Annotated in this window: 107 protein-coding genes, 1 other RNA gene, 1 pseudogene, 1 CRISPR repeat array and 1 riboswitch (2 of these 111 only partly in view); of the genes and pseudogenes, 26 read left to right on the forward strand and 83 right to left on the reverse strand. The window is 35.0% G+C overall.

All coding sequences use genetic code 11. The annotated features are described in order from the left end of the window. From trmFO to QM017_RS04495, 5 genes are all read left to right on the forward strand, one after another. Nucleotides 1–1290 carry the 3' portion of a methylenetetrahydrofolate--tRNA-(uracil(54)-C(5))-methyltransferase (FADH(2)-oxidizing) TrmFO gene (gene trmFO, locus QM017_RS04475; protein ID WP_178196377.1) on the forward strand. 21 nt of this gene lie to the left of the window's left edge, so 1290 of the gene's 1311 nt are visible here — the last part of the coding sequence; the start codon falls outside the window, past its left edge; the stop codon is at nucleotides 1288–1290. Nucleotides 1291–1408: 118 nt separating this feature from the next. Next, nucleotides 1409–2314 (forward strand): tyrosine recombinase XerC, encoded by a 906-nt coding sequence (xerC, locus tag QM017_RS04480; RefSeq protein ID WP_178196375.1) that lies wholly within the window; start codon nucleotides 1409–1411, stop codon nucleotides 2312–2314. 31 nt (nucleotides 2315–2345) lie between these two features. Beyond that, complete coding sequence (gene hslV, locus QM017_RS04485) at nucleotides 2346–2888, forward strand: ATP-dependent protease subunit HslV (RefSeq protein ID WP_178196373.1); 543 nt, start codon at nucleotides 2346–2348, stop codon at nucleotides 2886–2888. A 17-nt stretch (nucleotides 2889–2905) separates the two neighbouring features. Further along, on the forward strand, nucleotides 2906–4318 hold the full coding sequence (gene hslU, locus QM017_RS04490; protein WP_178196371.1) for an ATP-dependent protease ATPase subunit HslU: 1413 nt from the start codon (nucleotides 2906–2908) through the stop codon (nucleotides 4316–4318). Between the two features lie 23 nt (nucleotides 4319–4341). Beyond that, nucleotides 4342–5217: an aldose 1-epimerase family protein gene (locus QM017_RS04495; RefSeq protein WP_282708974.1), complete on the forward strand. Its 876-nt coding sequence runs from the start codon at nucleotides 4342–4344 to the stop codon at nucleotides 5215–5217. An 86-nt stretch (nucleotides 5218–5303) separates the two neighbouring features. Here QM017_RS04495 and plsY read toward each other — a convergent pair whose 3' ends face one another. Further along, nucleotides 5304–5924, reverse strand: coding sequence for a glycerol-3-phosphate 1-O-acyltransferase PlsY (gene plsY, locus QM017_RS04500; protein WP_282708975.1), 621 nt, complete (start codon nucleotides 5922–5924; stop codon nucleotides 5304–5306). 216 nt (nucleotides 5925–6140) lie between these two features. Between plsY and parE the strand changes: the two genes are divergently transcribed. From parE to QM017_RS04545, 9 genes are all read left to right on the forward strand, one after another. After that, nucleotides 6141–8153, forward strand: a complete 2013-nt coding sequence (gene parE / locus QM017_RS04505) for a DNA topoisomerase IV subunit B (protein WP_282708976.1) — start codon at nucleotides 6141–6143, stop codon at nucleotides 8151–8153. A 19-nt stretch (nucleotides 8154–8172) separates the two neighbouring features. Then, on the forward strand, nucleotides 8173–10608 hold the full coding sequence (gene parC, locus QM017_RS04510; protein WP_282708977.1) for a DNA topoisomerase IV subunit A: 2436 nt from the start codon (nucleotides 8173–8175) through the stop codon (nucleotides 10606–10608). A gap of 139 nt (nucleotides 10609–10747) precedes the next feature. Further along, nucleotides 10748–11413, forward strand: coding sequence for an SdpI family protein (locus tag QM017_RS04515; protein WP_282708978.1), 666 nt, complete (start codon nucleotides 10748–10750; stop codon nucleotides 11411–11413). Further along, nucleotides 11410–11673, forward strand: a complete 264-nt coding sequence (locus QM017_RS04520) for an autorepressor SdpR family transcription factor (RefSeq protein ID WP_282708979.1) — start codon at nucleotides 11410–11412, stop codon at nucleotides 11671–11673. Before QM017_RS04515 ends, QM017_RS04520 begins: the two co-directional genes overlap by 4 nt. Nucleotides 11674–11779: 106 nt before the next feature. Further along, nucleotides 11780–12934, forward strand: a complete 1155-nt coding sequence (locus tag QM017_RS04525; protein ID WP_282708980.1) for a nuclear transport factor 2 family protein — start codon at nucleotides 11780–11782, stop codon at nucleotides 12932–12934. A 36-nt stretch (nucleotides 12935–12970) separates the two neighbouring features. Continuing rightward, nucleotides 12971–14050 (forward strand): phosphoesterase, encoded by a 1080-nt coding sequence (locus tag QM017_RS04530; protein WP_178198084.1) that lies wholly within the window; start codon nucleotides 12971–12973, stop codon nucleotides 14048–14050. A gap of 12 nt (nucleotides 14051–14062) precedes the next feature. Then, nucleotides 14063–14272 carry a hypothetical protein gene (locus QM017_RS04535; RefSeq protein ID WP_178198085.1) on the forward strand — a complete coding sequence of 70 codons (210 nt, stop codon included), beginning with the start codon at nucleotides 14063–14065 and terminating at the stop codon, nucleotides 14270–14272. A 264-nt stretch (nucleotides 14273–14536) separates the two neighbouring features. After that, the gene (locus tag QM017_RS04540) at nucleotides 14537–14851 is read left to right on the forward strand and encodes a hypothetical protein (protein WP_282708981.1); all 315 of its coding nucleotides are present in this window, start codon (nucleotides 14537–14539) and stop codon (nucleotides 14849–14851) included. Nucleotides 14852–14873: 22 nt separating this feature from the next. Next, complete coding sequence (locus QM017_RS04545) at nucleotides 14874–15275, forward strand: C39 family peptidase (RefSeq protein ID WP_282708982.1); 402 nt, start codon at nucleotides 14874–14876, stop codon at nucleotides 15273–15275. 235 nt (nucleotides 15276–15510) lie between these two features. On the opposite strand, the gene lepB is transcribed toward QM017_RS04545, so the two are convergent. The 4 genes from lepB to QM017_RS04565 all read right to left on the reverse strand — a co-directional run bounded on the left by lepB (nucleotide 15511) and on the right by QM017_RS04565 (nucleotide 18356). Next, on the reverse strand, nucleotides 15511–16092 hold the full coding sequence (lepB, locus tag QM017_RS04550; protein WP_282708983.1) for a signal peptidase I: 582 nt from the start codon (nucleotides 16090–16092) through the stop codon (nucleotides 15511–15513). A 26-nt stretch (nucleotides 16093–16118) separates the two neighbouring features. After that, nucleotides 16119–16934 carry a TIM barrel protein gene (locus tag QM017_RS04555; protein ID WP_178198088.1) on the reverse strand — a complete coding sequence of 272 codons (816 nt, stop codon included), beginning with the start codon at nucleotides 16932–16934 and terminating at the stop codon, nucleotides 16119–16121. Nucleotides 16935–16979: 45 nt separating this feature from the next. Continuing rightward, on the reverse strand, nucleotides 16980–17846 hold the full coding sequence (locus QM017_RS04560) for a DegV family protein (RefSeq protein WP_178198089.1): 867 nt from the start codon (nucleotides 17844–17846) through the stop codon (nucleotides 16980–16982). Between the two features lie 78 nt (nucleotides 17847–17924). Next, entirely contained in the window at nucleotides 17925–18356 is a 432-nt protein-coding gene (locus QM017_RS04565; protein ID WP_178198090.1) for a MarR family transcriptional regulator, read from the reverse strand. Between the two features lie 165 nt (nucleotides 18357–18521). Between QM017_RS04565 and QM017_RS04570 the strand changes: the two genes are divergently transcribed. Beyond that, complete coding sequence (locus QM017_RS04570) at nucleotides 18522–20222, forward strand: NFACT RNA binding domain-containing protein (protein ID WP_282708984.1); 1701 nt, start codon at nucleotides 18522–18524, stop codon at nucleotides 20220–20222. 58 nt (nucleotides 20223–20280) lie between these two features. Here QM017_RS04570 and QM017_RS04575 read toward each other — a convergent pair. The 27 genes and pseudogenes from QM017_RS04575 to QM017_RS04705 all read right to left on the reverse strand — a co-directional run. After that, nucleotides 20281–20441: pseudogene (locus QM017_RS04575) on the reverse strand (GntR family transcriptional regulator); the annotation flags it as partial. Nucleotides 20442–20490: 49 nt separating this feature from the next. Next, on the reverse strand, nucleotides 20491–21528 hold the full coding sequence (locus QM017_RS04580; protein WP_178198092.1) for a PTS sugar transporter subunit IIC: 1038 nt from the start codon (nucleotides 21526–21528) through the stop codon (nucleotides 20491–20493). Nucleotides 21529–21558: 30 nt separating this feature from the next. Continuing rightward, nucleotides 21559–22497, reverse strand: coding sequence for a 2-dehydropantoate 2-reductase (locus QM017_RS04585; protein WP_178198093.1), 939 nt, complete (start codon nucleotides 22495–22497; stop codon nucleotides 21559–21561). A 249-nt stretch (nucleotides 22498–22746) separates the two neighbouring features. Beyond that, complete coding sequence (locus QM017_RS04590) at nucleotides 22747–23217, reverse strand: hypothetical protein (RefSeq protein ID WP_282708985.1); 471 nt, start codon at nucleotides 23215–23217, stop codon at nucleotides 22747–22749. A 126-nt stretch (nucleotides 23218–23343) separates the two neighbouring features. Further along, a complete protein-coding gene (locus QM017_RS04595) occupies nucleotides 23344–25098 on the reverse strand; it encodes a 1-deoxy-D-xylulose-5-phosphate synthase (protein ID WP_282708986.1) in 1755 nt (584 codons plus the stop codon). 63 nt (nucleotides 25099–25161) lie between these two features. Beyond that, nucleotides 25162–25953 carry a Cof-type HAD-IIB family hydrolase gene (locus QM017_RS04600; RefSeq protein ID WP_282708987.1) on the reverse strand — a complete coding sequence of 264 codons (792 nt, stop codon included), beginning with the start codon at nucleotides 25951–25953 and terminating at the stop codon, nucleotides 25162–25164. 70 nt (nucleotides 25954–26023) lie between these two features. After that, nucleotides 26024–26341, reverse strand: coding sequence for a nucleotide pyrophosphohydrolase (locus QM017_RS04605; protein ID WP_282708988.1), 318 nt, complete (start codon nucleotides 26339–26341; stop codon nucleotides 26024–26026). A 43-nt stretch (nucleotides 26342–26384) separates the two neighbouring features. Further along, complete coding sequence (locus QM017_RS04610; protein WP_282708989.1) at nucleotides 26385–27074, reverse strand: YjjG family noncanonical pyrimidine nucleotidase; 690 nt, start codon at nucleotides 27072–27074, stop codon at nucleotides 26385–26387. A gap of 14 nt (nucleotides 27075–27088) precedes the next feature. Beyond that, nucleotides 27089–27607, reverse strand: coding sequence for a GNAT family N-acetyltransferase (locus tag QM017_RS04615; RefSeq protein WP_282708990.1), 519 nt, complete (start codon nucleotides 27605–27607; stop codon nucleotides 27089–27091). Between the two features lie 59 nt (nucleotides 27608–27666). Continuing rightward, nucleotides 27667–28446: a glutamate racemase gene (murI, locus tag QM017_RS04620; protein WP_282708991.1), complete on the reverse strand. Its 780-nt coding sequence runs from the start codon at nucleotides 28444–28446 to the stop codon at nucleotides 27667–27669. Nucleotides 28447–28459: 13 nt separating this feature from the next. Next, the gene (locus QM017_RS04625) at nucleotides 28460–29626 is read right to left on the reverse strand and encodes a pyridoxal phosphate-dependent aminotransferase (protein ID WP_282708992.1); all 1167 of its coding nucleotides are present in this window, start codon (nucleotides 29624–29626) and stop codon (nucleotides 28460–28462) included. Nucleotides 29627–29737: 111 nt separating this feature from the next. Then, nucleotides 29738–30259, reverse strand: a complete 522-nt coding sequence (locus QM017_RS04630; protein ID WP_282708993.1) for a biotin transporter BioY — start codon at nucleotides 30257–30259, stop codon at nucleotides 29738–29740. Between the two features lie 124 nt (nucleotides 30260–30383). Next, complete coding sequence (locus QM017_RS04635) at nucleotides 30384–31145, reverse strand: DeoR/GlpR family DNA-binding transcription regulator (RefSeq protein WP_178198103.1); 762 nt, start codon at nucleotides 31143–31145, stop codon at nucleotides 30384–30386. 123 nt (nucleotides 31146–31268) lie between these two features. Next, nucleotides 31269–32195: a manganese-dependent inorganic pyrophosphatase gene (locus QM017_RS04640; RefSeq protein ID WP_282708994.1), complete on the reverse strand. Its 927-nt coding sequence runs from the start codon at nucleotides 32193–32195 to the stop codon at nucleotides 31269–31271. Nucleotides 32196–32281: 86 nt separating this feature from the next. Beyond that, the gene (locus QM017_RS04645) at nucleotides 32282–33238 is read right to left on the reverse strand and encodes a LysR family transcriptional regulator (protein ID WP_282708995.1); all 957 of its coding nucleotides are present in this window, start codon (nucleotides 33236–33238) and stop codon (nucleotides 32282–32284) included. 235 nt (nucleotides 33239–33473) lie between these two features. Further along, the gene (pyrE, locus tag QM017_RS04650; protein WP_282708996.1) at nucleotides 33474–34094 is read right to left on the reverse strand and encodes an orotate phosphoribosyltransferase; all 621 of its coding nucleotides are present in this window, start codon (nucleotides 34092–34094) and stop codon (nucleotides 33474–33476) included. A gap of 2 nt (nucleotides 34095–34096) precedes the next feature. After that, the gene (gene pyrF, locus QM017_RS04655) at nucleotides 34097–34813 is read right to left on the reverse strand and encodes an orotidine-5'-phosphate decarboxylase (RefSeq protein WP_282708997.1); all 717 of its coding nucleotides are present in this window, start codon (nucleotides 34811–34813) and stop codon (nucleotides 34097–34099) included. After that, a complete protein-coding gene (locus tag QM017_RS04660; RefSeq protein ID WP_282708998.1) occupies nucleotides 34806–35744 on the reverse strand; it encodes a dihydroorotate dehydrogenase in 939 nt (312 codons plus the stop codon). The genes pyrF and QM017_RS04660 overlap by 8 nt, the downstream gene beginning before the upstream one ends. 25 nt (nucleotides 35745–35769) lie before the next feature. After that, the gene (gene carB, locus QM017_RS04665) at nucleotides 35770–38955 is read right to left on the reverse strand and encodes a carbamoyl-phosphate synthase large subunit (RefSeq protein ID WP_282708999.1); all 3186 of its coding nucleotides are present in this window, start codon (nucleotides 38953–38955) and stop codon (nucleotides 35770–35772) included. Then, a complete protein-coding gene (locus QM017_RS04670) occupies nucleotides 38948–40033 on the reverse strand; it encodes a carbamoyl phosphate synthase small subunit (protein WP_282709000.1) in 1086 nt (361 codons plus the stop codon). Before QM017_RS04670 ends, carB begins: the two co-directional genes overlap by 8 nt. Continuing rightward, nucleotides 40033–41316 carry a dihydroorotase gene (locus QM017_RS04675; RefSeq protein ID WP_178198111.1) on the reverse strand — a complete coding sequence of 428 codons (1284 nt, stop codon included), beginning with the start codon at nucleotides 41314–41316 and terminating at the stop codon, nucleotides 40033–40035. Before QM017_RS04675 ends, QM017_RS04670 begins: the two co-directional genes overlap by 1 nt. After that, nucleotides 41316–42257, reverse strand: a complete 942-nt coding sequence (locus QM017_RS04680) for an aspartate carbamoyltransferase catalytic subunit (RefSeq protein WP_282709001.1) — start codon at nucleotides 42255–42257, stop codon at nucleotides 41316–41318. The genes QM017_RS04675 and QM017_RS04680 overlap by 1 nt, the downstream gene beginning before the upstream one ends. A gap of 157 nt (nucleotides 42258–42414) precedes the next feature. After that, on the reverse strand, nucleotides 42415–42945 hold the full coding sequence (gene pyrR / locus QM017_RS04685; protein ID WP_178198113.1) for a bifunctional pyr operon transcriptional regulator/uracil phosphoribosyltransferase PyrR: 531 nt from the start codon (nucleotides 42943–42945) through the stop codon (nucleotides 42415–42417). A 222-nt stretch (nucleotides 42946–43167) separates the two neighbouring features. Continuing rightward, nucleotides 43168–44061, reverse strand: a complete 894-nt coding sequence (locus QM017_RS04690; RefSeq protein WP_282709002.1) for an RluA family pseudouridine synthase — start codon at nucleotides 44059–44061, stop codon at nucleotides 43168–43170. Then, nucleotides 44058–44501, reverse strand: a complete 444-nt coding sequence (gene lspA / locus QM017_RS04695; RefSeq protein ID WP_282709561.1) for a signal peptidase II — start codon at nucleotides 44499–44501, stop codon at nucleotides 44058–44060. Before lspA ends, QM017_RS04690 begins: the two co-directional genes overlap by 4 nt. 104 nt (nucleotides 44502–44605) lie before the next feature. Further along, the gene (locus QM017_RS04700) at nucleotides 44606–46264 is read right to left on the reverse strand and encodes a formate--tetrahydrofolate ligase (protein WP_282709003.1); all 1659 of its coding nucleotides are present in this window, start codon (nucleotides 46262–46264) and stop codon (nucleotides 44606–44608) included. A 120-nt stretch (nucleotides 46265–46384) separates the two neighbouring features. Then, nucleotides 46385–46759 carry an EbsA family protein gene (locus tag QM017_RS04705; RefSeq protein ID WP_178198117.1) on the reverse strand — a complete coding sequence of 125 codons (375 nt, stop codon included), beginning with the start codon at nucleotides 46757–46759 and terminating at the stop codon, nucleotides 46385–46387. A 124-nt stretch (nucleotides 46760–46883) separates the two neighbouring features. Between QM017_RS04705 and QM017_RS04710 the strand changes: the two genes are divergently transcribed. After that, nucleotides 46884–47276, forward strand: coding sequence for a ribonuclease HI family protein (locus QM017_RS04710; protein WP_178198118.1), 393 nt, complete (start codon nucleotides 46884–46886; stop codon nucleotides 47274–47276). Nucleotides 47277–47346: 70 nt separating this feature from the next. Here the strand turns inward: QM017_RS04710 and QM017_RS04715 are convergent, their stop codons facing one another. From QM017_RS04715 to QM017_RS04730, 4 genes are all read right to left on the reverse strand, one after another. Continuing rightward, on the reverse strand, nucleotides 47347–48480 hold the full coding sequence (locus QM017_RS04715) for a class I SAM-dependent RNA methyltransferase (RefSeq protein WP_178198119.1): 1134 nt from the start codon (nucleotides 48478–48480) through the stop codon (nucleotides 47347–47349). 90 nt (nucleotides 48481–48570) lie between these two features. Next, nucleotides 48571–48947, reverse strand: an RNA gene (rnpB, locus tag QM017_RS04720) — RNase P RNA component class B. 17 nt (nucleotides 48948–48964) lie between these two features. Then, complete coding sequence (gene gpsB, locus QM017_RS04725; protein WP_178198120.1) at nucleotides 48965–49306, reverse strand: cell division regulator GpsB; 342 nt, start codon at nucleotides 49304–49306, stop codon at nucleotides 48965–48967. 56 nt (nucleotides 49307–49362) lie between these two features. Continuing rightward, the gene (locus QM017_RS04730) at nucleotides 49363–49917 is read right to left on the reverse strand and encodes a DUF1273 domain-containing protein (protein WP_282709004.1); all 555 of its coding nucleotides are present in this window, start codon (nucleotides 49915–49917) and stop codon (nucleotides 49363–49365) included. Nucleotides 49918–50059: 142 nt separating this feature from the next. Between QM017_RS04730 and recU the strand changes: the two genes are divergently transcribed. Further along, on the forward strand, nucleotides 50060–50671 hold the full coding sequence (gene recU, locus QM017_RS04735) for a Holliday junction resolvase RecU (protein WP_178198122.1): 612 nt from the start codon (nucleotides 50060–50062) through the stop codon (nucleotides 50669–50671). A gap of 19 nt (nucleotides 50672–50690) precedes the next feature. Next, entirely contained in the window at nucleotides 50691–52928 is a 2238-nt protein-coding gene (locus tag QM017_RS04740) for a transglycosylase domain-containing protein (RefSeq protein ID WP_282709005.1), read from the forward strand. Between the two features lie 58 nt (nucleotides 52929–52986). Here the strand turns inward: QM017_RS04740 and QM017_RS04745 are convergent, their stop codons facing one another. The 8 genes from QM017_RS04745 to QM017_RS04780 form a co-directional block, all read right to left on the reverse strand. After that, nucleotides 52987–53871, reverse strand: coding sequence for an IS3 family transposase (locus QM017_RS04745; RefSeq protein ID WP_282709006.1), 885 nt, complete (start codon nucleotides 53869–53871; stop codon nucleotides 52987–52989). Nucleotides 53872–53873: 2 nt separating this feature from the next. After that, nucleotides 53874–54392: a transposase gene (locus QM017_RS04750; protein ID WP_282709007.1), complete on the reverse strand. Its 519-nt coding sequence runs from the start codon at nucleotides 54390–54392 to the stop codon at nucleotides 53874–53876. Nucleotides 54393–54477: 85 nt separating this feature from the next. Then, nucleotides 54478–55122, reverse strand: a complete 645-nt coding sequence (gene nth / locus QM017_RS04755; RefSeq protein ID WP_178197026.1) for an endonuclease III — start codon at nucleotides 55120–55122, stop codon at nucleotides 54478–54480. Beyond that, nucleotides 55122–55823: a DnaD domain protein gene (locus QM017_RS04760; protein WP_178197024.1), complete on the reverse strand. Its 702-nt coding sequence runs from the start codon at nucleotides 55821–55823 to the stop codon at nucleotides 55122–55124. The genes nth and QM017_RS04760 overlap by 1 nt, the downstream gene beginning before the upstream one ends. Nucleotides 55824–55888: 65 nt before the next feature. Then, the gene (gene asnS, locus QM017_RS04765) at nucleotides 55889–57190 is read right to left on the reverse strand and encodes an asparagine--tRNA ligase (RefSeq protein WP_178197022.1); all 1302 of its coding nucleotides are present in this window, start codon (nucleotides 57188–57190) and stop codon (nucleotides 55889–55891) included. Between the two features lie 16 nt (nucleotides 57191–57206). Next, nucleotides 57207–58391 (reverse strand): pyridoxal phosphate-dependent aminotransferase, encoded by a 1185-nt coding sequence (locus tag QM017_RS04770; RefSeq protein ID WP_178197020.1) that lies wholly within the window; start codon nucleotides 58389–58391, stop codon nucleotides 57207–57209. Nucleotides 58392–58407: 16 nt separating this feature from the next. Beyond that, nucleotides 58408–58905, reverse strand: coding sequence for a DUF5590 domain-containing protein (locus QM017_RS04775; protein WP_178197018.1), 498 nt, complete (start codon nucleotides 58903–58905; stop codon nucleotides 58408–58410). 66 nt (nucleotides 58906–58971) lie between these two features. Further along, nucleotides 58972–61776 (reverse strand): helicase C-terminal domain-containing protein, encoded by a 2805-nt coding sequence (locus QM017_RS04780; protein WP_282709008.1) that lies wholly within the window; start codon nucleotides 61774–61776, stop codon nucleotides 58972–58974. Nucleotides 61777–61982: 206 nt separating this feature from the next. Here QM017_RS04780 and mvk point away from each other — a divergent pair, with 206 nt between their 5' ends. Genes mvk through fni form a run of 4 tightly spaced genes read left to right on the forward strand, consistent with a single transcriptional unit; the run spans nucleotide 61983 to nucleotide 66081 of the window. Further along, nucleotides 61983–62939, forward strand: coding sequence for a mevalonate kinase (gene mvk, locus QM017_RS04785; RefSeq protein WP_282709009.1), 957 nt, complete (start codon nucleotides 61983–61985; stop codon nucleotides 62937–62939). A gap of 6 nt (nucleotides 62940–62945) precedes the next feature. Beyond that, complete coding sequence (mvaD, locus tag QM017_RS04790) at nucleotides 62946–63920, forward strand: diphosphomevalonate decarboxylase (protein ID WP_282709010.1); 975 nt, start codon at nucleotides 62946–62948, stop codon at nucleotides 63918–63920. A gap of 23 nt (nucleotides 63921–63943) precedes the next feature. Beyond that, the gene (locus QM017_RS04795; protein WP_282709011.1) at nucleotides 63944–65017 is read left to right on the forward strand and encodes a phosphomevalonate kinase; all 1074 of its coding nucleotides are present in this window, start codon (nucleotides 63944–63946) and stop codon (nucleotides 65015–65017) included. Between the two features lie 14 nt (nucleotides 65018–65031). Further along, nucleotides 65032–66081 (forward strand): type 2 isopentenyl-diphosphate Delta-isomerase, encoded by a 1050-nt coding sequence (fni, locus tag QM017_RS04800; protein ID WP_282709012.1) that lies wholly within the window; start codon nucleotides 65032–65034, stop codon nucleotides 66079–66081. Nucleotides 66082–66110: 29 nt separating this feature from the next. On the opposite strand, the gene QM017_RS04805 is transcribed toward fni, so the two are convergent. Genes QM017_RS04805 through QM017_RS04820 form a run of 4 tightly spaced genes read right to left on the reverse strand, consistent with a single transcriptional unit; the run spans nucleotide 66111 to nucleotide 69585 of the window. Then, the gene (locus QM017_RS04805; RefSeq protein ID WP_282709013.1) at nucleotides 66111–67490 is read right to left on the reverse strand and encodes an RsmB/NOP family class I SAM-dependent RNA methyltransferase; all 1380 of its coding nucleotides are present in this window, start codon (nucleotides 67488–67490) and stop codon (nucleotides 66111–66113) included. 14 nt (nucleotides 67491–67504) lie between these two features. Next, nucleotides 67505–68476 carry an ABC transporter permease gene (locus QM017_RS04810; RefSeq protein WP_282709014.1) on the reverse strand — a complete coding sequence of 324 codons (972 nt, stop codon included), beginning with the start codon at nucleotides 68474–68476 and terminating at the stop codon, nucleotides 67505–67507. Nucleotides 68477–68497: 21 nt separating this feature from the next. Next, entirely contained in the window at nucleotides 68498–68818 is a 321-nt protein-coding gene (locus tag QM017_RS04815; RefSeq protein ID WP_282709015.1) for a metal-sulfur cluster assembly factor, read from the reverse strand. Between the two features lie 11 nt (nucleotides 68819–68829). Next, on the reverse strand, nucleotides 68830–69585 hold the full coding sequence (locus tag QM017_RS04820; RefSeq protein WP_282709016.1) for an alpha/beta fold hydrolase: 756 nt from the start codon (nucleotides 69583–69585) through the stop codon (nucleotides 68830–68832). Nucleotides 69586–69706: 121 nt separating this feature from the next. Between QM017_RS04820 and QM017_RS04825 the strand changes: the two genes are divergently transcribed. Next, the gene (locus QM017_RS04825) at nucleotides 69707–70519 is read left to right on the forward strand and encodes a Cof-type HAD-IIB family hydrolase (protein WP_282709017.1); all 813 of its coding nucleotides are present in this window, start codon (nucleotides 69707–69709) and stop codon (nucleotides 70517–70519) included. Nucleotides 70520–70706: 187 nt separating this feature from the next. On the opposite strand, the gene lysA is transcribed toward QM017_RS04825, so the two are convergent. Then, nucleotides 70707–72005: a diaminopimelate decarboxylase gene (gene lysA, locus QM017_RS04830; protein WP_282709018.1), complete on the reverse strand. Its 1299-nt coding sequence runs from the start codon at nucleotides 72003–72005 to the stop codon at nucleotides 70707–70709. A 58-nt stretch (nucleotides 72006–72063) separates the two neighbouring features. After that, complete coding sequence (locus QM017_RS04835) at nucleotides 72064–72288, reverse strand: 2-hydroxymuconate tautomerase (protein ID WP_282709019.1); 225 nt, start codon at nucleotides 72286–72288, stop codon at nucleotides 72064–72066. A 138-nt stretch (nucleotides 72289–72426) separates the two neighbouring features. Here QM017_RS04835 and QM017_RS04840 point away from each other — a divergent pair, with 138 nt between their 5' ends. After that, complete coding sequence (locus QM017_RS04840; RefSeq protein WP_282709020.1) at nucleotides 72427–73851, forward strand: C69 family dipeptidase; 1425 nt, start codon at nucleotides 72427–72429, stop codon at nucleotides 73849–73851. Nucleotides 73852–73872: 21 nt separating this feature from the next. Further along, a complete protein-coding gene (locus QM017_RS04845) occupies nucleotides 73873–74799 on the forward strand; it encodes a hypothetical protein (RefSeq protein ID WP_282709021.1) in 927 nt (308 codons plus the stop codon). A 113-nt stretch (nucleotides 74800–74912) separates the two neighbouring features. On the opposite strand, the gene QM017_RS04850 is transcribed toward QM017_RS04845, so the two are convergent. The 12 genes from QM017_RS04850 to QM017_RS04905 form a co-directional block, all read right to left on the reverse strand. Next, nucleotides 74913–75494, reverse strand: a complete 582-nt coding sequence (locus tag QM017_RS04850) for an ECF transporter S component (protein ID WP_282709022.1) — start codon at nucleotides 75492–75494, stop codon at nucleotides 74913–74915. 122 nt (nucleotides 75495–75616) lie between these two features. Beyond that, nucleotides 75617–75742: riboswitch (FMN riboswitch) on the reverse strand. A 42-nt stretch (nucleotides 75743–75784) separates the two neighbouring features. Continuing rightward, nucleotides 75785–76540 carry a pseudouridine synthase gene (locus QM017_RS04855; RefSeq protein WP_282709023.1) on the reverse strand — a complete coding sequence of 252 codons (756 nt, stop codon included), beginning with the start codon at nucleotides 76538–76540 and terminating at the stop codon, nucleotides 75785–75787. Continuing rightward, the gene (gene scpB, locus QM017_RS04860; RefSeq protein WP_282709024.1) at nucleotides 76541–77134 is read right to left on the reverse strand and encodes an SMC-Scp complex subunit ScpB; all 594 of its coding nucleotides are present in this window, start codon (nucleotides 77132–77134) and stop codon (nucleotides 76541–76543) included. Next, nucleotides 77131–77892 carry a segregation/condensation protein A gene (locus QM017_RS04865; protein WP_282709025.1) on the reverse strand — a complete coding sequence of 254 codons (762 nt, stop codon included), beginning with the start codon at nucleotides 77890–77892 and terminating at the stop codon, nucleotides 77131–77133. The genes scpB and QM017_RS04865 overlap by 4 nt, the downstream gene beginning before the upstream one ends. Beyond that, nucleotides 77870–78244 carry an N-acetyltransferase gene (locus QM017_RS04870; RefSeq protein WP_282709026.1) on the reverse strand — a complete coding sequence of 125 codons (375 nt, stop codon included), beginning with the start codon at nucleotides 78242–78244 and terminating at the stop codon, nucleotides 77870–77872. The genes QM017_RS04865 and QM017_RS04870 overlap by 23 nt, the downstream gene beginning before the upstream one ends. 23 nt (nucleotides 78245–78267) lie before the next feature. Further along, a complete protein-coding gene (xerD, locus tag QM017_RS04875; RefSeq protein WP_282709562.1) occupies nucleotides 78268–79155 on the reverse strand; it encodes a site-specific tyrosine recombinase XerD in 888 nt (295 codons plus the stop codon). A gap of 1 nt (nucleotide 79156) precedes the next feature. Further along, entirely contained in the window at nucleotides 79157–79627 is a 471-nt protein-coding gene (locus tag QM017_RS04880; protein ID WP_282709027.1) for a Fur family transcriptional regulator, read from the reverse strand. An 18-nt stretch (nucleotides 79628–79645) separates the two neighbouring features. Then, nucleotides 79646–80506 carry a S1-like domain-containing RNA-binding protein gene (locus QM017_RS04885; RefSeq protein WP_178196981.1) on the reverse strand — a complete coding sequence of 287 codons (861 nt, stop codon included), beginning with the start codon at nucleotides 80504–80506 and terminating at the stop codon, nucleotides 79646–79648. 11 nt (nucleotides 80507–80517) lie between these two features. Further along, the gene (locus QM017_RS04890) at nucleotides 80518–80976 is read right to left on the reverse strand and encodes a DUF441 domain-containing protein (RefSeq protein WP_178196979.1); all 459 of its coding nucleotides are present in this window, start codon (nucleotides 80974–80976) and stop codon (nucleotides 80518–80520) included. Nucleotides 80977–81159: 183 nt separating this feature from the next. Continuing rightward, complete coding sequence (pyk, locus tag QM017_RS04895) at nucleotides 81160–82920, reverse strand: pyruvate kinase (protein ID WP_282709028.1); 1761 nt, start codon at nucleotides 82918–82920, stop codon at nucleotides 81160–81162. Nucleotides 82921–82999: 79 nt separating this feature from the next. After that, a complete protein-coding gene (gene pfkA, locus QM017_RS04900) occupies nucleotides 83000–83962 on the reverse strand; it encodes a 6-phosphofructokinase (protein ID WP_178196975.1) in 963 nt (320 codons plus the stop codon). 252 nt (nucleotides 83963–84214) lie between these two features. Then, on the reverse strand, nucleotides 84215–87511 hold the full coding sequence (locus QM017_RS04905; protein ID WP_282709029.1) for a DNA polymerase III subunit alpha: 3297 nt from the start codon (nucleotides 87509–87511) through the stop codon (nucleotides 84215–84217). Nucleotides 87512–87644: 133 nt separating this feature from the next. Here QM017_RS04905 and QM017_RS04910 point away from each other — a divergent pair, with 133 nt between their 5' ends. Further along, nucleotides 87645–87830, forward strand: a complete 186-nt coding sequence (locus QM017_RS04910; protein WP_178196971.1) for a YjzD family protein — start codon at nucleotides 87645–87647, stop codon at nucleotides 87828–87830. A 130-nt stretch (nucleotides 87831–87960) separates the two neighbouring features. On the opposite strand, the gene clpB is transcribed toward QM017_RS04910, so the two are convergent. The 21 genes from clpB to lepA form a co-directional block, all read right to left on the reverse strand. Then, nucleotides 87961–90561 (reverse strand): ATP-dependent chaperone ClpB, encoded by a 2601-nt coding sequence (clpB, locus tag QM017_RS04915; RefSeq protein ID WP_282709030.1) that lies wholly within the window; start codon nucleotides 90559–90561, stop codon nucleotides 87961–87963. Nucleotides 90562–90748: 187 nt separating this feature from the next. Then, entirely contained in the window at nucleotides 90749–91024 is a 276-nt protein-coding gene (locus QM017_RS04920; RefSeq protein ID WP_282709031.1) for a hypothetical protein, read from the reverse strand. A gap of 74 nt (nucleotides 91025–91098) precedes the next feature. Further along, nucleotides 91099–91332: a hypothetical protein gene (locus QM017_RS04925; protein WP_282709032.1), complete on the reverse strand. Its 234-nt coding sequence runs from the start codon at nucleotides 91330–91332 to the stop codon at nucleotides 91099–91101. 121 nt (nucleotides 91333–91453) lie between these two features. Beyond that, nucleotides 91454–97206: direct repeats of the CRISPR family, unit length 32 nt; unit sequence ATTTCAATCCACGCTCTCACACGGAGAGCGAC. Nucleotides 97207–97354: 148 nt separating this feature from the next. Further along, a complete protein-coding gene (gene cas2 / locus QM017_RS04930; protein WP_282709033.1) occupies nucleotides 97355–97648 on the reverse strand; it encodes a CRISPR-associated endonuclease Cas2 in 294 nt (97 codons plus the stop codon). Between the two features lie 18 nt (nucleotides 97649–97666). Then, nucleotides 97667–98695 (reverse strand): type I-C CRISPR-associated endonuclease Cas1c, encoded by a 1029-nt coding sequence (cas1c, locus tag QM017_RS04935; protein ID WP_282709034.1) that lies wholly within the window; start codon nucleotides 98693–98695, stop codon nucleotides 97667–97669. Continuing rightward, nucleotides 98692–99363, reverse strand: a complete 672-nt coding sequence (cas4, locus tag QM017_RS04940) for a CRISPR-associated protein Cas4 (protein ID WP_282709563.1) — start codon at nucleotides 99361–99363, stop codon at nucleotides 98692–98694. The genes cas1c and cas4 overlap by 4 nt, the downstream gene beginning before the upstream one ends. Further along, nucleotides 99363–100214 (reverse strand): type I-C CRISPR-associated protein Cas7/Csd2, encoded by an 852-nt coding sequence (gene cas7c, locus QM017_RS04945; RefSeq protein WP_282709035.1) that lies wholly within the window; start codon nucleotides 100212–100214, stop codon nucleotides 99363–99365. The genes cas4 and cas7c overlap by 1 nt, the downstream gene beginning before the upstream one ends. A gap of 2 nt (nucleotides 100215–100216) precedes the next feature. Beyond that, nucleotides 100217–102073, reverse strand: coding sequence for a type I-C CRISPR-associated protein Cas8c/Csd1 (gene cas8c / locus QM017_RS04950; RefSeq protein WP_282709036.1), 1857 nt, complete (start codon nucleotides 102071–102073; stop codon nucleotides 100217–100219). A 19-nt stretch (nucleotides 102074–102092) separates the two neighbouring features. Continuing rightward, complete coding sequence (gene cas5c / locus QM017_RS04955; protein WP_282709037.1) at nucleotides 102093–102812, reverse strand: type I-C CRISPR-associated protein Cas5c; 720 nt, start codon at nucleotides 102810–102812, stop codon at nucleotides 102093–102095. A gap of 193 nt (nucleotides 102813–103005) precedes the next feature. Continuing rightward, nucleotides 103006–105456: a CRISPR-associated helicase Cas3' gene (gene cas3 / locus QM017_RS04960; RefSeq protein ID WP_282709038.1), complete on the reverse strand. Its 2451-nt coding sequence runs from the start codon at nucleotides 105454–105456 to the stop codon at nucleotides 103006–103008. A gap of 131 nt (nucleotides 105457–105587) precedes the next feature. Further along, nucleotides 105588–107306 carry a DUF2075 domain-containing protein gene (locus tag QM017_RS04965; protein ID WP_282709039.1) on the reverse strand — a complete coding sequence of 573 codons (1719 nt, stop codon included), beginning with the start codon at nucleotides 107304–107306 and terminating at the stop codon, nucleotides 105588–105590. 16 nt (nucleotides 107307–107322) lie between these two features. Next, the gene (locus QM017_RS04970) at nucleotides 107323–107772 is read right to left on the reverse strand and encodes a hypothetical protein (protein WP_282709040.1); all 450 of its coding nucleotides are present in this window, start codon (nucleotides 107770–107772) and stop codon (nucleotides 107323–107325) included. A 12-nt stretch (nucleotides 107773–107784) separates the two neighbouring features. Beyond that, nucleotides 107785–107916 carry a hypothetical protein gene (locus QM017_RS04975; RefSeq protein ID WP_282709041.1) on the reverse strand — a complete coding sequence of 44 codons (132 nt, stop codon included), beginning with the start codon at nucleotides 107914–107916 and terminating at the stop codon, nucleotides 107785–107787. Then, nucleotides 107916–108224, reverse strand: a complete 309-nt coding sequence (locus QM017_RS04980) for a hypothetical protein (RefSeq protein WP_282709042.1) — start codon at nucleotides 108222–108224, stop codon at nucleotides 107916–107918. The genes QM017_RS04975 and QM017_RS04980 overlap by 1 nt, the downstream gene beginning before the upstream one ends. Before the next feature lie 15 nt (nucleotides 108225–108239). Beyond that, complete coding sequence (locus QM017_RS04985) at nucleotides 108240–108734, reverse strand: ABC transporter ATP-binding protein (RefSeq protein WP_282709043.1); 495 nt, start codon at nucleotides 108732–108734, stop codon at nucleotides 108240–108242. A 128-nt stretch (nucleotides 108735–108862) separates the two neighbouring features. Then, on the reverse strand, nucleotides 108863–110107 hold the full coding sequence (gene pepT / locus QM017_RS04990) for a peptidase T (protein ID WP_282709044.1): 1245 nt from the start codon (nucleotides 110105–110107) through the stop codon (nucleotides 108863–108865). Between the two features lie 24 nt (nucleotides 110108–110131). Beyond that, nucleotides 110132–111253: a Nif3-like dinuclear metal center hexameric protein gene (locus QM017_RS04995; RefSeq protein WP_178196613.1), complete on the reverse strand. Its 1122-nt coding sequence runs from the start codon at nucleotides 111251–111253 to the stop codon at nucleotides 110132–110134. Continuing rightward, entirely contained in the window at nucleotides 111240–111944 is a 705-nt protein-coding gene (locus QM017_RS05000) for a tRNA (adenine(22)-N(1))-methyltransferase TrmK (protein WP_282709045.1), read from the reverse strand. Before QM017_RS05000 ends, QM017_RS04995 begins: the two co-directional genes overlap by 14 nt. A gap of 55 nt (nucleotides 111945–111999) precedes the next feature. Further along, the gene (gene rpoD / locus QM017_RS05005) at nucleotides 112000–113115 is read right to left on the reverse strand and encodes an RNA polymerase sigma factor RpoD (protein ID WP_178196640.1); all 1116 of its coding nucleotides are present in this window, start codon (nucleotides 113113–113115) and stop codon (nucleotides 112000–112002) included. Nucleotides 113116–113146: 31 nt separating this feature from the next. After that, on the reverse strand, nucleotides 113147–114955 hold the full coding sequence (gene dnaG, locus QM017_RS05010; protein WP_282709046.1) for a DNA primase: 1809 nt from the start codon (nucleotides 114953–114955) through the stop codon (nucleotides 113147–113149). 312 nt (nucleotides 114956–115267) lie between these two features. Further along, nucleotides 115268–115343, reverse strand: partial view of a translation elongation factor 4 gene (gene lepA, locus QM017_RS05015; protein ID WP_178196607.1) — the 3' end only. Its footprint extends 1757 nt past the window's final position; only the last 76 of its 1833 coding nucleotides appear in the window; its start codon lies off the right edge, out of view — the gene reads right to left on this strand; its stop codon occupies nucleotides 115268–115270.

Below are 115343 nucleotides of genomic sequence, written 5' to 3' on the forward strand. Positions count from 1 at the left end.
ATCGGGGCTGGCTTGGCAGGAAGTGAAGCGGCTTGGCAAATCGCTAATCGTGGCGTGAAGGTGCGCTTATATGAAATGCGTCCCCAAAAATCAACACCAGCGCACCATACAGGAAATTTTGCAGAGTTAGTTTGTACAAATTCTTTGCGAGCTAATCAATTAACTAACGCAGCGGGACTTTTAAAAGAAGAAATGCGTCAATTGAATTCTTTAATTATGAAAGCTGCTGATGCAAATAGTGTACCTGCAGGTGGAGCGTTGGCTGTTGATCGTGAGGGATTCTCTGGTGCTGTGACACAAGCATTGCAAGAACATCCAAATGTAGAGATTGTTTGTGAGGAATTAACTGCTTTACCAGAAGGATTAAGTGTTGTAGCCACTGGTCCATTGACGGCAGAAGGTTTAGCAAAAGACATCAAGCAATTTATGGGTGATGATGGCTTGTATTTTTATGATGCGGCTGCTCCAATTTTAGAAAAATCATCACTTGATATGGATAAGGTTTACTTGAAATCACGTTATGATAAAGGCGATGCAGCTTATTTAAACTGTCCGATGACAGAAGAAGAATTTAAAGCTTTTTATCATGAATTGATCAATGCGCAAACGGCCGAACTTCATGAATTCGAAGATGAAAAATTCTTTGAAGGCTGCATGCCTATCGAAGAAATGGCCTCACGTGGTGAAAAAACTATGCTTTTTGGTCCGCTAAAACCAGTCGGCTTAGAAGATCCGCGAACAGGAAAAGAGCCATTTGCGGTAGTTCAATTGCGTCAAGATAATGCGGCTGGAGATTTGTATAATATTGTTGGTTTCCAGACTCATCTAAAATGGGGTGAACAAAAGCGTGTCTTTTCAATGATTCCTGGTTTAGAAAATGCTCGTTTTGTTCGCTATGGGGTAATGCATCGCAACACATATTTGCGTTCACCTCAAATGATGGAACAAACATATCAAACTAAAAAGCGACCAGATTTATTGTTTGCTGGACAAATGACAGGAGTAGAAGGTTACGTTGAAAGTGCAGCAAGTGGACTTTATGCTGGAATTAATGCAGCGTTATTGGCACAAGAAAAAGCGCCAGTGATTTTCCCAGAAGAAACAATGATGGGAGCAATGGCATATTATATTACGCATGCAAATAAAGATAATTTCCAACCTATTAATGCCAACTTTGGAATTATTCGACCATTGGGTAAACGAGTTCGAGACAAACGTGAACGTAATATGCAACTTTCGCAACGAGCCTTGGATGAATTGGCAAAATTCAAAGCAAATAAATTAGACTAGTCAAAGAGGTGTGATTTGTTTAATCACACCTTTTTTTAAGTTATGCTAAGGAAAAGCATAAAGAGCTTGACTAACTTTGACCTATATAAGAGAATGTTAATTGAAAGGCGGAGTGCAGATGTCTCTTGAACAACATTGGATTAGTGATTTTAAACGTTATTTACAAGTTGAACGACAGTATTCAGGTGAAACTTTGAAAGCTTATGGCGAGGATTTGGAATTGTTTAAGCGGTTCTTGTTAGAAAATGGAGGCGCTCAGTCCTTTGCTGATGTTTCAAATTTTGATGTACATGTTTATATGGGTTATTTGTATGATCAACAGTATAAAACAACAACTATTTCACGGATGGTTTCGAGTTTGCGTTCTTTTTATCGCTTTTTAATGAAAAATGAGTACGTTAATGATAATCCATTTGCCTACGTTCAGCTTAAGCGACAACCACGATCCTTACCGCATTTCTTCTATGAAAAAGAAATGAATGCGCTTTTTGAAGCGACTAGGGGAGATGATTGGCGGTCTTTGCGAGATTATGCTTTGTTGGAAAGTTTATATGCAACAGGAATGCGGGTTAGTGAATGCACAGGATTGACTATAAAAGATATTGATTTTAGTACGCAAACAATGCTATTACATGGTAAAGGTTCTAAGGATCGCTATGTTCCTTTCGGCCGTTTTTGTAAGGATGCTTTGCTAGTTTATTTTGAACAAGTACGTACACCTTTGATGACTAAACATCAACAATGTCACGATTACGTTTTCGTTAATCAACATGGAGCGCCATTAACCGCGGCTGGAGTCGCCTATATTTTAAATCAAATTGTTAAGCGAAGTTCTTTGACAACGACGATTCATCCTCATGAATTACGGCATACTTTTGCGACGCATTTAATGAGTAATGGTGCTGATTTACGCGCAGTTCAAGAGTTATTAGGACACAGTAGCTTATCGACAACACAAATTTATACACATGTTACCCCCGAACATTTGCAAAGGGATTATCGTAAGTATTTTCCTAGAGCATAGTTTTGAGGCAAAATTTTAAGGAGGAAAAACAATGCCTATTTCATTTCACGCGACTACCATTTGTGCAGTTCGCCATAATGGTCATTTAGCGATGGCAGGCGATGGTCAAGTGACCATGGGAGAAAAAGTTATCATGAAAGGAACGGCACGTAAAGTTCGTAGAATCTATAACGGGAAAGTTGTAGTAGGCTTTGCGGGGAGTGTCGCTGATGCGTTTAATCTTGAAGAACGTTTCGAAAAAAAATTAAACGAATACAGTGGTAATTTACAACGTGCAGCTGTTGAGTTGGCACAAGAATGGCGTAGTGATCAAGCTTTACAAAAATTAGAAGCATTATTAATTGTCATGGATAAAGATAATCTTTTATTGGTTTCAGGTTCTGGAGAAGTTATCGAACCAGATGATAATGTTTTAGCGATTGGTTCTGGTGGCAATTTTGCTTTATCTGCAGCTAAAGCCTTGACTAAATATGCTCCATCTATGAGTGCATTAGATATTGCAAAAGCAGCAATTGGAATTGCCGGCGATATTGATATCTTTACAAATCATAATATTATTGCAGAAGAATTGTAAGCAAAGAGGTTAATTAAATGGAACAGTTAGATAAAACACCAAAACAAATTGTAGCTGAATTAGATAAGTATGTTATTGGTCAAGAAAATGCAAAAAAAGCTATTGCGGTTTCTTTGCGTAATCGTTATCGGCGTATGCAATTACCAGTAGAAATGCAAGAAGATGTAACACCTAAAAACTTGTTGATGATTGGGCCAACTGGGGTAGGTAAAACAGAAATTGCTCGACGTTTGGCAAAAATTGTTGGAGCTCCTTTTGTTAAAGTGGAAGCAACTAAATTTACTGAGGTTGGCTATGTCGGACGCGACGTGGAATCTATGGTACGTGATTTGGTTGAAGTAGCTTATAAGATGCAACAAGAAGAAGTTTATAAGCAAGTACGTACCCAAGCTGTTCAATTGGCAGATAAGCGCTTGATTAAGCTTTTAGTCCCAGCGCAAAAAAAGCAAAATAAACAAAATCAACAATTAAACTTTATGCAACTGATGCAAGATTTACAAAATGGGAAGTTGCCACAAGGGTTTGAACCTGAGCAAGAAGAAGTAACTGATGAAATTCGGAACCAACGTTTGAGTGTCAGTGAACAACTAAACCGCGGACTATTAGAAAATAAAGAAATCACAATTGAAATGGATGATCCAGCTCAAAGTTTTGGTAATCAATCTGATATGTTAGGTCAAATGGGAATTGATTTAAATGATACTTTGGGTAATTTGATGCCTAAAAAGCGTGTAACAAGAACGATGAGTGTTAAGGATGCACGTGAAGTCTTTGTACGTGAAGAATCGGAAAAACTAGTTAATAGTGCAGATGTTGCAGATGCTGCTATTAAGAAAGCACAAAATATGGGGATTATCTTTATTGATGAAATTGATAAGATTACCTCTAAATCTAAACAAAATGCGGGTTCAGTTTCACGTGAAGGAGTTCAACGCGATATTTTACCAATCGTTGAAGGCTCACAAATTAAAACAAAATATGGCATTATCAAGACCGATCATATTTTATTTATCGCTTCAGGAGCATTTCATGAAAGTAAGCCAAGCGATTTGATTGCCGAACTTCAAGGCCGTTTTCCAATTAGAGTGGAACTAGAAGACTTAACTGCCACAGATTTTGTTAAGATTTTAACAGAACCAAATAACGCTTTGATCAAACAATATATCGCGTTAATTAGGACAGATAATATTGAAGTAACATTTACAATTGAAGCAGTTGAAAAAATTGCACAAATCGCTTACCAGGTTAACCATGAAACAGAAAATATCGGTGCGAGACGTTTGCATACGATCTTAGAAAAATTATTGGAAGACTTACTGTATGAAGGACCAGACATGCAAATGGGGCAAATCACGATTACAGAAGCCTATGTTGAACAAAAAATTGGCACGATTGTGGCCGATAAAGACCTCAGTCGCTATATCTTGTAAGATTATCTAGGAGGAAATGTTAGATGGCAGTTACAATTCAAAATCAGTATTTAAGTGCGACAGTCAATGAACATGGAGCTGAATTAGCCAGTTTAATCGCTAAAAAGACCGGCATCGATTATATGTGGTCGGCTGACGCAAAATATTGGGGACGACGATCACCGGTCTTATTTCCGATCGAAGGCCGGTTAAAAGATGATCAATACGTGTGGCAAGATAAAACATATCATTTGACGCAACACGGTTTTGCACGTGATTGTGACTTTGAAGTCGTCACAAAACAAAGCGATTACGTTAGTTTTGAATTAAAGCCAAACTCAAAGACTAAAGAAAACTACCCATTTGACTTTATTTTACGCCTAAACTACCGCTTGATTGCCGATAGCTTGGAATTAGAATATGAAGTAATTAACCCAAGTGATAGTGAGTTGCATTTTGCATTAGGTGCACATCCTGCATTTAAGGTTCCTTTAATAGAAGGACAAGCTTATGAGGATTATTATATTGAAATCTTACCAAATAAAGCACGTAAGGTTATTCCTTTGAGTGGAGGATTAACAGATCCTAAAAATGCTTATTTGACTAAAGGTGATGTCTTAAAGATTTCACATGAGACGTTTAAAGATGATGCGATTATTTATGATTTAGAGCAAGAAGAAACAACCTTTGTATTAAAAAATAATAAAGATGATCATGGAATAGCATTAAAGGCCAAGGATGCTAAGTTTACCGGCATTTGGTCGTGTTATCCGGCTAAAGGACAGTTTGTTTGCATCGAACCTTGGTGGGGCTTAGCAGATACGGTTCAAGCTAGTGGAAAGCTTGAAGAAAAGTTTGCTAACAATGTTTTAGCCGGTCATGAAACCTTTAAGACTTCTTTTAGCGTACAGGTCTTTTAAAATATCAAAAGATGGATACTACTTTTTTAGTGGTATCCATTTTTATTAAAAAACCGACTAATCGTATTTGATTAATCGGTTAAATGTTATTTATTTTTTTGTTGACGCTTTTTGTAGCCTAAACCAAATGGAACTAAGTTTTCTGTTCCATTTTTAATTCGCTCAATATTACCCCAGTGTCTTACAAAAACAAAGATTGTTAAAGCTACAGCTACACATGTCAAAATCAAATCATGATAAAAGAATGATGCAAGCGTAATTAAAGTAAAGCCCACCATACTAGCCATACTGACCATGCTGGTAATGTAAAGTGTGATTAAAAAGATTGCCCAAGAAAGTAAGAAAAATTGCCAGTTATAAACAAGCAATACTCCAACACTTGTTGCAACAGCTTTACCACCTTTAAAACCTGCAAAAATTGGGAAAACATGTCCTAAAATAGCAGAAAGACCAATCAACATTACATTGGCATTCGAATGAAATATAAATGGTAAACAAGCAGTTAGAGTTCCTTTTAACATATCCATCAATAAAACAACGATGCCAGCTTTTTTACCTAACACTCTAAATGTATTGGTAGTTCCCATGTTTCCACTACCAAAATTACGAATATCTTTGTTGTAAAAAATTTTTCCTATCCAAACTCCAGAAGGAATTGATCCTAAAAGATAGCCTATAAGCAACATGATGATAATCTTAGAATCCAAGGTTAAACCTCCTTTTTCATATAATACCTGTCTTATTCTATCACTTATTGGTCTTTAACCGCAATAAGCGATAAAATGTGGTATGTAGTAGTCTGTATGCTTTTTTTGCAAACGATGCAATAAAAAAGTATAAATAAACTACTGGTAGACTCGCTTTTTATAAGGTATGATAGTAAGAGTTATGATTAATTACGAAATAGAAAGGATTGAAAACTGTTGGTAAAACCAAACTACAATGATGATGCAATTCAGGTTTTAGAAGGTCTTGAAGCGGTGCGCAAACGTCCAGGAATGTACATCGGTTCAACTGATTCTAAAGGCTTGCATCACTTAGTGTATGAAATTGTAGATAATGCTGTAGACGAAGCATTATCTGGTTATGGTAATCAAATAGACGTGACGATTCATACAGATGATTCGATTACTGTGGTAGATTATGGACGTGGGATGCCCGTTGGGATGCATGCTTCAGGGATACCGACCGTTGAAGTAATCTTTACTGTCTTACACGCTGGTGGTAAATTTGGACAAGGTGGCTATAAAACATCTGGTGGCTTACACGGTGTAGGTGCATCTGTTGTTAATGCATTATCTTCTTATTTGAAGGTGACAACGGTTAGAGACGGTATTGAATATGAAGAACAGTTTAAAAATGGTGGTCAACCTCAAGGTACATTGCGCAAGTTAGGAAAGACTACTAAGAAAAGTGGCACAACTGTAACATTTAAGCCTGATGCAACGATTTTTTCAACGACACATTTTAATTATGAAATTTTAGCGGAGCGTTTACGAGAGTCAGCATTTTTACTTAAAGGTGTAAAAATCACTTTAAGCGATGAACGTACGCAAACAACAGAAATTTTTCATTTTGAAGAAGGTATCAAACAATTCGTTGCTTATCTTAATGAAGACAAAGATGTTTTAGGAAACGTAATGTATTTTGAAGGAACCAAGGAAGGAATTGAAGTCGAAGTAGCGGCTCAATATAATGATGGTTATTCAGAAAATATTATGTCTTTTGTAAACAATGTGCGTACTAAAGATGGTGGTAGTCATGAAGTTGGGATGCGTTCGGCATGGACTAAAGCTTTTAATGAATATGCGCGTAAGATTAATCTTTTAAAAGACAAAGATAAAAACTTAGAAGGTAGCGATGTACGTGAGGGCTTAGCAGCAATTATTTCGGTGCGTATTCCAGAAGAATTATTACAATTTGAAGGACAAGTTAAAGGCAAACTAGGTACACCTGAAGCTAGAAGTGCTGTAGAAACACTTGTTGGTGAGCAACTAAGCTATTATTTGATGGAAAATGGCGAATTTGCTCAAGATTTGGTTCGTAAATCAATTAAGGCTAGGGAAGCGCGCGAAGCTGCTAGAAAAGCACGTGATGAGAGTCGCAACGGCAAGAAACGCAAGAAAAAAGAACAGTTGTTATCCGGCAAACTGACGCCAGCACAATCTAAAAATGCTAAGAAAAACGAGTTGTTTTTAGTCGAAGGTGATTCTGCGGGTGGTTCTGCTAAACAAGGACGGGATCGTAAGTTTCAAGCAATTTTGCCTTTACGTGGTAAAGTCTTAAATACTGAAAAAGCTAAGTTACAAGATATTGTAAAAAATGAAGAAATCAATACGATGATTTATACAATCGGCGCTGGTGTTGGGGCTGAATTTAATTTGGCCGATGCCAATTACGACAAAGTCATTATCATGACTGATGCGGATACTGATGGGGCCCATATCCAAACGTTATTGTTAACGTTCTTTTATAAGTACATGCGCCCACTTATCAACGCAGGTAGAGTTTATATTGCCTTGCCTCCGTTATATAAATTACAAAAAACAGTCAAGAAAAAACAACTTATTCGCTACGCTTGGACCGAAGACGAATTAAAGCAAGCTATTAAAGAATTAGGTAAGGGATATACACTTCAACGTTTTAAAGGGTTGGGTGAAATGAACGCCGACCAGCTTTGGGAAACGACGATGAATCCCGAAACACGCACTTTAGTTCGCATCAAAATCGATGATGATGCGGTCGCAGAAAGACGAGTTACCACTTTGATGGGAGATAAGGTTGAACCAAGAAGAAAATGGATCGAAAAAAATGTCCAATTTACCTTGGAAGAAGATGGTAGCTTACTTGATACGGTAGTGGCCCAAGAAGCGCATCAAACCAGCATACAAGAAGAAATGAATTTATTTGATGAAACTAACTACACTGAAGAGTAAAGGAGGCCGGTAAGTAACAATGGAAACGACTAATATTCAAGAAATTTCACTTGAGGCGGTCATGGGTGAACGCTTTGGCCGCTATTCTAAATATATCATTCAAGAACGTGCATTACCTGATATTCGTGACGGTTTAAAACCTGTGCAACGCCGTATTTTATTTGCGATGAATGAAGATGGTAATACTTTTGATAAGGCCTTTAGAAAATCGGCAAAATCGATTGGAAACGTGATGGGGAATTTTCATCCCCACGGTGATTTTTCAATTTATGAAGCAATGGTACGTTTGAGTCAGCATTGGAAGCTAAGAGAGCCTTTAATCGAAATGCATGGTAATAACGGCTCAATGGATGGTGATCCGCCAGCAGCAATGCGTTATACTGAAGCGCGTTTGTCAGAAATAGCTAGTGAAATGCTTAAAGATATTGATAAAAAGACGGTTGATATGGTACTGAATTTCGATGATACCGAATATGAGCCAACTGTTTTACCGGCGCGTTTTCCCAATCTATTAGTTAATGGAGCGACCGGGATTTCGGCGGGGTATGCGACGGAAATTCCGACACATAACTTACACGAAACGATTCAAGCTACGATTCGTTTGATGCAAAATCCAAACGTCACATTAGCCGAATTAATGGAAGATATCAAGGGACCAGATTTTCCAACCGGTGGTATCTTACAAGGTATTGATGGAATCAAGAAAGCTTATGAAACCGGACGTGGTCGTGTAATGTTACGTTCAAAAACAGCGATTGAAGATATCAAAGGAGCTAAACAACAAATTGTTATCACCGAGATTCCATACGAGGTCAATAAGGCTTTGTTGGTTAAAAAAATTGATGAGATTCGTTTGCTAAAAAAAGTCGATGGTATCGCTGAAGTCCGTGATGAAAGTGATCGCGAAGGCTTGCGTTTAGTTGTTGAACTAAAGAAAAATGCTAATGCAGAGGGAATTTTGAATTATTTATTTAAAAATACTGATTTGCAAATTTCTTATAATTTCAACATGGTTGCAATCAATCAAAAACGACCACAACACGTAGGTTTAAAGACGATTCTAGAAGCTTATTTGGCGCATCAACGTGATGTTACAACTAAACGAACTCAATTTGACTTAAATAAAGCCAAAGAACGTGAACATATTGTTGCTGGGTTGATTAAGGCTTTATCGATTTTAGATGATGTTATCAAGACAATTCGCGCTTCACAAAACAAAAAAGAAGCCAAGGATAATCTGATGGTGGCTTATGGGTTTACCGAAAAGCAAGCTGAAGCAATTGTTTCTTTACAACTTTATCGGTTAACTAATACCGATGTGACAGCTTTGCAAAAAGAAGCTGAGGAACTAGCGGCTAAGATCGCTACTTATGAAAAAATTTTGGCACAACCCAAAGAGCTTGATAAAGTTATCAAAAAAGAATTGTTAGCTCTAGATAAAAAATATGGCTCACCACGTTTGACTGAGATTCAAGAGCAAATCGAAGAAATTAAGATTCAAACAGAAGTAATGGTTGCGCAAGAAGATGTGATGCTATTAGTATCTAAAGGGGGCTACGTCAAACGCTCATCACTACGTTCGTTTAATGCGTCTGATGATGCAGATAACGGTCTTAAAGATGAAGATTACCCAGTTTATCAAGCAGTCGCTAATACGTTAGATCACTTGTTGATGTTTACCGATAAAGGCAATGTTATTTATCGCCCGGTTCATGATATTACGGATGCCAAGTGGAAAGAAACCGGCGAACATCTCTCACAAACAGTCGGTTTAGATGCTGATGAATCCGTCTTAAAAGCTTATTGTTTCAAAGATTTAAAACAAGGAAGCTTTGTTTTTGCAACTAAGGAAGGATTCATTAAGCAAACCAAGTTGGCCGATCTTAAACCAGGTCGGACCTATAAATCACGCGCTGCACAGTTCATGAAGCTAAAAACACCTAGTGATCGGGTGTTGATGATCGATTATTTACAAGAAGATCAGACTAAACAAGTCTTTTGTGCAACGTATGGTGGCTATGGCTTAAGATATGAGCTATCTGAAGTACCAGTAACTGGTGCTAAGACTGCTGGTGTCAAGAACATGGACTTACGTGATGATTATTTAAGTGCGGTGTTGTTGGTTGATGAAACTAGCGAAGTGGCTCTTGTTACTCAACGCGGTTCCTTTAAGAAGATGAAAGTTAGCGAGGTTCCGTTGAGTAGTCGGGCACGCCGGGGTGTGCTAATCTTACGCGAATTAAAACGCAATGCTCATCGAGTGGCGTTGGCTTGTGTTGTCGCGGACTCCCAGCGCCTAGAGATTTTGACTTCGACCAATGAAAGAGTTGAGGTGTTAAGCCAAGACTATGTTTGTGTCGATCGTTATTCAAATGGGTCGTTTGTCTTAGATACACAAGCCCAAGGAGAACCGCTTTATTTACGCGTGTTACCTGCGGATGCTTTAAAAGATTAATCGAGTAAATTTAATCCTCATTACTAGAGCTGGCTAGTAATGAGGATTTTTTAGTTGACAGTATTGCTTATTTCAAAAATAATGCTATAATGTTGTTAGATTATTAGTTAAATGACTAAATATTTTAGGAGTGATATTGATGAAGTTTACGGATATTGTAAAAAAAGATTGGTATTTGTATTTGTTGATTTTAGTCGGCTACTTATTTGGTTTGAGCGTTTATTCTAAACTTCCATCTCAAATACCTAGCCATTGGAATACTGCTGGGCAAATCGATAATTACTTTCCACGAATGGTTGGAGTTTTGTTGCTGCCGACGGTATGTTTAGGAATGTTGATTTTGTTTGAAGTTTTACCTCTAATTGATCCTAAAAAATATAACTATGCGCTTTTTTTAAAGAGTTATCAACTTTTTAAGGTTGTCTTTATTGTTTTTATGCTAGTTCTTTATGCGGTAACGATTTTGGTAGCATTAGGCTTTGCATTAAATGTTGGCTTGATTGTAACGAGCGGGATTGGTATTTTATTTATGATTTTAGGCAACTATTTAAGTAAGATTCAGCCTAATTATTTCATCGGCTTTAAACTACCATGGACCTTGGCGAGCGATTATGTGTGGAAAAAAACGCATCGCTTGGGAGGTTGGTTAGTGTTTTTGAATGGTTTGCTTATTTTAATCAGTGGTTTTGTGTGGCCCAATGCGTTAGGAGCTATAATCATAGTAACGGTCGTTTTATTGGTTGTAGTCCCGAGTGTTTATGCGTATCTAATCTACAAAAATCATGAAAAGGGGCATAATAAATGAGCTTAAATCTAGCCTTTAAAGCCTTAGCTGATCCGACTAGGCGTAAAATAATTACGTTGTTAAAAGAACAAGATTTAAGCGCAGGAGAGATTGCGCAAAATTTTGATATCTCTAAACCTAGTATTTCTCAGCACTTGAGTATCTTAAAACAAGCCGATTTAATCAGTGCTCAACGTGCGGGCCAAAAGATTATTTATTCGCTAAATACGACGGTTTTGCAAGAAATCACGAAATGGGTTTTTGATATATTTGAAAATTAGTAGTAGACCTTCTTGTCAGTGGATAAGAAGGTCATTTTTATAATCAAATCATTTGAAATTATATGCTATAATTCTGAAAGGGATATCATCTAAAGGAGCAACGAGTATGAATGAATTACAACGAGTCGCGACGAGCTTAAATCTTTTAGGGAAATATTTAGGAATTCGTGATGTTGCAGATTTAACAACTATAAAGGTTGATGTATTAGTTCTTTATGGGGGCAGTATCTTACAGGGTGCCGATGAATTTGCCAAGGCTTATCAAAAAGGTGTTGCTAAATATTATGTTCTTTCCGGCGGACATGGCCACACTACTAAATATTTGCGTGCTAGCTTAGAAAAAAGAGGTTATCAAGGTTTAGAACATTTATCTGAAGCCCAGATGTTGGCCTTGTATTTACAAAAAGAATATGATATTACAATTACCTTATTAGAAAATACTTCGACTAATTGTGGTAATAATGTTACATGCGTCTTAGAATTGTTAGAGCAACACCAAATTAATTTTGAAAGCCTAGCACTTATCCAAGATGCAACATTGCAAAAACGAATGGCCGCGTGTTTTGCTAAATATTTGCCAAATAAAAAAATCATTAATTATGCTGCGTATCAAACTGAGGTTGGTGTGAAAAACGCCGATTTAATATGTATAAATCAGCCCAATGGAATGTGGACTTTAGAGCATTATAGTAAATTATTATTAGGTGAAATCGTGCGTCTACACGATACTAAAGAAGGGTATGGACCAAATGGGAAAAATTTCATTGCACATGTTGCTGTACCCCAAGATGTTTTGTTGGCATATCGTTTTTTAAGCCAATATCTAGGTTATACAACGCGTCAAGCTAACCAAGCCTATCAAACGACAAACTTAGGTTATATTCATAAACAAATAATCAAAGAATATTTTTCTATGTGGGTCAAACGTGATTTTAAGCGTTTACCAGAGCTTTTTTCAAAAGATTGTCGTTATGAAGAATGCTATGGTCCTATCTATGAAAATTTGCATCAGATAAAAGCGTGGGTTACAGATACTCTTTTGCGTCAGAAAGTTTTGAGTTGGCAGATTAAGGCTTTTTATCATAGTAAGAGTAATCAAGTTTTTGTGGAATGGAACTTTAGTGCTCAAGAAGCAGGGAAAATTGCAAGCTTTGATGGTCTTTCTTTGATTGAGTTTGATGATAGACAACAAATTAGTCTAGTCAAAGAGTTTGAGGCTAAATTAGTAAGAACGTATCCATATCGTAAAAAATCATGCTAAAATGAAGATATCTTAAATAAATATGAGGTAATAATTGTGAAGAAAACGCAGTATATTAAACTTTTTTCCCATAATGATTTAGATGGGTTTGGAGCACCAGTTTTATTGGAAACAGTTAAAGAACAAATGTTTGCCAATGTTAAATTTGATTTAACAACTTGTTCAGCAGGCAATCTAGATCGGGAATTATCTTATTGGTTCAAAAGCTCGGAAATGAAACAATTTACAGACGTCTATATTATGGATATGACACCGGATAGTGAATATTCGTTTGAAATGCTTGAAAACCATTTTGCTAATCACTGGTTGATTTTTGATCATCATGAAAGTGAAGAAGAGTTACGTCAAAAATATCGTTTAAATTGTTTGTTGCCGACTAATCAGGCTCAAACGCCAAGTGCCACAAGCTTGGTATGGGATTGGTTACAAAAGCAAGTAGAATTTGCTAATATTACGGCTAAACGCCAAGCTCAACTTGCACAATTGGTTGAATTAATCCGAGCTTATGATACATGGGATTGGCAAAACGATCCGTTAATGGCACCAGAAACAAAGATCGCTGCAGATGAATTAAACCAGCTTTTTTGGTTTTATCCTCTCCAAAAGTCTCAAGCTTTTGTGAGCGATGTTTTTGCGAAAGGCTGGGAAGCTTATCGTGATCAAAATGAGTTATTAATCGAAACTTTAAATGAACGCAGAAAACGCTATTTGGAACGTCATTTACGTTCGGTGGTTGAATTTGAATTAGCAAATGACAAGTTTGGCATCGTTTATGCGAGCGATTATAAATCTGAAATTGCGCATGAATTATTGCATAGAAGACAGTTAGATGCGGTCTTGGTAATTGACAATCATAGCGTCTCTTTACGTAGCAACGGGCGTATTGATGTTGCCAAATTCGCAAGTGAATACTTCAATGGTGGAGGACACAATGAATCGGCAGGGGGAACGTTGAGTATAAATCCCGTTGAAGTTGGTGAACAAGCAGTTGCCGATGAGCTTATTCAATTAGCCAAGGTTAAGCAAAAACAAATCGGAGAAGAGCAAAATACGTTAGCAGACCAATTAGATCCAGAGATTGCTGCTAAGATGGCGGCGTTATTTGGTAAAGATTAGTAGAAAAATACTATGAAAAAGAATTTTATAAAAAGAAGTATTTTAATAATTATTGGGATTTTGTGTCTGAGCGGTGGTGGAATTTGGTTAGTAAAACAACATCAAATTAGGACTCAACATGAAATTCAAAAGAGGGCGGAGCAAGAAAAAATAACTCAAGTTAAGCAAACAACGCAAAGTTTGCTACAAACTAAAGATATTTCCAAAAAATATTGGGGTTAAAAAAATTAATTCAACAAGAGCCCAAACAAAGCTCTCAACATGTAAAGCAGATTTATCAAATTGCCATTAAAAAACAGGTCAGATTAGAAATTAAAATACTTTGACAACCTTAACTATAAAAGATTTAGCGAGTGCTACACAAGAACAAATTCAAGCTAAAAGTGAAAGGCTCAAGGCCTTTTTAACGAAATTGATGCAACAAAAACTAGTTTATTCAAGTAAACAATATGACATATTAACATCAACAATTAATACATTATTGCATTGTACCAATATGATGCACAAATCAAAGCTTTAGAAGAAAAATTAAAACAACAAGCACAACAAGCAAATGTAAGGCAAAAGTCTCAAATTAATCAAACTACACAAACCAATTTAAATTCAACGGTATTACAACAGCAAACAACACAACAAGCAAAAGATAACAACGGTAATAATGACAATAATAATGAGACTGTCTTATTGAATGTTCCTTATATTAATATATTGATCAATATCAAGTTGGTGAAATGGCCTGTAAGGCAAGTTCATTGCTTGAAGCACTGCATTTTAAAGGATATGCGACTAATTATATTATAGTTTAGCAAGTTTTATTTAAACAATGCCTATTTCAGCTAGTGGAAATCCTAATGAAGGCTTTGGTGGTAGTTATCAAACAGTTGTAGCAAACGTTTTTCAATCGATTTATCCAGCACCATTAGCCACCTGGGGCCAAAGATTTGGTAATGTCCGCAATATTTCAGGTGCAAGCTTGGAAGATTTAAAACAACAATTGCGTGCTGGAAATCCAGTTGTTGTTTATGTAACGCTGCATTTTGCAGCACCTAAATATCATCAATATTTTTGGGGAACTGGCATCGATAATAGCCACGTAATGACTTTAGATGGCTTTAAACCTGGCTATTATCATGTAGTCGATCCAGCTGCCGACAGCTATTGGGTTTTAGAAAATTCATTGGCATATTCGTATAATTTAACACGTTATGCTGTGGTTATTGCTTAATCAATAACTTATTGATTAAAATTTACACTGAGTTTTAAATTCAGATTTTTTCGGTTAAAAAAGCATGTTTTTCATAGATTAACATGCTTTTTTGTTTAGTATCTAATAGGGCGGTTTTCTAAATTTTATCTTTTATCTAGTTTACATAATATACATTATCGAAAGTGGGGTTTTTAAATAAAAACCGCCCTAAGTATTAATACAAATAAAAAACTCGCCCTTAAGCGAGTTTTGATTAATTTGCATCATATGAATTAATAATTTGGCGTTTGCTATTCCAGAAAAATACTTTAACAACACCTAATATTTTCTTTTTGGGGACAAAACCATAATAACGACTATCATTTGAGTTAGCACGGTTATCACCCAAAACCAAATATTCATCTTTAGGAACAGTAAATTTATGTCCACTTCCTAACGTGAATTGGCTAGTTGCTGGTAATTCTAATGTCAATGTCCCTTTTTGTTGTTGTTCTTTAGAAATATAACTTTGTGAACTGAATTTACCATTGATATAAAGATCTCCATTATCTTTATATTCTACTGTATCACCAGGCATTGCAATTACACGTTTTACATATTTAGCATCTTTTTTTGCACTAGGATCAACACCATCGGCATCAAAAACGATAACTGAATCATGCTTGATTTTACTTTGTTTAAACAGCATAACCCATTCGTTATTTTGCAAGTTTGGATACATTGACAAACCATCAACACGTACCAATTGGAAAAGATATGTTTTAATTACTAACGATAAAGCAATGGCTATAGCGATTGGTATAAGCCATCCTAAAATAAATTTAAATGTTTTCATATAAGGTAAGGACTCCCTTTTGCAAATTATAATGAAGCTACTAATGATGTCAAATATTTATGACTAGCGATTTGTTCCTTGGCATCATTTTGATTTGCAAGATTTATTTCATAAATACTACTAGCAGTTGGATTTAATAATGGCAAAACCTCTTTCCAAGGAATATTTCCTTGACCAAGCGTTAGACTATCATGTGTTTGACCATACGAATCTACAAGATGATAATGGACAATATTTTTCTTTAGATTTGCTAGAGACGCTAATAATTGATCGCTTTGACCGTGACATTTTATGAAGCAATGGGAAGTATCAAATGCTAAACGACATCCTAAAGCTAAAATATCGGCTTCTTCTTTGGCATCTCCATAATAAAAAAGATCTGAAATTGAGTTTTCAAACATAACATGATCTTTACCAAGTTCTTGAAAATGAGCAATTCTTTCGAAGACTGCAAATCGCGCATATTCAAAGCTAGGATAAAGCGCAATATAATCTGCAGTTTGACGAGAATATGATCCGTGAATCAAAACATCAACATCATAAGTAAAACCAATTTCTAATAATTTTTGAGAACTTTCTTCAACAAAATGATAAAGCTCGCGACATTGTTTTTGCGGTGCAACAAGCTCAGTAAACTGATCTTGCCAACGCATCGGATGATGTAAAATAATCCGTGGAGTTACTTGTTTAACTTCTTTGATAGCTTCGATTAAGCGTTTATTACCGGCAGTAGTAAAATCATATTCACTCGTGAAAAATTCAAAAACGTCTGGATGATATGCTAAACGATTTGTGACTTGTTCACTAGTACTACTAGCTTTTAAACCTAAGCTGATTTTCATAAATGCACCTTCAAAAATCTGGACAAAAATCTTATTCAGATAAAATTAGTTATTATCAATATCACGCATCCAAGCCAAGGCCAAAGCTTTTTCGCCTAGATGTGTACCGATAACTGGACCAAAATAACTTATATCAATTGGATATTGTGGATATTTTTGGGCTAATTCTTCCTTCCAAGCTATAGCTGCCTCTTCATCATTGGCATGGATTACGATAAGACGTAAAGGATAGTTTATCTCTTGGAGACGTTGTTCAAATAAATCTTCCACACGCTTTAAAGCACGCTTAGAGGAACGTACTTTGTCAAAAGCAACGATTTTATCGGTTTGATCATCAAAAGTTAAAATAGGCTTAATCTTTAATACACTTCCAATAAATGCCGAAGCATTAGAAAGACGTCCGCCACGAACAAGATTTTGTAAATCGTCAACAATAAAATATTCTTTGACCGTTTTTCGTAGATCTTCCAAATGAGCAATAATTTCTTTTGCAGATTTATTTTCCTTAGCCATACGAGCTGCTTGAATACACATATTTCCCATTAACATTACAGTAATTTTTGAGTCAAATGGAATAATTTTAATATCGTGCATCTCTTGTGCGACTGTTTCAATAGAACCAATTAAACCTGAAATTGTTGAAGCTAAATGAATACTAATAACAGTATCATAACCTTGCTTTGCTAAGGAACCATATAATTCCATCAACTTTCCAATTGCTGGTTGAGATGTACTTGGAAAAGATTTAGTATTTCGTAACTTTTCATAAAATTCTTCTGGTGTGATATCGACACCTTCATCATAAACTTCACCATCAAGAACCACAGGAATCGGCACGACATGAATATCGTTTTCACGAATCTGTTCAGGTGTTAGATAGGCTGTACTGTCTGTTACAACAGCTATTTTCATAATTAATTGCACCTACTTTTATAAATTTATCGCAATACAATCATATCATACAACATGTTTGTATTCTAGCACTGCCTTTTAGAGCTTATCACGTTCAAGACTTTTAGCCAATCTATTTAACAAAATTTTTAAAAGATTTTCTTCTTCAGCTGACCAATGTAAAAAAAGATGTTGCTTAAATTCATGTAAATTTTTTTCAAGATTTACAATGGTCGCATCCCCTTTAGTTGTTAAGCTATAAGAATGCTTTTTTTTGCTATTAGGAAAGGCACCAGGGATTTTTTGAAAAGAAATCATCTGTTTATCTAATAACTTGTTCAATTGTCGACTTAAGGTAGAAACATCTAAGCTAGATTGTGTCACTAAATCCTTTTGTGTTCTAGCACCGGCCTTGATGTTACGTAATAATTCCCATTCAGCAATGGTCAAATCATGAGCACGTGTTAATTTTTGAAGCTGCTCACGATATTTTTTTTGCACACTCCACAAATTATCTAAGACTTCTTTCATAATTTTATCCCCTTAATTTCTTTGTGCTTTTATTCTATTAATTGTATAATACAACTCATATTAAAAGCAAGCAAATTACAAATTAATAGGAAAAGTTTATTTTGCTCATTTGCAAGGAAACAGGTAAAATAAGACTAATATAAAAAAGAAAGTGAGTTGAAGCAAATGGCATTTGACGGCTTCTTTACCCATGCAATGATTGTTGAACTTAAGAACAGGCTGTGTGACGGTAGAGTTACTAAAATTTCGCAACCATATCCAAATGAAGTTATTTTAACAATTAGAGCCCAAAGAACAAATTATCCACTATTATTGTCTGCCAATGCAAATTATGCGCGTTTCCAAATAACGGAAATTCCTTATACTAATCCGCCAGTCCCTACAAACTTTACTATGATGTTACGCAAATATTTAGAAGGTGCTAAACTAGTCGATATCCAACAATTAGAAAATGATCGAGTAGTATATTTCAGTTTTTTAACGCGTAATGAATTGGGTGATGCCTTACCTTTACTTTTAAGCGTTGAAGTTATGGGTCGGCATAGTAATATCATTTTGATTAATCAAGCAGAACAAAAAATTATTGATACTATTAAACATGTCGGAATGGATCAAAATCGTTATCGGACATTCTTACCTAATGCAACGTATCGTACTCCGCCTAAGCAAGAAAAGGTAAATCCTTTTGCATCTAATGCAAGCGCGCTATTGCAAGACATCGATTTAACACAGGACTTAACAAGTTTAGCTAAAGAATTAATGCAAAATTATCAAGGTTTTGATCGTAACACAGCATTTGTATTAGCTCAGTATTTGCAAGCTCCTAATATAAATCCAAGACAAGAATTTTTAAAGTTTTTAGATGATAAGCAAGGAACTCCTTGTATTTATCAACATGAAAATAAAATGATGTTTAGTAGTGTCTTACCCTTTTTTACAAACAAATGTCAAACATTTACTACCCTAAGTCTAGCTTTGGATGCTTATTATCAACAAAAAGCAACTACAGATCGGGTTGCACAACAAGGTGCAAATTTAATACATGTTGTTAATGTTAATTTAAAACGTAATCGTCTAAAATTAACTAAGTTAACACGTGAATTACAACAAACTAAAGGTGCGGATAAGTATCGGATCTGTGGAGAATTGTTGACAACTTATCTTTATCAAATTAAGCGTGGAATGATAGAGATTAGTTTGCCAAACTATTATGATAATGAAAAAATGACCACGATTCCCCTATCCAATCAGTTAAATCCTGCACAAAACGCACAGAAATATTTTAAAAAATATCAAAAGCTTAAAAATGCTGTTGTGCATATTACAAAACAAATTGAGCTAACTAAAGCGGAAATTGCATATTTTGAAGAATTAGAGGCTCAATTACAAATCGCTAAACCACAAGATTTGCCTGATATTAAGCTTGAATTAGAAAATGGTGGCTATTTAAAGGCAAATCATAAAAAGACTAAGCGAAAAGTTAAACTCAGTCAGCCTGAAGTCTTTTTGTCAAATGATGGTACCAGGATATCGGTCGGCAAAAATAATTTGCAAAATGATCAATTAACACTTAAAACCGCTAAGAAGTCAGATATTTGGTTACATGCTAAAAATATCCCTGGTTCACATGTAATTATTCATAGTGCTACACCTTCACACCAAACGCTATTAGAAGCAGCTAATCTAGCAGCGTATTATTCTAAATCACGTTTGTCAGCTAATGTTGCCGTAGATTATGTAACAGTTAATAAAATTAAAAAGCCTAATGGTGCTAAACCTGGTTTTGTAATTTATGAAGGTCAAAAGACTTTATATGTTACCCCTGATGAAAAATTAATTACACAACTGGCCTTAAATCAAGAATAATAAAAACTCTGTTTGTATCCTAGCCTTTTTTGAAGCTGTACACAAACAGAGTTTTTTAAAATTCATTTTCTAAGCTATCATAAGCTTTTTTAACCGTGAGAGCACTGATTTTTAGTTCTTTAGCACTCGAACAGATGGAAGATTGTCGTTTTCTTTTAGTGTTTCTTGACGAATCAAAGCTTTAATTTGATCGATAATTTGTTCATAAATAGGTACCATTATGGAGGTGTTAATGATGATTTTTAGTAATGAGTATTTAAAAATATAACTAACCTAAGAATTCAAAAACTTCTTTACGGTCATAAAGTTTAAAGATTTTTTCAAAAATAAGTTGTCCGATTAAAGCTGCAATAACAGGTACAACTAACCAACAAACAAGTACCATAATAACGTTTAAACCGGCATCAATTGAGGCTAACGGGCCTACTAAACCAACTAGACCAAAACCAGCCGAAGCAGATGTTCCAGAAATTGAAAGTAAAGCAACTGGAATTGCAGAGATAATAGCTGTAAAGAAGCAAGGAACTAAGATGATTGGTTTTCTAAACAAATTAGGCATCATCATTTTCATTGCTCCTAAAGCAATCGCAATTGTTACCCCTGGTTTATTAACTTTCCAAGAATTAACCACTAAAACAACTGTTGTAGCAGCTACACCCATAGCAGCAGCCCCTGCAGAAACGCCATTTAATTGAATAGCCAATCCAATTGCAACAGTTGAAATTGGTGAAATAATTAACAACGCAAATGAACAAGCAATTAAAATACTCATAAAAATTGGTTGCAAAGTTGTAAATGTGTTGATTCCATCCCCGATTGCTGCGGTAATCATTGTTACATATGGATAGAGGTAATAGCCGATTAATCCAGCACCAGTTCCAACAACAATTGGCGTTAGTACAATTGCTACAGAGCCAAATTTATTGCCAATTAACATGATTAAACCAACAGCAATGGCTGCAGTGATCATTGTGTTGATGATATCACCGGTCCCAGCTCCGATGAAAGCACCAGCTTGGGCATTAAACTTAACTACACCAGAGCCAACGAAAGCCGCACCACCAACAACCATCATTGGCATTGGTTGGAAACCAAATTGTAAAGCGATTAGAGCACCAATAATTAATGGAGTACCAATTTGGAAAATCAAAGCCATTTGACTAAGTGCGATAGCAAAGCTGTTATCACCAAAGAATTTTAAAATTGCGCCTAATACAGCATTAGGAATCAAACCAATGATGATTCCAGTAGCAGTCCCTGCCAAAACCTTATTTAAGAATAACTTTGGGGTTAATTTTTCGTTCATATAATCAATCCTCATTTATTTATTGTTAATTTACTTTGCGCCTAAGATTTGTTCTTTAGCATGAACCAATTGGGTCAAAAAGTCACAGTATGGGGTTGCAACGTTATATTTTTTACCTTTTCGCGAAACTGCTCCGTTAATATAATCAATTTCTGTTAAACGGTTGTTTTTAATTAAATCTTGGTGCATGGATGGAAAATGCATGCCAATGGTGGAAGCATCAAAGCAAGATTCAACATGTGCAATAACTTCTGCTACATCCAAGTTAACTCCTTCGCATTTAGCAACACTAGCAAATTCATTGACAATTGTAACAACCATATCATGTGCAGTTGAAGTTTGTCCTAATCCTGCCATATTAACATCTAAAACAGTACATAAACCATTCATCGTTCCATTAACACAAGCTTTGCGATAAATTGAGTAATGAATATTATCAGAATATTTAGCATTTAATCCGGATTCAGATAGGACAGCAGCTAATTTTTGAGCAGCTTCTTCTTGCCCTTTACCTAGATTTTGCAATTCGATTGAGCCATTTCCGAATAATTTAACTTTTCCTGGACCTTCCATTCCTGCAGTCCACATAGTATTTCCGATAAAGATTTTTTCCATTGGAACATATTTTTCAATAACATCTTCGTGACCAATACCGTTTAATAAGCATAAAACTTCAGTATGTTGTGCAATCAAAGGCTTGATATCTTGAAGCATCTGATCAAGTTGCATAGCCTTAGTAAACAAAATAATCAAGTCAGCATGTGTTTGTGCACTAACTTTTGATTGCAACATAATAGGTAAATTAACAGTGATGTCTTCACCATTGAAATTTGCCTTTAGCCCTTCTTTTTTGATGGCTTCAACATGTGCAGGCCAACCGTCGATTAAAGTAACTTCATTGCCTCCTTTAGCTAACATAATTCCAAAGCGACTACCCATGGCGCCGGCACCTGCGATTGCGATTTTCATAACAAACTCCTCCTCTAAGGAAATAATTGATTTTTACAGCAACATAAACAGTATGTTATACTCACTAAAAGTAAAATTTGATGAATATGTGCTGAATATCACAAAGAGAATTATAGCATTTTCTTTTGTTTTGTGCTAATTTTTCTATAGAAAAAAGCGTTATTTTAAGCCGAAAAATGCAAAAAAAATTTAATTATATTATAAAATTATTTTATATCAACTAAAAAACCTACTAGTTTTATAGTAGGTTTAAAAGTTATGCGCTTGATTGGTGTCTTTACGAACTAACTTCATTCTGTTTAATCGATGTTTATTCATGGCTTGGGTTAACTGTTCTTTAGACCATTCAGGGACAGGACTAAACTTGAATGTGATAAACATCTCAGTATCTTCAAAACGCACATTGGTTATTTCATCGATATTAACCCAGATGCCTAGTGCATTGTCAAAAAAGATTTCACCCACTTCGGGCAAATTATCAAACTGATCTGATTTAAATGATAATTCGGTTAAAGTTGGTAAATATTCACTAGAAAGATCGGGTGTGCCGAATTGTTGACCTAGACAATAGTAAACAACAGTTGGATTTGGGAGGTGTTTACCGACTACTTCAATTCCTAAAATATGTGTAATCACAAAGGTCGCCCCGCGATAATCAATGACTTCTCCTACACTAAGTGGATTTGTAGTTTGTCGTTTTAGACGAATGCTTTCAATCATCATGAACCTCCTTTAAATAATACTTATTTGTGTAATTATATCACGAAAAAACACTAATTAGAAAAAAAGAGTTTTTTTCTTTGCAATAAAAAAGACACACTGCTTGTCAGTGCGTCTTAAAAACAATTAAAGATATGAACTGATATCTTTAGCAATTAATTCAGCTGTTAAATGGTTTTGCGATAATAGTTGATCTTTACTACAATCAGTGAATTGTTTTTGTGCTCCGAATAATAAAACTTTAGTATTTGAAGTGGCAAAGAAGTGGGCTATTTTTTCGCCAAATCCACCAGAAAGACTTCCATTTTCGAGAGTTGCAATAACTTGATGTGTTTTAGCTATTTGATTGAGTAACTTTGCATCTAAAGAAGTTGCGGATTTAGGATTGATAATAGTTGGCTTTACACCAAAACAATCTTCTAATTGTTGAGCAGCCTTTTTAGCCAAGTCTAAGAAGTCACCTAAACCAATTAAAGCAATTTTACTACCTTCTTGTACAATGTCATATGAAATTTCATCATATGAATTTTGTGTAACAGCACCGCTATAGACAGGACCACTTGGTTTGCGAATTACGACAGGCTTATCACTTTGTGTTAAGGCCCAATCTAGCATACTTTGTAGTTCTTCTTTATTAGTTGGTGCTAAATATTCAATGTTAGGGATACTTGTAAGATAAGGAATATCAAACATTCCTAAATGTGTTCGTGATCCACCATTTATTCCACCATCAACGATTAGCACCACTGGTTGTTCATTTAGGGCCATATCATGTGAAAGTTGATCATAAGCTCTTTGTAAAAATGTACTACTTTGGAATACTACCGGACGTGCACCACGTTTAGCTAAACCAGTTGCAAATGCAATTGAATGTTGCTCTGCAATACCGACATCGACGTAATTGGTTGGATGTTTAGCTTCGAATTTCTTAAGGTTAAAACTTCCTGGAATAGCTGCAGTGATTGCTACGATTGGCATACCAGCAGCTACTTTTTGATCTAATTGATCTAAGATAACATCATTGTAAGTTTCTTGTGTTTGTGGATTGAGTAATTCGCCAGTTTCAAGATTAAATGCAGCACGCCAATGGAAAGCCATCTTATTTTCTTCAGCTAACTTATAACCTTTTCCTTTAAGTGTATTGATGTGTAAAACAATTGGATGGTCAATATCTTTGATGCTTTTAAAAGCATCAATCATGTCAGCCAAATTATTACCATCAGCAACATATTTGTAATCATATCCCATGGCAATAAATGGATTATTAGGATCTGTGCCATTGGTTTCACGCAATTTAGCAAGACCTTGATAAATTCCACCTTGATTTTCATCAATTGACATTTGATTATCATTGACAATAACAATAAAGTTTGAATTTAAAGTTGCTCCATTGTTTAAAGCCTCAAAGGCCATCCCACCACTTAAAGAACCATCGCCAATCAATGCGATAATGTTTTCTTTTTGATTTAAGAGATCACGAGCTTTAGTCATCCCTACTGCTAAGCTCACAGAAGTAGAGGTATGCCCAATAGTATAAAAATCATGTTCACTTTCATCTGGACTAGTATAACCAGAAACCTCATCATATTGTTCAGGATCTAAGAAACCATTTTTTCTACCAGTTAACATCTTATGTCCATAAGCTAGGTGGGATACATCCCAGACAATCTTATCTTTAGGAGAATCAAAAACATAATGGAAAGCTAATGTTGTTTCCATTATTCCTAAGTTAGGACCAACATGTCCACCGATTGCTGCATCTTTTTCTAAAACTAATTGGCGCATTTCGTTGGCTAATTGTTTTAATTGCTCGAGTGTAAAGTTTTTAATATCTTGGGGTTGATTTACCTGATTTAGTAAAAATTCAGGATGCTGATTCATTTTAATCACTTCCATATCAAAATATTTATTGTACAGTGACAATTATAAAAGTTTAGGGTTACTCTAATGCAACAAAATTTCCAAAGTGTCTAAGACGCCATCTTCATCGTTTGAAGGAGCAACATGCTTGGCTACCTTGAATACCTCTGGTAATGAATTAGCCATTGCGTAACTATGGTTAGCTAATGTCAACATTTCAAGGTCATTGCCTCCATCACCAAACGCTGCTAAATCTTTGGCACTTAAATTCCAACCTTTTAAAACGTGATTTAACCCCCAAGCTTTATTTAGACCTGGAATAATTAAATCAATTTCTCCATGTCCGCTAGAAGTAGCGACCGCATTGCCTGCGAGTTTGAGATTTAAATAATCTTGGTATTTTTGTGTTTGGTTTTTAGGTACGCTAAGAGTAAATTTAAAAAGTTGATCGTTAATTTGAGATATATTATCGATAACTTGTAAACGAGGACAAAAAAAGCCTAATCTTTCAATATATGCTTTATCTTGTGTTGCTAAAACATAAGCACTTTTTTTACCACATATTCCTACTTTAATTTCAGGTAAATCCGCAAGTGTAGCAAAAATTGTGTCTAAAGCACTTGCTTTGAATGCACCACAAAAGATTTCTTCTTGTCCGTGCAAAATATACGCCCCATTTTCTGCAATAAAGGTAATGTCATTCCAGTGATCGGGAAAATAAGAACGCAGTTGATAATATTGATTACCACTTGCAACGATAAACTTAATATTACGTTGTTGCATTTTATCAAATAAATAAGCGAATTTTGGCCGATTGTAATTTTTAACGGAATTTAAAAATGTTCCATCCATATCGACTGCAACAGCTTTAATCATGAAAAGTCACCTCTTTGAAATCATTTACATAAAATATGATAGATTATTTAAGATGAAATTACAATAAATACTATAGTTCGTCATCATTAATTTTCCAATGACGTTTTTGATTACGTTGCATTTTTTGAGCAATGATATCTTCTGGATCAATATTTAATTTATCACACATAAAGAAAAGATAAATTAATGTGTCAGCAATTTCTTCTTTAAGATGTTCTAGTTGTTTGTCGTCCAGTTTTTGAGAAGAATCTTGCCATTGAAAAATTTCTAATATCTCGCTAGCCTCTAAATTTACCGATAAAGCTAAGTCTTTTAGATTATGATACTTTTGCCATCCCCGTTCATCACGAAATGTAGTTAAAATCTTTAGTATTTCTTGATAATTCATAAACGCTTCTCCTTATTTGTATATAACAAATTTACATATTTCATTATACAATTTCTTTAATTTCTTCGAGTTTGTGAATTTCATAGGTTGGCTGAATAGTTGAATTGTTAGCAATTTGTGCTGGATTATACCAAAGTGTATCAATCCCCGCATTGATTCCTCCTTTAATATCTGATGATAAAGAGTCTCCAATAATAATTGCTTGATTAGGAACTAAGTCAAGTTTATTAAAAATATGTTCAAAAAACTGTTTTGTAGGTTTTTGATAACCAATTTCTTCTGAAATAAAGATTGTATCAAAAAATCGGTTGAAATGTGAATCATCTAAACGTTTATATTGAATGTTTTTATTTCCGTTTGTTACAATATGTAGTCGATAATTAGCTTTTTTAAGATCTTGTAGCAATTCTTTAGCTCCTTTGATCTGTTGATGTCCTTGAGCTAAAAAAGAAGTATACTGTTTTCCAGTAACAATCCCGTCGACATCTAAAGCTAAATGTTCTTTAAAAAATGTAGAAAAACGTTTTTCTAATAATTCCTTACGTGAAAGCGTCCCTAATTCAAGTTTTTTCCATAGACTTTGATTAAATTTTTTATAGTCTTTTTCCAGTTGTGGTGTCATTTCAAGATTATACGTTGCAAAAAGAAGCCTGAGAGCTTGAGTTTCAGTTGCTCCAAAATCAAGCAATGTATCATCTAAATCAAATAATAAATCTGTATATTTTTGTGTCATGTTATTTCCTCTTTTTAATTCATGATTAATTCGTAAGCTTTGCGTTTTGGATCGACAGGATCGTTGACGTTGATTACGCCGCATTCTTTAAAACCAAATTTGTTTAAAATATGTTGCATTTTAAGATTTCGTTCATGGGTATCAATACGTACACGTTTAAAATTTTGGCGACAAAGTGTTAATAAATTACTAAAGAAAAACTCATTGAGATGTAATCCGCTATATTTAAATGCTATTGCGACGCGATGAATCACCATATAATCCGAAGTTTGCTTCCAAAATCCATTACTGATTACTTGATAATTTGGATCTGGTCCAATTTGAAGAGTAGCCATCCCTGCTACCTCTTGATTAACGATTAAAACGTAGCATTGCTGTTTAGCAATATCGTTTTTAAAGTCCATTAAGGTTGGTGCTCCATTTTGCCATTGAGGACTACCATCTTGTTTTAAAATACTTTTAGCTTGTTCAAATATTTCCGAAATTTGCGCTAAATCAGCATCATTTGCTTTTCTAACGTAATAAAGTTGCATGTTATTTCCTCCTTTTTAAAGAAAAAGGCATCATCTAAAATTAGATGATCCCCTTAAGATTAAAAATCATTTTCAAAGAGCTTACGACTTAATTGAATTTCAGTTTGTGTTTGTAAACTATTTTCAAAGCAAACACTTCCAGCATGAGTATGGTCTTGTAATAAGTCTTTGACTTGTAAAACTCTTTTTAGTTCACGAGCTGCCCCATTACCACCATCGATGATTGCAGTATCAGGTCCCATGATTTCTTGAATTACACGGCGAGCAAACGGAAAATGCGTACATCCTAAAACTACAGCATCGACTTTTTGACAGTAAGGAGTTAATAAGTCTAAAAGATAAGCATGTAACTCAACAGAAGATGTATCTCCTTTTTCAATAAATTCAACGAGTTTAGAAGCTGGTAGTTTATAAATTGTCGCTTGGTTTGCAAATTGTTGTATTAGATCATTAAATTTAGCTTCTCTTAAAGTTAATTCAGTAGCCATCACTAAGATTTTAGCATGGGGTTTTAATAATGTCGCCGGTTTTACGGCAGGTTCAAGACCTATAATTGGTAATTCAGGATAAGTTAAACGTAACTTTTTAGCGGCTGCACTAGTGGCTGTATTACAAGCAATCACAATAGCTTTAACGTTTTGCTGTAAGAATTTAGTGACGATTTGTTGACTCAAATTTTGAACTTCTTCAACGGTCTTAGTCCCATAAGGTGCATTTTTAGAATCACCAAAAAAAATAAAGTCTTCATTAGGCATCAATTTATGCAGTTCTTTTAAAACACTGATGCCTCCTAGTCCAGAGTCAAATACACCTATTGGTTGTTTTTTGGTTAATTTCATAATGCTATATTTCCTAACGTGATTTTACATAATCTTGAATTCTTTTAGCCGCAGTCTTCAAGTCTTCCATTGATGCGGCATAGCTTAAACGTACATAGCCTTCCCCACCAGGACCAAAGGAAATACCAGGGATTAAAGCAACTTTGGCTTTTTGTGCCAATTCACGTACAAAATGCCAGGAATCAGTGCCAAATTTAGTAGGAATCTTAGCAAAAAGATAAAATGCACCGTCAGGACTTGCCATTTCAAAACCGACTTCTTCTAAAGCTTGTTTCATAAAGTCTCTACGTTTAATGTATTGTTCTTTCATCGCTAAACTATCATTTTGTCCATTTTTCATGGCTTCTAATGCGGCATACTGAACGTTATTGGTAGTTGCAGTTACCATGTATTGGTGTGCTTTGACAGCTTGTTGAACAAAATCCGTTGGAGCAAGGATAAAGCCCATTCGCCAACCAGTCATTGCATGAGATTTTGATAAACCAGAAATTAAAATAACTTGTTCGGGAATAAACTGAGCCAAAGAAACATGATTAGTATTATATGTTAGTTCTGCATAGATTTCATCACAAATTACCCAAATTCCAGCTTCTTTAAGCACTATTGCTAATTGTTCAAGTTGTTCTTTGCTATAAGTAACACCTGTTGGATTACTTGGATAAACTAAAACTAGTGCTTTAATATTCTTGTCTTTGTTTTGCGCTAATACTTCTTTAAGTCTTTGAGCAGTTAAAACAAATCCATCATCACTTGTATCGATTGTTACATAATCTGCATGATTAAGATTAGTAACCGGCATATAGATAGGAAAAATAGGTGTTGGAATTAGTACTGTATCTCCAGGATTTAAAATTGTTTGTAGGCTAGTGCTGATAGCTTCAGTAGCTCCAATAGTAGCAATAACTTGATTATCTTGATAATTTAAAGAATATTTTTGATTGAAATATTTAGCAACGGCTGTACGTAATTCAGGAATACCAGCATTTGGTGTGTAATGTGAGTAATCAGCTTGAATTGCCTCAATCGCAGCTTGTTTAATATGTTGAGGCGTATTAAAATCAGGTTCACCTAATGTCAGCTTGATAATATCAGGAATTGAGCTGACTTGAGTATCAAATTGACGAATATCAGAAACAGCAATTTCTTCAATTTTATGGTTAAATTTATTTTGTAAATTCATATGTTTCATCCTCATTAGTTCAAGTTAATTTTTATTATACTCTAATATAATGGTAAATGAAATGTTTTAACAAGTAAAAAAGAGCGTCAAAAGCGCTCTTTTTCAATAAAACTATATTGTTTTTGGTACTTTTTGGACGATTAAACAAACTAAGATTACTTTAATAATTGCTGGTAAAATAAATGGAACTACACCTGTTAATAAAGTTGCGGTTAAACTAATCTTTAGCACAGGAATCATCCATAAAGCTCCAAAAAATAGTTGTGTCAATGCCCCTAAAATATTGGCACAAAATAAAGTTAGAAAAGTTCTTTGTTTAAAACGTAAAATGCTAGCAGTTATCAATACATATAATAAGAAAGTTAGCAAATATCCTCCAGTTGGACCAACAATAATCCCAAAGCCACTACTGAAACTTGCAAATACGGGTACTCCTAAAATCCCTAAAAGTAAATAAGCAATAATAACTTCTAGTGCATAATTAACTGGTAGTAATGAAGCAACTAAACCAACAGCTAGTGTTTGTAATGTCAAGGGTACAATCGGCAATGGAATCGTTAATTGAGCACAAACAATTAATACAGCCAATAATATACCTGAGAGTGTTAGATAGCGTAAATTAAGTTTTTTCATTAATAAATCAACCTCTTTGTCTAAAAATGTATCCTTAATATACCCTATATCTGGTATTTTAGTCAACTTATTTTTAAAAAAGGTTAACAAAAATTGATTACAAATTTGTAATCATCTAGAAATATTAAGCGTCATAGGAAGCAACTTGAATCTTAGTATGTGGCCCAAACATTTCTATTTGTTGTTTAGTAGGCATTTTGTCTGTGATAAATATAGAAATATCACTGAGTGGGCAAATGCGATAATATGATTTATTTACAAATTTTTGATGTTCCGCCACTAGAATGACTTTACGTGCACGTTTAACAGCCATTCCAACAATTTGGGCATCGCTTTGATCTAAGAGGTAAACTCCATTTTCATCAATTCCAGAAGCCGCAATAAAGGCAGTATCAAAAACAATATCTTGGAGCTCTTCTATTGCTAAATTGGAATGAAAGAAACGATTTTCGTGATTCAATGTCCCACTTAAAACTTTAACTGAAACCTTATTGTGTTCTGATAACGCAATACAATTATCTAAAGAATGTGTCACAATAGTTAACGGCAAATTGATATTTTGGCATGTTTTTAAAAGAATTGTCGAAGAATCTACAAAATAAACTTGTTGTGGATGGAAATATTTAGTAGCTTCTAAGGCAATTTGGGTTTTTTCTCGCGTGAAATATGCTAAGCGACTTTGATAGTTAGGAACACTTCGACCAAAATTAAGTGGTAGAATTCCACCATGTGTGCGCTTTACTTCACCTCTTTTAGTTAATAAGACAATATCACGTCTGGCGGTATCTTGAGAAACCCCAAATTCTTGCATGATATCTTTAGTTGATAATTCTTGTCTTTGAGCTAGTAATTGCTTAATTAGCTCAATTCTTTTTTCTTGACTCAAAGTACGCATCTCCTCAATATCTAATCTATTACTCACTTATATTATACCGATAATTTTCTGTAAAAAAAAGTATTTGTAATGATTTGAGAAAAATAAAAAACGCACAAATGTGCGTTTTCATGATTATGCGTTAAAAGCTGCTTCCATTGGAGGAACAACTTGTTTTTTACGTGAGACCACGCCAGGTAAATCAGCTTTGTTATCAACTAATTTTACAGAAAATGCTTTTTCAACCATTTCTTGTGGTTCACCGATTACTAAAATACGTGTATTAGAATCTAAAATGTTTGTTACCATCAATAAGAATAAGTCATAGCCATTTGCTTGACTTTCTTTAGTAATAGTTGCACGTAAAGCTTCTTCGCGAGCAAAAACTTCATCCAAGTCAACTGTGTTAACTTGATTAATTCTAACAGTTTTTCCACCCATTTCAAATGACTTAGCATCAGCACTGATTAATTGTTCTTCTGTTTTACTTGCAAGATTTGTGCCAGCTTTAAGCATTGCCAAACCGTATTCTTCATAATCAACACCAGCGATTTGCGCTAATTTCTTAGCGATTGCAATATCATCTTCAGTAGTTGTTGGAGACTTGAAAAGTAAAGTATCCGAAATGATAGCAGAAAGCATTAAACCTGCTAAAGGTGCTGGAATTTCAATATTATGTTGAACAAATTCTTTATAAACAATGGTACTACTGCAACCAACTGGTTCGATATGGCAGTATAATGGTGCTGCAGTTTCAAAATTAGCAACACGATGATGATCAAGTACGTGTGTTACTGTAACATCTTTGATATCAGCAACACTTTGTTGTGCTTCGTTATGATCAACTAACATAACAGCTTGTACTTCTGCTTTAGCACTAGTAATCACACGTGGAGCATCTTGTTTGAAGTAATCAAAGGCATATTTGGTTTCTTCGTTAAGTTCACCTAAAGCAACTGCTTCAGTATCAGCTCCTAATTGATTTTGTAAATATGAATATGCTTTTGCAGCAACGATTGCATCTGTATCTGGATTTTGATGTCCAAAAACAAGTTCTTTCATGGATAAATAGCTCCTTAGTAATTTTTTAGTTTTAGTAACCGAATAAAATTATACAATGCACACTATAAAAGTGCAATTGAGTTTACTTAGGCATTAGTTTCTGATAAACGAGTAATATAGTCCTTTTCATTTAAATAACGATCAAAAGATTTAAAGAAGCTTTCGATACGTGGAATTTGTTCTTTACCTTTGCGGAAGACAAAAGATAAATCAAACTTAATTTCAGGATCAAATAGTGCTGTAAATACTTGATTATCAGTATTATTTGCTAAAACATAAGACATTGGTAAAGCAGTAAAACAACCTGTCTTAATCGCAAAATTAAAAATTTGATCAGGATCTGCAAAGTGAGCAACAGATGTTGGTTGATCAGTTAACCCTTCACAAAATACTTCACGAATGGTTTCGTTTAAATAATATTCAGAAGGATAGGTTACCCACTTGTTTGTCAAAGTATCTTTTAATTTAACTTTTTTACGTTTAGCAAATTTTTCGTTTTTATGAATAAAAATTAAATCTTCAGTTAAAATGCGTTTGCTTTCGTAAGGTTTCCAATTCTTAATACTTGAATCTGGTAAGTACATGATAGCGAGGTCAATCGTATTATTTTCCAAACGTTCCCAAATTTCTTTACGAGAAAGATTATAAGTAGAAATAGTAATATCGTTATGTTGTTTATAATATTCAACTGCAAAATCAGAAAAAATACTATATTCAACCGAAGAAAGAATTCCAATATTAATGTTACCTTGAGTAGCACTAGTAGATTGTTGAATTTCATCGGTAGCTTTATTTAAAGTTTCATATATTTGATGTGTAGCATCAAGCATTGTGTAGCCAGCATCTGAAAGATGTAATTTTTTACCCACTGAATAAAATAAAGGTGCCCCAACAGAGCGTTCTAATTTCTTGATTTGTTGAGTTAAAGCAGGTTGAGTAATCCCTAAAATCTGTGCTGCTTGTGTATAACTCATGGTTTCAGCCAATTGTAGAAAATAAGCTAAAGTCTTAGAAGAAAAAATACTTTCTTGTTGTGTTTTCATAAAAATCCCTTCTTAAAAAGTTTTTTATTCTTAAGATAAGTTTTTATAATCTTATCAATCCATAAAATAATAATACGATCAAATCATTTAAAATGGAATGCTTTTTTGAAATTTTAGCAAAAAAGTTATTATTAATTCGTAAAAAACTAATAATTGTCAAGAAAATTTGCAAAAAAATTAATCAATAAAAAAGTGAATCACTCACTAAAAAGAGTAATTCACTTGAAAAAACAGTCTAGCTTAACCAGTTTTCTGGATCTTCACGCCATTTATGCAATAGTTCGCGTTGGTCAGGACTTACGTAGTTTTCTTCAACAGCAGCCTCAATTAGTTCACCATAGTTAGTTAAAGTACTAAAGCTAACCCCGGATTGTTTAAAGTTAGCTTCGATAGAAGGAAGTTGATAACTAAAGATAGCACAAACTCCAACAACGTCAGCCCCTTCGTTTTTAGCAGCTGAAACGGCTTTTAATACACTACCACCTGTTGAAAGTAAATCATCGATAACAACAGTCTTTGCTCCTGGAGCTAAGACACCTTCAATTTGTTTTCCACGGCCATGATCTTTTGGTTTTGAACGAACGTAAATCATAGGTAAGTTTAATTCTTCAGCAACCCAAGCTGCATGTGGAATTCCTGCCGTAGCAGTTCCTGCAATCACTTGTGCATCTGGATATTGTTCTTTGATTAAAGCAGCAATACCTTTAGCAATTCGTGTTCTGATTTCCGGATAGCTGATAGTCAAACGATTGTCACAATAAATAGGACTTTTAATACCACTAGCCCATGTGAATGGTTCTTCAGGTGATAATTTGACAGCTTTAATATTTAATAAATCTTTAGCAACTTGTTTCATGCTTAATTTTCCTCCCATAGTTGTTTAACTAAATTATAAGCAGCAATTGGATCTTTGGCTTTAGTAATTGCACGACCAACAACAATGCCACTAGCGTGATTTTTAGCAGCTTGATCTGGTGTCATTACACGTTTTTGATCACCAACATCGCCACCAGCTAAACGGATTCCTGGTGTAACTCGTAAAAATTCTGGAGAAGTAGCAGCTAAAATGTCGCTAGCTTCATGAGCAGAACAAACAATTCCATCTAATCCAGCACTTTGAGCTAATTTTGCATAATTACGCACACTTTCTTCTAAACTAGCAGAAATTAATTGTTCATTTTTCACCATTTCTGGACTAGTAGAAGTTAATTGGGTAATAGCAATAATTTTAGCAAGATTCTTACCCCCAGAACCATCCAAAAGACCTTCTTTGGCTGCTTGCATCATTTCTTTACCACCAGCTGCATGAACAGTTGTTAAGTCAACCCCTAAGCGACCCAAAACACGCATTGCACTATATACTGTATTAGGAATATCATGGCATTTTAAGTCAAGAAAAATGTCATGGCCTGCTTCTTTAATTTCTTCAACCAAGCGTTGTCCTTCACTGTAAAATAATTCCATTCCGACTTTAACGAAAAGCTTTTCTTCTTTAGGAAATTTATTTAAAAATTCCATAGCAATAGAGCGTTTTGGAAAGTCTAATGCTATGATTGGACGTGAAATCTTATCCATGATGGGCCTCCTTGACTTCTTGACGAAGTTTTTCTAAACTTTCAATTTGTAATTCATCCATAATTTCAGGAAGTTTAGCAGCTAATTTAGGACATGCTAGCCAGTCTTTAAAATGAGCTGTCCCAACTTGAACTGCACTAGCTCCGGCTAAAAACATTTCAATAATATCTTCAGGGCTTTCAATTCCACCAACACCAATAATTGGGATATTAACTTCTTTAGCCACTTGATAAATCATGCGAATTGCCACAGGCTTAATACTACGTCCAGAAAAACCACCCATTACATTACCTAAAACAGGCTTTCTTGTTTTGATATCGATATGCATGCCTAAAAGTGTGTTAATCATGGTTAAACCATCAGCTCCACCTTCTTCAACTGCTTTAGCAATCTTAACGATATCTGTTACATTTGGTGAAAGTTTAACATAAACAGGAACTGTGGCTACTTCTTTAACCTTTTTAGTTAAGCTTTTAGCCACCTCTGGTACGGTACCAAAAGCCATTCCGCCTTCGTGTACATTCGGACAGGAGATGTTTAATTCTAAAGCATCAACCAATCCGCTTTGACAAAGTTTTTTAGCTACTTCAATATAATCTTGTTCGGTAGATCCGCCAACACTGCCAATCAAAGGTAATGTTGGATATTTTTTCTTTAAAGCTGGTAGTTTTTCACTAACAACTACATCAACTCCAGGATTTTGTAGACCAACCGCATTCAAGACGCCGTTATCAATAATAGCAATTTTAGGATCCGGATTTCCGTCACGCGCCTCTAAAGTAGTTGTTTTTACGATTAGGGCTCCTAATTCATTAAAATCGAATTTATTAGCACTTGGAATATCTCCAAATCCAAAGGTCCCACTGGCAGGCATAATTGGATTTTTTAAATCAAGTCCAGGTAATTTAACAGCTAGACGCTCAGGCGACATTGAGCTAACCTCCTAAAAAATTAGTTTAAAGTGAATCTGTTGCAAAAGAACGGTTTTCCAAAGCTTTAAGTAAGGCATCTGCTGTATTAAGTGATGTTAACAATGGAATATTATGTTCGATTGCAGTTTGACGAATGACAAAACCATCAGAGGTTTGTTCTAAATCATGTCCCATAGTATTAATTACCAAATCAACACTATCAGATGTTAAAACATGCAAAATATCTTCAAAACGCTCATCGGTTTGACCGATTTTGTTAACTGGAATTACATGTAAACCGTGTTCACGTAAGAATTTGGTTGTACCCTTAGTTGCTAAGATACGATAACCAATCTTAGCAAAACGTTTTGCTAATGGTAAAACAACTTCTTTATCAGTATTTTCAATTGTTAACAAAACACTGCCATCATCAGGTAATTTCATATTAGCACCGGCAAAAGCTTTATACAAGGCTTTTTCATAGGTATAATCACTACCCATTACTTCCCCAGTTGATTTCATTTCCGGTCCAAGATAGCTATCAACATCTGCTAATTTACTAAATGAAAAGACAGGTGCTTTAACATGGACTGTCTTACTTTCTGCAAATAAGCCAGATTCATAACCAAGTTCTTTTAGTGTTTTGCCTAAGATAACTTTAGTTGCAACCTGTGTCATTTCAATACCAGTAATCTTGCTTAAGAATGGAACAGTTCGACTAGCACGTGGGTTAACTTCTAAAACATAAGCTTCATTTTTATGAATGATAAACTGAATATTCATAATCCCCACACACTTCAAAGCCACTGCTAATTTTTTAGTAGCATCAACGATTTGATCTTTGACACTTTGGTCGAAACTTTGTGGTGGATAAACAGCCATCGAATCTCCAGAGTGAACCCCAGCATGTTCAATATGTTCCATGATACCTGGTAATAAAACATCGGTTCCATCGCAGATTGCGTCAACTTCGCATTCCATACCTTCAAGATAAGCATCAACAAGGATTGGATGATCGATTTCAGCAGGAGCATTTTGAGCTAAATATTCTTCTAATTCTGCATCGCTATAAACAATTTCCATAGCACGTCCGCCTAAAACATAACTTGGACGAACTAAGACAGGATAGCCGATTTCTTTAGCACACTTCAAAACATCATCATGTGTAGTAGCAGTTTTACCGATTGGTTGTTTTAAGCCTAATTCATTGATAACTTGATCAAACAATTCACGGTCTTCAGCGCGATCTAAATCTTCAACAGTTGTACCTAAAATCTTAACGCCATGAGCTTGTAATCCAGCAGCTAAGTTAATTGCTGTTTGTCCCCCGAATTGAACAATTACTCCTTTTGGTTGTTCTAATTCGATTACGTTTAAAACATCTTCTAATGTTAAAGGTTCAAAGTAAAGTTTATCTGAAATGGAGAAATCTGTTGAAACAGTTTCTGGATTAGAATTCATGACAATTGCTTCATACCCCATTTTTTGGATAGCTTTAACACTGTGTACAGTTGCATAGTCAAATTCAACACCTTGACCGATTCGAATAGGACCCGAACCGATTACTAAAACAGATGGTTTATCAGAACGAAGGCTTTCGTTTTCATCATCATATGAACTGTAAAAATATGGTGTATGGGATTCAAACTCGGCTGCACATGTATCAACCATTTTATAAACAGGAATAATACCATTGTCTTTACGCAATTGACGAATTTGATCTTCTGTTTGATTCCAAAGTTTACCGATTGTTAAATCACTAAAGCCATAGCGTTTAGCCATCTTCAAAGTGGCTAAATCGTTAATATTTTGGCGAATTTGTACTTCAAGTTCAGTAATATGCTTGAGTAAATCTAGGAAATAAACGTTAATCTTGGTTAACTCATGAATTTCTTGTAGACTGTACCCGCGACGAAAAGCTTCTGTTAAATAGAAGATTCTATCATCTTGAACGTGCATGATTTTTTCTTCTAATTGATCATCACTTGCTTGACGTGCATCATCTGAAAAGAGATCTTTTTCATCAATTTCAAGTGAGCGAATAGCTTTTTGAATAGCTTCTTGTGCATTACGACCGATTGCCATAACTTCACCAGTAGCTTTCATTTGACTTCCTAAAGTACGATCTGCTTTTGAGAATTTGTCAAATGGCCAACGTGGAATTTTAGCGACAACATAATCTAAAGCTGGTTCAAATTCTGCATAAGTTGTCCCTGTAACAGGATTAATAATTTCATCAAGTGTCAAGCCCACGGCAATTTTAGCTGCCATCTTAGCAATTGGATAACCAGTTGCTTTAGATGCTAAAGCTGAAGAACGCGAAACACGTGGGTTAACTTCGATGACATAATAATCAAAACTATTAGGATCTAAGGCTAACTGAACGTTACAGCCCCCTTCAATTTTTAAAGCGCGAATTAATTTTAAAGAACAATCACGCAACATTTGATATTCACGATCTGAAAGTGTTTGAGTAGGAGCTAAAACAATGGAATCCCCTGTATGCACACCAACTGGATCAAAGTTTTCCATTGAACATACGACCATCGCATTGTTAGCCGAATCACGCATTACTTCGTATTCGATTTCTTTAAAGCCGGCAATTGATTTTTCAATTAAACATTGTGTAGCTGGTGATAATTCTAATCCATTAGCCGCAATTTCTTCTAATTGTTGGCGATTATCACACATTCCACCACCAGTACCGCCCATGGTAAATGCAGGACGTACGATGACTGGATAACCGATTTCTTCTGCAAATGCGACAGCATCGGCAACAGTATTAACGGTTTTAGATGCAGGTACTGGTTCGTTTAAATCTTCCATTAACTGCTTGAAACGTTCGCGATCTTCCGCTTGATCAATCGCGTTTAACTTAGTTCCAAGTAATTCAATGTTTAATTCATCTAAGATACCCGTTTTTGACAAAGCGATAGCAAGATTTAAACCGATTTGTCCTCCAAGAGTTGGAAGTAATGCATCCGGATATTCTTGACGTAAGATACGTGAAACAGCATCTACAGTCAAAGGTTCAATATAAACTTTGTCGGCTACTTCTGTATCTGTCATGATTGTTGCTGGGTTTGAGTTAACTAAGACAACCTCATAGCCTTCTTCGCGTAAAGCCATGCAGGCTTGGGTTCCTGAGTAGTCAAATTCGGCAGCTTGGCCGATGATAATTGGGCCGGATCCAATCACCATAATTTTATGAATATCCGTTCTTTTAGGCATTAGCTTTATCTTCCTTTCTTTGATCAATCATGTGCATAAAATCATCGAAGAGATCGTCAGCATCATGTGGTCCGGGAGCTGCATCCGGATGGAATTGAACTGAAAAAGCAGAATATTTTTTATGGCGTAAGCCTTCTACTGTTCCATCGTTAATTTCTTTGTGTGTAATAATTAAGTTTTCTGGATCAACTGAATCAGGATCAACTGCGTATCCGTGATTTTGTGATGTAAAGGTAATTCGCCCAGTAGCAATTTCACGTACTGGATGGTTAAAACCACGGTGACCAAATTTCATTTTATAAGTGTCTGCACCATTAGCTAGGGCAAAGATTTGATGACCTAAACAAATACCAAACAATGGAAGTTTTTGTTGAACTTCTTGCACCATTGCAATTGCATTTTTAACAGTCTTAGGATCGCCAGGCCCATTTGAAAGTAACACGCCATCTGGTTGTAATTTGAAGATGTCTTGTGCAGTGGCAGTATATGGTAAAACAATTGTATTACAATCACGTTTAGCAAGTTCACGTAAAATACTATGCTTTGCACCATAGTCGACTAAAACAATATTCCGTTTACTACCTGGATTTGGATATGGTTTGCTAGTTGAAACTTGAGCTACAACTTGGTCATTAATCACGGTTGCACGTAATTGTTCAAATGCATGATCGTCAGGTAATGTATCTAATAAACTCCCTTTCATTGTGCCGTGAACACGTAAAATCTTAGTTAATTTTCGTGTATCAATACCACTAATACCAGGAATATTCATTTGTTTTAAGAAATTATCAAAAGAATCTTGTTGACGCCAGTTGCTCGATACACGTGCAACTTCACGACAAACAACACCTTTACAATTTGGTTCAATTGATTCGTAATCATCCAAAGTAACACCGTAATTACCAATTAATGGATTAGTAAAAACCAAGATTTGGTTAGCAAATGATTGATCGGTTACGGCTTCTTGGTAGCCGGTCATACCGGTAGTAAAAACAACTTCACCAGTTGTGCTTGTATCTGCTCCAAAGGCTTGGCCTTCAAAGATACTACCGTCTTCTAAAATTAAATAGCGTTTCACTATTTTTCCTCCTTTTGGTATACGATTTTGCCATCAACTAGAGTCATATAAGTTACACCATAAACATGTTGCCCTGTGAATGGTGTGTTTACCCCTTTAGATAAATAATTTTCTTCCTTAATTTCTTCTTCCAAACCTAAATCAAAAATAGCAAGATCAGCTGGTTTACCAGGCATAATCATACCCGCTTTTGACATGTTGAATTTCTCTGCTGGATTGATACTCATCCAATCAAGTAATTGTTCAAGCTTAAAAATCCCTGTTCTAACAAATTTAGTATAAAGTAAACTAAAGGCTGTTTCACTACCGGTAATTCCAAAAGCAGCATGACGCATATCACCGGTTTTTTCATCGATTGAATGTGGTGCATGATCAGTAGCAATCATATCGATTGTACCGTCAAGTAAGCCTTTAATCAGTGCTTGATGATCGACACTGCTACGTAACGGTGGATTCATCTTATAATATGGATCGTTTCCTGGAATATCATCTTCACATAATAAAAGGTGATGTGGTGAAACTTCACAAGTCACGTTAATACCATGAGCCTTAGCAATACGTATCAACTCAACGCTTTCTTTGGTTGACACATGACAAACATGATAATGTACACCTGTTTCTTTGGCTAATAACAAGTCACGTGCAATTTGTGAGGATTCGCTAATACCTAAAATACCAGGCAAACCTAATTCTTTAGCACGTTTACCTGCATTCATAACTCCACCAAATAATAAAGAGTTATCTTCAACGTGGGCCACAATTGCCATATTTAATTCTTTAGCAGCTTTCATTGCTTGATACATTGTTCCTGCAGTTTGAACGCCTACTCCATCGTTACTAAAAGCAAAAGCACCCGCTGCTTTCATACCAGCATAATCAACTAATTCTTCACTTTTTAGTCCTTTGGTAATAGCAGAAAATTGTTTTACATGAACAACGCCGTCTTCTTGATTGCGCTTGACCATTACTTGCATTTGTGCTGGTGTATCTGGGACCGGATCAAGGTTAGGCATTGCACAAACTGTTGTATAACCGCCATGAGCCGCTGCTTTACTTCCACTTTCAATAGTTTCTTTATAGGTAAAGCCTGGATCACGATAATGAACATGAACGTCAACTAATCCCGGGGAAACTAATTTATCTTGAACATCAATGATTCTTGTTTGTGCTGTGCTTGGTAAATCAGTCCCTAAAGCTTTGATTTTGCCGTCAACAATTAAAATGTCCATTTTGGTTAATTTTCCAGCTTGATAAACTAAGCCGTTTTTAACTAATGTTTCCATTAAGCTTTACCTCCTAATTTTCTACCGGCAATAACTGCTTCAAGCATTGCCATGCGCATGAAAACACCATTTTGCATTTGAGTTGCAAAGCGTGATTTTGGTGCTTCAACTAATTCTGAAGCAAATTCAACCCCGCGATTAATAGGACCTGGATGTAAGATAATTGCATCGTCTTTAAGCTTTTCATAACGTTTCTTATTTAATCCGTATTGAGCATGGTAACTTTCTTTAGAAAAATCTTTTTCATCACCAGCATGTCTTTCATGTTGTACACGTAAAAGCATCATAACATCTACTTGTTTTACTAGTTCATCCATTGATAAATATTGACCATATGCATCAAATTCTTCAGAATACCAATATTTTGGACCGGAAAAGAAGACTTGTGCGCCTAACTTGGTCAATAATTGCATGTTACTACGAGCAACTCTTGAATTAGTCAAATCGCCAACAATAGCAACCTTTAAGCCATCAAAATGACCAAACTGTTCATGAATAGTCATCAAATCTAACATACATTGAGAAGGATGTTGACCACTTCCATCGCCAGCGTTAACGATCCCCATTTGCATCTTTTGGTCAGGTTGTAACGTAATTAAGTCTTTATAGTATTCATTTTCAAAATGACGAATAACACTAAGATTAACTCCGATAGAACTCATTGTTAATAGCGTATCATAAAGAGTCTCCCCTTTATTAACGGAACTATGTTGTGGATCAAAAGGAATAACTGTTAAACCTAATTTACGTTCTGCCATTTCAAAACTAGTATGTGTTCGAGTCGAATCTTCAAAAAACATATTCGTAACGTAAACTGGTGTATCGAATTTAGGAACGGCACCGCCTTTTTTGAAGTATTCTGCACGTTCAATTAAGTCTAAAACTTGTTCATTAGTTAAATCTTTTACAGTTACAAAATGAGGTAATTTTACTGTTGTCATTTAAAAAAATCTCCTTAAGTATAAAATCACAAAATAAAAAGGTCTAAATCAAATATCTTTGATCCAGACCTTTGCCATGGTTAACTTGAATAGGCACGCAAATACTCTACAAGTTACAACCCTTTTGGCTCTCTCTGGAGTCATTTAAATGGTTGAATTATTTGGTTTTCTTTAATTCAATTCCATCTTTATTGTCAATTTCTTCAACATAAACTGCTATTTCTTCTTCAAGAGAAGTTGGAATATTTTTGCCAACAAAATCTGCACGAATTGGTAATTCACGATGTCCGCGATCAACTAAAACAGCCAAATTAATCTTTTTAGGACGGCCTTGATCCATTAATGCATCTAAGGCTGCACGAATGGTACGACCAGTGAACAAAACGTCATCGACCAAGATAACATGTTTATCATTGATATCAATTCCTAATTGTTCTGTTTTAACAATTGGTTCGCTTCCAACTTGACGATCATCACGGTACAAAGAAATATCTAATTCTCCGACAGGGATATTTGCTCCTTCTAGTTGTTGTAAGCGAGCGGCGATACGTTTAGCTAAATAAACACCACGCGTTTTAATCCCAACTAAAACAAGTTTGTCAATTCCCTTGTTTTTTTCAATAATTTCATAGGTAATCCGAGTTAAAGCTCGTTTCATTGCCATTGAATCATAAATTTCTTTTGTCATAGTTATTCCTCCTAGACGAGTAGTAGATGTTTTGTAAAACAAAAAACCACTTAGTCAACAAAACATCCAAGATGTAGACTAAGTGGTAGACAATTGTCTTTGATCCGAGCTCATTAAGACGCTGCCTTCTTAGCCTCACAGGACTAATTTTAAAGGATCTCTGTTATGAATAATTTACTTTATTTTACAGCTTTTGTCAAGTGTATCATGGCAAACTTAATTTTAATGTGATGCTAGTTTAGCTAGGGTGTTGGTAAAATATTCTGGTAAAGGCGCTTCAAAAACTAATAGCTCACCAGTCTTAGGATGAGTAAAACCCAATTTAGCAGCATGCAAGAACTGGCCTTGCCCAAGTAATGTTTTTTTAGGACCATAAAGTGGATCAGCTGCCAAAGGATGCCCGATATATTTTAAATGGACCCTAATTTGATGGGTACGTCCTGTTTCAAGAATGCATTTAACTAAGGTGTATTCTTGATAACGTTGTAAGACTTCTATATGTGTGATAGCTGGTTTTCCATTAGCAACCACAGCTTGTTTTTTACGATCCTTAGGACTTCTGCCGATTGGAGCATCTATGGTTGCACATTCTTCTTTTATATTCCCATGAACCAATGCAATATATTCACGAATATTGGTTTTGTCTTTAAGCTGTTGAGCCAACGATTGATGTGCGTGATCGTTTTTAGCAACCATTAATAATCCTGATGTATCCTTATCTATACGATGAACAATCCCCGGACGAAAAGTACCGTTAATCGTTGATAATGGACAATGATGCAATAAAGCATTAACTAAAGTCTTATCACTATGCCCAGCAGAAGGATGAACCACCATTCCTTGTGGTTTATTGACAACCAAAACATCATCGTCTTCATAAACGATATCTAAGGGGATGTTTTCAGCTATAAGATCCAATTGTTTTGGTTGTGGCATGTTGATTTCAATATAATCATTTGGTTGAACTTGATATTTAGTTTTAACAGTTTGTTTATTAACAGTAATCTGCCCGTCTGTTATCAATTGTTGAATTTGTGAGCGAGACAGTTCTGGCTTAATTTGTGCTAAAACCTTATCTAATCTACCTGTTTGTGTAGTAATTGTTACTGCAATCATTTGATATCTTCCTTTAACATAGCAATTAAAATGATTATTACCCCTATGGTTAACGCACTATCAGCAACGTTAAAAATTGGGAAATTAATAAAATCGGTAGCAAACATGTCAATAACATAGCCTAAACGAATGCGATCAAGCAAATTTCCAACAGTCCCTCCGATAAGTAAGGATAATCCTAATGCGTAAGGCCAATTATGCCAAAGTTTTTTGAACATATATGCCATGATAACTAAAGCCACAATGGAAATTACAAGGAAAAACCAACGTTGTCCGATAAGCATACTCCAAGCCGCGCCATAATTACGAATATGAGCTAAAGATAAAATACCAGGAACAAATGGAATGCTAGTATTTAATGGAATGTTTGCTACTACTAAAATTTTTACTAATTGATCTAACAAAACAATTGCAAACATCAATAAAAAATAAAGCGGCATTATATTATCACCTTTCTTAACCGTAAAATAATACAAATAATTATAACATAAAGCTCTTAGTTCAAACAAAAAAAGAATGCCCCAAAATATAGGGACATTCTTTTTTAATACAATCCTTGGACAGTTCCATCAGTTGCTAAATCAACAGATACAGCTGCTGGTTTTTTAGGTAGACCAGGCATCGTTAAAATATTTCCTGTTAAAGCAACGATAAACCCAGCTCCTAATTTTGGAACAAATTCACGAATATGAATCTTAAAGTCAGTTGGTGCTCCAATTTTTTTAGCATCATCTGAAAATGAATACTGTGTTTTAGCCATGCACACTGGCAATTTATCCCAACCTACTTTTTTAAATTCAACTAATTGTTTTTGAGCCTTAGGGGCAAATTCAACACCACTACCACCATAAATATTGGTAACAATTTTAGTAATCTTTTCTTCTAAAGAGTCATCAGATTGATAGAGTGGTTTGAAGTCTTGAGTCTTCTCACACGCTTGCATCACATTTTTTGCAAGTTCTAAGGCTCCTTGCCCTCCTTTAGCCCAAACATCAGCAATAATTGCCGTTGTGTTATCTGTTTTACAAAGTTCTTGAACTTTTGTTAATTCAGCAGAGGTATCTGAGCTAAAACGATTTAATGCAACAACAACAGGAACATTATATTGCTGCATATTCTTAATATGTCGTTGTAAGTTAGCGTATCCTTTAATAACAGCTTGTAAATCTTCTTGATCTAATTGCTCTTTTGATACACCACCGTTCATTTTGAGCGCTCTAATTGTTGCAACAATGACAATTGTATCTGGTGTTTTACCAAGGACTGGCGTCTTGATATCCAAGAATTTTTCGGCGCCTAAATCAGCTCCAAATCCAGCTTCAGTAATCGTATAATCTGCTAATTGTAAGGCTGTTTTAGTTGCTAAAACACTGTTACAACCATGAGCGATATTAGCAAATGGTCCGCCATGAATAATAGCTGGAGTATGTTCGAGAGTTTGTACAAGATTGGGTTTTAAAGCGTCTTTTAACAATACTGCAACTGCACCAGTAGCATTTAAATCAGCTACTGTAATCGGCTCTTTAGCAAAATTATATCCAATTACAATTCTAGCAATGCGTTTTTTTAAATCCTCGATATCGCTTGCTAAACATAAAACGGCCATTAATTCGGATGCTACAGTAATATCAAAGCCATCTTCACGCGGAACACCTTGTAAAGCCCCACCTAATCCAACAACAATATGGCGTAATGCTCGGTCATTAATATCTAATACACGTTTCCAAATGATTCTTCTTTGGTCGATTTGAAGTTGGTTTCCTTGATAGATATGATTGTCGATTAAAGCTGATAAAGTATTGTTAGCAGCGGTTAGTGCATGCATATCTCCTGTAAAATGTAAATTAATATCTTCCATCGGCACAACTTGTGCAAATCCACCTCCAGTTGCGCCCCCTTTCATTCCCATTACAGGACCTAATGAAGGCTCACGTAAACAAATCATGACTTTTTGGTCTAATTGCTTAAAAGCATCACCTAACCCAACAGTTACGGTTGATTTACCTTCACCAGCAGGCGTTGGATTGATAGCAGTTACAAGGATTAATTTCTCTTTGGTTTTGTTAGTTTTGTGCAAAGGAAGCTTAATCTTAGCTTTGTATGCTCCATATTGCTCAATTTCATCATTATTTAGTCCAACAAATTGTGCAACTTCTGTGATAGGCTTCATTGTTGCTTGTTGTGCAATTTCAATGTCTTTCATGTAACATCCTCCCGATAAAAAAGATAGCTATATTATAGCTTTTATTTGGATTTTTGTCATTAGTTTAATTAAAAAAAGCTATTCCGGTTAAGGAATAGCTTTTAAAAACGAACAATATGATTATTTATTTAAAGAAATGTAAAGTTTTTCTGCGGATTTAGGAGTTAGTAAAATATTATAGCTTCTGAATCTAGTGATTAACTGTAATCCATATTTGGTTTTTTTAACTTTATTTAGTTCATTTAAAGGAATTTCCTTATTATTAAATGAAACAACCGCACGCAACAAAAGTACTTGTTCATTTAATAAAACTTGTCGTCTCAAAATCTGAACTATACTTACTAGTACAAACAAAATGAATGTTAATGCAGTCCAAATTTGAAAAACAGTAATTTCAAGCCATAATAACAAACTTGATAAAAAAATCATTCCAGTAAAAGACCAACAAATAATAGAGGTAGCTAGGTCTGGTTGATAGTAAAATTTTTGTTTCAAACTCTAAACACCTTTCTTTTATTATTAAAGCAACTTTGATTATAACAAATCTTTGGCTAAAAGCGTGCTACTTTGTAATTTTCTTAGTATAATATTAACGAACACTTACGCAAAGGAAAGAAAAATGATTAAATTATATACAGATGCAGCAACAAAAGGCAATCCCGGTCCTAGTGCTGGTGGAGTTTTATTAGTTGTTGATGGTATACAACATCAAATAAAAGTTGATTTACCTTTTGTTAGTAATCATGAAGCTGAATTTTTAGCAGCAATTGCTGGTTTTGAGTATGTCAAAGAACATTACGGATGTAAACATAACTTATTTTTTTATTCTGATAGTAAAATCGTCATTACCAGTCTAGAAAAAAACTACAGTAAGTCTTATCCCGAGCTATTGGCTAAATTAAATAAGTTACATGATCAATTTACATTAGTTGTATATCAATGGATACCAGAAAAACAAAATCAAGGCGCCCATCAGCTGGCCTTACAAGGACTAGCTAAGTTTATAAACTAACTTGGTAATTTCATTATTAAAAGAGTCATAAAATACGAATGTAATTTCATGACTCTTTTACTTAAAATCACTATTTTTTAATCGGTTTACCCCAGTATTGGAATAAATCAGTTCGTAAAGCACCGTTATATAGCTTACGCCGTTTACTTGCCTTTTGTCCGTAATATTTTTCAAATTCTAAATCACTAGTCAAGATATATTTGCTCCAACTAGTCAACGGCCCGTAGACTTGTCCCATTTGTTGGTAAAGTTTGCGAACACTATCTTGATCACTTAACCGTTCACCATATGGTGGATTAGCCACGATTACTCCATTTATTTTGGTAGTTTTAAAGTCTTTAGCTGCCATTTGTTTAAAATTAATTATATCAGCCACACCTGCATTTTGAGCATTTTGCTTGGCAATCTCAATCATACGTCCATCGATATCATAACCTGAGATATCGAGCGTAACATCACTCTTAATAGCTTCTTTAGCCTGTTGTCTTAACTTATTTGCTAAAGGCTTACCAATCCAGGTCCACTCTTCACAAACAAATGAGCGTTGTAAGCCAGGTGCGATGTTTTTGCCAATCAAGGCTGCTTCGATTGGTAAGGTGCCCGAGCCACAAACAGGATCGACGAATGCTTTATCCGGATACCAATGCGCTAAAAAAAGTAGTGCGGCTGCCATATTTTCTTTTAACGGTGCGCCCCCTTTTTCTAAGCGATATCCACGTTTAAATAAACTTGAGCCCGTGGTGTCAAGCGTTAAAAGAACTTGATCTTTGTTAAGAGCTACTTCGATTGGATAAACAGCTCCAGTTTCAGGCAAACGAGTTTTACGATGATAAACCTCACTCATTTTAGTTACAATAGCCTTTTTAACAATTGCTTGGCAACTAGGCACATTATGCAGCGTTGATTTTTGTGATTTACCAGCTACTGGAAAATTAGCATCTAAAGGTAAATATTGGTCCCACGCGATGGCTTTAGTCCTTTGGAAGAGTTCTTCAAAGGTTTTAGCCTTAAACTCTGCTACAACTATTTTGATTCTATCAGCTGTACGCAGCCAAAGATTAGTTAATAAAATATCTTCAACATTCCCCTTAAAACGTACACGACTATTTTCTACAACTACTTCATAACCGCGATGCTTTAATTCATTACCTACTACGGCTTCTAGTCCAGCCGCAGCAGTTGCAATAAGATTAAATTCTTTCATATTACTTTTAAAATCCCTTTCTATGGGTAATTTATCTCAAAAAATAAAGAGCCAGGATTAACATCCTAGCTCTTAACCTGATATGTAGTCCTCTATAAGCCACGTTCTGTACGTCATTTGGTCCAGGAAACCAAAATCGGTGGTAATCATCTATCTGCAAATGAAAATATATTCATCGCCCCCATGATTAGTTCATTTCCGTCATGAAGCGCCCCTACCAAAGTTTGGGTTACCTGCTCGAGGGGTTTACCGCGTTCCACCAGAACGGTTTCCCGTTCTGCTTCGTCACTGTGGCACTTTTCAGGATTACTCAGACATAGTTACAAACCTTAGCCTTTTTATCCGCCGTTACTCAAAGAGTACCTTGCCTTATTTTTTCGGCAAGCACGATCACTACAAGCATCTCAGCCTGTGCAAGCTTGGACTTTCCTCAGCCTATTAAAAATAGACCGCGATTACCAGAGAGCTACATAAATTTAATTATTTAAAAACGATTATTTTGATCGTTATCATTGTTAAGCTGTACACCGAAAACGTGTCGTTCCAAATTAGACAAACGCTTCAAAATATCCATATTTGTCATGGTAGACGTTTGTCGTGAAGTTTGTGACGAATTATTAACCGCTAATTGTTTAGTCAGCTCATCTACCTTATTAACAAGGCGATCATTTTCTGCTTGAAGTCGTTGATTTTCCTTAGTATAGTTTTCATAATCTTGAATCACTAAATCTAAGAATTCATCAACATCAGCGGGATCATAGCCTTTAATCTTTGGCTTGAAATTTTTGTTTACGATGTCCTTAGGCGTAAGATTAATATTTTCCATCAAAAATTGCACCTCACATTCGGACTTAACTCATAACATTATTATTATAGCAATTGTTATTCAAAATGCCAAGAGTTTTTACTCTCAAAATAGACTTGTGCTTGATCTTGTAATTGGTCCATATCGATTAATGATAGTCGATAATCTGTTTTTTTCAAAATATCTCGATACAAATACTCACACTTTCCTGGATATTGTGAATCATACACCAGCAAGGCTTCATCGGTATGATTTAGCATGAAATCTTGATAATTACGTAGTTGTTGTGGATTACTGTAAGGCATTTGACTAACAGTACCCAAAAAATCCGCTTGTTGTTTTAAAGAAAATAACTTCTCTTGTGAATTTTCTTGCCAATTTTCTCCAAAATCTGCAAAAGGAAACATTAATCCTAATTTAAGCTCTGGATACTCTTTTTTTAATTCTAAAACAACTTGAGCACCCCATTGTTCAACTCCTAATTGACCACCAGTAATTACCCATTCTAATCCGTTAGAAAGTAATTGTAGTAGTTCTTGTTGCAAACTGTATTTAATAACTTTAATTTTAGGATCTTGATCATTGAAGATTGATAATTCATAGCTACGATATCCACTTAATAATAAACGCATATTGTCCCTTCTTTTTTAGCTTAATCATTTAGAATTATAATAAAATCTTAGGATTTAGTAAATGGCGTAGCTCTAAGACTTGCTTGTTTGCCAACTAAAGCAACAATTGTTATAATTAAGCGCATAGGAGCGTGATAGCTTAATGGTTTTACATTATCCAAACGGGAAACCTTTTAAAAAAGAATTGTTACAACCTAACACAAATCTAAAAGCTAAAAATGTTATTTATGGTAACCGCGGAATGTCTTTAGAAGAAGAAATTAACATCAGTAATCGTTATTACCTACAACGAGGAAAAGCTGTTATTCATAAAAAACCAACACCTATTCAGATTGTTAATGTTGATTACCCTAAACGAAGTGCAGCTGTTATTAAGGAAGCATATTTTAAACAAGCTTCTACTACTGATTATAATGGTGTTTATCGCGGATATTATTTGGATTTTGAGGCAAAAGAAACACGCAATAAAAATTCTTTCCCATTGAATAACTTTCACGAGCATCAGATTATCCATATGCAAGCTTGTCAAAGGCAACAAGGTATTTGTTTTGCGATTGTCAAATTTAGTATGGATAATGAGCTTTTTTTATTACCTGCCCAATTTTTGTTTCATTGTTGGTCTCAAAAGGATAATGGAAAAAAATCAATACCCAAAAGCGCAATTGTTAAACATGGTTACCAAATAAAATATGGTTTACATCCACGTATTCCTTATTTAGATTTGGTTGATAAACTAATAGATAATAATTTTTAAGACTTAAAGGAGCGTATTTATGACAACTCAAGATCCCCAAAATTCAAGGGTAGCACGGCGCAAACAAAGTCAAGAAGATAAAAGAAAACATTCTAACCCTAACAAAAAAAAGCATGGTTGGTTGTTTAAGGTTTTTGTGACTTTGCTTTCGTTATTTGTTTTAGGAATCATTTTTGGTGCTGGACTCTTTGTCTTTTATGCTAAAGATGCCCCTAAACTTGATGAAGATAAATTAACATCTGCAGAAGCTTTAACCATTTATGATTCAAAAGGCAAAAAAATTACTTCGTTAGGAACAGAAAACGTAGTTCATGTTGATGAAAAAGATATCCCGCAAACTTTAAAAGATGCGATTATTTCCATTGAAGATCGCCGTTTTTATAAGCACAAAGGAATCGATCCGACACGTATTGTTGGTGCGGCTTTAGCTAACATCACTGGTTCTTCAGGCGGATTACAAGGTGGTAGTACATTAGATCAACAATTAATTAAACTATCATTTTTTTCAACCAAGCGTTCAGATCAAACTTTGAAACGTAAGGCGCAAGAAGCTTGGCTAGCTTTACAATTGGATCGTAAATATACTAAAGATCAAATTTTAACATTTTACGTTAATAAAGCTTTTATGGGAAATGGTTGTATCGGGATGCAAACAGCTGCTAAATATTACTATGGCAAAGATTTAAGCAAATTAGATTTAGCACAAACAGCATTGATTGCAGGAATTCCTAATGCCCCTTCTTCTTATAATCCATATTCTAATCAAGAATATGCAACTGCAAGACGTAATGACGTGTTAAATGCAATGGTAGAAAATAAAAAAATTACGCAAGCACAAGCTAATCAGGCTAAACAAGAAAGTATTACTGAAGGTTTATTGCCACAGCATGAGCAAACCCAAAATAATCAAAAAGCTAAAGTAGCTGATTCGTATATCAAACAAGTTATTGCAGAAATTAAAAAGAAAGGCTATGACCCATATAAAGATAGCCTAAAAGTCTATACTAACCTTGATATGGGTGTTCAACAACATTTATATGATATCGTTAATACAGATAAGTATATCTACTTCCCTGATGATGATTTTCAAATTGCTACGACAATTATTGATCCAAATAATGGCAATGTTGTTGCAATGATTGGAGGCCGTAAAACAGGCGACGTTACCTATGGATTGAATCGAGCTGTTCAAACTAATCGCACAAATGGGTCTACAGCAAAACCATTGATGGATTATGGTCCTGCAATCGAATATTTAAGTTGGGCGACTTATCATGCTTTAGATGACTCTAAGTATATTTATCCTGGTACTAACATCGAACTTAACGACTTTGATAATCAGCATAAAGGTGAAATGACGATGCGTGAAGCTTTAGTTGAATCACGTAATATTCCAGCAGTGAGAGCTTTGCAAGCAGTTGGAATTACTAGAGCTACGAACTTCATCAGTAAATTAGGTTTTAATTACAAGAAACCATTAGAGTTCCAAAATGGGATTGGGTTACCATCTTCAACTCTACAAAATGCAGCCGCATATGCTGCTTTTGCCAACGGTGGAACTTACTATAAACCAAATTATATTAATAAAATTGAAACGCCAGATGGTTCAGTTAAAGAATATTCAAGTACTGGGAAGCAAGTGATGCAATCTTCAACAGCTTATATGATTACAGATATGTTAAAAGGCGTTTTCACTTCTCCTTTGGCAACTGGATATCGTGCTAATATCCCTGGATTATACCAAGCTGGCAAAACAGGAACAAATGCTTATCCAGATAATGTAACTAAATTTCCTGCTAATGCCATCATGGATTCTTGGTTTAATGGATATACAAAACATTATTCTGTGTCTGTTTGGACTGGTTATGATAAAGCCTTTGAAGATGGACATTATATTTCATCGGCTTCATCTGGAATTGCTGCATTGATCTATAAATATATTATGCTTTATATGTCTGAAGGCAAATCCAATACTGATTGGACTAAGCCAAGTAATGTTTATACTAAAGAAGTAAATGGTGTCCGTGAGCTTTATTTAGCAGGAGCAGAAGATCCAGATATTATTAAGCGAATATCTTCTGAAACAAGTATTCTTTCATCTGCTGAATCATCTAGTTCTGAAGCTTCAGAAACAATTAGTTCTAGTTCAGCACAAACCAGTACTACTTCATCCAGTTCAATTTCTTCAGAAAGCTCAACGTCTAGTGAATCTAGCAGTTCAAGCATTAGTAGTACACAAACACAAAGTGTAGAATAAATAAAAGACCTCGTGAAAATGAAGTGCAACAAAAAAGTTAGACAAAAATAAAATATTTTTAAGCAACTAAGACATGGGTTCGGTAATCAACCGGACTCATGTTTTTTGTTTTATTGGAAATTCGATCATTATTGTACCAATTGACATACTTGTTAAAGAACTGTGTGAACTGAGAAATATTCTTACACTTCTTTATTTCAGGCTGTGATTCAACTTTAAAAAGATGGAAAAAACTTTCCATTGGAGCGTTATCTAGGCAGTTTCCCTTGCGGGACATACTTTGAATTAAACCTAATGAATCAATCTTTTCACGATAATAGTCTAATTGGTAGTGCCATCCTTGGTCAGAATGGATAATTGGATTAAAGTTATTGGGGAGATTATCCTCAAACTGACTTAATGTATCCATAATCAACAGTTTATTTGAGCTTTGGCTAACAGAAGTGGCTAAAACTTCTTTGGTAGCTTGATCTAAAATGACTGACATGTAAGCCCAGGTCGAATTACCTAAACGTACTTGTGAAACATCCGTATGAAGAACAGTAAAAGGAGATGTAGCATCAAATGTTTGGTTTAACAAGTTATCAGCTACCTTACCAACTGTACCTTTATAAGAAGAATAGTGATTATTTTTACGGCAATTATACATACCTGGTTGTACACCTAATTCATTCATTAAGCGACGTAAAGTAGCTTCAGCCATGTGATAAAGAAGTGGCATTATACGGCGATAGCCGTATGTGTAAGAATCTCTCCATTTACCTTTTTCCGCTATTTCCTTGATTACCACCTTAACATCAGCATACTTATCATTTTTATTGATGATACGTTTGCGTTCGTCGTAATAAGTCGGTCGCTTCAAGTCGATCGTTTTTAGAAGCTCACCAATCCCATATCGTTCCTTTTTTGGCAAGTTTTGTTGGTCCACCCTGATCTGATCCACAATTATTGTTTTCTCCTTAGCTTTGAGGGTCCGAACAGGGTCAACGCTTTTTTTAAGATATCACGCTCCATTTTGGCTTGACGTAATTCACTCTTTAGTGCCGCAATTTCATCACTTTCCTTTTTTAAAATTTTACGTGCATCCTTCTTTGTCATTTTTGACATCTTACTTGGCCTACCTTTCTTCTTGGGTTTCAAGGCCTCAGATCCACCTTCCATAAACAACTTCAACCAGATAGATATCTGTGAACACAAAAGATTATGGGAAGCCGCCACTTTGGACATTGAAACATCATTATTTAGGTAGTAGTTTATCACACGAAGTTTAAAATCAACAGTAAATTTACGTTTGAAATGTCGTAATTTCAACCCTTCGGGTCCTTTTAAATTGTATGCAGTCCACCATTTTTTTAAGGTATCCTTTGGTAAAGAATACTTATTTTCTAGACATCGTTGTGAACAGCCAGTATCTAGGTATTCTTGAATAAGATCTAATTTGAATTTTTGAGTATATTTAGTCATACGGAAAAAGCACCTCACAATCGCTAGACTTTGTCTAACAATTGTAAGGCACTTCAAAAATTATTTTCACGAGGTCTTTTATTTATTATTGTTTCAATTGTTTTTGTCCAAAATTACATAAATCAATGAGTGGACAAGTAATGCATTTAGGTGAGCGCGCCATACATTGATGTCGTCCCCAATAAATCATACGATGATGTGCAGCAATCCAAATCTCTTTAGGAAGTTTCTTCATCAAAGTTTGTTCAATGGTTAATACATCATCTGATTGTCTAACAATTCCTAGTCGTTTAGAAACACGACTAACATGTGTATCGACTGCAATTGCAGGAATCTTAAAACGTTCTGCTAAAACAACATCGGCGGTTTTACGCCCAACACCTGGTAAAGACATCAATTCTTTTAGTGTTTGCGGAACAACTCCTGCAAATTTTTGTTCTAAAGCTTGTGCGCATTGAACTAAATATTTAGCTTTATTACGGTATAATCCGATTGTTTTAATATATTCTTCAACTTCATTAGGCGTAGCTTGTGCAAGTTCTTTGGAAGTTGGATAGCGCGCAAATAACGCTGGTGTTGCTAGATTTACTGATTTATCTGTAGCTTGCGCACTTAAAATAACAGCAATTAAAAAATGAAAATCTGAATCTGCTACTAAAGAAGTTGTCGCATCTGGAAAAACTTCACCCATGATAGTAACAGCCTCTAGTGTTTTTTTATTACTAAGCATTAACTATCCTCTCCTTTTGGCATTTTAGCCCATTTATAAATAGGAATAGGTGGAGCATCTGGTGGCAATTCAAATTTGGGATTGAAATGATTATTACGCTGTTGTTCATGGTTGGCCAAATCAACAGCATTTTTGATTCCTTCTTGCTGCCAATTATTTAAGATTTTGTCTATATATTTAAAATTAACTTTCCGATGTAAAACAGCTTCTCTTAATGCCAATGTAATTAATTCACAAGAATATTTATCTTTTGTTTGCCAATCATCTAATAATTGAATCTCAAATGGAGATAGAAGTCTTCCTAACTCACTTTCAAATTTTTCAAACAGTGTAACCTTTTCTTGATTATGTTGCTTATTATTTTTATCTTGTACTTGTTGTTCTTCCAATGCCATTAATTTTTTGTAAAGTAAGGTGAAATTATAACAATCACCTTTTTTCCCATTGATTTCAACTTGCTTGATTTGTAAAAATTTCTTTTCTAATAAAGCTTGCAATAATTCGTAAACAGAATTAGTTGATATTTTCATATTGGTTGCAATTTGATCAAAATCAGGATTAACTCCCTTTTGCAGACAACTATCTATTTGTAAAAATAATATAAATTCTGTATCGGTTAATCCCAGATCAGAATAATGAGTTAATAAAAGATTAGAAAGTGTCATTTGACCTGCTGCTAAATATTGTTCAAAATAATCCATATCAAAACACCTCCTCTTTAGGCAAAAACAGCAGCAAGATAACCTGCTGCTGTAACAAAAAATCATTAAGGATAAATACGATTTAACAAACGTGGGAATGGAATTGCTTCGCGAATATGACTTTCACCTGTAATCCATGTAACTGTACGTTCTAAACCTAATCCAAAACCAGAGTGTGGTACACTGCCGTAACGGCGTAAATCAAGATACCATTCGTATTCTTTTAAATCTAAACCAGCAGCTTCAATTTGTTGTGCTAAATATTCTGGATCTGTAGCACGTTCGGAGCCACCGATAATTTCACCATAACCTTCAGGTGCTAATAAGTCAGCACAAATTACTACATCATCACGTGTTGGATGAGGCTTCATGTAAAATGGTTTCATGGATTTTGGATAGTTCATCACAAAGACAGGTTTGCTGAAATGATTTGCCAAGTAGGTTTCTTCTGGCGAACCAAAATCATCACCCCATTTAACATCTGGGAATTGACCAGATTCTTGTAATAATTTGATAGCATCATCATAAGTAATACGTGGGAATGGAAGTTGTGTATATTGCTTAAGAACTTCTTTATCGCGTCCCAAGATATCCAAAGCATATTCACAGTTATCTAAGACATTTTGGACTAAAAATGCAATATAGCGTTCTTGTAATTCCAAACTTTCTTCTTGGTGCATGAATGCCATTTCAGGTTCAATCATCCAAAATTCGATTAAGTGACGACGAGTCTTAGATTTTTCGGCTCTAAATGTTGGTCCAAAAGAAAAGACTTTTCCATAAGCCATTGCACCGGCTTCTTCGTAAAGCTGTCCTGATTGAGAAAGATAAGCATCTTTTTCGAAGTATTCTGTATGGAATAATTCTGTTGTTCCTTCTGGCGCACTTCCAGTCAAGATTGGTGCATCAAGTTTGATGAAACCTTCTTTATTAAAGAATTCATAAGTTGCACGAATCAATTCATTACGTACTTGCATGATTGCAAATTGACGAGAAGAACGTAGCCACAAATGACGATGATCCATCAAGAAATCTGTACCATGTTCTTTAGGTGTGATTGGATAATTATCACTTTCCCCTACAAATTCAATATCTTCAATTTCAATTTCATAGCCAAAATGAGAACGTGTATCTTCATGAATCGTCCCTATTACATAAAAACTAGATTCTTGTTTTAATTCCTTAGCTAATTTAAAAGTTTCTTCAGAGACGTTATTTTTAACAACAACTCCTTGGAAAAAGGCAGAGCCATCACGTAATTGCAAAAATGCAATTTTACCACTGGAACGCTTATTAGTTAACCAAACACCAATCTTAACTTTTTGTTCGACATGATCTTTAGCGTTAATAATACTAATTGTTTCCACAAAAAATACCTCCTAATTAAATTCGATCTTCGATAAATTTTTTGATACGACTGATTGCTTCTTTTAAACTTGCCAAATCTGTAGCATAACTTAAGCGAATATGATCAGGCATTCCAAACGCAGATCCAGGAACAACAGCCACATGAGCGGTTGTTAACAGCGCGTTTGCAAATTCTTCAGTTGATGCATATCCGGTCATTGCGACAGCTTGTTTAACATTAGGAAACAAATAAAAGGCACCTTGAGGTTTTTCTAAAAGACTCACCCCTGGTATAGTTGTTAATAAATCAAATACTGTATTAAGGCGCTTTTCATATTGTTCTTTCATTTGTTCAACACAATCTTGTGAGCCGGTGACAGCCGCTAAAGCTGCATATTGACTAACCGCAGCTAAATTGCTCGTTGCGTGTCCGACAAAAGCACCTAAACGAGCGATAAATTCTGTATTAGCTACTGTATAACCGACACGCCAACCAGTCATTGCATAAGTTTTCGAAAATCCACTGACTAAAATCGTTTGTTGTTTAATCTCATCACTAAGATCTAACAACGATACGAACCGATTACCATTATAGACTAACTTGCCGTACATGTCATCAGCAATTAATATAATATCATTTTTAACCGCCCAATTGCCAATTGCAATGAGTTCATCTTCAGAATAAATCAAGCCTGAGGGATTTTGAGGCGAATTGATAATAACTGCTATTGTTTTATTTGTGCGTGCAGCTTCTAGTTGTTCAACTGTTACTTTTAAAGAATCTGGCGCAGCTGCGACAAAAACAGGTTTTCCTCCTGCAAGCTTAACTTGTTCTTCATAACTAACCCAATAAGGTAACGGAATTAGAACTTCATCTCCTGCATTTACCAAAGCTTGAGTTACCGCGTATAAAGAAAATTTCCCACCGACCGTTACAGCCACATTTTTGGCTGTGAAGGCTGTTTGATACTGTTGATTTAACTCATTAGCAATTGCTTGTCTGAGTTCTGTAATTCCTAAAGCTGGCGTATAACGATCAGATTGATTGTTATTAATTGCTTGAATAGCAGCGTCTTTAATATGCTGTGGTGTTGGAAAATCTGGTTCCCCTACTGATAAATTAATGATATCCACGCCTGCTTGTTTTAATTCATTTGCTTTAGTTGATAAAGCTAATGTTGCGGAAGATTGAATATTTTCAATACGCTGTGACATCTTCATGACTATAAAAACTCCTTTAAATATTTTGAATCGTCTTAAGAACTTCACCATCTTTAAATGAAATTAGATCATAACACAAATTATTAGCAGCATTACGATAACTAACTTCCCAAACTGGTTCGCTTTTACGCATGCCTAAGGCTACATTAATAATTTTTTTAGGTTTACGCATATCAGTTACTAGTTTAGTTGCTTGTGATGCCGAAATTCCTTTGTTTTGAGAATAAATGTTAATTTTATTGCCATTTTTAGAGATAATTACATAGACTTTTTCTTTTTCATTATTTGTTCCAGCTACTGTAAAATATGTTTTATCACGATTATACCAATAAAAAGCGGTTGGATTGTTAACGTGGGCATATTTTTGAGCCAAAGCATAAGCTTGCTTTTGAGCTTGTCTTTTAGGAGCTTGAACATAACTATAAAATGCAAATAAAGCAAATAAAATGACAATAATACTTCCTAAAATGATTGTTTTACGTAAAACAATGGAACTTTCATTTGATTTTTTCATTTTTCTACCCTATTCTATTTAAAAATATTACAAACATTCTTTATTATACCAACAAAAAAGAAGCTTTCATAGTTTTTCAACATTTTCATAAAAACTCTTTAATTTTTGTAGGCTTTCGGATGTTGAACACTTTATTTGAGGTAAAGTAGCAGGTAAAACATTTCTAAATAGATATCCATAGTTCTTAGTGAAAATACGTGCATCTAAAATTAAACAGGCTCCATAATCAGAATTCGTTCTAATCAGCCGCCCAAATCCTTGTTTAAATTTGAGAAGTGCCTCAGGTAAAGCAATTGTTGTAAAAGGATTTTGATTGGCCCATTTAGCTTTTTGATAACGTATCTTATTAAAAGATTGATCTAAAGATTGAAATGGTAAACGAGTGATGACCAAAAGTTCTAATTGATCTTTTGGGAAATCGATTCCTTCCCAAAAAGAACCTGTTGCCAGTAAAATACAGTGTTTATCTTTATCTAAAATAAAACGTTTCTTAATCTTTTCTACTCCTCCAGTAATTCCTTGAGCCAAGATTATTCTTTGTCCTAACACACCATTTTCTTCAAGTTTAGTATAAACTTCGGCAATAGTTTCTAGCGAATTAAATAATACCAATGTTTGTCGTTTAAGATTACAAGCAATCTGTATCAATACTTCACTCAAATACTCAATATAATCTTGTGTAGAACAATTGCTTATATCAGGTGCGTCTTTTATTAAGATTGCGCAAGCTTGTTTTTGATAATCAAAAATCTCTGGGTACTGTAAAATATCGGTATCTGATGCTAAATCAAAATTTTTACGTGTATATGCTAAGTCTTTAGGTAGAATCATTCCTGCACCGATCAAAAGTGTTTTAGCAAATTTAGAATAGATTTGTGGGTCTAAATAATTTTGACTTTCTAAAACACCAAAATTTATCCGTAAGTGGGCATTAGGATTCATACTAGCATAGCTTAGCCACACACTTTGAAAGCGACTTTTTTGTTCAAAGCAATCCAATTCCAGATTTGAAAATTGTTGCATTTGCTCGGCTAACTTTTCGCTTAATGAAAAGTATTCATAAAAAAATTGACGTTCTTCATTATTTAGCCGATCATTAGCTTGTCTATAGAATTGTTTCTTTAAACGCCAATTAAGTTGTTCGAATACTAGATAGGCTTTTTTTACTTTTTTAATCAAGCCTAAATGCGCCTTAATAAATCCCTTGAACTTATTGGTAGTTAATGCTATTTCTAAATGATCATTGGTCCTAACTTGGCGAACTAAAAATGCTTCAAATATCAATGATCGTAATTGCCAACTACTATGGTCGACTATTTGAAGATTAAAAATTAATTCTTTGGCATCATTTGGATCTAAAAAACGATTCGCAATTAATTTAGCAAAGGATAATGAAACGTGTGATTGCATCTTAACTAATAAAGTATCTGCTAAAATTTTAATCTCATCTAAATCAAGCGTTTCTTTGTTAGTATTAAGAGCAATTGTCTGAAAACTTTGAGCTTCATCAAGAATTAAAATATCTGCTAGTTTTGCCAGTTGTTTGGTGTGTTGCAATAAGTAAGCATGATTAGTTATTAAAATGTCCGCTTGTTGTTGTTTAATGTTTTGACGATTAACAAAATCTAACGAATAAAATGGATTGTCTTTTCCTAAACTATCTAGGCCGCGATGGATTATTTCAGCAAATAATGGTATCTGATGATTAGTCAAATTTAGTTCTGCTAAATCTCCTGTTTGTGTTTGGGTCAACCACACCAAAATTTTCATCTGCAAAAGTCTACTGTTGTGTGGTTGAGGTTCTTGTAAACTCTTGGCAAAAGCAGCTAAATCTAAGTAATTTTGACTGGCTTTGACTTGTAAAGCTGTAATTTTAAAAGGTAATATTTCTTGTAATTTAGCTAAATCTCCTGTCAATAATTGCTTTTGTAGTGCCGTTGTTGCTGTACTAATAACAATTTTTTTGCCCTGTGTTGTTAAATAAGCAGCCGCAAACAAGTAGCCTAATGTTTTTCCAATACCAGTAGGTGCTTCAATTACTAATTGTTTTTTCGATGAAGAATTCAAAAAGTCATAAACATCATTCATCAAAACAAATTGAGCCATACGCTCATCTAAGATGTTAGCTAAGATTTGCTTTTTCTCTTTTGCACTTACAGGATATTCTAAAGGCTCATTGGTATATGTTTTATACTTTGGCCTTTGTAAAATCAATGTATTAGCTTGTAGTAAATCAGCAGGTAATTTCTTTTCTTGTGAACTTTGTGCAAGAATTTGCTTGAAAAATAAAGTTGTATCATAGAGTAAACAATCACTCATTAAACTGAGTTGTTGTTGTAAATGATACGGTAAATTTTGTGCACGCCTTATTAATTTTAAAAAAAGCTTAGCTGTCACATAAGTATCACTATCAGCTTGATGAGGGTGCAAATGTTTGATTGCTAGTTTTTTAGCTAAATCACTTAAACGATAAGATTCAAGCGTTGGAAACAAAATTTGAGCTAATTGAACTGTATCAAAGGCTTTGATTTCCAAAGTTGGGTAGCCCGCTCTTTCAAGTTCGTAATTTAAAAAACGATAATCAAATTCAACATTATGAGCTACAAAAATTGTCCCTTGTAAAATTGAGTAAATAGTCCCTGCTACATCTTCAAAATAAGGCGCATCCTGCAGATCTTCATCCGAAATCCTAGTTAATTTTTTGATGCGCTCCTCTAATTTTTTACCAGGATTAATAAACAAATTAAAGTTATCGATAATTTTTTCTTTTTCAAGTAAAACACAGCTGAATTGAATGATGCGATTATCGTTAGTTAAACTACTACCCGTTGTTTCTAAATCGACAACTGCATATATCTGATTAGTCTGCATTTTTTCACCAACTTTTAAAATATTCTGGTGTTATTTTAGCATAGAATTTGAAATTACTCTAATTATCATCTTAGTTATTTTAAACTAAACGATAATTTAACCAGATAAATTGTTGTTTGAAATAATATTAAACTGTATAATTAAGTTGTTTGTATTGCTCATCAAAGATAATTCAGACACTTTAGTATTAAGGAAGGTGACTTTTGATGAAAGACATGACAACATGTTTAGGGCAAGGGATGAGTCACGCTAAGATAATCCTTATCGGTGAGCACTCGGTAGTTTATGGGCAACCGGCAATTGCATTACCACTCTTTGCAATTACCGCTAAGGCTCAAGTGAAAATTTTAAAAACTAAGCAACAAATTATCAAAAGTAGTTATTATGACGGTTTAATGGAAAATATGCCAAAAACAATGCAAGGCATTAAACATTTAATCAAACACTTGTGTATTGAACTATTTAAAGAAAACATTGGTTTTGAGTTGACGATCACAAGTCAGCTACCTGCCGAGCGCGGGATGGGCTCTTCTGCTGCAGTTGCTGTTGCAATTATTCGAAGTTTTTATGCTTGTGCTAAACAAAGTATTTCAAAGAACAAATTATTGAAATTAGCTGAAATTTCTGAAATTGACACACATAAAAACCCTAGTGGTTTAGATGCTGCAACAAGTGCCAGTTCGACTCCGGTTTGGATGATTCGTGGACAAGAACTTTGTGAGATTCCAATTAATTTAGATGCATATCTAGTAATTTGCGACAGTGGAATTAAAGGTCAAACCAGTGAAGCAATTGGAATTGTTAAACAAAGACTTTTACTTGAGCCACAAACAAGTAAAAAACATATTGAAAAATTAGGTGAATTAACTCGAAAAACAAAAACCGTCTTACAAACTGGTGGTATTAGTGATTTAGGAAAAATCATGGATGAAGCACAGAATAGTTTGAAGGCTTTAGGTGTTAGTCTGCCTGAAATTGAAAATTATTTACAAGTTGCACGTGCAAATGGTGCACTTGGGGCAAAATTAACGGGTGGTGGTCGTGGCGGCTGTTTTATTTGTTTAGTCAAAGATCAGCAAGCTGCTCAAAAATTAGCTACTACCTTACAAAAACATGGGATAACAAAAACCTGGATAGAATCGTTATCTCAACGGGAGGATTAATTGCAAATGGGTAAAGCGACTGCTATGGCTCGAGCTCACACTAATATTGCATTAGTAAAATATTGGGGAAAAGCAGATACTGATTTGATTATTCCCATGAATAATTCATTTTCGTTGACACTTGATCATTTTTATACAGATACAAAAGTAACTTTTAGCAACGACTTACAAGCAGATGAATTTATCTTAAATGATAAACAACAAGAAACCACTAAGATAACGCCGTTTATGAATCTTGTTCGTCAAATGGCAAATAAAAATTGTTTTGCTAAAATAGAATCGACAAATCACGTTCCAACTGCTGCTGGTTTGGCTTCTTCTGCGTCTGCTTACGCAGCTTTAGCTAAAGCTGCCAGTGTAGCTGCTGGTTTAAATCTTTCTGACATTAAATTATCACGTTTAGCAAGACGCGGATCTGGTTCAGCGTGTCGTTCTATATATGGAGGCTTTGTCGAATGGCTTAAAGGTTTTGATGATAAATCTTCTTATGCTGTTCCATTCATGGATAAAGTCGATTGGCCTATCCAAATGATTGCAGTCGTTGTTAACGCTCAAGAAAAAAAGATTGGTTCACGTGCTGGAATGCAAACAGTAGTTGAAACTTCCCCTTACTATGATGCTTGGATTCAACAGACTGCAAAAGATATCGTTGCTATAAAAGAAGCACTGCTAGCACAAGATATCGACAAATTTGGACAAATAGCCGAAGAAAATGCAATGAAGATGCATGCGTTGAATTTAAGTGCTTCACCACATTTTAGTTACTTTGAGCCAGCTAGTCTTGAAGTGATGCAAAAAGTAGCTGAATTACGTTCGCAAGGCATTTCTTGTTATTACACTATGGATGCTGGTCCAAACGTTAAAATAATTTGCTTGAAAAAAGATACACCGGCTATTTTAGCCGCATTGGGTACAATGTTTAATAAAGAACAATTATTAGTTGCTTCTCCTGGACCTGGAGTACAGCTCTTAGATTGTTAATATTTGCGAAAGGGCATGATTTCTTGATAAAAGTCAAAGCACCAGGAAAGCTATATATTGCTGGTGAATATGCTGTAGTTGAAAACGGCTATCCGGCAATTTTGGTAGCTCTTGATCAATTTGTTTACGTTTCAGTGGAAAAAAGTTCAGATTATGGTTCTATTATTTCAAAACAATACCAAGAAGACTCATTGTATTGGCGCCGTCAAGGTGATCAAATTATTTTTGACCATCGTGATAACCCCTTCCACTATATTTTAACGGCGATTGATTTTACTGAAAAATACGCACAAAGTTTAGGTAAAAAACTCGATTGCTATCATCTAAAAATTGATAGTCAATTAGATAGTCCCGAAGGCAAAAAATATGGCTTAGGATCGTCAGCTGCTGTTACGGTTGCAACTGTTAAAGCCTTATGTCGCTACTATGATTTACCTGTAACTAAAAATGAACTTTTCAAATTAGCAGCAATCATTCACTTTGAAGTTCAAGGAAATGGATCATTAGGTGATATTGCAGCTAGTGTATATGGTGGATGGATTGCCTACCATTCTGTTGATCGTAACTGGCTAGTAGCGGCACGTAATACCTATTCTTTAGCAGAACTATTAGTAATGCCATGGCCTAAGTTAAAAATTGAATCTTTACCAGTTTTAGATAACTTACAGTTATTGATTGGGTGGACAGGTTCTCCAGCATCAACCTCTCATTTAGTTGATGCTGTAACTCTTAAGACTGCCGGACATGCTAAAGATTATCATGATTTTTTAAATTCCAGTCAACAATGTCTTGAAAAAATGATTGATGGATTTAAACAGCATGATTTAACAACAATTCAAAAGCAACTTCGGATAAATCGGCAACTATTGAAAGAATTAGCTAGTTTGAGTGGTGTAGATATTGAAACTCCCCTACTTAAGTTTTTAATTGAAAGTGCTGAAAATATCGGTGGCGCTGCTAAAACTTCCGGCGCTGGTGGTGGTGATTGTGGTATAGTGATAATTGATAAAAACATCTCTTACCAAGATTTATTTACGCAATGGTCTGAGCATCAAATTCGTCCACTTGCATTTAATGTGTACCACATCAAAGACTAAGATAAGGAGACTATATGGATATTCATTCGCACAGAAAAGACGAACACCTATTTATTGCTCAAAAGTTATACCAAAAAGAATCCTCTAATGGGCTCCAAAATGTGCGCTTAATTCCAAATAATTTACCAGAATTAAGCTTGACTCAAATTGATCTAAGTTCACACTTAGTGGGCAAAGATATCGCCGTCCCCTTTTTTATTAATGCGATGACAGGTGGCAGTCCGCAAACCAAAAAAATTAATGAACGCCTAGCAAAAATAGCGCAAAAAACCAATTTAGCTATGGCTGTTGGTTCACAAAGTGTAGCACTAAAGAATCCGGCAGTCGCTGATGGTTTTTCAGTAGTTCGCCAAAATGCTAAGCAAAACTTAATTATTGGTAATCTTGGTGCAAGTCATTCATTAAAAAATGCTAAAAAAGCAATAAGGATGCTTGATGCAGATGCGTTAGAACTTCATCTTAATGTAGGACAAGAATTAGTGATGCCTGAAGGTGATTTAGAGTTCTTTTGGAAAGATAATATCAAACAAATTGTCGCAAATTTATCTGTCCCTGTGCTTGTTAAAGAAGTCGGAATGGGTATTTCTCCCTTGATTTTACAAGAATTGAAATCTCTAGGTGTAAAGTATGTAGATTTATCGGGTAAAGGTGGTACTAATTTTATTGCCATTGAAAATCAAAGACGAACGCTAAAAGATTTTGCTTATTTAGAAGATTTCGGGCTCACAACTGCTGAAGTTTTAATTGGCGCACAAGCTTTTAAAAACGATTTTTCATTAACTGCTTCTGGTGGTATTAAAACCGCACTAGATATTGCCAAATGTATAGCTTTGGGTGCTGATAATGTTGGTATTTCTAATCTTTTCTTACACACGCTCGTCAGATTTGGTGACGAGGCATTAATTTCTTTAATTGAACAATTAAAAGAACACCTAAGAAAAATCATGCTTTTAGTGGGTTGTAAAAATATCGTCGAATTACAGCAAGCGCCATATATTTTAACGGCGGATTTGCTAGCATATCAAAAACAATGTCAAACATTATTAAAGCAAAAAAGACAGTAGCTTATATATTGAGCTTACTGTCTTTTTATTTATTGTTTAAATCTTAAAGCTTTAGGAAAGAAATTTTTAACGTTATTGCCAACAACTTTGCCAAAACTAAATGGTTTATGTTCGCAGATTAGCAAGTACCAACCATTTTTCAAAGATTCATTTAAAATAAGTGGATTTCCTTCAACGTAGCTTTGCCATTGTTCTAAGGAGACTTCTAAAACATTTTTAGCATGCTTAGTAGATAATGCCAAAGCAAATGTATAACTTGGTTCAAAACGTTTCTTTTTAAAGACCCCTAATAGCAATCCCGGACGCATGAACTTAAGGCTTGAGAGATCGGGTAAATTATCAGGATAAAGATATAAATAATCACCGTAACATTTAAGATCTTTTTTGACAAAATTACAATTAAGTAAATTTGCTTGTGCAAAATCTTGCCATAATTTAAACTGTTCTGCATTCAATTGATTGTTATTTGTGCCTTTTTTATTACGTTTTTTCTTTTTAACAGGTGCTAAGTCTAGTACACGCGTATCTTGTAGTTTAGCAATGAAATGTCCTTCTCCACGAAAATGATGTGGCATCAAACGTATTGTTCCAGCAAGATTTGGATTTCCATCACTAAACTCAGGACGACCAGCATCCATTCCTTGATAACGCGGAAGTTCAACAATTTTTAAATATGGATACGTAGCGATTAACCACGATACAATTTGTTCATCTTCTTCTGGCGCAAATGTACAAGTCGAATAAACTAATTGTCCCCCTGGTTTTAACATTTTCATTGCTTCGCTTAAAATTTCACGTTGGCGTTTTGCGCATTTAGCTGGATAATCGGGGGTCCAATATCCTATGGCATCAGGATCTTTGCGAAACATCCCTTCTCCTGAACAAGGAGCATCAACAACAATTTTATCAAAAAATTCTATAAATTGTTTAGCTAAAGAAGCTGGATCTTCGTTTAAAACAATAGTATTCCAAGCGCCTGTTCGTTCAATATTTTCAGCCAAAATAGCCGCACGCTTGCGATTAATCTCATTACTCACTAACAAACCTTGATTAGCCATCATTCCAGCTAAATGAGTTGATTTTCCTCCAGGAGCAGCACACAAATCAAGTACTGTTTGTCCTGGCAAGGCATCAGTTATTTCAGCAACATACATAGCACTTAAATCTTGACTATAAACATACCCTGCTTGATGTTCTAATGAACGACCGCTAACTTCACCGTAATAACCAGTTTTGACATATTCAACAGGCTCTTTTAAAGAATAACGAACATTAGTAAAATCTTCTTTTAATGGATTTAAGCGAAAACCTTTTTGAACTTTTCCCGTAAAGCTTGCTAAAAATTCCTCAGCTTCAGCGGTTCCTAAAAGATTTTGATATTTGTTGATAAATTCTGATGGTAGTTGCATTTTTTATAGCACTCCTACTCTTCTTTTTTCGTACGAATATTTAAAATAATATAAAATAAACAGCTACATATCAAGAATATTACAATGTTATAAAGGAAAATTCCTAAATACGAGTTTAAGGAATAAATAAAGATTCCTACTAACACACCTAATATAATTCCGATTCCGTTAAACAAACAATATGCTTCCCAAGCTTCAAAAACAAACTGTTTACGTTTTTTATGAATGAATTTAGCTGCTTGATAGCTCTTGTGCAATGATAAAATCCAAAGATATGAACAGCCAATAAATACTAGCAAAATAAGCATCAAACCAATTATTTGATATCGATGTAAGTTGAACCATGCATCGTTTGATAAGATTAATTTTTGCGAAACAAGTTTCTTTAAACTTGCAGTATCAAAAACTTGCTGCACTGTTTTTTTAGCAAGTGGTTGATAACCATCTAAAACAAGATTATAGTTAGCGGTATTCATCTGAGCTAATTGATTTTGGGAACAAGAAATAAAAATTTGATTATCTAACTGAGATTTTTCTTTATCCCCCATTATACCTAAGACTGGAATATATTGACCGTTAAGTAACAGATATTCTTGATCTTTAGGACGATAAAGTTTTTTAGCCAGATTTTTGCCAACTACTGCAACCGTTACTTGAGTTGAAAAATCGTTTTTTGAAAAGAAATTTCCTGAAATCATTGGAGGAGTTTCAAAATCTCCCTTGCCAAAAAAATACGTTATATTCTTATTTTGTTTATCTTGATAATGCAGTTGAATATCATCTATTTTAGGATTATTTTGAATTTTTTGATTGAGTTGCGCTAGAGACACATTATCTTTTAGCGTAAATTTAAACGCATCTGCAGATAAGTTATGATTATTTAACTTAATCATAAAATCACGTTCTTGAATACGATAAAAACAAAAAACACTCAAGAATGCCAACAGTCCTGCAAAAAAGACAACGATGATATTTTTTCTAAACAACGTCTTTTGTCAATCCTTTCTTTAATGGATGCCTAATGCCATACGAGCATAACGCGTCATGCGATCGACACTCCAAGCAGGTTCCCAAATAAACTTGACTTCAACTTCTTTAATTTCAGGAATCTGTGTTAAGGCGCGCGTAACCATATCTGCAAGTAAATCTGTCAAAGGACATCCCATTGTTGTTAACGTCATTTGAACTTCACATTGACCATCATCTCCAATTACGACACCATAAATAAGTCCTAGATTAACTATATCGATTCCTAATTCCGGATCCATTACGGTTCCTAATTGATTTAAAACTTCTTCTTTTATTTCTTCATTACTTCTTCTTTCCAATATTTTCTCACCTATTCTTTAAAGTATTTGGCAAATTTTTCAGCCATTTCAAGTGTTGTTTCATACGATACCTTATGCTTAGCCCCAGGTGTTGTGGTAAAGGTCACATTTTGTGCATAAGAATGATCTTTGATACAATCATAGAAATCTTTTGTTGGTTGATAAGGTACCATTTCATCTGCTGTACCATGCCAAAAATGCAATGGTCGTTTTGCAATTTTTTGTGGATTATGCGATAAGTCAATACTTGCTAATTGTTCTAATTGCTTGTTAATATATTCAGGCGCAATGTTTTCAATCCCTGGCATTGTTTCAATTAATAGTTTAGCAAATTGAATTGGACATGGTGACCCTTCTAAACATACTGCCGCACTAATCCAATCATAAACGCTAAACAACGCACAAGTCGTAATTCCTCCCATTGAAAGACCACTGACACCAATTTGTTGATTTTTGATGAGATTTAGTTTGCGATAGTATTCAACAATTTGTGGGAACTCTTTAACTGAATTAACTACTATTTGCCAAAATTCAAATTGATGTGCTAAAACATTGCCAACTTGACGTTGCCCATGATACAAAGCATCTGGTAAAATAACACGCAAGTTTTGTTTAGCTAACTCATATCCTTGAGTCAACACCTGTTCTTTACAGCCTGTCCAGCCATGATAAAAAATAACTAGTGGCAAAGCTTCATTTTGTTTATTTTCACTAACTAATTCAAGAACTGGCAAACCATTTATTTCTTTGGATAATACAGAGATCATCTCATTACCTCCAATCATTTATTCCACTAATTATACAACGCAAATAGGATTTTGCTCTAGTAATTTCAATTTCTTTATGGTATTTTTAATTTGCATCCCTTATTTTAAGGAGGATATCAATATGGAAAGAAAACTGATTACAATCGATTTAGATGGGACAACCTTAAATAAACAAGGTGTAATTAGTCCTAAAACAAAATATGTTTTACAAAAAGCTAGTCAACAAGGTCATATCGTATCAATTGTAACTGGAAGACCTTATCGTATCTCAAAAAACATTTATGATCAATTAGGAATTAATTCGCCAATGATTAACTTTAATGGTGCTTTAGGCCATATCCCTCACCAAAAATGGGATAAGGAATACGAATTGACATTTGATAAAAAGATTGCACTAGATTTATTGAATAATAAAAAAGAATTAGGTATCAAAATCATTGCGGCTGAAGGAAAAAATATGTCTCTAACCGATGTATTTAATCAAAAAATTGATGACTTTTTCCCAGTAGCTTCAAAAACTAATGAAGTTTTAAACAAGTTAAACCTTAAACAAGACCCTGCAGCAATCACGATGTTAGTTGAAAAAACAGAATTACCTAATATTGTAACTGCTTTAAATAAAGGCTATGGCCAACAAATCAATATTGGTGTTTGGGGTGGACCTAATCCAATTTTAGAGCTTTCGCCTAAAAATGTTAATAAAGCTCACGGAGTTAAATATTTAGCCAACGCCTTTAATATTGATCGCAAAAATATCATTGCTTTTGGTGACGAACATAATGATGTTGCAATGATTGATTATGCCGGTTGGGGTGTTGTGATGCAAAACGGGACCAAACAACTTAAAGCCATTGCTAATGATATAACACCTTTGGATAATGATCATGATGGCTTGGCACATTATCTTGAAGATTATTTAAAATTAGCTGAATAATAAAAATAAATTTTGCATGCATCTCTTATTACTAAAATTTGATAAGACTTTTCTATGAGGATTAATTTTTGTATTTTACAGAAATTAATCCTTTTAATTTGGAAATAAAAAAGCAAACCACAAAGGTTGAATATCCGATCTTTAGGTTTGCTTCGTGCGATAAAGATTTATACATTTATGCTAAGATTTATCGCAAACTTAATTCATAGGCTAACATATCTTGATAAGTTTCGCGTCGAATAACTAACTTAGCTTGACCATCTTCACAAAAGACCACAGCAGGACGCGGATTGCGATTATAATTTGAAGCCATTGTATAACCATATGCACCAGTTGATGGAATTGCCAAAATATCACCGGGTTTAGTATCTGGTAATTCACAATTTTTAACTAAGACATCCCCTGATTCGCAATATTTACCAACAATAGTTGCCACTTGAGTTGGTTTTGCTAGTGGATCTTTAGCTAAGAAAGCATCGTATTTGGCTTGATACAAGGCTGGACGAATGTTATCTCCCATCCCACCATCAACTGCAATAAAATGGCACACATCGGCTACTTCTTTGCTTGAACCAATTGTATACAACGTTGTAGCTGCCTGACCAACTAAAGCACGTCCAGGTTCGATCCAAATTTCTGGAAGATTTAAGTTCGCTTGGGTAATCTCTTGTTTAACCACGCGAATAATTTCTTTAACAAAATCTTGTGCGGGTAAAGGTTGATCTTCTTTAGTATAACGAATACCAAAGCCTCCGCCGAGATTTAAAATTTGTGCTTCAAAGCCCAATTCATCATGCCATTGCTTTAAAATCCTAACCATTTCTTTGGCGGCCATGATGAAACCATCAACAGCAAAGATTTGTGACCCAATGTGACAATGAATGCCACAAACTTGCATACGCGGATTAGCTAATAATTGTTCTAGTGCTTTTTTTGCTTGACCAGATAGAACATCAAAGCCAAATTTTGAATCGGATTGACCAGTTGTGATGTACTCATGTGTTTCAGCTTCTACACCAGGAGTAATTCTTAAAGCGACCTTAATTGTTTGCTGTTTTCTTGTTAAAATTTCATCTAAAAATTCAATTTCCTGGAAATTATCAATAACAATACAGCCAATTTGAGCATCTACAGCCATTTCTAATTCTGCAGGTAATTTGTTATTGCCATGAAATTCAATCATTTCTGGTGCCATTGATCCTTGCAAAGCAGCATACAATTCACCACCAGAAACAACATCGCATCCAACTCCATTAGCTGCAATTAATTGATACATTGCTAAAGCTGAAAAAGCTTTGCTAGCATAAGTAACTCGATAAGAAACATTTTCTTTAATGAAAACTTCTTTAAATGCGGCAATCTGCTGTTTAATTTGCTTAACATCATATGCAATCAACGGTGTGCCAAATTCTTTAACCAATTCTAACGTATCTACTCCACCAATGGTTAAATGACCTTGACTATTCGTTGAAATAGTTTGTGTCATATTTTTCACCCTTTCTATTATTCAATAAAAAAAGCTAGGAGATTTTCCCAGCTTTTAATTACTTGTCTTCGTCACTTTTCAGCACGCCACCAACAGCGTAGCGATCTTTTTTCATTTCATTTAAGATGACGTGGACATGTTCAGCTGGTGCACCAGTATTTTTAGTAACTGCTGTTGTTACATCTTCCACGAGTTGTTTTAATTGTTCTTGTGAACGACCTTCAATTAATTCAATATGAATAAGTGGCATAATAATTCCCCTTTTGCTTTCAGTATATTTCAATCTTAACTAAAAAGATATTAGAATGCAATTAGATTTTTTGATTATAGCTAAATCTCTCAATGAGATTTGATTGTTTTTCAAGTATAAGGGTTGTTATAATTGAAGTTAGAAAGTTTAAAATTAAAAAGGAATGATTAGATGAATAAAGGTTTTGATTTTTCAGCGTGTACGAGTATTTTAGTTGGTAAAAAAGCAACTCTTGATGGTTCGACTTTTATTGCTCGAAATGAGGATGCCAAAAGTGCTTGGCCTAAGCACATGAAAGTCCATGAAGCGCAAACTGCTATTGCATCAACATTTGTTTCTAATGCCAATGGTTTTAAAATTGAATTACCAGCTACAAAAGCTAAATATACTGCAACTCCTGAATGGACCGATGAATTTGGCTTATTTGAAGAAGATGGATTTAATGAATATGGTGTAGCAATGAGTGCAACTGAAAGCGCCTATGCCAACAGCCGTGTTTTAAGTTGTGATCCCTATGTAGAAAATGGTATCAGTGAAGAAGCCATGATTACTGTTGTTTTACCTTATGTTAAGTCAGCTAGAGCCGGTGTTTTACGCTTAGGGCAAATTGTTGAAGAATATGGCACCAGTGAATCAAACGGAATTTTATTTGCCGATAAAGACGAAGTGTGGTACATGGAAACTGGTTCCGGGCATCATTGGGTGGCACAACGTATTCCAGATGATTGTTATGCGGTTGTTGCCAATCAATTAGCAATTCAAGAAATTGATTTTACAGATTCTAACAATTTTTTATGGTCTAGTGGTATTCAAGAATTTGTAAATCAAAATCATCTTAATCCAGCATATGAAGGTTTTAATTTCCGCAATATTTTTGGAACACACGAACTTTCAGATGAAATATATAGTACTCCACGTGTTTGGTATGGACAAAAATACTTAAATCCTAGCATCCAACAAGATCCAATGAGCGAAGAACTGCCTTTCATTCGCAAAGCTGAACGTTTAATTTCTAAAGATGACATTGCCTATATTTTAAGCTCACATTTCCAAAATACACCGTATGATCCGCTTGGAAATGGGCCAAAGGAATTAAAAAATAAATTTCGTCCTATTAGTTTAGCAAAAACACAAGAATCACACATCTTACAGATTCGCCCTAATTTGCCAGTTAACCTAGCTTGTATTCAGTGGCTAGCTTTAGGTGTAACTGCTCAAAGTGTATATGTTCCTTTTTATTTTGGTGCAACTGATGTGCATCCAGCATATAAAAGTGGTCAACAAACACACGACTTTGACTCGGCTTACTGGGTCTATAAACTAGTTGGTGTCCTTGTTGATCCACATTATTTAGCCTTTGGACGCCAGTTAAAAGATACGCAAAAACAATTAGATATTTTATTTGGTCAAAAAATTAAAGAAATCGATCAATACGCTAATACGTTAAGCGGTGCTAAGCAGGCTAGTTATTTAACCCAAAAATCCATTGAACTACAAGAACTAGGTTTACAAAAGTATCGTCAGTTAGCTAGTTCTTTAATCACACAAGCAACCGAGCTTTCACCTTTAAACTATCAAACAGATGCAAATCTTTAAACATGAGGAGATAAATTTGTCATGACGACACATTATAATGCTCAAGACAACGGTTTTTACCTACAATGTAACGCTACAACCATAGCAGTTGACCTTACGCAAATAACTGCTAACAATAGCAGTTATTTAATTATAACTCATCTAAAGACTGAAACTTTATCCTTATTACAAAAAGAGTTAACTATACCGATCTATCTTTCACAAGATCTTTTTTGGTTGTTGCAAAAGTTAGCACGTTTTTCTTTCATTAACTTGGCAAAACAAGAATGGAAGATTTTACCATATGGTTATTTTGTTGAATTAGGCGATTTTAAAATTCAAGCTTTAAAAAGTGATGATGGACTTTTTGGAGCCTGTTCTTTACTGTTAATCGATAAACAACAACACACTATCGGTTATTGTGGAGTCTTTTTTAATCATGGTACTCATAAAAAAAGAATTAAGGCTTGGAAAAAAGTGTTTGCTCAATCTAGTCTAGAACATTTAATTTTGGTTAAAAATAAACAAATAATGCCCCTTAGCACAGAATTAAGTGAAAATAACATTCAAAAAAGTTTACTCAAGTTTTTAAATCACACTTCAAAACAAGAAACTTCAGCTATTTTTTCTCCCTGGAGTCCAGAAAGACTCTTGCGTTATCAAAAAACAGCGATGGGCGCTGGATGGCAAATCGTTTGGCAAAAAGATTTTGCTCAATTTTTAGCAGCCTTTTATCCATTTGAGGAATTTTTAACGACACCAAGTCTTCCTACCAAAAGATTATATCAAGTAGCCCAGCCTCGTTTTAAACAAGATTTCGAAGTATTTATAGATCCTGTTATTACAGCATTTGTGAATGAACCAATTGAATTAGCCGATTTACAAGCACCGTTAGTTGGATTAAATGACAGTGAATTAAAAGAATTTATAAATTATTTAAAACCTAAAGAGCTACACTATTGTAATTAAAAAATATGATTATAGGACTGATAGAATTTCTATCGGTCCTAATTTTTTATTTAAATAAAAAAGCTTTCTTCATTGGAAATCTCCAACAAAGAAAGCTTAAAAAGCCTTATTTTTTAATTTGAAAAATAAGTTGCTTTTATTGTTAACCATCCATGTAGCTTACTAAAGACTAAAGCAAAGGCACTCCCTACTAAAACTCCTTTAATAAGATTAAAGGGAATGACACCATATAAAACCAATTTAGCTACAGGCAAACCTAGATTTAAACCTAAAACAGCAATATAAACAGGAGTAATTACCAACCAATTTGCTAATGATAATACAACTGTTAAGATAATCGTGGCTACTACAATTGCTAATACATAATTTTTTATTTGTAATGTTTGTTTATTCTTGAGTAAAAAATATAACGGTAGACAAAAGACTAGTGATGCTATAAAACTCGTTGCAACACCAATAAAGTTACCTAAAGACACTCCTGTAATTACAAAATATAAAACAGAACGAATTGCTGCAACACCAATACCTCCACTAGTTCCTAGAACAAAAAAGCCAATCAAAACTGCTAAATCGCTAAAATCGATCTTCATATATGGAACAATTGGAACAACCGCGAAAGATAAAAACATCAATAAATAAGAAATCGCCGCTAAACACGCCGCCAAAACCCACTTCTTAATTGAAACTTGTAGCATAAAAAGATTCCTCCCAAAAGGAATATCTTCATTTGACCTGTGCAAGACGAACTAAAAAAACTCTACCTCGTCTTCCAGGACATAGGTAGAGTTTCATTTAAAATTAACCAATTCAAATAAAGCCCTATCTTCTTTCATCCAGACTATACTGTCGGTACCGGAATCAAACCGGTTCAGCCTTACTGTTAGCAGCAAAGGTCGCGGACTATACCGCCGGTCGGGAATTACACCCTGCCCTGAAGATAAACCATTAATTATATTTATTTTACTTTCTAGATTTTAGCATATAACTAAGTAAAAGGCAATATTCTGTTACTTTTTTGTCTAACTTGCTTTTTTAACTCCTTAACTTCAGCAAAGGTCAGTGGCCTAAACTGGCCGGCCGTTAGCCCATCTAGCGTCAAAAAGCCGTACGTTTCGCGTTTTAGTTTTTGAACAGGATGACCAATAGCCGCAAACATATTTTTAACTTGATGATAACGTCCTTCGTGAATCGTTAAACTCACCAAAGCAAAATCTTTTTTCTTGTCAATTTTTAAAATTTTAGCCTTAGCCCTAGCCGTTTTATGCCCATCTGGTAATTTGATGCCGGCACGCAACGCTTTGATTTGTTCGTTAGTCGGAATCCCTTTTACCTTAGCCAGATAAGACTTTTCAACATGATAACGTGGATGCATTAATTCGTTGGCCAACTGTCCATCATTTGTCATCAATAATAATCCTGAAGTATCATAATCTAATCGTCCAACAGGATAGAGACGCTGACTAATTTCGGTAAAATAATCAGTAACAACCTTGCGTCCTTTGTCATCTTTAACAGCAGAAATCACACCGCGTGGCTTATAAAAAAGAAAATAAACTTTTTCTTCTTGATGTTCAATAGTCTGACCGTCGACTTTGATGATATCATCACCGGCCACCTTAGTACCTAATTCGGTAACAACCTGTCCATTAACTTGGACACGTCCTTCTAAAATCAATTTTTCACTAGCTCGTCTCGAGGCAATCCCTGCTGTTGCCATGACTTTTTGTAATCTTTGTACCATTTATTTATCTTCCTCCAACATCAACTCTTCTCCTAGTGTTTCTTCAAATAAAGTCAACAACTCAATTGACTCATCCTTTTCTTTTTGTTCATCTATTTTAGGTAAATCCGTGATATTTCGTAAGCCAAAATAATTTAAAAATTCTTCGGTTGTAGCATACAAAATGGGACGTCCAGGCACTTCAAGACGTCCATCTTCTCTAATCAAATCAAGCATTAATAATTTTTGGATAGATGAACTTGAATGAACTCCACGAATTTCTTCAATATCAACACGAGTTATAGGCTGTTTATAGGCAATAATCGCTAATGTTTCTAAAGCAGCAGCAGACAAATCTGTCATAGCTGGTGATTCAAAATATCTACGCAATAAAGACTCTAGCGACTTTTTAGTTGCAAGCCGATATTTTTCACCCGTTTGTAACACTTCAAAACTACAATTTTTATCCTTTTGATATTTATCTTGTAATCGTTCAAGCTGTTCAAAAACAGCCGGTTTCATCAGGCCTGTTAATTGTGCTAATTGAGTAGCCGTAATGCCTTCACTACCACAAGCAAACAACAGACTTTCTACTTTAGCTTGATTAGAAATCATTTGCTTTCACCTCGTTTCATCAAAATTTGACCACAAATATCTTCTTGAAAAGCAAACACACTGCCACGCTTCATTAACTCTAACAAAGCCAAAAAAGTTGTCACTAATTTTTCTATACTAGCATCTTTTGAAAAAAGATCATTAAACATGATTGGGTGTTCAATATGCTTTAATTTATTTAAAATATTAGTCATCTCATCTTCAATGGAAAAACGCTCTGGCTGCACCTTACGCCTTAATTCAGGTAATTGTTTTTGCTTAGCCAATAATTTTGCAAAAGCTTTTTGCAACTTATTTAACGACAAACTATCTTTATTGAGCTGTCCAAGTTGCGTATCAGCAGGCATGGGTTCTTGCTCACGACTATATTGCTTTTGACGTTCATCAGCACATTGACGCAGTTGCCCGGCTGCTAACTTAAAAGTTTGGTGCAAAATCAATTGTTGTACTAAATCTTCACGCGGATCTCCGAACTCTTCTACATCATCTTGTAATTTAGTTTGTTCAGTCGGCAACAACATCCGACTTTTAATATTGATTAGAGTTGCAGCCATCACTAAATATTCTCCAGCAACATCTAATCGTAAAGTCTGCATTTGGTGTAGATAGTCGATATATTGCGCGGTAATTTTTGACATTGAAATATCATAGATGTCCATTTCATTTTTACGAATTAAATGCAACAACAAATCAAGTGGGCCTTCAAATTCAGCAATTTTAAAAGTTAAGGGTGTTTCATGTATTATTTGTTCTTTCATATTCTCTCTTTTCCCACTTAGTAAATAAAGCTGCAATATCCAAACTTCCTAATACCTTTTTAGTCGGATAAAGTTGCGCAACAGCATCCAATAGCTCATAGACTAATCTCCCATCACGTTCAGTGGGAGTCACAGCAATGTGTCGCACTAATACACTTGAATCAAGAACTAATAAGCCTATGATTCCAGTAAAATCACCATATTTATTTTTCCACAACAACAAGGCACGATTAGAATTATTAGCATACCATTGTAATTCTATTTGCAGATTGTTAAAGTTTTTTAGATCAGGAATAAACGACAACAATCCCATCGCAATTTTTGCATAATCATTTTTATATTTATATAGCATTGTTTATCATCCTTTCACTAAAATCATGCATGTGGATGTGCTTGATTATAAACTTTAGATAATCTTTGTTTTGATAGATGCGTGTAAATTTGAGTTGTCGAAATATCAGAATGACCTAGCAATTCTTGTACAATTCGTAAATCTGCACCATTTTCTAAAATATGTGTAGCAAATGAATGCCGTAATGTATGGGGAGTAACGTTTTTTTGAATTCCGGCTTTTTTTACATGAGCTTTCAAATTTTTCCAAATGCCTTGTCGTGTTAACTGTTCTCCATGAAAATTCAAAAAAAGATAAGGTGAACGTTTTTGTTTTAATAACTTAGGACGTGACTCGTTTAAATAACGTTCAATCCATTTAGCAGCAACGTCTCCAATTGGAATAATTCGTTCCTTATTACCTTTACCGATCGTTTGAATGATGCCTAAGCTCAAATGTAGATCGTTTAATTTGATGTTGATAATTTCACTAACCCGTAAACCAGTTGCATACATTACTTCTAAAATGGTCCGATCGCGCATTCCTAATATTTGTGCGGTATTTGGTGTTGCCAATAAAGTTTCGACTTCTTTAATTGATAGAACTTCTGGTAATTTTTGCTTCTTTTTAGGTGTATCAATCAATAACATTGGATCTTTGATGATAATCTTTTCTTGTACCAAATAACTAAAAAAACGGCGTAGACTCGTAATACTATGAATGATTGAACTATTTTCCTTATGTTGTTGGGTTTGAAAGGTTAGATATTCTATAATAGTGTTTTTATCGACTTCAGTCAAAGTAGTAATTTGCTTAGTTTGCAAATATTGTAAAAATTGGTTTAAATCATTACGATAACTGGCTAAAGTATTATGCGCCAAACCACGCTCGACACGTAAATAATGTAGATATTCTTCTAACAATCTATTTATGTTACTCACCTCGTAATTTAGCTTGACGTTGACAATCTTCACAAATTCCTAAAAAGGTTAAGCGATGATCACTAACTTCAAAATGAAATTGGCGTTTAACCAGGCGTTCAACATCACCTAACAAGTCTTCATGAATTTCTTGGGTTTTACCACATTTTGTGCAAACTAAATGATGATGAAAATGTCCATGATCTTGTGTCAACAAATCAAACCGTGCAATACCATCTTCAAAAGTTATCTTATTAACTACTTTTATTTCAGTTAAAATATCTAACGTACGATATACAGTGGCTAATCCAATTTCAGGCTCTTTTTGAGTCAAAAAAACATAGACTTCTTCAGCGGATAGATGTTCTTTATGATGTTCAAGTAAAATTTTAACGGTCGCTTTACGTTGTGGTGTTAATTTAAAGCCTGCATTATGCAAAGCTTCTTCAATCCGTGTCAATTCATCTTGTTGAACGTCTGCCATAACCAACTCATCTCCAGTCTATTTTAAAAATAATTGTCCATCTTCTTGATAAACTAAATTTGCTTTCATCAAGTGTCCAACTGCGCGTTTAAATTGACCTTTACTAATACCAAAATAAACCTTAATCGCTTGTGGATCACTCTTATCACAAAACGGTAAACTTTTATCTGGACTATGTTGCAAAGCAACTAAAATCATCTGTGCATCATCACTGATAGCTTCATGGGCACGTGGTCGCAAAGATAAATTTAAAGTACCATCATCTCTAACTGCAATCACGCGCGCTTGTAATACTTCACCTAAACGGGGTTCTTGTTCACGCTCAGATTGATGAATGAAGCCAAGACAATAATCTGAAGTTAAAACATAACTTCCTACCATTTTCAAACGGTAAACTGTAGCTGTCACGTTTTTATTTAACATTTTTTGATTAGCCTTAACACTGACAGCTCTAAACATTTCTTCAGTTGCTAAATCTCCCCAAATTCTGCCTTTAGCATCAACTTTAAGCGCGACCATTAAACGATCACCACGTTTAGGCCAAAGTTCACTCAATTCTGGTAATTCATCTAAAGAAATGACAATGTCTTTATTTTCCAAGCCAATATCAACAAATACTCCAAGACCACGTTGAACCTTGACTACTGTTGCCCAGGCATATTTACCAATTCCACTTTTAGGAGTATTTTTAGTTAATTGTAACTGATGATTTTCATTTTCATAAGCAAATCCTGTAACTTGTGCTCCAATTTTAGGTAACTTATTTAATTCTTTTTTCGCTAATCGAAAAGTTTGTCCCGCTTGTTGAGCGAAAACATAGTCTTGATTTTCATCAATTACAGTTGCTGTAATATTTCTACCAAGTAAATCTTGTAACATTTCTTACTCCTTTAATTAAAACTCAAATGTAATAAACTAACGATACAATAAGTTATCCCGCTAGCAATAACTGGACCAGCAGCAACCCCTTTTAAGAAAACAACACCAATAATTGTCCCTAAAACTAAAGCTACGGTAACTTGTGGTGAAGCAGATAATTGATTAACACCATAACGCGAAAGAATTGCCACTAAAATACCACAGGCTACTGCAATCCAACCTGCTGGTGTTTGAAAAACATGCATCAGATCTTTAAAACCAATTTGACCTGTTGCGATTGGAACTAAAATAGCAATTGAAATAATTGTAACGCCCCAATTGATTCCCTTTGCTTGAATCGTAGGCAACCATTTAGCCGTAAGTGGTAAAAGTTTTAAAACCATCACTGCAAGGGTTGCGATGATTAGTGAGGTATTTTTACCAAATAAAGCCACTCCTAATACTAATAATAAAAACAACCAGCTTTCCAAACTCTTTCACCTCATTAATCTGTTTACATTTGAAATTTTCTCTAAAATAATTCATTCTCTTCTATTTTAACTTAAATAGTGTCAAAAAGCGAATCAAACATGTAAATAAAAACACTGTCCGCAAAACTTTAAGTCTATGCGAACAGTGTCAGTTATTTTATCAATTCAGCAATTCTTTATATATTAAAGAACGTTTGAAGCACCATGGTAAACAATACCACGACGAGAATCAACAGTGATTACTTCATCGTTTGATACTAATGTTGTTGCATCAGCAGCACCAACGATTACAGGAATTCCCATAGAAATACCTACAACAGCTGCATGTGATGTTAAACCACCATTTTCAACAACTAAAGCAGATGCTTTTTCAATTGCTGGCAAGTAGTCTTTGTCAGTTGTTTTTGTAACTAAAATACAACCTTCAACAGCTTTTTCGTTAGCTTCTTGTGCGGAAGTTGCTACAACAGCTTTACCAATAACTGTTTCATCGCCAACACCTTGGCCATCAACAACTTTAGAACCAATTAATTGAATCTTCATTACGTTTGTTGTACCTTTTTCACCAACAGGAACACCAGCAGTAATTAAGATTAAGTCGCCTTCTTTAGCAAAGCCTGCTTCTTTAGCTTTTTCTGTAGCTAAAGTAAACATTTCATCTGTAGAAGAAGGTGCTTCTGCTAAGACAGGATATACACCCCAGTTGATTGATAAACCACGACGTGTACGTTCATCAAATGTCACTGCCAAGATGTCTGCATCTGGACGATATTTAGAAATTAAACGAGCTGTATGACCAGATTTTGTTGCAGCAACGATTGTCTTGATGTTCAAGTTATCTGCTGCTTCCGCAACTGCACGTGCAACTGCTTCTGTCACATCAGTCTTATCAAAGTCATTCAATGAGAATGTCTTATGTTGACGTAAAGCTGTTTCAGCCTTAACATCGATACGAGCCATTGTAGCTACAGCTTCTACAGGGTAATCTCCGTTTGCAGATTCACCAGAAAGCATTGTTGCATCTGTACCATCAAAGACAGCATTAGCAACGTCAGATGCTTCAGCACGTGTAGGACGTGGGTTTTCTTGCATAGAATCAAGCATTTGTGTAGCTGTGATAACTGGCTTACCAGCAGCGTTACACTTCTTGATTAAGCTCTTTTGTACCAAAGGAACGTTTTCTGCTGGAATTTCAACACCCATGTCACCACGAGCAATCATTAAACCATCAGATACTTTGATGATTTCATCAAAGTTGTCGATACCTTCTTGAGATTCGATCTTAGGGAAGATTTGAACATGTGTCATGTTCTTTTCTTCTAAAAGTTCACGAATATCTAAAACGTCTTGTGGTTTACGAACGAATGAAGCAGCAATAAAGTTGATTTCATTGTCTAAACCAAAGCGAATATCATCAGAGTCTTTTTCTGTAATACCAGGTAAGTTGATAGAAACGCCAGGAGCGTTAACACCCTTACGTGAACCAAGTGTACCTTCGTTTAAGACTTTACATACTAATTCTTTGTTTGCTTCGTCTTTGCTTTCGATTTGCATATCAATCAAGCCATCATCAAATAACACATGGCCACCAACATGAACATCATCAAATAAGCCAGGGTAAGTAACGGCAATCTTTTCTTTTGTACCTTCAAGTGATGCATCCATAGAAATACGAACTTCATCACCGATATTGAAGTGAAGTTTACCTTCTTTTTGAACAGTTGTACGAATTTCAGCACCCTTTGTATCAAGCATCTTACCAACTATCTTGCCGGTAATCTTTTCAGCTTCATCAACGAGTTTCATACGACCTAAATGTTCTTCATGGTCACCATGAGAGAAGTTAAAGCGGAAAACGTTAGCGCCCGCTTCAATTAATTTAACAATTGTATCTAAATCAGAACTAGCTGGTCCAAGTGTACTTACGATCTTGGTCTTTTTCATGAGTGAAATCTCTCCTTTGAAAAAATTTAAAAATGACTTTTATGTCGTTTTTAACAAAATTAATTATGGCTACGCCTGATTAAAAACGTAGACGATCATTTAAATCAAGTAAGGAAACATCTGTTTGATGTTTATGGTTTTCTAATGTATCGATGATATCTGTTGCAACAAGTTTGTTATCACGAATACCGATAGCCAAACCACCCTTACCTTCAAGTAATAATTGAATTGCATAATCACCAAAACGGCTTGCTAAAACGCGATCTTTAGCTGTTGGAATACCACCACGTTGAACGTGTGCTAATGTGATTGCGCGACTATCAAAGTCACCGTATTGATCAATTTCAGCTTTCAATTCAGCAGCAGATTTTACACCTTCTGCAACAACAACAATACCGTAATCTTTACCTTGTTCACGGTTTGCTGTTAACTTGTCAGCAATTGCTTTTGCATCGTATTCACGTTCTGGAATAACAATTGCATCAGCATCAGTTGCAATACCTGCCCATAAAGCAATATCGCCAGCGCCACGACCCATAACTTCAACAACGAAGATACGTTGATGTGACTTAGCTGTATCATGGATACGATCTAAGTTTTCAACTGCGACGTTAACTGCAGTATCAAAACCGATTGTAAAGTCGGTACCTGGAATATCATTATCAATTGTGCCTGGGATACCAATTGAATTGAAACCATGTTTAGTTAATTTTTCAGCACCATGGTAAGAACCATCGCCACCGATAACAACTAAAGCATCAATACCGAACTTCTTCAAAACTTCGATACCTTTTAATTGGACTTCTACTTCTGCAAATTCTGGGAAACGTGCAGAATAAAGAATTGTACCGCCACGGTTGATGATACCATCAAGATCCATAGATTTCATTTCGAAGATATTACCTTCAACCAAACCCTTGTATCCATAGTTGATACCGTATGCTTCAAGGCCTGCATTCATTGCAGCACGTGCGATTGCACGCACAGCAGCGTTCATACCTTGGGCATCGCCACCGCTTGTTAAAATACCAATGCGTTTCATTTCTTCACCTCAAGTAAATAAATCTGTAGTACTACATTCTCCACTTGTTATATTATCACTTCTTCAAACTATTTTCAATTGATTTTCATAAGTTTTCTAAGAATGTTGGTATGCTTTAAGAAACGTTTTTCGTTAACCTGAAAGCGTGTTCTGGAAATAATTCTTGTTTTTCACAAAAATTGTAAATCAATTCTCATTTTCATAATACTTTTTCAAAAATTTAGCACATATTTCCAGATAATATTCGTTTTTTTACCGAACAACAACATTTTCTGAGCCTAAAATATGCTTTAACCTTGCCAATAGTTCTTTTGAAATTTTCACTGACAGATTTTTATTTAGTAAAAATTTACTATCACTAGCAACATCATACACTATTACTTGTGTTGAACCACTAAAATTTCGTAGTGTCGTTTGTAAAACTTCTTTATCAACAAAATTCAGCGGAATACGGATATATAATTTTTCCATTGTAGTCTCTTTTGCTAACTCAATATGTTGTGCAATTAGTGTCAACCGCTCTCTTGGTTCAACTTTCCCTTGAATTAATAAAACTTGTTTAGCAGCTAAGATATCTTTGAATTGTTGATATTGTCGCGGAAAAATCGTTACATCCAATTCACAACTTGCATCACTACCATGTAAAAAAGCCATCAAATCGCCTTTTTTAGTCCTAATTTCTTTAAGAGACTTAGGATAAAGCAAAATATATGCTTCTTGATTAGCTTTAAGTAAGGCAATTGGACAGACATTAAACTTACTAGCTAAATTCTTAAAATTTTCAGTTGGATAACTTGATATATAGGTTCCTAAATAATGGGCTTCTTTTTCTAATAAAAATTCTTGACTAAGTATTTGAACTTGTTTATTTTGTTTAGGCGCCAACATCTTAAATAATTCTATACTATCTCCACTAAGCTCAATGTTACTCAAAATACCTGGATATGCAGCCAATAACTCTGAACGTGATTGTTTAAATTCATCAAAAGCACCTGAATAAATCAAAGCTTCGATTTGATCTTCTTTTAAAAACTTCTTATCTAAGCGTTGCATGAAGTCAGCTAGACTCTTAAACTTTCCATGATGCTTTCTTTCACTTAATATTGCCACAATAAAGTTAAACGATAATGTTTTAATATTTTTCAATCCAAAGTAAATACTATTATTTCGTAAGGTAAAATAACCCTGGCTTTGATTAATTGATGGTGGAAAAACTTTTATTTTGCGTTGTTTAATTTCAGATAAATATTTTTTCGTTTTATCGCTCGAATTAGTATTTAATAATGCAGTAAAAAATGCTGCTGGATAATAAGTTTTCAAATAAGCTAACTCAAAAGCTAATTTGGAGTAAGCAACTGAATGCGAACGGTTAAAGCCATATCCTCCAAATTTTGCAATATATTCATAAATTTGTTCGGCAACTTTTTGTTCAACATTGTGTTTAACTGCTCCTGAAATAAAACGTTGCTTTATTTTTGCTAGTAATTCATCATCTTTACTACTGATAGCACGACGTAAAATATCAGCTTCACTCAAATCAAAACCTGCTAATTTTGCTACAACTTGCATGACTTGTTCTTGATAGACAATGATTCCATAAGTTGAAGCCAAAATTGGTTCCAAAAGTTTATCATAGTATACAATTGGTTTTTGTCCATGTTTACGCGCTATAAACTCGCCAATATTTTCCATTGGTCCTGGTCGATATAATGCGTTAGCTGCCACAATATCTTCAAAACAACTAGGTTTTAATCTTACTAACAATTGTTTAATTCCATCTGATTCAAATTGAAAAACACCATCAGTATCGGCATTCCCAAATAACGCTAATGTTTTTTGATCATTTAAATTAATGCGCGTAATGTTAAAACTTGCATCATAATTATTTAAAACGATTCGCAAAGTATCATCTAGCAAGGTAAGATTTCTTAAACCTAAAAGGTCCATTTTCAATAGACCCACTTTTTCAACTTGTTTTTTAGCAAATTGCGTCAGTAACATTCCATCTGTGCTTGCTTGAACTGGAATTACATCACTTAAATCATGATCACTCAAAACTACGCCAGCTGCATGAATCGAATAATGACGTGGCAGACCTTCAATTTGTTGTGCAGTATTAAAAATTAATTCATTTATGGGGTCTTCATCAAATAAACGTTTGATTGCATAATGATTTTGACAGCCTATTAATGTGCGTGTGTCATTGTCATTTAACGCTTTACTTAAAGCTGCACTCCATTTATTTTGTTGTAATGTTGTTTGTCCCATTACCCGAGCGACATCTCGTATAGCTTGTTTTGCCGCTAGTGTTCCAAATGTTATAATTTGCGCTGTTTTTTGATGTCCATATTTTTGATGAACATATTTTAAAACATCTGCCCTTTTACGATCAGGAATATCCAAATCAATATCTGGCATTTGCGCACGTTTAGGATTTAAAAATCTTTCAAACAACAACTGATATTTAAGTGGGTCAACATCAGAAATAAATAAGCAATATGAAACTAATGACCCCGCAGCAGAACCACGTCCTGGTCCAATTCGTATCTGATGCTGATGTGCAAAATTAGTAATATCCCAAACTATTAGAAAATAATCATCAAAGCCCATCTGATGAATAACAGACAATTCGTAGTCTAAACGTATTTGATACTGTGTTATATCCGTACTTAAACCTGCATTTAGACGTACTTTTAAGCCTTCATAACATAATTTTTTAAGATATTGTTGACTATTAAACCCTTCTGGAACAGTAAATTTAGGTAATTGAACATCAGAAAATTTTAGTTCTAAATCTATTTGATTAACAATTTCAATTACATTTTGATAAGCCTCTACTAAATTTTTTTCTTGACAACGTTTAAAAATCTCATCTGGAGCATATAAATAATGACGTCCCCATCTACGAGCATCTAAAGCTGTCTGTGACAAAACTTGCTGCTTTTTTATTGCTTGAACGATCATTGTCTTAAAATAATCGCCAGCTTTCAAATAATGTACTGGACTTGCAAAAACTAACCTAAGCTGCATTTTTAGCGTTAATTCTTTTAATTGTTCCAAATATCTTTCATTTGTACTAATACTAATACCTATCAGTAAACTATTTTCATCTACATGTTGCTTAAGCTTCATTAGCCAGCTTTGAGCGCTATCTTGTTGACCAAGCTGAACTAATTCACTAATTGGACTGTTTTGTGTTGGTAAAATTACGTATAAATTATTCAAATAAGCAACTAATTGATCTAAACTCAGTGCTTCTTCTTGTATCATCTTTAATGAAGAAATTTTTAAAAGGTTATGATATCCTTGCAAATTTTTTGCAAGTAATACTAATTGACCATCCTCTAATTGAATAGTCAACCCAATGATAGGCTTAATATTTTGTTTTTTACATTCTTCATAAAAATCAAGCACCCCATACATCACATTTAAGTCTGTCAAAGCTAAGGCTTGGTAGCCTAACTTTTTAGCTTCACTGACATAAGTCTTTATGTCTATGGTACTTTGTAATAAACTATAACAACTCAAAACTTGTAATGGGCTGTACATAATCTCACCTCACATCGCTTTTTTTCTTTAATTATACTAGATGTTTTGATATAAATGCGACAAATTCGCAATTTTATTTGTGCAGTTTGCATCAAAATGTGCTAAACTACTACATATTGAGAGGTGTTTTCTAATGGCAAAACAACTTACCATTTTATTTTGGGGCTTTATTTACGGTACCGTTTTGGGTTACATCGTGTCTTCTTTAGGCGCACTTGAATTTAATCCAATCGAAAGTGGTGTCATTGCAATGATTGGTGGTTTTATTATCATCAATATCTTGGGAACAATGATTAAAGCACCTAAAAAAACTAATTAATTAAAAAGTCGGCAAGTGAAAGCTCTCCTGTCGACTTTTATTTTTTATGATCTATAGTTAAAGTAACTTCTTATTTTTATTATTTCCTGTAAAAAAAACGAATCCCCCTTTATAGGAGATTCGTTTTTTATTATTCAGATTGGGGTTGATTTGTAAAAATCAACGATTCATGCTCACCTAATTCAATTAACACCTCACTATGTGGCATTATTTTACCTGCAATTATTTCACGAGCAAGCGGTGTCTCTATTTGATTTGTAATATAACGTTGTAATGGACGTGCTCCGTATGCTGGATCATAACCGTTGTTAGCCAACCACATCTTAGCTTTAGGCGTAATCTTAAGAGAAATTTCTTGACTAGCTAAGCGCGTTGAAAGTTGTTGGACAAATTTATCGACAATTTCTTCAATGGCATGCAAGCTTAACGGTGTAAACATAATAATATCATCAATTCGATTCAAAAATTCAGGCTTAAAATGTGCTTGTGCTAGTTTCATGACCTGTTGTCTGGTTTCTGTTGAAATTTGCCCGTCTTCTTGAACATTTTCGAGCAATACTTGTGAACCTAAATTAGAAGTCATAATTAAAATCGTATTCTTAAAATCAACCGTGCGCCCTTGTCCATCAGTTAAGCGACCATCATCTAAGACTTGTAACAAGATGTTAAAGACATCGGGATGAGCCTTTTCAACTTCATCCAATAACACAATTGTATATGGATTACGCCGAACTGCTTCGGTTAATTGGCCCCCTTCTTCATAGCCTACATAACCCGGAGCAGCACCGACTAAACGAGAAACAGAGATTTTTTCCATGTATTCACTCATATCAATCCGTACCATATGTTTTTCAGAATCAAACATATTTTCAGCTAAGGCTTTGGCTAACTCGGTTTTCCCGACCCCAGTTGGTCCTAAAAACATAAATGAACCTAATGGCTTAGATGGATCTTGCAAACCGGCACGAGAACGTAAAACCGCATCAGCAACAGCATTAACTGCTTCATCTTGTCCGATGACACGTTGATGTAAGCTCTCAGCTAAATGCAAAAGTTTTTCACGTTCCCCTTGCACTAATTTAGCGACTGGAATACCTGTTAAGCGACTTACAACTGCCGCAATTTCATTTTCAGTCACGGATTCTTCAACTAACCATTCATCTGGCCGTTCGGTATTTTCTAAATCATGTAGTTCTTTTTCTAAACGTGGAATCGTTCCATGCTGTAACTTAGCGGCCTTTTCTAAATCATATTGGTTTTCAGCTTCTTCTAAATCATGGCGCGCTTTGTCTAATTCGGCTTTTTTATCACTAACAGCTTTGATATCTTGTTTTTCCGTTTCCCAACGCATCTTGAGTTTATTGGCTTGCTCACGAGACTGAGCTAATTCTGCTTGAAGCTCTTCTAGGCGACGTTTGGAAGCTGGATCACTTTCTTTTTTCAAAGCTGCTTCTTCAACTTCTTGACGCATCAATTGGCGGGTAATTTGATCGAGTTCATTTGGCATTGAGTTCATTTCAACGCGAATCTCTGCACAGGCTTCATCGACTAAATCAATTGCTTTGTCTGGTAAGAAACGATCGGTAATGTAGCGATTAGATAAAGTAGCTGCAGCAACTAAGGCGTTGTCGTGAATACGAACACCATGATGAATTTCATAACGTTCCTTTAAACCACGTAAAATAGAAATCGTATCTTCGACGGTTGGTTCTTTAACGAGCACTTTTTGGAAGCGACGTTCTAAGGCTTTATCTTTTTCAACGTATTCACGATATTCATCTAAGGTCGTTGCACCAATCAAATGCAGTTCACCCCGAGCAAGCATTGGCTTTAAGAGGTTACCAGCATCCATACTACCTTCTGTCTTACCGGCACCAACAATATTATGGATTTCATCGATAAATAAAATGATTTTACCTTCACTTTTGGCAACTTCTTTTAAGACGGCTTTTAGGCGTTCTTCAAATTCACCACGATATTTGGCCCCAGCAATCAAAGATCCCATATCTAAAGAAAAAATTGTTTTATCACGTAAATTTTCTGGAACGTCTTTTCGGACAATCCGTTGGGCTAATCCTTCGACAATCGCCGTTTTACCAACACCAGGTTCCCCAATCAAGACTGGATTATTCTTGGTTTTACGTGAAAGAATACGGATGACATCACGAATCTCATCATCACGTCCAATAATCGGATCTTGCTTGCCACTACGAACTTGTTTAACTAAATCTACTCCATATTTTTCTAGAGCTTTGTATTGTTCCTCTTGATTCTTAGACGTCACACGTTCTCCTCCTCGCAAGTCTTGAATTATTTTTTCAAACTTTGCTTTCGTTAAGCCATGATTAATTAAATATTGTGTCAAGGGATGATGCTTCAAGTCAAATAAGGCTAATAAAATTGTATCAATCGCAATATACTCATCGCCTAACTTTGTGCGAATTTGTTCAGCACTTTGCAATAAACTTAACATATTTTGGCTAATATTTTGTCCGTATTGAACACTGCCTTCAACTACTGATAATTTGTCTAATTGCCGATCGATTTCTTGTTCAAAACTAGCGACATCGATCTGCGCTTTTTTGTAAACATCAGCCGCAAATTCACCCGGTTGCACTAAGAATTTGAACAGATGAACCACATCGATTTCTTGATGATGCCGTGTTACCGCAATCTGTTGAGCTTGGCCAATCGCAGCTTGCAAGGCCTCGGTTAATTTTTCAGGATTCATACTTATTCCTTCTTTCAAGAATAATTCAACTAACTATATTTTACCGCGTTTTATTTAAAAGATGAAATGATAAGTGTTTTAAAGTACAACAAAAACAGCCAACCATGAGATTGACTGCTATAGCCAACTTATGCTAACCACCAAGTTCCATCTGGGCGCTGTTGCATACACCCAAGTTTTTCAGAGACTAAATTACCTTGAGAATCTCTGATGATGACTTTTTCGTAATACTTATAATCTTGTGTTCATCGTCCCAGCCTTCTTCTATCCAGGCATCCAAATATACCTTGTCATCTGAAATCAAGCTGACGGTTTCATTAGCTTTTTTAGGAAAACTAAAACTCTCCGGATAATAACAGATAAACTCATTATCTTTGCTTATAATGCGGACATCTTCTCCAATGATACGTAAATTATAAAGTTCTATTTCTGTTATTTTAAATTGTGTGACTGGTTCTAGCAACTTACCAGGAAAATACTTAAATAACGTGATTTTTTCGCTATTGAAACTCCCTTGCAAAAACCAATAATAATTTTTTAAATAGACCGGCTCGCCATATAGCACATTTTTTGTTTGACAAATAGCTCATAGACCTTGCCATTAGTATAATCATAAAAGACCAGCGTCTGACCTTGAAAATCACCTTTTTTCAGCCATTCCAACATATCATAAAAATCAGTATTATCACTTAATGAATAGCCTAAACGTACTTGACCATAAATTTCTTCGATATAGTTTCCACTAATAACTTCAAAACGCTTGAAATTCATAAAAATCTCCCTTTTATGATAACTAAATTAATATAAAGTCGTTATTACTGGAGCTAAAAAATAGTCGCCCTCACATGAAGAGCGACAAATCCCAAAATGGAACGAACGATTTCCAGAGGATATCTTAATTCACGCTCTCACACGGAGAGCGACGACGTTGATTTTAAAAATGACGAGCACCAAGCCGATTTCAATCCACGCTCTCACACGGAGAGCGACAAAATCAAGTTGTTAAAGCTATACAACTCGATACATTTCAATCCACGCTCTCACACGGAGAGCGACTTTAAATAATATACATTCGGATAATTCGTCTATCATTTCAATCCACGCTCTCACACGGAGAGCGACTAGAATTGGAGCTGATGAAATCAGAACTATTGTTATTTCAATCCACGCTCTCACACGGAGAGCGACACAGTTACGCTTTAAATGTAAATGATGCACACGCTATTTCAATCCACGCTCTCACACGGAGAGCGACAAGACCAATTTTAATGATATTTTGTTGCGTTGCTATTTCAATCCACGCTCTCACACGGAGAGCGACAGTGACATGAGTATTTTTAAAGGATACGAGCTAGATTTCAATCCACGCTCTCACACGGAGAGCGACAAAAGACTTGGTTATTTACAATTTTAGAAGTGACCATTTCAATCCACGCTCTCACACGGAGAGCGACTATCCGTTGTCGCTTTTATTTAAAATTTCAAATCATTTCAATCCACGCTCTCACACGGAGAGCGACTTATTTTCTTGTCCGTTTCCATCTTTTAAGATTTATTTCAATCCACGCTCTCACACGGAGAGCGACAGTTACACAAATTCTTACGCTGGAATTGGTGCGTTATTTCAATCCACGCTCTCACACGGAGAGCGACTGATCGTTGGGTTGCTAATTGGGGAAGCAACAATGATTTCAATCCACGCTCTCACACGGAGAGCGACAATCATTTCTTTACGCTTAAAATCAACATCTATTATTTCAATCCACGCTCTCACACGGAGAGCGACTAACTACTTGGAAAGCGTTGTTTGATTTAATTATATTTCAATCCACGCTCTCACACGGAGAGCGACAGCGGAGCGTTTGAAGACCCAGCAATTATTAAAATTTCAATCCACGCTCTCACACGGAGAGCGACGTAACCTATGACGGACAAGGTTTACTAGATAAGCTTATTTCAATCCACGCTCTCACACGGAGAGCGACAAGAATTAAAGGAGCAAGGTCTTTTAATACCTGATTTCAATCCACGCTCTCACACGGAGAGCGACTGTAATTTTACCTAACTCACGTCTACTAGCACTTGATTTCAATCCACGCTCTCACACGGAGAGCGACTACACAAACAACAATTTTCAAATACGTTCTTTAAATTTCAATCCACGCTCTCACACGGAGAGCGACTTGAAGACATGATCGCCAAAAAAAGAAAAGGCGAAATTTCAATCCACGCTCTCACACGGAGAGCGACGGTCGAGAAAGGCGTGCTCTGTTGGGCTTGGCTTTATTTCAATCCACGCTCTCACACGGAGAGCGACCTACCGATTGTTTTTAGTTTGATTAATGGCGAAATTTCAATCCACGCTCTCACACGGAGAGCGACAAAAGTCTGGTCGTTTGATTGCGATACGACCAACTATTTCAATCCACGCTCTCACACGGAGAGCGACCTGAGTTTGCAGATAAATATTTAAGATACGAAAAAATTTCAATCCACGCTCTCACACGGAGAGCGACTGATATTTTACCATTGCTTGTTTTTAGGATATTTTATTTCAATCCACGCTCTCACACGGAGAGCGACCTACCGATTGTTTTTAGTTTGATTAATGGCGAAATTTCAATCCACGCTCTCACACGGAGAGCGACAAAAGTCTGGTCGTTTGATTGCGATACGACCAACTATTTCAATCCACGCTCTCACACGGAGAGCGACCTGAGTTTGCAGATAAATATTTAAGATACGAAAAAATTTCAATCCACGCTCTCACACGGAGAGCGACGCTACGGATTTTACGACTTCGGAGTGTTCATCGGCATTTCAATCCACGCTCTCACACGGAGAGCGACGGTGCTATTACCAACGCAGACGGTACACTTAACGATTTCAATCCACGCTCTCACACGGAGAGCGACATCACCTACACCCACATTGATATCTAAATTGCCTATTTCAATCCACGCTCTCACACGGAGAGCGACACGTGTTTAAAGGTATTAGTAAAACAACTGGTGATATTTCAATCCACGCTCTCACACGGAGAGCGACGTAATCAAGAGATATTAAAGGAGACGATTTAAAATATTTCAATCCACGCTCTCACACGGAGAGCGACAAATTTTTTCTAACTTCATCGATTGCATAATCACGAATTTCAATCCACGCTCTCACACGGAGAGCGACTTGCAGTTCCTGTTGAACCGCCAAAGGAAGATTCTTATTTCAATCCACGCTCTCACACGGAGAGCGACCGTTGATAGTTTGACTAACCGTGTAAGTAGCGCTATTTCAATCCACGCTCTCACACGGAGAGCGACAATGTGCACAAGATAAAGTACACAATAATTCGACATTTCAATCCACGCTCTCACACGGAGAGCGACTCGTTGGAGCACTTGGTTTTACATCAGGTACTGTATTTCAATCCACGCTCTCACACGGAGAGCGACCAAAACAAAAGCAGAAGCTAAGAAATATGGTATTATTTCAATCCACGCTCTCACACGGAGAGCGACGACGTGTCAGGACTTTTGTTAATGAGATATTCCAACATTTCAATCCACGCTCTCACACGGAGAGCGACTCGTACCTTTGTTTGTTGTACCCCCAAACAAGAGTATTTCAATCCACGCTCTCACACGGAGAGCGACTTAATAACTGTTACGAGCCAGTGCCGATTCGATTTATTTCAATCCACGCTCTCACACGGAGAGCGACTTTTCTACCGCCAGCGATGTGGCTGGGGCGTTTTTCATTTCAATCCACGCTCTCACACGGAGAGCGACGTTGTCCCTAGCGTCGATACAACCGATTTCGTGAATTTCAATCCACGCTCTCACACGGAGAGCGACGATAATTTCGTAAGGTAATGTGTCACAATCTGTTTATTTCAATCCACGCTCTCACACGGAGAGCGACGATAAAAACGTATAAATTTCATCTTCACACTTTGATTTCAATCCACGCTCTCACACGGAGAGCGACGATATGATAGGTTACAAGATTGGTTTAAAGCGTGAATTTCAATCCACGCTCTCACACGGAGAGCGACACGAAATCATAGCCGAAACAAGGCTAGTTCATTGATTTCAATCCACGCTCTCACACGGAGAGCGACAACCCCGTTTCCTAAAAAAAAACGGGGGCGTAAGATTTCAATCCACGCTCTCACACGGAGAGCGACTGTTTTGCCAAGTTGTACCGTATCTGTTAGCGATTATTTCAATCCACGCTCTCACACGGAGAGCGACAAAATTGTTTAAATGAAATTTTCTTAGCAAGCTTATTTCAATCCACGCTCTCACACGGAGAGCGACTTTAATTAGCTTTGAACAAGCTAATATTTCCCCTATTTCAATCCACGCTCTCACACGGAGAGCGACGATCGTCCGCTCCAACAACTCCGTATTCAAATTGAATTTCAATCCACGCTCTCACACGGAGAGCGACAAATCACAGGTAAAAGACGCCGTATGGGTGATGTGATTTCAATCCACGCTCTCACACGGAGAGCGACTTTTAGACACTCTGACGGTAAATTCTTTTGCATCATTTCAATCCACGCTCTCACACGGAGAGCGACAAAATGCGCAAAAACAGCTGATGAACTTGTAAATATTTCAATCCACGCTCTCACACGGAGAGCGACTGACTGGCAACTGGAAACAAGCCGGAGCGGATTTAATTTCAATCCACGCTCTCACACGGAGAGCGACGCAAACTTTAAAATTTAAGCCAAACCGCGAGTTAATTTCAATCCACGCTCTCACACGGAGAGCGACTTGTCCGATTTTTGGAAAAAAACAGGCATTACTGATTTCAATCCACGCTCTCACACGGAGAGCGACTTGACTCAGTGGGGTTGCTTTAGAAAAATTTGGAGCATTTCAATCCACGCTCTCACACGGAGAGCGACAGTTTTTCTTCTCCTAACCAATCAATGCTCATAAATTTCAATCCACGCTCTCACACGGAGAGCGACCCAATCGTATTTAAACACTTCAAAATCTAATCATAATTTCAATCCACGCTCTCACACGGAGAGCGACGCGTATTGCTTACTTTGTTCAGCGTACAAAGTTGCATTTCAATCCACGCTCTCACACGGAGAGCGACAATGCGCTTGATGTATCGTTAGATTTAGAAACAGATTTCAATCCACGCTCTCACACGGAGAGCGACGTAACCCTTTCATCAAGCTTTTCATAATCGCAAATATTTCAATCCACGCTCTCACACGGAGAGCGACAGAATTGGAAACAATTGCTAAAAAGAAATTAGCAATTTCAATCCACGCTCTCACACGGAGAGCGACCGTCTATAACGTCGATTACCCGGCAATCATTAAGATTTCAATCCACGCTCTCACACGGAGAGCGACTGGTAAGCGACATTTTAATTGTTTCGGACAAGTCATTTCAATCCACGCTCTCACACGGAGAGCGACAATGCTATGAATGCTACACCTCGAAATGTTATATTATTTCAATCCACGCTCTCACACGGAGAGCGACCTCGCATTATAACGATATTATTTTAGACATTAACATTTCAATCCACGCTCTCACACGGAGAGCGACTTGACGACCCTTTAAAAATCACTTCCATTACTGTTATTTCAATCCACGCTCTCACACGGAGAGCGACGTATGAGCTAAAACTCGTATCTCATACGATTAATATTTCAATCCACGCTCTCACACGGAGAGCGACTAAAAGTTTTTAACCGTCTTGCGTCTGTTCCAACATTTCAATCCACGCTCTCACACGGAGAGCGACGTTACGCGTTGTTAGACTTAAAATGTAACAAGCTTATTTCAATCCACGCTCTCACACGGAGAGCGACTGGCCGGAGTTAAGCGCGGTAAAGCTATGACGTTTATTTCAATCCACGCTCTCACACGGAGAGCGACCGGTAACAAGTACACTAAAGCATTTAAAAAATTAATTTCAATCCACGCTCTCACACGGAGAGCGACGCGAGGTTAGTTATAAAAATCGTAAATTAACCTTATTTCAATCCACGCTCTCACACGGAGAGCGACTAGGGTCCTTGAGTAATGTGGCTTCTTGAAGTGGCATTTCAATCCACGCTCTCACACGGAGAGCGACCTAAAATCAGGCTTAACGTCCGTTGCGTTGTCAGATTTCAATCCACGCTCTCACACGGAGAGCGACAGACATGACATATTTGTATGGTGTAGATTTAAGCATTTCAATCCACGCTCTCACACGGAGAGCGACATTAATCATTACTCATAGTTGACAAAATCAAATCTTATTTCAATCCACGCTCTCACACGGAGAGCGACGTAACGACGAGTTAGTCGCTGACAGAGAGAACTTCAATTTCAATCCACGCTCTCACACGGAGAGCGACTTTCATTGCTTTCATCAGCGTTTGCATCTTCAGATTTCAATCCACGCTCTCACACGGAGAGCGACTAAAAATCGTTATTAACGGCACGTATGGAGCAATATTTCAATCCACGCTCTCACACGGAGAGCGACTTGACACAAGCAACAACGACGTTGCGAGTCAATTTATTTCAATCCACGCTCTCACACGGAGAGCGACAATTTTTGGGAGGTGACAATTTAAATGTTAAAAGACATTTCAATCCACGCTCTCACACGGAGAGCGACTGCGCGAAAGTACGCAATTTTTATGAGTCTTAGTCTAAAATTAAACTTTAATTTAGCTATTAATCTTTATTTTAGGACTCAAATTATTAATTTTTTTACGCGAACCTCATATAAATTAATGTTTAACATAGGTTCGTTAAAGACTATTTTATAAAATTAAAAGATCTTTATCAGGATCGTATGAATCATTTTTTCCGATTTTTTCTAATCTTTTTTGCCAATTTTTTCCAAGAAGATAAAATCTAATACTATCATTTTTTAAATCAACTATTTTTGCTAATTTATACTTTATTTCTACAAATTCAGCTGGGGTAATTGAACATTCAAAAACAGAATTTTGAACTCTTTGTCCATAATCAACACATAGCTTCGCAACTTTTCGTAATCTAGATTTTCCAGACTTACTTTCAGTATTGACATCATAAGTAATTAAAACCATCATAAATATAATCCCTCATCTCTAAATCATAAACGGTGGATACGATTCTATTTCACCACGAATTGTCTTTGCTAAAAGTTGTGCTTGAACATACGGTAATAACATTATCTTTATCTTTTCATCAATATACGGATGCGTAATCTCCGAAATATTTCTTTTTTGCCAATTTTCTAAAAAAACTTTTCGGCCTTTTTCGTTTAAAAAGACACTACCATTTTCCTTTATTTCAAAATGCTTTTCATTAACTTGTTTTCTGTTAATTAATGAAAAAACAAATCTATCCACCAAGTAAGATCTAAATTCTTCTATCAAATCCAACGCCATTCCAGCTCTTCCAGGCCTATCTGTATGAAAAAAACCAACATAACTATCTATTCCAACAGTTTCTAGTGCTGCTTGACATTGATTAGTTAACAACGAGTATCCAAAAGATAACATTGCGTTTACACAATCCATTGGAGGTCTTTTTGATCTTCCTTCAAAATAAAATATATCTTTATTGGCTAGGATACATTCATTAAACACACTGAAATAAGTATTTGCTGCATTTCCTTCGATTCCTCGAATACTATCTTTATCACTACTATTTTGAATTTGATAAATCATATTCAAAAGATTTTCTTCAGTATCATTAAAAACATTCTCATTAATAATCGCTCTATGATCCCTTTGAAATCTAATTAGATATTTTCTAGAATTAGAAATTTTCGCAGTTATACTATTTCGAACATAATCTATAGACCTAGCATCATCGTCAGCAATTCTATACTGTTCTCTTCTTAGCAAGACATTGCCATTTGTTTTTCCAATAAACCGTCCATAAAAATGTCCGTATGGTGACAAAAATGATAATGCTATATTAGTCTCATTGCACAATTGAATAGCAGATGGAGAGACTCCTAAGTAAGAAAAACAAACTATCCCTTCTAAAACCCGAAATGGAAAGCGTTTGATAACCTTACCATCTTCCTTGATTACAATATTATCTCGATCTCGAGTGATATAATAATTTTCTTGGGTAACGTATAAAGTATTTAATAGTTTTCTCACAATACTTCATCTCCCATAATAGCATTCTTAATATAGTTACTAGTGTTTTTGGATTTTTTACTGAGTCTAGGCATACAAACATCTACTAAAGAACAGGTTTGACAATTCCTAAAATATTCCGCTTTAGGTAACTTACCTGTACTATAAAAAATATGCATTTGTTTCGCATATGAGGTAACTTCCGCTCGTAAACTTTTGGTAATTTCAATTTCCTGTTTATTATTTGTACTATGATAATATAAATAACTTTTATCTATTTTACAACCTAATGTTTCTTCTAAACAAATCACTTCTGCAACTAGTTGAATTATGTCTCTATTATCTTTTTTAGGTTTCCCCCGTTTATATTCGACTATATACGGTTTCCACTTTCCACGCTTATGATTAACTTGAATTCCTTGCGAATCTTTATGGAATTCTACAGCATCCAAGATTCCGACTAATCCCAATTCCTTTGAGAAAACATGCATTGCTCTAGAAATAAAGATATCTTTTCTTTTCTCTTTTAGCAAAGGATTATCAACTTTTGTATGAATAAATTGTCCTTCAATAGTATACTCATTTTCCTGCCATTGCTGATTTATATGGATAAGCCCCCATTGACGTTTACAAAAATAAAAATGTTGAATCCCTGAAAGCATTAAATAGTCATCTTCTATCGACATGATTACTTACCTGTTAAATGTTCAAATGTTAATCCTTGTGCTTGATACTTAGCTAGTTTTTCTTCATCTAACTTAATTTGATAATCATTATATTCTACATTTGCCATATCTTTGGTATCTGTCCAAGTTAATAACTCGCGAATATTAGCACTTGAAACATTTCCTAATTTATTGCTATGTTCAAACCAGAATAAATCTTTGATTGCCATAGATCCCTCTGGCCGTGCTGATGAAGCGTCATTTTCAAATAACGTCAACAAAGCTTCTTTCAATACTGCTAAATCTTTATCATCAAATCCTGTTTTTTCGGAAAGATATGCATTTACTGATCCATAAACTACATAAACTTCTTGTTCAACAAAATGCTTGCTTCCCATCGTATCAGAAGAACGTCCAGATTCCTTTTTAGTTTCCATACCATTTGTACTACGTGTAATTTGCATAGTAGTTGTAGCAATTGGGCGTAAAGATCTCGCGATACTAATTGAAACTGGTCCTCTAATTCCAATTGACTTTTTCAAAAATGTAATAACTTGACCAAAAGTTCTTACATCTAGCCATTTCTCATTAGATTCCTTTTCGATTTTTTCATCACTATCTTTAGCAGTAAAACTAGCTTCAAAACGTTTTTGAAGAGACATAAAATCATCATCGATTCTATCACGAGATTTAACAAAAATATCATACCCCATGTCTTGCATCCGATTACGAATTTTACGTTTAATCGCAACATCACTAATTAATCCATACCCATTCGAATCAATTCGTGGCATATTGCCCGCTAATGGATCACCATTAGGGTTAGCATACTTCACATCAATAGTCATAATAAAATCAATCTTGTTATTAATCATTTTTATTCCTCACTTTCTTTTTTAGAAAAAATATAACCATTTTCTGCATAATATCCAAAAATAAAATTATAATCCAATGGATTGTTAACCTCTGATGATAAGTAATAATTGTCATTGATTTTTTGGATAATTTCAGACTGCTCTTTATCAAGTTTTATAAATAGAGGATAATTCGATTGTAATAAGCTTTTTTTGTAAAAAGAAGTTTTTTTAATCAATGTGTCCATAAAAATTGCTGGTTGATTAGTATACGAAGTCCAAAACTTTTGTGCATTTGTCAACCTTTTTTCATCTGCTCCAAATGTAGCAGCTTCAATTCTTTCAAAAACAGCTAACAATCGTCCATATAAATACGAACGATTTGTATATTCCCTATCTAACATAGGTGTTAATTCCTCCTTACCTTTATTGTGGAACAATCCTAACGTTACAGACTGTATTGTCATCCACGTTTTTTCATATTTTAATCGTTGGCGAATATTTTGATCAGCAGCTCTTAAAATATTATCTGGTACATTTTTGCCATCAATTAAACTAGTAATTAATTTCTCAAATTCAGCTTTAAAAAAGCTCTCGTTTCTTAACTCTAATCCTTTGTCTTCTTCAATTCCATAAGATACTAGAATCATTTGAGCCATTGACGGAATATATTTTTTAAATTGTTTTGTAGTTTTATCATAATATTCCCATTCATTGTCTGATTGCCACTTTTTTAAGTTATCAAATAATCTAGATACTTTTAATTCTCTGAAGTATTTTAAAGAAATTCTACCATTACTTGCTTTATCAATAATTGCAACATAATATGATGCATCATCAGAAAATTCTTGACGACCTTTTATAAAGGATTGTCCAACTAATTTGTTCTCCTCTGTAACTACATTTTTGGCATCATCATCTAATTCGTCTAAAAATGAATTAGATGGATATACATAATCTAATTGACTTTCATTAGAAATATCATCTGAGAACCAATTAATCATATATTGGCTTTCTTTTAGCCATTTCCGACTATTATTATTTTCTAACAGATACTTTAACATTAAGTGGATTTTTTCTGAGGTTTGATACCCTATAGAGATGATATCTTCCCCCTTATTAAATCTTCCCTTATAATTTTCCGTATTATTACTTACAGATATTAGTTTTGCATTTCCCATCAATCCACGATGCTTAGTAGTTAACTGTTGCATTGTTCCGCTGATATTGCAAACACCTTTTGGTAAATCAAGATGTTCAACGTATCTTACATACTCTTGATGCAAATCAACATTTTCTGTTATAGATACATCTTTAGCTCCATCAAACTCAATAATTTTAAATGTTAGAAAAACAGCATTAAAATCAACTCTTTTAGCTTTTCCATTTTCTGAATAACTTACTTTAAGACAATCTCTATCTATATTTTGATTAGGATATAATTTTGATAACAATAAATCGAAGAAATTTTCTTGAGTTAAAAAATCTTTTATCAAATCTACAAAGTTCTTTACTTCAGGATCTTTTATTGCTTTAAAAAATTTATTCGACTCTTCTAAATACATTTGATGTAATTGAACATTGTCATTCGTAAGATATGATAATTTATCAATCAACGGGTGACTCAAAGGAAATTTACCTGATCGAGCTATTGAATCTTGGCTAACCGGAAAAATAATTTGTTCATCCTTAGGCAAAAAACTAGCAGAAACTAACTTACCTTCTTTATCTAAACAAGCTTCCACTATATTAGTACCACTTGACCTTAAATTTGTATGGTACAGTGGTAACAGTACAGTTTTATCACCATCATGCTTATCAACTAACTCTTTTTCCTCACAGTATTCATACGCACGTAACAACGCACTCAAAAAATCCACATTAATCACCTCTTTTTATTTAAAAATTTTCATATTCTTCATACTCAGTTCCAACGTCTTTAAATTGACTGCTTTCTTTAAAAGAATATGTTGATAACTCATTTATAACTTCACAATCTTCTTGATTTTTAAAAACAATCGTACTGTCTTTCATAACAGTTTCCGTGTAACAGCTTTTTAGTTTTTCTTTAGAAGACTTAGGATATATAAATGAGTGAAACTGTAGACCAAATGAGATAGTTTGATTAAAATATGCACCTTGTGCATTATCGTAATCTTCTTTAGTGATTCCAGTTACTAAACCTACACATTCTCTAGTACCTAAAAATACATCTCTTCGTCCGCCACGTTGAATTGAACGTTCTGCTATCGCTTCATGTTTTTTCATATTACGATCTTGTTTAAGATCTTCACGAGTTAGGTTCCACTCAAAATGATATTTAACTAGGTACTTTACATCTCTTAAATAAGTAACATAGTTAAGATCAGCCCCCATGTTATTTAACAACATTCTACTCCCCATTGTTTCTGTTTGAATAGGGTTTATGACTTTAACTTCATCAATAATATTAACTATTGTAGGTTTATAATAAATCGCATCTACAATTCCATTTAGCGCTTGTCTCGAAGGCGCATTGCACGAGACGTTCTCGCCACCACCTTTAGTTGTAGGATTAGTAAACAATGCATAATCCCCTTCAAGACAGACATAGAAAAACTTCGACTTTTCATTATCCATCTTGCCACCTCCTTTCTGTGTTAAGTATAATAAGGAATGATGATGATGTCAACAATGTTTATCTAAAAAGTTGATTTTTTTTTAGCAACAGGTTATCATACAGATTATAATCACGATATTTCGTGTGGATTGAAGTTGTGTGAAGGATAATATTCCTTAAATTCAGTTGGTCGTGTCATATGGCACGACCTTTTTATAATACAAAAGTTGCTCCTTCTAAATTAATTCCTAAAGCGTTATCGTAATAGTCTTCAGGTAATATTTGAACACTATCATCTAGATACTTTAATGTAAAACGTGATAGTTTATTTCCTCTTACATTAACCGTATAGGGTTGTAATTGTTGTAAAATATTTCGAATATCTTTTAGGTATTCTGAATCATAATTACGTTCATATTTGTCAATCGTCACTATTAACTCTTCAATTTTTTCTTTAGCATCACCATAATAAATAATTACACCTGTCGATTCATCTTGAATCAAATCCATTTTATCAGCAGCAATTTTATATTTTTGATACATAAGCCACTTTCTAGGATTTCTTTTCGATAACAACTCATAAACACTTTCGTTATCTTTACCTAACGAATAGTCAAAATCTTTTTCGTTTGCATAGTATTTTTCAAAAAATTTATCATTTAAATCAGTAATATTAATTTCTCCATGCTTATCAATAATAATTTGACTGGTTTTATCCTTTTTGCTTTTAATTTCCTTTAAAAAATCTAAGTTTTCTTCTTGCGGATCAAGATTTAATAACAAAACATCTCCGTTAACTTTTTTACCTTCACGATTGCATCTTCCAGCAGATTGAACTATTGAATCGATACCTGCATATGATCTGATTACCATATCAAAATCAACATCGACGCCTGCTTCGATGAGTTGTGTGCTTACACAAATGATCGGCTCATTTTCAGAAAGTTTTTTCCTAATTTCATCAATAATATCTAATCTATGCTTAGGACACATGTTTGTTGATAAATGATAAATTTTCTTTTGACTATCTAAATTTTGCAATTCTTCATACATTTTTTTTACAGCATTTTTTGTATTTAATATTATTAAAATCGACTTATTCAAAACACCTTTAATCTGGGTAGCTGCTGTTGCTATATCTAAAATATTACTCTTCAAATTAAAATACTCTTCAAATTTGTAAATATTTGTACGTTTAAAGATATTGCTTTCTTCTTGACTTAAAGTCACCAACTCTGAACTTTCATTACCTTCTCCACCATAAACGACAGTATGCTTTAAGTATTTCGAATCAAATTTAGGTTGTGTAGCAGTGCATAATACAACTGTTGCATTCATAATATTTTTTAAGAAATTGACAGTTAAATTAAACAAAGTTGTAACTTGAACAGGTAGTGATTGTACTTCGTCTAAAATAATCACGGAATTAATTAAATTTGAAAATCGCCGCAAATTAGCTGATTTTCCTTTAAACAGGGTTTGAAAAAACTGAACCATTGTACTCAAGACAACTGGACTATCCCAAGTATCTAATAAATATTCCTTCATAATAGAAGTTTTAGTATCTTCTTCTTGTTGGTCAATCTCATTATTGCCATCATATTCAGAAACCATATTTGAATGATGCTCTAAAACACCATTTTCGCCTAGAATTCCTTTTATTTCTTTGGCATTTTGCTCTAAAACTGATAAATAAGGGGTAATATAAAAAAATCTTTGTTTTTCTTGATTAATTTGATGAATTCCATAACGCATACTCAATTTAGTTTTCCCTGCACCTGTTGGTAAATTCAATTTATAAATCCCAGTTGTATCATTTAAAGCTCGTTTGTTTAATCTATTAGCAATTGCCATACGTATCTTATTTAACTCTGTTTGCTTCTCTAAATTTTTCTCATATTGTTGATAGAGTAGCTCAATTTTTTCTAAATATTGATATTTTAAATCTAAAACTTCATTTTGAGTATAAGGAGTAATTTCAAATCTATACGCATTAATTGTATCTAAAATATCAGCATTTTTTAGCAACGATAGATACAATCTTTGAACTAGAGAAAAATAATAAAACATTTCGTCTGTGCTTTGTTTTAATTTATTTACTTTTTTAAAAATATTTTCAAAATCGTTGAACGCCGCAACTATTAACTCATCAATATTCTTAAATTGATTATTTACAATTAAACTTTTATCTATCTCCTTTACAAATGAATCAATATCTTCATAATTATAATTTGGATTTTTTATGTATTCTTGCATTCTACGGTACAGATTACTTTCCATATAAGCAGTCTTATTTGCCCCTGATAAAGGTATATCATAAATTCCATGATGCGCACTAATTGTATAGCAAACTAATTCTGTAAAAATTTTAACAATCCCTTTATCATAAGAATAAAATTCAAGAACTGTTGGAATTTTTTCAAATAAAAAATATGCGCCTGCCGAAGAATGATCAACTTTATCATTAGGCTTCTTCATTAATTTATTTTGAAAAGCTTGACTGGCTTTCCCTAAATCATGAAAAATACCAATTAAAAACAACACATTCTCTTGTCCAACAGTTTGTGCTTCCTTCGCTCCACTGCGTGCAACATTAAAAAGATGATCTAACAATAATTGCTTATCAGTTCCATTATAATGTGCATAAATCTTTTCTTTTTCCATTTATTTCACCTCAAAAATCTTATACTTTAATTATATCTCACTTAAATATAAAACGCTTTATTTATATCAAAAGAACTCCTCAATATATAAATAACAATTGAGAAGTTCTTTATTGATATATAACGCTTCATTTAATTATTTTTAACTTTTTTCATCAACTCTTTTTGTAATTGTTCATCCACAGCATACAAATATAATCCTTTGACACCTCGAGTTAGCAAAACATTTAATTCATGCTTTAAGAGCTCTGGACCAAAAGATATCATTTGAGAACCTTCTTTAGTTATAATTGAACGTCGTTGTGTTGCTTTTTTATTAGCACTCTTTGCTGGATCAAAGACAATTTTACCGTCACGATAAGTCACTGATGGTCCTAAAATAACACCTGCATAATTTAGATCAAAGCCTTGAATCGTATAGGTTGAACCAACTTCATTGATAGTTATCGCCTGTTCAGCCCAAGAATCTTCTTTATTACTATTTGGATCTTTTAATTGCAGATTCCAAGGTAATTTCCAATCACCAATTTGAACATATGATAACTCACCTTTTGCATTTGTATTGTATTCCCAATCAAAGGTCGCAACCATCCGTGACAATCCTGCTTGTTCTTGGTTTTTCTCAACTATCGCTTGATGCATCTTAGCTGGATCATCAAAGACTCTCAAATCATATTTATCATCTTTAGGTAAAGTTTTAATTGTACCATCATCAATCATCGTTCTAAGCCAATCAATTGTTGCTTCATTCGCATTCATACGCATTTGATTCATCAAGGTAAATTCTTGCACCGGATAATCATTGCCTAATGTTTGTAAAATATCTTCTTGCCAGATTTGTTCACGTGTTAAAATTTGTTTATCATCAAATACCGCAATAACTACTTTGGCCCGATCTAACAAATCAATTAATTGATTTTTACCGCGATATGATTGTTTCCCTTGTGTTAATAAAAGATGAGCTTCATCTACTAAAATTACATCAACTTTTTGTTTTGGACTATGCTTATTGATAAAGGATGTTGGTTTAGCAACCACTTCATCTTTTTTCTTTTCTAAATCTAACTTACTAGCAATCGTTTTATAAACCGTTAATTGTTCATTATGGTTAACCAAAAGATGCACATCTTTTGCTCTTTTCGCTAAATTATAAAATAAACTACTCATTAAAACTGTTTTGCCTGAACCTGCTTCGCCTCTAACTAAAATCAATTGTCCACTTTGTTTTTTAGCTATCGCTTTATCTACAAGTTCCAAAATTGCAGTTTGTGCCTTTTCTTGTTCCTTAGTCAAACTATGGAAAGGAGAGGCTTTAAAAATTGCCGAATTAACAATTTCTTGTTCTGAGATAAACAGATTTTGATTTTTTTCATGTAATTTTTTCCAAATCTTAGTAAAAATCAATGACATTTCATTTGAAGTATAGTATTTTTTTTGAGCATTAGTGCGTTTATTATGGATTTTTTCAACATTTGGCACACAAGATAAATACTGCATTATTTTATTTTCGATATCTAATGTCAAAGATTTATTAAAATGTTCATGTCCAATAACATACATCAGCGAAGTTTTAGAATTTCTAAAGTTATCCCAATAAATTTCATTCTTACTATCTTTAATTAAATGTTCATTGGTTCGTTGTATTATATCGTTGGTTTCACCAACATAAACTTTATATTTACTTCTTTTTTTCAATCGATCATCTTGAATAATATAGACAGTTGGATAATCGGTAATGTATTCGACATTTTCTTCACCAATTTCTTGTCTTACTTTTTCCTCTAAATCATACGTTGCTAAATCCGTATATGGTGTTTCATAAATCACCGGCGCACTAACTTGTTTTTCCATCTTTCCACCTCAAACATCATACTTGTAATTCTCGTTTTTTAAAGACCCAGATGCTACTTAAAAATAATACTATAGCCGCTAAAAATAAGCTAAGGCTTTCGGTATAAGCTGGAGTATTTGCCACTAATTTATTAGCATCAAACAGCGTAAAAACCGTAAAATAGCGTAAATTAGCCAACTTATCGCCCATGTTAGCTAGCATTTGAAGCACATACATCAAGGCACAAATTCCTGCACTAACCGTTAAGCATTGTTTAGTATCGTTGGCACTGACTGAACATAAAAAGCAAAAGGCTGCTAAACTTCCTTGCTCTAGATACTTAGCCATCAAGCCGTTAGCTCGAATAATGCTATAAACCATCGGAAAGACTAATAAAATAAAGCCATACAAATAAGAAATCATAAAATGCATCAGACTATCCGGTGTTCCTTGCATCCCAACGGCTGCCATCACTTCAGGCATCACTTTTTCAAATCACTACAAGGCTTGCGCTGTTTTTGGGTCGTACATCCCGATAATCAAGACGATATACATTGTTAAGATTGCCATAAAAATCACTAACAACTTAAGTGAACTGCGCATTTCTTTTTTAAATAATGCTAGATTCATTATTTAATTTCATAGTAGTCTAAAAAGATTTCTTCTAAATTAGCCCGATGCTTCAATAAAACTTTACATGGGTCATCTTTTGCAATTTGGCCACCAAAATCATGACTAAAAGCAGTCGCTAACTGTGGCGTTTCTAAGGTGACCATGTATGTTCGCTCGTGCTTTTGGCTCAGTTTTTCGGATGTTTCAGACGTAATCAAGCGCCCTTTACGTAAAATGCCAACTTGATCGGCTGTTTTTTCAACTTCTTCAAAAATATGACTAGCCATTAAAATCGTGGTCCCTTTATTTTTTTGTTCTTGAATCAATTCAATAAAACGTTGTTACATCAAAGGATCTAAACCGCTCGTTGGCTCATCTAACAACAAAATTTCTGGTTGATGCATGAAAGCGGCCACGATACCGACCTTTTGTTTCATTCCTTTACTCATTTTTTTAAGCTTAATCTTAGGATTTAATTCGAAGCGCTCTATTAATGAGTGCATCGTTTTTTTATCTTGCAACCCCCGATAATTAGCCAAAAAATCGAGATACTGCTGACCCGTCATATCATCAAAAAAGTTAATTTCTCCAGGAAGATAGCCTAGTTTCTCTTGAATCGCGCTCGCGGCTTGCCAACAATCTAAATTATTAATCCGACAAGTTCCTTGCTTGGAACGTAAAAAGCCCATCAAATGACGTAACAATGTCGATTTGCCCGCTCCATTTGGACCTAAGAGCGCATAAATCTGTCCAGCTTCAACTTTTAAAGAAACTTCAAATAAACCACGCTCGTTTCCATAATCACGCGTCAAATTAGTAACTTCAATCACGGCCATTTTGCATCTTTCCTTCACGTAAGTTTTAATTAAATTCTAATCGATATAACTAGCAAAAGCAAACGTTTGTATACAAAAAATCCCTAGGTCATAAAGTCCTAACTTTATTTCACCTAGAGATTTATAATCTATTTCTTTTCAGTCGTTAAACGCACGATTTCTAATAAGACATCAATAGCTTGTTGCATAACTTGCACAGACACGTATTCAAAACGTCCGTGCATGTTTTCACCACCAGCAAACAAATTAGGTGTTGGTAAGCCCATAAAGGAAATCTTAGAGCCATCAGTTCCCCCACGAACTGGATAAACTTCTGGCGTAATATCCAAGTTTTCCATCGCTTCTTTCGCTAAATCAACTACGGTCATATCTTTTTCGATAACTTCACGCATGTTATAGTATTGATCTTTCATTTCAATAACTACACGTTCTTCACCTAATTGTTGATTCATCTTAGCCGCAATGTCTAACATCAATTGTTTGCGTTCTTCAAATTTATTTCGATCATGATCACGAATAATATAGACCATTTCAGCTTCATCAACTGTTCCGTTAAAAGCAAAGAGATGGAAGAATCCTTCACGTCCTTCTGTTTTTTCTGGAACTTCAGCAGCTGGCAATTGATTTTGATAATCGATACCAAGCTGTAAAGCGTTGACCATTAAACCTTTAGCCGTTGCTGTATGCACACTTTTACCAATTAATTTAATCTTGGCTTGAGCCGCATTAAAAGTTTCGTATTCTAATTCACCAAGCGGGCCGCCATCAACGGTATAAGCAATATCTGCGCCAAATTGGTCAACTTCAAATTTATCAGCTCCGGTCCCAATTTCTTCATCCGGTCCAATACCAACTTGAATTTCGCCGTGTTTAATTTCAGGATGCTGAATCAAGTATTCAACCATGGTAATGATTTCTGCGACCCCTGCCTTGTCATCAGCACCAAGTAGCGTCGTGCCATCAGTCGTGATCAAAGTATGACCGGCATATTTTTTCAAGCTAGCAAATTCATTAGGGTCTAATTCATACCCACTTTGGCCTAATTTGATTGCAGAAACGCCATCATAATTTTCGATAACTTGTGGTTTAACATCTTTAGCATTAAAGTCAGCGGTATCCATATGGGCGATAAAACCAACTTTTTTAACATTAGTATCATCGTCTAAATTACTTGGTAAGGTCGCATAAACATAACCACAAACCGGTGAAATCCGCACGTTACTCAAACCAATTTCCTTTAATTCAGCCGCAATTTCTTTGGCAAAATCAACTTGACTTTGTGTTGATGGAATGGTTGTTGAACTTTCATCAGATCTAGTTTCAGTCTGTACATACTTTAAAAAACGTGGTACTAAATTTTCGTATTTAGTCATTTAAAACACCTCTACTTTTAATAATTAGACAAATCTGAAAGGATCGGTATTTAACGTTGAGGTATACAACTCAATGTCCCAAGCCTCTTGTTGCTTCCATTGACTGAATTTTTGCGTTAAACGTTCCTTGCAGACTTTTTCGAAATGATGACCAGGGTCTATCACGCTTAAGCCACTAGCCAAGATATCATGTCCTACATGATATGATACATCACCAGTCACATAAATGTCAGCCCCTTTTAGCAAAGCATTTGAATAAAATTTCGCTCCACTGCCACCTAAGACTGCCACCGTGTTAACTTTCTTGTCTAAATCAGCACTAATTAAACGCAAGCCCTGTAAACCCAATACCTCTTTACAATACTTGGCGTATTCCAAAACAGTTAATGGATTTTCAAAAGCGACTTTTCCGACTCTACCCATGCCATATTTTTGGCCGAGTCCTTCGATTTGATATAAATCAAAAACGACTTCTTCATAAGGATGATTAGCATACATTGCCGCTAAAACCTGATTTTTCAAAGATTTAGGACAAACGACCTCGACTTTTTCTTCTTCAACCGCGCTAACTTGACCAGCTTGTCCAATAAATGGTTGAGCTGCATCACTTGCACTAAAGCGCCCGGTTCCTGTTTGTGAAAATGAACAAGCACTGTATTGTCCTAAACGACCAGCACCCGCATCAGCTAATGCTTGCCGCAACTGTGCTGCCTGTTGCTTAGGCACATAAACCGCTAGTTTATACATCTCTTCTTCTCTTATTGGCAGTAGTGCTTGGCAATCAACTAGATTTAATTCTTCAGCTAGCCAATCGTTCATTCCACCATTAGCATTATCTAAATTAGTGTGAGCTGCATAAACTGTAATATCGTTTTTGATTAATTCGGCATACATTTTGTTTTGCGGTTCACTTAAATCAAATTTTTTGACTGGTACAAACATCGCTGGATGATGTGCAAAAATAAAATCAATACCGTTTTCCAAGGCTTCTTGTACAGTTTCGGGACGCACATCTAATGTAATCATCATCTTTTTAACTTCTCGATTCAAGTCTCCTAACTGCAAACCAATCGGATCACCTGGTTCAGCCATCCATTTAGGCGCAAATTCTTCGAAGCGTGCCACGATTTCCTTAACTTTCACCATTTAAAACACCTTCAATCAAAGTTATTTCCTTTTGTAGCTGCATCTTTTTAGCAAGCAAATCTCCTTTAGCATTTTCAAGTTGAGCTAATACTTTCTTTTTCTTTGTCAATTCTTTATGCCACTTCGCTTGGAAAACTTCACCAACCTTGGTTAACAAGCATGGGCCAAATAGTAATTCTTTAGGCGTATATATTACAGTATCACGGGTATAGCATGCCACAATTATTTCGTAAATATGACCGTCTTCTGCGATGATTTCTTCTGCTTCAATACGATAATTATTAGCACTCAACCAATCACGTACATTTTTTTCACCTACATTAGGTTGTAAGATCAACAAAGGATGATGTGCCAATTTCTCTTTACCAGCTGTCAAGATCTCACAAATTAATGGCCCGCCCATTCCACAAATTGTAATCGTATCAATTTGATCATCTGCTTGAATTGCTGCTAAACCATTAGCCAAGCGTGCAGTAATTTGTCCGCTCAATCCTTCTTTTTGGATTTCATTTACAGCATTTTGATATGGCCCTTTAACCACTTCACCAGCAATCCCAAAACTTATTTGTTCTTGCAATGCTAAATAGGCAGGCAAATAAGCATGATCCGAGCCAATATCAGCTAAACGAGCTCCTTTAGGTACATATTTTGCAACTGTTAATAAGCGTTGTGATAGATTTTTTGCGTCCATAATAGCCTCCTTGCAAAAAAGACAGCTAGCCTTAAGCAAGCTGTCTTAAACATTTTTATTCTAAGAAATCTTTTAATTGTTTTGAACGTGATGGATGACGTAGCTTACGTAATGCCTTAGCCTCAATCTGACGGATACGTTCTCTGGTAACGCCAAAGACCGTACCAACTTCTTCTAATGTTCTTGTGCGTCCATCGTCTAAACCAAAACGTAGTCGTAAAACATTTTCTTCACGGTCTGTCAAAGTTTCCAAGACACTTTCAAGTTGTTCTTTAAGCAATTCATAAGCCGCATGATCAGCTGGACTCGTTGCATCTTGATCTTCGATAAAATCACCTAAATGTGAATCATCTTCTTCACCAATTGGTGTTTCTAAAGAAACAGGTTCTTGTGCAATCTTTAAGATATCACGCACTTTATCTGTTGGCATATCCATTTCTGCACCAATTTCTTCTGGAAGTGGTTCACGTCCTAAATCTTGTAACATTTGTCGTTGAATTCGAACCAATTTGTTAATCGTTTCAACCATATGCACTGGAATACGAATCGTTCTTGCTTGATCCGCAATCGCACGTGTAATAGCTTGACGAATCCACCATGTTGCATACGTAGAAAATTTGAAACCTTTGCGATAATCGAATTTTTCTACAGCTTTCATCAAGCCCATATTACCTTCTTGAATCAAATCTAAAAATGACATTCCACGCCCCACATAGCGCTTGGCAATTGACACTACTAAGCGTAAGTTTGCTTCTGCCAAACGTTGCTTAGCTTCTTCATCGCCTTCTTCGATTCTCAAAGCCAAGGCTGTTTCTTCATCGGCTGTCAACAAGTTTACTCGTCCAATTTCTTTTAAATACATTCTTACAGGGTCATTAATCTTTACACCTGATGGCGCAGAAATATCTTTAGCTTCACTTTCAGCTGCAATTTCTTCATCACTAGCAGCCTTTAAGGCTTCTTCAGTTGGATTACCATTTTCATCAACTACTGAAATGCCTGCATCTTCTAAGCGATTAATTGTATATTCGATTTGTTCGGCATCCATTTTTAATGGATTAATCATCTTTTTAGCTAACTCATCATAAGTGATTTCTTTTTTAGCCTTATAGCCTTGAACCGTTTCACGTAATAATTTGTTAAAAGCGACTTCATCTAATCCACTCATCATTTTCTTTTCTTCTGCCAAAGATATTACCTCCTTAAATTGCCAATTGAGACTCACGCTTTACTGACAATTCAGTTATTTTTTCCAACAAACGTCTTCGTTTTTCTTCATCGGTTGTTTGGCCAACCTGATTAATCAATTCATTTATTTTTTGTTCAATTAAACTCTTAGCTATGACCCCTAAACAATCATTTATCTCTTCTAGAGTTGATGTTGGTGGATAGTCATTTTCAATATCAATCTCAGTGATCAATTCTTGTAAGGCCTTGTCTTGAACAACATCAAAAAAGACTGCTGGTTGATATTCTGCATATCTTTTAAAATAGCTTTGAGCCAAGATATATAACACTTGGTATTTTTCATGAACAAAAATAAAATTCTCTAACTCACTAATCTTTTGATAGATTTCTGGTTCATGTAAGATACGATATAATAACAATTCCTCTGCTTTTTCTACTTGCGTTTTTTGCGCATATCGTGGCAATGGTTGTTTAACAACGATATCTTTTTCTTGAACCGTCTTTTGTTTCACAACAAATTTACTTAATCTCTGCTCTAAACTAGCCTTGTCTAACTTAAACCGCTCAGATAAACGATTCAAATATAACATTCGTTCCATTGAATCTTTAACATTAGCTAACTGCTCCAAAATATCATTGATATATGCTAGTTGTTCTGTTTCATTGTTTAAGTTACGTCCACGTTCAAAATAACGCATATAAAATGCCATTGGACTTTCAGTATGCTCATTGAGCGCTTGTTGAAAGGCTTGTTCACCATACTTTTTAATGTATTCATCAGGATCAAGTTTTTCTGGTAAACTAACTACTTCTAACTTAAATTTACCTATTTTTTCTAACAAACTCAATGCTCGTTTAGTCGCTTGTTGTCCAGGATCGTCACCATCATAACAAATCACAACGGTATCCGTAAACCGACTCAATATCGCGATTTGTTGTTCTGTCAAGCTTGTCCCCATCGAAGCAGTTGCATTCTTAATTCCTGCACGATAAGCGGCCAAAACATCCATAAATCCTTCACACAAGAGCGCTTTTTTTTGTAAACGCATTGCTGCTTTAGCCTTATCCATGTTAAATAGCAATTCACGTTTATTAAAAATCTTAGTTTCTGGCGAGTTCAAATATTTGGGCTGATTATCACTAGGAGTTAATTTACGTCCTGAAAAACCAATAATTTGTCCAGTCATATCTTTTAAGGGAAACATCACGCGATCAATAAAACGATCATGTAAACTTCCATCTTCTCTCTTAGTAAACAACCCACTGGCTTGCAAAAGCTGTTCATCAATTTGTCGCTCTTTGAAAAATGGAATTAAAAGCTTCGTACTTGGTGCATACCCCAATTCAAACTCTACAATCAATTCATCACTTAACCCACGCTCATGTAGATAATTAAGTGCTTGTTCACCAATTTGGGTGTTAACTAAAACATGGTGATACAATTGAGCGGCTTGTTTTTGAATATCTTTTAACTTGGTATATTCTGATGTCGCTTGAACAGAATAGGCATTTTTTAACAAATACTTCGTGGAAACCTCTACATTACCAAGTTCTGCTACTCGCCGAAAAGCTTCAACAAATCCCAGTCCTTCGATTTCCATCATAAACTTATAAACATTGCCCCCACGATGACAAGAAAAACAATTAAAAATTTGTTTTTCTTCATTAACAGAAAAAGATGGGGTCTTTTCAGCATGAAAAGGGCAAATTCCAAACCAATTGGAACCTTGCTTTTTTAGCTGAACGTATTGACTAACGATGTCTAAAATATTTACCTGCGAACGAACTTCATCTAAAACCTCGTTTGGTATGTTTTGAACCATTGCCTCACCCCTGTTCATAAACGACCAAGCATAGAAAAGCCGCACCAAAAGCGCGACTTTCACTAACGTTAAATTACATAATCATATTTAATTATATGCCATTTTTCTTTTTTTTTCAACAAAATCAGTCTTTAATTTTAGAAGTTTTCTAAAAAATACTGCATATTTTTTATGTTTCCCATTATAAATAACTTCTTGCTTAACATAAAAAAGAAACGTCTTCTTGAAGTAAATCTTGTTAATCACTTCATCGTTTTAGACGTTCCCTTTCTCATTATTTTAACTATCCTTATCTTTTAAGCTAAGGATAATTTATTTTGCATTTTCTTCATCCGTCTTTAAAACTGCCATGAAAGCTTCTTGTGGAACTTGTACTGTACCAACAGCT

This window comes from Ligilactobacillus sp. Marseille-Q7487 (assembly GCF_949152225.1).
Classification (GTDB): domain Bacteria; phylum Bacillota; class Bacilli; order Lactobacillales; family Lactobacillaceae; genus Ligilactobacillus.

Bases quoted from the DNA above. Each gene is read 5' to 3' on its own strand.
- xerC (WP_178196375.1), top strand. From the start codon at position 1,409: ATGTCTCTTGAACAACATTGGATTAGTGATTTTAAACGTTATTTACAA.
- hslV (WP_178196373.1), top strand. From the start codon at position 2,346: ATGCCTATTTCATTTCACGCGACTACCATTTGTGCAGTTCGCCATAAT.
- hslU (WP_178196371.1), top strand. From the start codon at position 2,906: ATGGAACAGTTAGATAAAACACCAAAACAAATTGTAGCTGAATTAGAT.
- QM017_RS04495 (WP_282708974.1), top strand. From the start codon at position 4,342: ATGGCAGTTACAATTCAAAATCAGTATTTAAGTGCGACAGTCAATGAA.
- parC (WP_282708977.1), top strand. From the start codon at position 8,173: ATGGAAACGACTAATATTCAAGAAATTTCACTTGAGGCGGTCATGGGT.
- QM017_RS04515 (WP_282708978.1), top strand. From the start codon at position 10,748: ATGAAGTTTACGGATATTGTAAAAAAAGATTGGTATTTGTATTTGTTG.
- QM017_RS04520 (WP_282708979.1), top strand. From the start codon at position 11,410: ATGAGCTTAAATCTAGCCTTTAAAGCCTTAGCTGATCCGACTAGGCGT.
- QM017_RS04525 (WP_282708980.1), top strand. From the start codon at position 11,780: ATGAATGAATTACAACGAGTCGCGACGAGCTTAAATCTTTTAGGGAAA.
- QM017_RS04535 (WP_178198085.1), top strand. From the start codon at position 14,063: ATGAAAAAGAATTTTATAAAAAGAAGTATTTTAATAATTATTGGGATT.
- QM017_RS04545 (WP_282708982.1), top strand. From the start codon at position 14,874: ATGCCTATTTCAGCTAGTGGAAATCCTAATGAAGGCTTTGGTGGTAGT.
- lepB (WP_282708983.1), bottom strand. From the start codon at position 16,092: ATGAAAACATTTAAATTTATTTTAGGATGGCTTATACCAATCGCTATA.
- QM017_RS04555 (WP_178198088.1), bottom strand. From the start codon at position 16,934: ATGAAAATCAGCTTAGGTTTAAAAGCTAGTAGTACTAGTGAACAAGTC.
- QM017_RS04560 (WP_178198089.1), bottom strand. From the start codon at position 17,846: ATGAAAATAGCTGTTGTAACAGACAGTACAGCCTATCTAACACCTGAA.
- QM017_RS04565 (WP_178198090.1), bottom strand. From the start codon at position 18,356: ATGAAAGAAGTCTTAGATAATTTGTGGAGTGTGCAAAAAAAATATCGT.
- QM017_RS04570 (WP_282708984.1), top strand. From the start codon at position 18,522: ATGGCATTTGACGGCTTCTTTACCCATGCAATGATTGTTGAACTTAAG.
- QM017_RS04580 (WP_178198092.1), bottom strand. From the start codon at position 21,528: ATGAACGAAAAATTAACCCCAAAGTTATTCTTAAATAAGGTTTTGGCA.
- QM017_RS04585 (WP_178198093.1), bottom strand. From the start codon at position 22,497: ATGAAAATCGCAATCGCAGGTGCCGGCGCCATGGGTAGTCGCTTTGGA.
- QM017_RS04590 (WP_282708985.1), bottom strand. From the start codon at position 23,217: ATGATTGAAAGCATTCGTCTAAAACGACAAACTACAAATCCACTTAGT.
- QM017_RS04595 (WP_282708986.1), bottom strand. From the start codon at position 25,098: ATGAATCAGCATCCTGAATTTTTACTAAATCAGGTAAATCAACCCCAA.
- QM017_RS04600 (WP_282708987.1), bottom strand. From the start codon at position 25,953: ATGATTAAAGCTGTTGCAGTCGATATGGATGGAACATTTTTAAATTCC.
- QM017_RS04605 (WP_282708988.1), bottom strand. From the start codon at position 26,341: ATGAATTATCAAGAAATACTAAAGATTTTAACTACATTTCGTGATGAA.
- QM017_RS04610 (WP_282708989.1), bottom strand. From the start codon at position 27,074: ATGACACAAAAATATACAGATTTATTATTTGATTTAGATGATACATTG.
- QM017_RS04615 (WP_282708990.1), bottom strand. From the start codon at position 27,607: ATGCAACTTTATTACGTTAGAAAAGCAAATGATGCTGATTTAGCGCAA.
- murI (WP_282708991.1), bottom strand. From the start codon at position 28,446: ATGAAATTAACCAAAAAACAACCAATAGGTGTATTTGACTCTGGACTA.
- QM017_RS04625 (WP_282708992.1), bottom strand. From the start codon at position 29,626: ATGAATTTACAAAATAAATTTAACCATAAAATTGAAGAAATTGCTGTT.
- QM017_RS04630 (WP_282708993.1), bottom strand. From the start codon at position 30,259: ATGAAAAAACTTAATTTACGCTATCTAACACTCTCAGGTATATTATTG.
- QM017_RS04640 (WP_282708994.1), bottom strand. From the start codon at position 32,195: ATGAAAGAACTTGTTTTTGGACATCAAAATCCAGATACAGATGCAATC.
- QM017_RS04645 (WP_282708995.1), bottom strand. From the start codon at position 33,238: ATGAAAACACAACAAGAAAGTATTTTTTCTTCTAAGACTTTAGCTTAT.
- pyrE (WP_282708996.1), bottom strand. From the start codon at position 34,094: ATGAAACAAGTTGCTAAAGATTTATTAAATATTAAAGCTGTCAAATTA.
- pyrF (WP_282708997.1), bottom strand. From the start codon at position 34,813: ATGGATAAGATTTCACGTCCAATCATAGCATTAGACTTTCCAAAACGC.
- QM017_RS04660 (WP_282708998.1), bottom strand. From the start codon at position 35,744: ATGTCGCCTGAGCGTCTAGCTGTTAAATTACCTGGACTTGATTTAAAA.
- carB (WP_282708999.1), bottom strand. From the start codon at position 38,955: ATGCCTAAAAGAACGGATATTCATAAAATTATGGTGATTGGATCCGGC.
- QM017_RS04675 (WP_178198111.1), bottom strand. From the start codon at position 41,316: ATGGAAACATTAGTTAAAAACGGCTTAGTTTATCAAGCTGGAAAATTA.
- QM017_RS04680 (WP_282709001.1), bottom strand. From the start codon at position 42,257: ATGACAACAGTAAAATTACCTCATTTTGTAACTGTAAAAGATTTAACT.
- pyrR (WP_178198113.1), bottom strand. From the start codon at position 42,945: ATGACAAAAGAAATTTATGATTCAATGGCAATGAAACGAGCTTTAACT.
- QM017_RS04690 (WP_282709002.1), bottom strand. From the start codon at position 44,061: ATGATTGCAGTAACAATTACTACACAAACAGGTAGATTAGATAAGGTT.
- lspA (WP_282709561.1), bottom strand. From the start codon at position 44,501: ATGCCGCTTTATTTTTTATTGATGTTTGCAATTGTTTTGTTAGATCAA.
- QM017_RS04700 (WP_282709003.1), bottom strand. From the start codon at position 46,264: ATGAAAGACATTGAAATTGCACAACAAGCAACAATGAAGCCTATCACA.
- QM017_RS04710 (WP_178198118.1), top strand. From the start codon at position 46,884: ATGATTAAATTATATACAGATGCAGCAACAAAAGGCAATCCCGGTCCT.
- QM017_RS04715 (WP_178198119.1), bottom strand. From the start codon at position 48,480: ATGAAAGAATTTAATCTTATTGCAACTGCTGCGGCTGGACTAGAAGCC.
- gpsB (WP_178198120.1), bottom strand. From the start codon at position 49,306: ATGGAAAATATTAATCTTACGCCTAAGGACATCGTAAACAAAAATTTC.
- QM017_RS04730 (WP_282709004.1), bottom strand. From the start codon at position 49,917: ATGCGTTTATTATTAAGTGGATATCGTAGCTATGAATTATCAATCTTC.
- recU (WP_178198122.1), top strand. From the start codon at position 50,060: ATGGTTTTACATTATCCAAACGGGAAACCTTTTAAAAAAGAATTGTTA.
- QM017_RS04740 (WP_282709005.1), top strand. From the start codon at position 50,691: ATGACAACTCAAGATCCCCAAAATTCAAGGGTAGCACGGCGCAAACAA.
- QM017_RS04750 (WP_282709007.1), bottom strand. From the start codon at position 54,392: ATGACTAAATATACTCAAAAATTCAAATTAGATCTTATTCAAGAATAC.
- nth (WP_178197026.1), bottom strand. From the start codon at position 55,122: ATGCTTAGTAATAAAAAAACACTAGAGGCTGTTACTATCATGGGTGAA.
- QM017_RS04760 (WP_178197024.1), bottom strand. From the start codon at position 55,823: ATGGATTATTTTGAACAATATTTAGCAGCAGGTCAAATGACACTTTCT.
- QM017_RS04770 (WP_178197020.1), bottom strand. From the start codon at position 58,391: ATGAAGATGTCACAGCGTATTGAAAATATTCAATCTTCCGCAACATTA.
- QM017_RS04775 (WP_178197018.1), bottom strand. From the start codon at position 58,905: ATGAAAAAATCAAATGAAAGTTCCATTGTTTTACGTAAAACAATCATT.
- QM017_RS04780 (WP_282709008.1), bottom strand. From the start codon at position 61,776: ATGCAGACTAATCAGATATATGCAGTTGTCGATTTAGAAACAACGGGT.
- mvk (WP_282709009.1), top strand. From the start codon at position 61,983: ATGAAAGACATGACAACATGTTTAGGGCAAGGGATGAGTCACGCTAAG.
- mvaD (WP_282709010.1), top strand. From the start codon at position 62,946: ATGGGTAAAGCGACTGCTATGGCTCGAGCTCACACTAATATTGCATTA.
- fni (WP_282709012.1), top strand. From the start codon at position 65,032: ATGGATATTCATTCGCACAGAAAAGACGAACACCTATTTATTGCTCAA.
- QM017_RS04805 (WP_282709013.1), bottom strand. From the start codon at position 67,490: ATGCAACTACCATCAGAATTTATCAACAAATATCAAAATCTTTTAGGA.
- QM017_RS04820 (WP_282709016.1), bottom strand. From the start codon at position 69,585: ATGATCTCTGTATTATCCAAAGAAATAAATGGTTTGCCAGTTCTTGAA.
- QM017_RS04825 (WP_282709017.1), top strand. From the start codon at position 69,707: ATGGAAAGAAAACTGATTACAATCGATTTAGATGGGACAACCTTAAAT.
- lysA (WP_282709018.1), bottom strand. From the start codon at position 72,005: ATGACACAAACTATTTCAACGAATAGTCAAGGTCATTTAACCATTGGT.
- QM017_RS04840 (WP_282709020.1), top strand. From the start codon at position 72,427: ATGAATAAAGGTTTTGATTTTTCAGCGTGTACGAGTATTTTAGTTGGT.
- QM017_RS04845 (WP_282709021.1), top strand. From the start codon at position 73,873: ATGACGACACATTATAATGCTCAAGACAACGGTTTTTACCTACAATGT.
- QM017_RS04850 (WP_282709022.1), bottom strand. From the start codon at position 75,494: ATGCTACAAGTTTCAATTAAGAAGTGGGTTTTGGCGGCGTGTTTAGCG.
- QM017_RS04855 (WP_282709023.1), bottom strand. From the start codon at position 76,540: ATGGTACAAAGATTACAAAAAGTCATGGCAACAGCAGGGATTGCCTCG.
- scpB (WP_282709024.1), bottom strand. From the start codon at position 77,134: ATGATTTCTAATCAAGCTAAAGTAGAAAGTCTGTTGTTTGCTTGTGGT.
- QM017_RS04865 (WP_282709025.1), bottom strand. From the start codon at position 77,892: ATGAAAGAACAAATAATACATGAAACACCCTTAACTTTTAAAATTGCT.
- QM017_RS04870 (WP_282709026.1), bottom strand. From the start codon at position 78,244: ATGCTATATAAATATAAAAATGATTATGCAAAAATTGCGATGGGATTG.
- QM017_RS04880 (WP_282709027.1), bottom strand. From the start codon at position 79,627: ATGGCAGACGTTCAACAAGATGAATTGACACGGATTGAAGAAGCTTTG.
- QM017_RS04885 (WP_178196981.1), bottom strand. From the start codon at position 80,506: ATGTTACAAGATTTACTTGGTAGAAATATTACAGCAACTGTAATTGAT.
- pyk (WP_282709028.1), bottom strand. From the start codon at position 82,920: ATGAAAAAGACCAAGATCGTAAGTACACTTGGACCAGCTAGTTCTGAT.
- pfkA (WP_178196975.1), bottom strand. From the start codon at position 83,962: ATGAAACGCATTGGTATTTTAACAAGCGGTGGCGATGCCCAAGGTATG.
- QM017_RS04905 (WP_282709029.1), bottom strand. From the start codon at position 87,511: ATGTACAGCCCATTACAAGTTTTGAGTTGTTATAGTTTATTACAAAGT.
- QM017_RS04910 (WP_178196971.1), top strand. From the start codon at position 87,645: ATGGCAAAACAACTTACCATTTTATTTTGGGGCTTTATTTACGGTACC.
- clpB (WP_282709030.1), bottom strand. From the start codon at position 90,561: ATGAATCCTGAAAAATTAACCGAGGCCTTGCAAGCTGCGATTGGCCAA.
- QM017_RS04925 (WP_282709032.1), bottom strand. From the start codon at position 91,332: ATGAATTTCAAGCGTTTTGAAGTTATTAGTGGAAACTATATCGAAGAA.
- cas2 (WP_282709033.1), bottom strand. From the start codon at position 97,648: ATGATGGTTTTAATTACTTATGATGTCAATACTGAAAGTAAGTCTGGA.
- cas7c (WP_282709035.1), bottom strand. From the start codon at position 100,214: ATGATTAATAACAAGATTGATTTTATTATGACTATTGATGTGAAGTAT.
- cas5c (WP_282709037.1), bottom strand. From the start codon at position 102,812: ATGGATAATGAAAAGTCGAAGTTTTTCTATGTCTGTCTTGAAGGGGAT.
- cas3 (WP_282709038.1), bottom strand. From the start codon at position 105,456: ATGGAAAAAGAAAAGATTTATGCACATTATAATGGAACTGATAAGCAA.
- QM017_RS04965 (WP_282709039.1), bottom strand. From the start codon at position 107,306: ATGGAAAAACAAGTTAGTGCGCCGGTGATTTATGAAACACCATATACG.
- QM017_RS04975 (WP_282709041.1), bottom strand. From the start codon at position 107,916: ATGAATCTAGCATTATTTAAAAAAGAAATGCGCAGTTCACTTAAGTTG.
- QM017_RS04985 (WP_282709043.1), bottom strand. From the start codon at position 108,734: ATGGCCGTGATTGAAGTTACTAATTTGACGCGTGATTATGGAAACGAG.
- pepT (WP_282709044.1), bottom strand. From the start codon at position 110,107: ATGACTAAATACGAAAATTTAGTACCACGTTTTTTAAAGTATGTACAG.
- QM017_RS04995 (WP_178196613.1), bottom strand. From the start codon at position 111,253: ATGGTGAAAGTTAAGGAAATCGTGGCACGCTTCGAAGAATTTGCGCCT.
- QM017_RS05000 (WP_282709045.1), bottom strand. From the start codon at position 111,944: ATGGACGCAAAAAATCTATCACAACGCTTATTAACAGTTGCAAAATAT.
- rpoD (WP_178196640.1), bottom strand. From the start codon at position 113,115: ATGATGAGTGGATTAGATGAAGTCGCTTTTAACAAATTATTACGTGAA.
- dnaG (WP_282709046.1), bottom strand. From the start codon at position 114,955: ATGGTTCAAAACATACCAAACGAGGTTTTAGATGAAGTTCGTTCGCAG.